Here is a 114,403-nt window from a genome sequence, read left to right as displayed (position 1 = left end):
TCCGGATCGCCGTCCGGGCGATGACCCCGAAGCCGGTGCCCGAGGTGTCCATCGCGCACGTGCACATGGTCCGGGTCAGCGTCCGCGAGCACGCCGCGATCCTCACCGAGCGGCTGCGCCGCGCCGGCACCGCGACGTTCTCCCTGCTCTGCGCCGACTGCGAGGCCACCCTGGAGGTGGTGGCCCGGTTCCTGGCCCTGCTGGAGCTGTACCGGGAGGGCCTGGTCTCCTTCGAGCAGGAGCAGGCCCTGGAGGAGCTGACGGTCCGCTGGACCGGTCCCGCCGACGGCGCCGCCGACCTGCACATCGACGAGTACTCCGGCGCACCGCCCCAGCCGGAGGGCCCGGAACCGGCAGCCGCCGGAGCGGGCAGGGCGGACGACACGGCGGCCGTCCAGCGCGCGGCTGCCGTCGGGGCGGACGACGAAGGCGCGGCGGCAAGCACGGAAGGACGACCCCGATGAGCGACGAGGAACGCCGCGACTCCCTCGCCGATCAGGCCGCCGCCTGGGTCCCACCCTGGGAACGCCCCGCCGCACCGGAGCCCGCGCCCGACCCGCTCGCGACCCCGACCCCGGCTCGGCCGGATCCCGGTGGCGAACGGCCCCCCGAGGAGCCTTCCACGATCTCCGAGGAGCCGGCCGACGAGCCCGCTGCGGCGGAGCCCGGGATGGAACACCGGGAGTCGGACGCGTCCGGGATCTCCGCGGGTCGACCCGACGCCCCGCAGCCGGCGGCGGACGGGGGCGGCGGTGGGGCCAGGCGAGGACGGCGGAGGGCACCCGAGCCACCCCCGGCGCCGGTGCTCGACGACGCGGAGCTGCGCGGTGCGCTGGAGGCGATCCTGCTGGTGGTGGACGAGCCGGTCAGCGAGCTGACCCTCGCCCAGGTGCTGGAGCAGTCCCCCGAGCGGATCGGCCCGGTCCTCGACGACATCGCGGCCGGCTACACCGCCGCCGGGCACGGCTTCGAGCTGCGCCGGGCGGCCGGCGGCTGGCGGCTGTACACCCGGCCGGAATACGCTACGTACGTCGAGCGGTTCGTGCTGGACGGGCAGTCGGTCCGGCTGACCCAGGCGGCGCTGGAGACACTGGCCGTGGTGGCGTACAAGCAGCCGGTGACCCGCTCGCGGATCTCGGCCATCCGGGGTGTCAACTGCGACGGGGTGATCCGTACGCTGGTCTCCCGCGGCCTGGTCGAGGAGTGCGGCACCGAACCGGACAGCGGGGCGTTCCTCTACCGGACCACCACGATGTTCCTGGAGAAGCTGGGGCTGAACTCCGTCGACGAACTGCCGCCGCTCGCCCCGTTCCTCCCCGACGACGTAGAAGAGCTTGCCGATGCCACGCGATGACCGTGCCCCCAAAACCGACGCGCCCGTCTTCGAGGGGGCCGAACGCCTCCAGAAGGTGCTGGCCGCCGCCGGCGTGGGCTCCCGGCGTGCCTGCGAAGACCTGATCTTCCGCCGCCGGGTCACGGTGAACGGCCGGGTGGCCCAGCTCGGCGACCGGGCCGACCCCACCCACGACGTCATCCACGTCGACGGCGAGCGCCTCCAGGCCGACAACCGCCTGGTGTACCTGGCGATGAACAAGCCGCGCGGGGTGGTTTCCACCATGGCGGACGAGAAGGGACGCGCCGCGCTGTCGGACTTCCTCGGCAACCGGGTGGAGCAGCGGGTCTACCACGTCGGGCGGCTCGACGCCGACAGCGAGGGCCTGCTGCTGCTCACCAACGACGGCACCCTCGCCCACCGGCTCATGCACCCGTCGTACGGGGTGTCGAAGACGTACCTGTGCGAGGTGGCCGGGCCGATCCCGCGCAACCTCGGCAGGCGGCTGGCGGCCGGGATCGAGCTGGAGGACGGCCCGGTCACGGTCGACTCCTTCAAGGTGGTGGACACCCTGGGCAAGACCGCCCAGGTGGAGCTGACCCTGCACGAGGGGCGCAAGCACATCGTCCGGCGACTGCTGGGCGAGGTCGGGCACCCGGTGGCCCGGCTGGTGCGTACCTCGATCGGGCCGATCCGCCTCGGCGACCTGCGTGCCGGGCGGACCCGCCGGCTCACCAACGCGGAGGTCGCCGCCCTGTTCAAGGCCGTGGGTGACTGACCCCGCGGTGCCGGGTACCACAACCGGTAGGCTTCCGTGACGCCCCGGGTGGGGCGCGCGGTGGCGTGGATCGCCACCGGCGGCGTCGCGCGCGACCGCAGTGCCGGCCGCGCGCATGATTGACGACGACGACAACCGCTCGCGACGGGCCGCCGGGCCCCGCGAGGCACGGGCTGAGGAGGATCACGGTGGAGGAAAACGTACGGGCCGGGCGCTGCGTGGTAGCTGTGGACGGGCCGTCCGGTTCGGGTAAGTCCACCGTCTCCCGGCGGCTCGCCGCCGGGCTCGACGCCCGCTATCTGGACACCGGCGCGATGTACCGGGCGATCACCTGGGCGGTGCTGCGCTCCGGGGTCGACCTGACCGACGCCGCCGCGGTGGGCAAGGTCGCCGCCGAGGTCGACCTGCGCATCGGCACCGACCCCCAGGGGTACGGGGTGACCGCCGACGGCGTGACCGTCGACCGGGAGATCCGCGGCCCCGAGGTCACCGGCGCGGTTTCCGCCGTGGCCGCCGTGCCGTCGGTGCGGGCGCTGCTGGTGGCCCGGCAGCGGGAGCTGATCGCCAGGACCAGCCGGATCGTGGTCGAGGGCCGGGACATCGGCTCGGTCGTCGCACCCGACGCGGACCTGAAGGTCTACCTGACCGCCTCCGAGACGGCCCGCGCCCAGCGGCGCAGCGCCGAGGACGCCGCCGACGTGGCCGCCACCGCCGCCGACCTGGCCCGCCGGGACCAGCTCGACTCGACCCGCAAGGCCGACCCGTTGCAGCAGGCGGCCGACGCGGTGGTGCTGGACACCACCGAGCTGGGCATCGACGAGGTCGTCGACCGGCTGCGCGCGCTGCTGACCGAGCGGGGAGTGGCGTGACCACGGACGAGGGCTGGGTGGAGCTGCGCGAGCCGGACGTCGACGCCGACGAGCCGACCGGGCCGGTGCCGGTGGTGGCCGTGGTCGGCCGTCCCAACGTCGGCAAGTCCACCCTGGTGAACCGGATCATCGGCCGCCGCCAGGCGGTCGTGGAGGACATTCCCGGGGTGACCCGGGACCGGGTCCCGTACGACGCGCAGTGGTCCGGCCGGGCGTTCACCGTGGTGGACACCGGCGGCTGGGAACCGGACGCGAAGGACCGGGCCGCGGCGATCGCCGCGCAGGCCGAGATCGCCGTCGCCACCGCCGACGTGGTGCTGTTCGTGGTCGACGCGGTGGTCGGCTCCACCGACGTGGACGAGGCCGCGGTGAAGATGCTGCGGCGCAGCGCGAAGCCGGTGATCCTGGTCGCCAACAAGGCCGACAACACCTCCGTCGAGATGGAGGCGACGTCGCTCTGGTCGCTCGGGCTGGGCGAGCCGTACCCGGTCTCCGCGCTGCACGGCCGGGGCTCCGGGGACCTGCTCGACAAGATCCTGGAGGCGCTGCCCGAGGCGCCGGCGATCGTGGAGAACCGCCCGCGCGGCCCGCGCCGGGTGGCGCTGGTCGGCCGCCCCAACGTCGGCAAGTCCAGCCTGCTCAACCGGTTCTCCGGCGAGGAGCGGGCGGTTGTCGACTCGGTCGCCGGCACCACGGTCGACCCGGTGGACAGCCTGGTCACCATCGGCGGGGAGACGTGGCAGCTGGTGGACACGGCCGGGCTGCGCAAGCGGGTCGGCAAGGCCAGCGGCACCGAGTACTACGCCAGCCTGCGGACGGCCTCGGCGATCGAGGCCGCCGAGGTGGCGGTGGTGCTGCTCGACTCCAGCGAGCCGATCAGCGAGCAGGACCAGCGGATCCTGTCCATGGTCACCGAGGCCGGCCGGGCGCTGGTGATCGCCTTCAACAAGTGGGACCTGGTCGATGCCGACCGCCGGTACTACCTGGACAAGGAGATCGAGCGGGAGCTTCGCCGGATCCCGTGGGCGTTGCGGATCAACCTGTCGGCGATGACCGGCCGGGCGGTCGACAAGCTCGCCCCGTCGCTGCGCAAGGCGCTGGCGAGCTGGGAGACCCGGGTGCCGACCGCCCAGCTCAACCAGTGGCTGACCGCGCTGGTCCAGGCCACCCCGCACCCGGTTCGCGGCGGGCGGGCGCCGAAGATCCTCTTCGCCACCCAGGCGGGTGTCGCCCCGCCGCGGTTCGTGTTGTTCACCACCGCGCCCCTGGACGCCGGCTACCAGCGCTTCGTCGAGCGCAAGCTCCGCGAGGAGTTCGGCTTCGAGGGCAGCCCGGTGGAGATCTCGGTACGCCCGCGCAAGAAGCTCGGCCCGGGCGGCCGGGGCAAGGCGCACGGCTGACCGGCCCGCACACGACGAAGGAGCCGGGTGGGGCAATTGCCCCACCCGGCTCCTTCGTTCCGACTTTCACCCACCCTCCTAGGACGCCTGAGCGGTTGTGGTGCGGCCACCGCTGCAGGCGGGGCCGATGCGGTCGGAACGAAGATCGTGCGCTAAGCTGTACCGGCTGCCGCAGGAGGGAAAGAGCCGCGCGGAAGCATCGGGACGTGGCGCAGCTTGGTAGCGCACTTGACTGGGGGTCAAGGGGTCGTCGGTTCGAATCCGGCCGTCCCGACAAGGTAAAACAGCAGGTCATTGGGCTGATCCGACGCATCGGGTCGGCCCTTCTGGCTTCCTGGGGACCACGTCGGTCAAGTGCGCCGTCCGGTAGCGCTCCTTGACCGTTGGTCAAGTCCAAGCATCCAGGCTTGTTGCCTGCCGGATTGTTCTCTTGCTTCATCAAGGCGGCCCGCAAGCGGGCCGCGCCGGCCGCGCTCGGCCTGCTGGCGGCGCAAGCGCCGGCATCGGCCGGCGCGCCGGCCGATTGCAGACTGCCCCAAGGAACTGATGCCTCCGGCGGGGATCTTCGACAGAGATGGGGCCGCCCACCTTCACCGTGAGTCCGGGCGAAGCCGAACAGACCTGCTCCCCGCTGTCAACACAACGATCCACCGTGTTGACAGCGGGGAGCAGGCCCGTTCCACGATGTGCGGACTCACGGCGGAGATGGGCTTGAGGCAGAGGAACGGTTGGCGGCAGCACCGCCTACGCTGCCGGGATGAAGGCGGACAGGGTGCCGGCCAAGCTGACGGCGGACATCGACAGGAGACGGGCATGAGTAGGCGAAAGATCGTGCTTGTGGCTGTCGGCCTCCTGATAGCGCTGTTGCCAGGTGCCCTTGCCTGGCGCGCACTGTGGCCGGTTCGCATCGACGCTCTGTGCGGCGTCTTCCAGTCCCGGCAGGGTGGGGTCATCAACATCGCGCCAGATCACGCCTTCACGGTGTCTGAGGCCATGTTCGGTCCCAACGCGGACGGATCTACGGACACGGTTTCCGGGAGCGGCCAGCTGCGCCCGGGCGACTTGGCAGCGGACGGCCAGCTTGTCCTGAAGATGGAGGATGCCAAAGCAAGCCTTGAGTTGAACACTCAGCGCAGCTGGCGGGGGAAAGTGAGCCTGTGGTATTGGGCCGACGACCCGGACACCGGGGAACGCGAGACCTTCGTCCAGAAGTCTGCCTGCTAGCTGCGGACGGTCCGCATCTAGTCCGCAAGAGGCCCACCGAAGGTAGGGGAGCGGTGAGAGATGTCGGAAGGTATTTCCGCTGCTAGACCACCATGTGCCCAGGTCGGCGGGGTGCCCATCTTGATCTCATAATTTTTCGGTTGCCGTGCCCGTTGCGTGCCCGTTGGGATGGGCGACAGCGGTCAACGGCGGTCAGCTCCTGGACGTAATAGCCAGCGTGGTGGCGCAGGTCAAGGCAGCTCACTGCCGACCAGCTCCGCCCGTGTCCACACTTCCTAAACCGCGTGCTGCGGGCGTTGGGGCGTTCCAGCGTCCGGGGACCAGGTGGGGACCACACGTCGTCCGCGATGTTGGGCAGCATGCCGTCGACTACACGGCCTGATCTTGGGGATAGCGTGTGTGACGTGCGGGAACGCTTACCAAATCGTCCTGGGGGTCAAGGGGTCGTCGGTTCGAATCCGGCCGTCCCGACAGCGAGAGGGTTTCCGCAGGTCAGCGACTTGCGTAAACCCTCTTTTCATTGCTTGGCATGGATGCCCGGTCTAGCACGCCGCTGTTGGACTCCTTGACTCGGGCAGGTTGTCATGCCACTCCTCGATCTTCAGAAGCTCTCCGCCGGGCTGTCCCGGACCTGGGCCGGGTTCCTTCGGGACTGGGACCGGTCGCTGCGGGCCGGGAACTACCCGGCGACCACCCGTTACAACTACCTCCTCGCTGCCGCGCAGTTGGGTCGGTATCTGGGGGAGTCGTCCCCGGATCCGGACGCCGATGATGCGGCTGACGACCCGTGCGCGGTGACGCGGGCGCACGTGGAGGCGTTTCAGGCCTGGATGATTGACACCCGGTCTGCGTCGACCGCGTTGAACAAGCACAAGGGGCTGCAGCAGTTCTTCAAGTGGCTGCTCGTCGACGAGCAGGCCATCGACCGCTCGCCGATGGAGCGGGTTCGGCAGCCGAAGACGCCCCGGAAGCTGATCCCGGTCCTGCGCGACGAGGACACCGGCAAGCTTCTCGACGCGTGCAAGGGCAAGGGCTTCGTCAACCTGCGCGACGAGGCGCTGATTCGGCTGTATTGCAATACCGGTGCCCGGCTGTCCGAGGTGGGCAACCTCCTCGTGGCCGATGTCGACCTGAACACTGAGTCGGTGCGCTTCCATGGCAAGGGTGCCAAGGATCGACGGGTACGTTTCGGGCCGAAGACCGCTCGGGCCGTCAGCCGCTATCTACGGGCCCGGGACAAGCATAAGGGCGCCGCACTGCCTCAGCTGTGGTTGGCCGAGCGCGGCACGGCCCCCTTGGCTCCGAATGGCATCAAGATCCTTCTCAAGCGGCTGGGCAAAGCGGCCGGGGTGCCGGACGTGCACGCGCACCGATGGCGGCACAGCTTCGCCCACGAATGGAAGCGCGCCGGTGGAGACACCGGAGACCTGATGTTCCTGCTGGGCTGGACATCGGAGGACATGCCCCGTCACTACGGTGCGAGCGCGGCGGCCGAGCGGGCGCAGGAGACGCAGGCGCGACTGGGTATCGGCGAGCGCGTGTAGGTCGGGTGGACGACGTGATCACGCACGGCAGGGCCGTGCGTGATCACGTCGTTACCGGTAGGCTGCGCCCGAGAACCCGCCGTTCAAGTAGCAGCGGTGGACCAGAGAGTAGTGTCTAGATCACTTTCCCGGATTTCAGCGACACGCCGAGGTGTGTTGCACGACCGGAGGATTCGCTGCAAAAGTAAGCTTGGGAGCAGTCCGGCCAGCCTGCCTGACCTGCGACTTAAGCTTTGGGTCCTCATCCGCCCTACTCGGTGGTCGCCATTACGTGTCGACTATAGAACGGCGTCAATGTGCCCACAGTGTCAGGAGCTACGACGCCTGGGGTAGTCGATATCCGCTCATGCCGTTGACAACGGGTGGCCCTCCCTCGACGATCCGGCCAGCGGGGCGGGAGCCAGGCGCTGCCCGGGGGCGTGTGGGGGCACTATCGTTCTGGCGTGCACATCCGTTTTGACGTCCCCGCCGATCCTGGCTACCCGGGCCGTGTGGCCGCTGCGCTCGGCAGTGTTCGGCTGCGTAGGTACGGTTATATCGGCGCGATGCTGGCGGCGGTCGGGGCGTTCGGGTTCGCCGTCTCGCGGGGGTTCGCGTGGGGCGAGCAGATCTCGTCGCTGTGGATGGCGATGGTCGTGGGTGGGCTGCTGTCGATGCTGTACTCGCCGTGGGTGCGGTGGCGGGCCCGGCGGCGCTCCAGTCGCTACGCTGTCGAGGGCGCCTATGACATCACCGACGAGAACATCATGATGCGCAGCGGCTCGGAGTCCGGCGGCATCGCCTGGGACGGGGTCGACCAGGTAAGGGACACCCCTGAGTTCTGGATCGTGTACGTCGGCCGGATGCCGGTGACCGTGATCCCCCGCCGCCTGATGTCCGCCGAGGATGCCGAAACGTTGCGAGCCCATATGGCCAAACGTGGGCTGCTCCAGCTTCGGTGAACTCATCTGCCGCCGTCCGGGTGCGCTAGCCGGTCGACGTCACGCTCGATTGCTGGCCGCTGGGTCGGGCAGGCTTTCTCGCTGTCAGCGCCCGCCGGGCTCCGGCCGTTCGTCAAAGGCCAGTGTCCGCGTGCTGTGGTACGAGTGGGACTCGGGATCCTCTCGTCCTTGGTCAACTGGCTCGGTCTCGGTCGTCCACACCTTCACCGCCCGATACGCGAACCCGTCCTGCGCCGTCGCCTCGGCGCGGAAGGAAACCCTCTGTCCGGCAGCAGTTGCCGGAACCCGTTCATGGCGATGGCCGAAAAATGAACCCAACACCCGCCGGGGACCTCCAACCCATCGATGACACCCCATCCCTCATCGATCTGATAGGTGAACGACTCCTGAGCTTGCCACCCGCTCATTCTGCCTGGCGCCGGTATCGCGCAGTGCAACATCGTGCCGACGTACTCACACGCCGCCGTCCGTGCGCGCCATCCTCAGCGGCGGTCGTTACGCTCCGTGGTCGGTCTTCGATGTTGGCTGACGTCCGGAAACGCTGCGGACCGTTCGCCTGGTCCCTTGCAATCAGCTGATCCGGATCCACTCGATCGGCTGGTGGACCTCTCGCTCGATCTGCGTCGCAACGGCGGCCAGAAGGCGCGTGGCCATGTCCGTGGTCATCGGGCCTTCGATCGAGGCCTGCCAGCCAACGGGCTCACCCGAGAACGAGATCTCGGTATCACCGCAACGCAGCCGGTGGTCTCCCCAGCCGGACGCGACGGAGCAGCCCCAGCCGGAAGGCGTTAGCACCTGCGCCATCCGGTCCTTAGATATCGCCGGCCAGTCATGGTCGTCGCGCGTACGAATCAGGTACTCCATCACGTCCCACATCATGCTTCGGCGTCTCGGTCCGGGCACCCTCATTTGCCGCTGCCCGCGTGCCCGTTCGGCGTCCGGTCGTGTCGACGAGATGAGCGCGTCGCCGAGAGGGTGAACGATGTGTGGCGATCAAGAAACACATCGTGCCAGAATCTAGACAGCAGGAGGGGAGTATTCCCTCGCGATGGTGTCGTCAGCACGGAGGAACGCCCCGTTCCTGATCGTGGTCCGCGAGGACCACCCCGGCGCCATCGGTTCGGACTTCAACATCCGGGCGGAAGAGACCTCCGACAAGCGGGACATCAGTCCCCCGAGCCTAGGAGACCGCGGGCTACTCGCCCGCATCTGAGACCCGTCGGGGCAGGGACATCTCAGCTTCACCAGTGTGAGCGCTGGTCGAGCTGAGCCCTGCGCTTACTCGACCGGCGAGATGCGGGGTTGTCGATGAACCTGTTCGCTGTCGGTCTTTCGGTCGCTATCGTCTCTTCGATTCCTGTCTGCGTGCTTGGACTCGTAGCGCTTTGGGCGCTACGAGGAACTGAGCCGCAGGATCGTCCTGCAATCATCAAAGCACTCGGTGACTTGGCCAGGGCCTTTCTGCGCTCCGACAAGGCGGTGGGACGGAGCGTAGGGCGTTCGGGCGGGCCGAATCGGCCCACCGATGAGGCTTGACGCCCTAGAGTTCATGCGTTTGCTGGACTCACTCTTTTGCCGCGATCCGCGCGGGGCGTAGAAGGGGCCAGCATCGCCGGTGGTCGGTCGCAGGTGCGGGGGAGGGGAGTGTTCACACCTGCGCCGATGCGGCGCAGCACAGGCCAGTCCGGGATGAGTGTGCCTGTCGTTTGTGGGCAAGACTGTCTAGTACTCCAGCCGCAGCTGGTGGAGTCGGTGTCTTCGCTGGTAGTGGGCTGTCCTGGCACGGTACTGGTGTCGGCGTCGCCATCGTGACCATCGATCGATGTGGTCGAAGGGTCGGTTGGTGGTGATCAGGTGTGCCAGGAGACGGCGGACCTCGCCGAGGGTAAGGGGAATGAGGCCGTCATCGGATTCGGCGCCCCCTTTTTGGCCCGGGCGGCGGTGACGGCGAGGTAGGCGTGTGCGCACAGAACGAGCGTTATGTGCCGGTACCAGGCGTCGTACCGACGCACCTGGTAGTGATCCAGGCCGACCTCGGTCTTGGCGGTCTGGAAGCACTCCTCGATCGCCCAACGGGTCCCGGCGACCCGGATCAGAGTCTCGTCCTGGGTGCCTGCGGGGCCGAAGCACAAGTAGTAGGCCAGGTCCGTGGGGTCGGTGATGCTGCGGCGGATCAGCAACCAGTGGCCGTATCCGTCAACCGTGCCGGGCAAGGAGGCCACGGCCCAGTCGTAGAGTCGCGGTCCCTTGGCGCCGTCGCCGCAGCTGCGGCGCTTCCACGCCAGGACCGGCGCGTTCGCGGCGAGGACGTCAGGACGGGAACTGCCCACCGTGGTCGGGACCCGCTGGTTGCGGGGCACGGCCAGGACGTAACCGATGCGCTGCTGCTGCAGCCACGTCCGGAACTTGGAGTCCTGTCCGTAGGCCTCGTCAGCGGTGACCCATTTCGCTGGCAGGCCGGCGGTGATGGCGCGTTCGAGCATCCGCAGCCCCAGCGCGGGCTTCGTGGCGAACCCGACGCTGGCGGCGATGCCGGCTTCGGCGCGGCGGGCGGGGTCGTCACACCAGCCACGAGGCAGATACAACCCCCGGTCGATCAGCGTGCGCCCTTGCGGGCTGGCATAGGCCAGGAACACCCCGAGCTGGCAGTTCTCCGTCCGCCCGGCCGTGCCCGAGTACTGGCGCTGCACCCCGGCCGACTTGATCCCCTTCTTCAGGAACCCGGTCTCGTCGACGATCAGCACCCCGTCGTCGTGGCCGAGATGTTCGGACACGTAGGCGAACAGGTCGTCACGAACAGCGTCCGGGTCCCACGCGGACCTGTTGAGCAGCCGCTGCATCCGGTCCGGCGTCGCGTCTCCCGCGGCCTCAGCCAAGGTCCAGCCGTTCTTGGTCGCCAACGGCGACAGCAGCCCGACCAGGTAGGTCAGCGCCTGCCGGCGCGGCTCCGCCCGCCCGAAACGGTGCGCGAACCGCGCCAACAGATCATCCAGACCCGCCCGCCAGCCCACGATCTCATCGATCAACACAAGCACGGCAGCCTGCCCGCTCCATGACCGACCACAACAGACAGACAGTGCGACCACCTGATCCACCGCACGAATAGCATCGACACGCGCAGCTGCACGGCCGGCGCCGCTCACGCGTCGATCACGCCGATGACCTGGCGAAACTCCAGTTCAGGCAGGTGCGGCTGGAGTACTAGTAGAGATAGTTGTCAGGCGTGCTGTGACGACGTCGTCGCATCGGTGTGGCTTGTTGGTGGGTCCGGGCTTGAGTGGATGTAGCCGGGCGGCTTCGACCGATCGGACGCGGTCAAGCATCGGTGACACGGCGTGACTTCACCTGTCACCTGCCGGTGCAGCAGACCCGTCTGCGTATCCGGATCTGCCGAATTGAGCGCGTCACCGCGCCGTCGGCGGGCAGACGATTCGCTACCGCGCGAGCAGGGAGCGCAGCACCTTGATGATCTCGTCGGGTGCTTCCTCGGCCATGAAGTGCCCGGCCGATGTGGTGCGGTGCTCCAGATCAGCGGCCCAGGTGCGCCATAGCGCGGCGGCGTCGAAGCCGAGTGCGGCTCCCCAATCCTGCTGGACGACGGTGACCGGCATGGACAGCTGGTTCCCGGCGGCTCGGTCGGTCTGGTCGTGTTCGATGTCGATGCCGGCCGAGGCGCGGTAGTCGGCGACGATGGAGGGGACCGCCTCGCGCGAGGCTTTCAGGTATTCCGCCCGCAGGTCTGCTGGAATGGCCTGCGGGTTCTGGGCCCATGCGTCGAGGAAGTAACCGAAGAAGGCGTCCGCGCTGGCGCTGATCATTTGCTCGGGCAGGCCGGGTGGCTGGGCCATCAGGTACAGGTGGAAGGCAACCGCGGCGGTGGACCCGTGCAGGATGTCCCACATGTCCAGGGTCGGCAGGACGTCGAGGGTGGCGAGGTGGGTGATCGTGGCGGGATGGTCGAGGCCGGCGCGGATGGCGACGAGGGCACCGCGGTCGTGTCCGGCCAGGGCGAAGCGCTCGTGGCCGAGCTTGCTGGCGAGGGTGACGATGTCGGCGGCCATGGTCCGCTTGGAGTACGTGTCGCCGTCGCGCGCGTCGGGCTTGTCGCTGGCACCGTAGCCGCGCAGGTCCGGACAGATCACGGTGTGGTCGGCGGCCAGGTCGACGGCGACGTGCCGCCACATGACGTGGGTCTGCGGAAAGCCGTGCAACAGCACGATCGGGCTGCCCGTACCTCCCACCGCCGCGTTCAGTGTCACGTCATCGTCGACCGTGACGCGCTGGTAGTCGAACCCGGGAATGGCAAAAGTCATGATCGTCCTTTTCTCGTCGGGTGGACGATTCCAGCGTGCCGGTCGCGGATGAGCAAACGATGAGCGCGATACGTTTGAGCCGAGGCGCGGAAGGGCGGTTCGATCAGTGCAGGTCAGGTTCGGTGTTCTCGGGCCGGTTGTCGCCTGGGACGGCGTCGGCGCGCCGATAGACCTGAAAGGGCCGAAACACCGCGCGGTGCTGGCGCGACTCGTCGTCGCGCGCGGCCGGGTCGTACCGGTCAGCCGCCTCGTCGACGACCTGTGGCAGGAGCCCCCACCGGGCGCGGTGGGCGCCGTCCGCACGTTCGTAGCGGCGTTGCGGCGCGCGCTGGAGCCGCAGCGTCCACCGCGTGAGCCGGCTCGGTTGCTGGTCACCGAGGGCCCGGGCTACGCGCTTCGGTCGGCGCCGGACGCGGTCGACGCCTGGCGGTTCGAGGACGCCGTCGCCGCCGCGTCCACCGCGCCCCCGCACGAGACACTCGAACGGATCGATCGTGCCCTGAGTTGGTGGCGGGGGCCCGCGTTCGCCGGCTTCGACGACGAGCCGTGGGCGCGTGTCGAGCGTTCCCGCCTCGAACAGCTACGGCTGAACGCGATCGAGCAGCGGGCCGAGGCGCGACTGACTGTCGGGCGTGCCTCCGACGTCGTACCGGATCTCGACGCCCACGTGGCCGAGCATCCGTGGCGGGAGGAGGCGTGGCGGCTGCTGGCGCTTGCCCTGTACCGCGCGGGACGCCAAGGTGATGCGCTTGCGGTACTGCGCCGAGCCCGCAACCTGCTCCTGAAACAGCTCGGCGTCGATCCGAGCCCGCGACTGCGTCGCCTGGAGACCGACATCCTCCGCCAGGCCGATCGGGTCAGCAACGGTCCCGGTTCGCCGGGACCGGAACGGGTCTGGGCGGAGACCGCGGCGGCATACGACCGTACCGTGGCGTCCGGTTCCGGGGCTCGACTGGAGTCGACGGTCGGCCTGCTGCGAAGTCTCGCCGTGACGGGGGCGAGCGGACTCGAGGCGGCGCGGGAGCAGCGGATCGCGGCCATCGCCGCGGCCGAGCAGTTGGGCGATCCTGAGCTCACCGCCCGGGTAATCGGCGGCTACGACGTACCCGCGATCTGGACGCGCTCGGATGATCCGGCGCAGGCGGCGCAGATCGTCGCGGCGGCCGAGCGGGCCCTGGCCGCCCTTCGCCCCGGCCCGTCCGAGGCCACCCGAGCCCGACTGCTGGCCACGATCGCGGTGGAGTCACGTGGTACGCGCGCGGCGCGCGGGCCCGAGGCGGCCCAGCAGGCGGAGCGGACCGCGCGCCGCCTGGGCGACCCGGCCCTGCTGGCCTTCGCCCTGAACGGCGTGTTCATGCAGACCTTTCACCGCGCGGGCCTGGCTCCCGAGCGCGACGAGATCGGTGCCGAGTTGGTCATGCTCTCCGCCCGGCACGGCCTGGTGACGTTCGAGATCCTCGGTCATCTCGTCCGACTACAGGCCCGCGGCGCGCTCGCGGACTTCGCCACCGGCGACCAGCACGCCGCCGCAGCAGACCGGCTCGCCGAGCGGCACGACCGCCCGCTGGTCGGCGTGTTCACCCAGTGGTACCGCGCACTGCGACTGGCCGCGACCGGGCCCTCGCCACAGGCCGCGGAAGCCGCCTACCGCGACGCGGCAGCACAGCTCGCCAACGCTGGCATGCCCGGCGTCGAGCAGGGCCTCCTACCGCTGGCCCTGCTGTGCCTGCACGTGTGGCACGGCGAACCGATCTGCTTCGACGATGACACCGACTGGGGCCCTTACACGCCCTGGGTGCGTCCGTTCGTCCTACTGACCCGGGACCGCCTGGCCGATGCCGCCACGGCGCTGCGTCAGACCCCGGATCCGCCGCGCGACCTGCTGTTCGAGGCCCTGTGGTGCCTCACCGCCCAGGCTGCAATAGCCCTGGACGACCAGACGGCGATGAAACGCGCCCGGACCGAACTCACGCCAGCTGCCAACGAGCTGGCCGGGGCCGGCAGCGGCATGCTCACCGTCGGCCCCGTCGCACGTTATCTCGACGACCTCGACGCGGCCCTCAGCCGCACTCGATGATCCGGAGGGCTGAGCCATGAGATCCAGGTCGTCCGCCGATCGCCAGGCCACTACGAGCACGACCCTCCCGCATCGCCTTCGGTCTGCCGCCGACGACCGACAAACATGCCTTGATCACATATCCGGATCTGCCGCGACTCGCGCTACCCACCGTTACAACGGACGTCGACACACGGATATAGCGCAATCGGAAACCGCAATCGCGTGACCGCCACAGAGCCGCGGTTCGGAACGCGGGCGTACAGGGCATCGCGGCGGGCGCGGCGGTGAGATCCTGGGCGGCATGACAGACCTCGACGCCAAGGCGAATCTCTATCGGTACCTGCGGGAGGCGCGCGAGGCGTTGCTCGGGAAGCTTGACGGGCTGTCGGAGTACGACGTGCGGCGCCCGCTCGTGCCGACCGGGACGAACCTGCTCGGGCTGGTCAAGCACGTGGCCTCGTTGACCGCCGGGTATTTCAGCGAGGTGTTCGACCGCCCCTTTCCCGAACCCGTCGCGGGCCTGAACGAAGACGCCGAGCCGAACACGGACATGTGGGCCGCAGCCGACGAGTCCCGCGACGACATCATCGGCCTGTGGCACCGAGTCTGGGCACACGCGGACGCCACGATCGAGACGCTCCCGATCGACGCGCCCGGCTCGGTGCGGTGGTGGCAATACACGCCGGTGACGCTGCACCTCATCCTCGTGCACGTGCTCGCCGAGCTGAACCGGCACGCCGGGCACGCCGACATCGTGCGCGAACTGGTCGACGGCCAGGTCGGCTGGCGGCGGCCCGGCGACAACGTGGTCGAGGGCGACGAGGCGTGGTGGGCCGCCTACCGCGAGAGGCTGGAATCCACCGCGCGCGAGTTCGCCTGAGGACGCGGTCTTCGCGTAACCCGCGGATGCCGTCCAATTCGTCCGAGAAACCGTTTGCATTCTCCAGCGGCCGTCGCAGCCCGAAGCCAAGGTCGCATGCACGGATCTGCCGCCGATCGGGCGTCACGTTGAGTAGCAGGCGATGATTGAGGCGCGACCTTGCCGAGAACAGGGCACGTGATGTGCCCTGCATTCGCCCGTTCGTGACGTGTGCTCCTTCAGCCCTACGCGCTTGTGCCAGCCCTACGGTGGAGTACATGCCCGACGCGACGGTGCCCGCCAACTGCCAGCCAGAGGCAGGGCCAAGGGGAGGTTCAGATGCTCTACCAGAGCCCTGCTGATTTTTGCGCCAAGTACGCCGAAGCGCACAGCAACGGCAAAGCTGATGAATTCGGCGGAGAGTCGACTTTGGACACGGTGACTGTCGTCAGCGAGGCCCCGAACACAGCGCGGGTCGAGGCGCTCTGGTACACGTATGGCCACGATCCGGATTCCGGATACTACGACGTTTTCGAGCGCACCGCCTTCGTCCTGGTCAAGCGGCACGACGGGTGGCGCCTGCACTCCGAAGAAAATCTCGGCTACGAGTGACAACTATCGAAGGAGGGTGCCGCGCTCATTTGCCGCAACCCGCGTACCGTCCTTGCTGTTCCTTCTTCTCATGCTGGTCAACGTAATTGGGAGGCGGCGGTGATCTTCGCTGGTCATACTGGTGCCTATGAAGCTTGCTGAGGCTCTTGCGTTGCGCGCGGATGCGGCGCGTCGCGCCGAACAACTCCGTGCCCGCATCGTCGCCAGCGCGCGGTTCCAGGAGGGTGAGACGCCTGCGGAGGACGCTGCGGCTCTGCTGGGGGAGGTCGGCGAGGTGCTCGGTGAACTGGAGACGCTGATCCGACGAATCAACCGCACCAACGCCGCCACCGGGGTTGACGGTGGCACACTCACCGACGCTCTGGCACGGCGCAACGTGCTTCGCTTGCGGCACAGCGTGGTCACCTCTGCCGCCGATGCCGCTGTCGGGGAGGGCCAGCGAGGGTTTCGGCAGTTGCGGTCGGAGCTGAAGATGATCCCGGCCCTGCCGGTGGCGCAACTGCGCAGCCAGGCCGACGACCTCGCCCGGCAACTTCGCGAGGTCGACACCCTGATCCAGCGGACGAACTGGGAGGTCGACCTGCTGGACTGACAACAGGTTGCGGAGCAGGTAGCCGACGTGGAGGCGTGCACGAACCCGAGAGCCGGCGGGTATTCCGGCTCACTCCTGGCGCGCCGAGGGCAGGCGTAGGGGTTCGACTCCCTGGCATACATCGCATGCCCAGAACAGGACACAGGTGACGGCGCACAGGGCACGGCACACTACCGGGTGCAGATCCACGACGGTGAGGGTGGGACAGGGGACTTCCGCAACCCGTACTGGTACAGCTCTCTCGCTACAACGCTCGATGCCCGCACTGATCTGCCGCCGACCGCGTGTCACGGAGCGAAGCCGCTGACCACGTAGGGCGGTGCGCGGTCGTGGCGAGAACAATGCACCTGATCAAGGCGATGAGGTGCTGCGGTCCACCGTGCGCCCAGACCTTCTATGGGATGGGGTGGAAGGCTGGTGTCCGGCTCGCAGGCTGCGCTTCGGTCGTGCTGTGGACTACGCGGGCGTCGAGGGTGCGCCGCAGGTAGGGCAATGGTGCCGGCCCGTGCCGCGCGACCGGCGGCCCGGCGACCAACGCCCCCGTGCCACAAGGGCGAGCGACACCAGCATCGGTCCAATCGTGACCGCCAGCACCGACGCGACGACCATGGATGACCACTCCGGAATCACGGCCCGGCCAGGGCCGGAGCCGGAGTCGAGCACCGCGGCAAGCGGGTTCACCGCGAGCATCCCGATCGGGGCGAGCAGAATCAGCAGCGCCCAAGCACCGCGAAAGTCGCGCCGGGCGGCCAGGCCGAGCGCGATCAGCAGCGTGCCGATCAGCAGCGCGACCGCAGCGGCGGGCAAGGCCGTCATGGTGAGATCGAAGTAGCCGGTCATAAAATCCAGGCTGGGCGCGGTACCGATGGTGATCGGCAGGACCGCCGCCGCAGCGGCGATCGGCATGAGCCGGACCCACCATTGGCGCTGGCCCGCCGCACCGAGCGCGACGACACCGAGCACGATCTGGGGCAGCAGCACCGCCAGCGGCGGGCGGGGCAATCCGGTCAGCGCCGCGGCCGGCACGATGCCGACAGTCACCAGTACGGCCAGGCCAACCGCCCAGCGCAACCATCGGCTGCTCGCCGCGACATGTACCACGGCGGCGAGCAACCAGGCCCCCCACGCCGCAACAGCGAGTGAGAGAAACGGCCCGACCCGCGAAGACCAGGGCGGTATGGGGGCAAACACTTCAAAACCGGCCCACCAGGTCGCGAACGCGGTCGCCGTCATCAACGCGAGCAAGCCAGCGAGGCGGAAACCGGGACCGAGTCCCTGCGCGATCCTCAGATGCTGCCGCAGTCCACCGACCGCAAGGTCCGCGACGTCGCTGACTGAGGGTCTCCTGCGTCCGGACGCCGCCAGGGACAGGTAAGTGTCCACCAGCTCCGAACCGCGCTCCCGCCGATAGTCGACCGGATAGAACAGCACCGTCCACCGCGCATAGCGGCGTTCCAGCCCGGTCACGGCAGAGCTGCCTCCATCCTGTTCTCCAGTGCGGTTATGCCAGCTCTCCACCGGGATCATGCGAGTCCACCACTTAGGCGAGGCGACGGCATAGTGGCGCGCAGCCGGGCGGTCGCCGCCTCGACGTTGCGGCGCATGCGTTCGGTCTCGACGGCCAGTACCTCACCACCCGGCTCGGCGAGTCGGTAGTAGCGGCGCAACCGGCCGTCGACGATCTCCTCCCGTTCGACGGCCACCAGGCCAGCGTCGACCAGCCGGTCGAGTGCGCCGTACAGCGTGCCGGGGCGCAGCGAGATACGGCCGTCGGAAAGCCGGGCCACCTCAGCGATCAAGCCATACCCATGTATCGGCTCACCGGCCAGGGCGGTGAGAATCAGGAACGTGGGTTCGCGCAACGGAGTCTCCACACACGGCAATATAACGGCTGCGAAGGTATACCGAAAGATCGCCATCACAGCCGGCCGCGGGAGCACTCCACGCGTGCCGATCACTGCATCCCGAACCAGCTCAGTGATCCGGCGGTCCGGCATCCGCTACTCACGGCACACTCGACTGCGATACGAGCATCCGCTTCTGCCGCGATCCGCGCGGGGCGTAGAAGGGGCCAGCATCGCCGGTGGTCGGTCGCAGGTGCGGGGGAGGGGAGTGTTGAGGTTCCCCCCGGGATGTGGACACCGGGTTATGCCGCGACCTGATGCGGCGTAGTCGGTGCGAGGGCCTGTTCGTAGTCGGCGGGGCTGAGGTAGCCCAGCGCGGAGTGGCGGCGTCGGTGGTTGTAGAAGGCGATCCACCGGAAGACGTCCCGGCGGGCGTCGGTCTCGGTGGTCCAGCGGCGGTGGTCGACGTCGAGTTCACGCTTGAGGGTGGCGAAGAACGCCTCGGCCAGTGCGTTGTCGTACGACGAGCCGATCCGTCCCATCGAGCGGCGGATGCGGTGGCGTCGGCAGGCGTCGGCGAAGTCGCTACTGGTGTATTGGGCTTCCGCGGTCCGAGTGGAAGATCACTTCCTCGACCTGGCCGCTGCGGGCGGCGACGGCTGCGTCGAGGGCGTCGATGACCAGGCCGGTGCGCATGTGGGTGTTGATCGACCAGCCGATGAGGCGGCGGGTGGCGATGTCGATGACGGTGGCCAGGTACAGCCAGCCGGCACCGACGCGCAGGTAGGTGATGTCGCCGCACCACCGCTGGTCGGGCGCGGTGGCGGTGAAGTTGCGGCCGATCAGGTCCGGCGCCGGTGGGGCGGCCGGGTCCGGGATCGTGGTGCGTTTGCGGCGGCGCAGGTGGCGACCGACGACATCGCGTTGGCGCATGATCCGCTCGACCCGCTTGCGGTTGACCCGCACACCCTGGGCGCGCAGTTCGACGGTCATCCGCGGGGATCCGTAGGCGCCACCGGAGTCGGCATGGATCGTGGCGATCTGCTCGGCGAGGGCGTCCTCGTCGGCGGCGCGAGCCTGACGGGCCGGCTCGCTCACCGTCCAGCGGTAGAAGCCGGAGCGGGACACCGCCAGGACCCGGCACAGCCGCTTGACGCCGAAGGCGCTGCGGTGGGTGGAGATGAACCGGAAGCGGCTGGTCACCGATCCATCTCCTTCGCGAAATACGCGGCTGCCTTCCGCAGGATCTCCTTCTCCTGCCGCAGCTCAGCCACCTCACGCCGCAGCCGGGCGATCTCGGCGTCCTTGTCCGCCACCGACAGCCCGTTCCCGTCGGCCACCGAGCCCGCCCCGGCCTGGCGTTCGGCGGCGCGGACCCAGTTGCGCAGCGTCTCGTGACTCATCCCGAGCTCACGGGCCAACTGGTTGATCGGCCGCCCCGACGAACGGACCAGGTCAACCGCGTCACGTCGGAACTCTTCCGTGTACTTCGATGGACGTCCCAACGGGGACACCCCTTCCTCTGGACCAATGTCCAGTCTCAGGGTGTCCACATCTCAGGGGGAAGCCCACTTTAGACTTCCCCCAGACCCCGGCATCGACCCACTCCAGATCGGCACTCACCTCGATGTCCCCCAACCACACCCACGATCGCGACAGCAGCCGCATGCAACCACAGCCCTACGACACTCCCAGCCGAGCGACCAAAAACCGCACCCCGGCCCGATAAACCCGCAGGTCGCGAAGTGTCCTCCCCACGCACGTGGGGGTGCTCCGGCCGTCGACCTTGCACGTCGACGGCCTCTCCGGTCCTCCCCACGCACGTGGGGGTGCTCCGGCGAACGAACCACCGGTAGCACCGGCGCCGGTGTCCTCCCCACGCACGTGGGGGTGCTCCTCCAGTCCGCTCTACTTGGCAACCACGGGGGGCGTCCTCCCCACGCACGTGGGGGTGCTCCGTGGATCAAGCGGTGCGTGTCCTCCGTTGTCTCGTCCTCCCCACGCACGTGGGGGTGCTCCGCGGGCCGTGAGGGTTTCGGAGAGTGCGTCGGTGTCCTCCCCACGCACGTGGGGGTGCTCCGCAGCTCAACATCCCCGCGTCGGACACGTCGCAGTCCTCCCCACGCACGTGGGGGTGCTCCGTTCGAGGGCTTCCGCAATTTCTGCCGCTGGACCCTCACGCGGGTGGCCGAGGTGATCGAGCGCCGTTTCGGTGTCTCCTACACTCTGCGCGGGGTGTCCTATCTGCTGCATCGCATCGGGTACAGCCAGCAGGTTCCCACTCGTTCGGCGATCGAACGTGATCCGGAAACGATCGCCGGCTGGCATCGCGGGCGGTGGCCGTCGGTAAGACGTTAGCGGCGGCGCGGGGCGCCTGGATCTGCTTCCAGGACGAGGCAGGCCAGGTCATGCGACCGCCGGTGGCCAAGACGTGGGCCCGGCGCGGGCACACGCCGGTGGTCGAGGTCTCCGGCAAGGGCTCCGGCCGGGTCTCGATCGCCGGTCTGGTCTGCCTCAAGCCCGGACAGCGAGGCCGGCTGATGTGGCGCACCCGGCTGCACCGCGGTCGCGCCAGGGAGAGTGGCAGCTTCAGCGAGGACGACTACATCGCCTTCCTCGACCAGGCCCACCAGCGCCTGCAGGCACCGATCGTGCTGATCTGGGACAACCTGAACACCCATGTCAGCCGCCGCATGCACGCCCTGATCGCCGCCCGGACGTGGCTGACCGTGATCCGGTTACCCGCCTACGCTCCGGACCTCAACCCGACCGAAGGCGTCTGGCGCTGGATGAAACGCGGCCTGACCAACACCGCCGCCCGCGGTGTCGACCACCTTGCTGAACTGGTCAAACGTCGGCTACGCGCTTGTCAGCAACAGACCGATCTCCTCGCCGGCTTCTTCGCCAGCACCGGCATGACCCTCGAACCCGAACCACCGAGATAGCTCGAACTTTGGCCCTTCAACCTCTGCAGCCCGATCGCACCAGAGAGCGCGACGAAGGCGTACGAGGGTGCCGGAATCTTCGAATCGGCCCGCAGGCTGGTCGACGGTCGCCCGGTTCGATAGGTTAAATCGACTATGGATGGACTAACGGAAAGCGGGGAGGACCGTTGCGCCAACCGACGGTTCGGTACCAGAACGAGCTCATGGACAGCGGACGGTGGGAGGGTTTTCCGCTCCGCGAAGGTGACATCGTGGTTTCGACCCCCGCAAAGTGCGGGACGACGTGGACCCAGACGATCTGCGCCTTGCTGATCTTCCAGACACCGGAGCTGCCGGCACGGCTGGACGACCTCACCTACTGGCTCGACATGTTGACTCGCAGCCGGGACGACATCTTCGCGTTCTACGAGGCGCAGCGGCATCGCCGTTTTATCAAGACTCATACGCCCTTCGACGGGCTGCCCATCCATGATGGGGTGACCTACGTCGCGGTCGGTCGGGATCCGCGGGACGTCGCGATCTCCTGGGACGCCCATTCCCAGAACGTCGCCCAGGAGGCCTTCGACGCGATGCTGGCGGCCGGCGGTAACCCGGCGCAGGAGCCCGCCGGTACGGCTCCGGCGCCTGCGGAGTCCGCGTATAACCGGTTCTGGGCCTGGCTGGAGGACACCAATGTGCAGGTGGGCCTGCCGTCGATGCTGCACCACCTGTCGGGGTTCTGGGCCGAGCGGGAGCGGCCCAACGTGCTGCTGCTGCACTACGACGATCTGAAGTCAGATCTTGAAGGCCAGATGAGGTTCCTCGCCGGGCGCCTCGGAATTGAGGTGCCGGAGTCGCGGTGGCCAGATCTGGTGCGGGCAGCGACATTCGACTCGATGCGCGGCCGGGCGGAGGCTCTGACCCCGGTCGCGGCGATGTGGAGCGATCCGAAGCGGTTCTTCAACCAGGGTGTCAGCGGCCAGTGGCGGGACCTGCTCGACGAAGATGACCTGCGACGATACGAGGATCGGGTCGCGAAGCTGGCCGAGCCCGACCTCATCGACTGGCTGCACCGCGGCCCCATCGTCCCCGCCCGCTGACCCTACGCCGCTATCCTCCTCGCTATCCCGCCTTAGACCGTGTGTCAGTTGGGGTTGTTGAAGTGCAAGGTCGTTCGTTGACTGGGTGTGGATGATGTGGAGAAGTACTGCCCGGACGCGTTGTGGCACCTCGCGCAGCCGTTGCTGCCCCCGCACCCGGAAAGGCATCAAGGTGGTGGGCGGTCCCGTAGCGGGGATCGGGCGACGCTCGCGGCGATTCTGTACGTGTTGGAGTCCGGCTGCTCCTGGCGCAAGCTGCCCGGTTCGTTCCCGGTGCACTGGCGCACCACGCACCGCCGGTTCGCCCAGTGGGTCGCGGCGGGGGTGATGACCGCTCTGCACCGGGCCGTGCTCGACGTCCTCGGTGCGGCCGGGCAGATCGACTGGTCCCGGGCGAGCATCGACGCCATGAACGTACGGGCGGTCAAAAGGGAAACCTGACCGGACCCAGCCCGGTCGACCGAGGCAAGCCCGGCTCCAAGATCTGTCAAGCCCCGGGTTTGATGGAGATTGGGCTATCTGGTTTCCAGGGGTGCGGTGACCGGCTGGGTCATCGCGTGTAGTGCTTCGTACTCAGCTGGTGGGACGTGGCCGAGCTCGCCGTGTAGGCGCCGGTTGTTGTACCAGTCGATGTACTCGACGGTGGCCATCTCCAGGTCGTCGAGTCCACGCCAGGGGCCGGTGTTGCGGACGAGTTCGGCCTTGTAGAGGGAGTTGAACGCCTCGGCCATGGCGTTGTCGTAGGAGTCGCCCGTGGAGCCGACCGAGGCGACGGCGCCGGCCTCGGCCAACCGCTGGGTGTAACGAATCGCTCGATATTGGACTCCCCGGTCGGAGTGGTGTACCAGTTTGCGCAGGTCAGCACCTTGGTTCTCGCGGCGCCAGATCGCCATCTTCAGCGCGTCGAGAGCCAGATCCGTGTAGAGGCTGGTGGCGACCTGCCAGCCGACGATCATGCGAGAGTGCACGTCGAGGACGAACGCGGCGTACACCCAGCCCACGCTGGTGCGCACGTAGGTCAGGTCCGCGACCCACAGCTGGTTCGGGCGGACTGCGGTGAAGTCACGTTTGACCAGGTCACCCGGGCGGCCGGTCTCGGCCGCTGGCCGGGTCGTGCGCGGTGACTTGTCGCGCAGCAGTCCGCGCAGTCCGGACTCGCGCATCAGCCGCTCGACGGTGCAGCGGGCCACTCGCACGCCGCGTCGGCGCAGCTCGTGCCAGACCTTGCGGGCGCCATAGACGCCGTAATTCTCCGCGTGGATCCGCTCGATCACCGCGGTCAGCTCCTCGTCGCGCCGCGACCGGGCCGAGGCCGGGCGGGTCTTGGCGGCGTAGTAGGTCGAGGGTGCGATCTGTGCCGGCGTGTCTTCGAGCGCCTGCAGGACCGGCTGGTCACCGTGTTCGGCCTTCTGGGAGTCGACGAAGTCGACCTTCATCGCGACGGACGGTCCAGCTCCGCCGCGAAGAAACGCGCTGCGGACTTCAGGATCTGGTTCGCCCGGCGCAGCTCACGCACTTCCCGTTCGAGGGCGGCGAGGCGTTCCGCGTCGCTGCTGGTGGTGCCCGGCCGCTCACCGGCGTCGGTCTCGGCCTTCTTCACCCAGGTCCGCAACGCCTCCGGGTGGATGCCGAGCTGCCCGGCGATCCGGCGGATCGCTCCGACCGCGGACGCCGGGTCCCGGCGGGCCTCGACCGCCAACCGGGTCGCTCGCTCGCGCAGCTCATCGGGGTACTTCTTCGGTGCGGGCATCGCTGGTGTTCCTCCCAGGTTTCGATGTCTCCATCAAACCCGGTGCGGGACAGACCAACGTCGAGCATCACTGGCTGCTCCCCGCGCACGCGGGGGTGATCCGGCGCAAGCCGTCGCCGGTCGATCTGGGACGACTGCTCCCCGCGCACGCGGGGGTGATCCCGGACGGCGTTGCGACGGCGGATGGTCAGCCTGCCCAGCGCCGACCCGGACGACCCGGGGTTTCGGCGACTGAGGTACTGCAGATACGCAGATGACCATCTGCTCGGGCTCGCCGGCCCGAAGGCCGAAGCCGAGGAGATCAAACAGCGGCTGACGCGGTTCCTGCATGACGAACTCAAGCTGGAACTGTCTCAGGACAAGACGCTGATCACTCACGCCCGTACAGGCGCGGCCCGGTTCCTCGGCTACGAGATCACCATCCAGCACAACGACAGCAAGGCCACCCGGCGCCGTCGCACGGCCAACGGGCAGGTCGCGCTGCGGGTGCCACTGGACGTGATCAAGGCCAAATGTGCCCCCTGCCTGTGACGCGGAAAACCCGCCAAACAGACGGCCCTGCAGAACGGCGACGACCACAGCATCGTCGCCACGTTCGGGGCCACCTACCGGGGCATCGTCCAGTACTACCTGCTGGCCGGGGACGTCCACCGGCTGCACCGCCTCCAATGGGTGATGAGCGCCTCCATGCTCAAGACCCTGGCAGGCAAGCACCGCTCGTCGATGTCGAAGATGGCGGCCAAGCACAAGACCAAAATCCAGACACCGCACGGGCTCCGCACCTGCTTCGAGACGCGTATCGAACGTGACAGCAGACAGCCACTGGTCGCACGGTTCGGCGGCATACCGCTGCAGCGGCAACGATCGGCAGCGGTCATCGACCGCCAACCGATCCGGGTCGACTATCCGCGCAAGGAACTGCTCAACCGACTCCTCGCGGACACCTGCGAGATCTGCCAGCGAACGGACGACGTCCAGGTCCACCACGTCCGCAAACTCGCTGATCTCGCCGCACCCGAAGCACGCCAAACCCTATGGGCCACGGTTATGGCAAACCGGCGACGCAAGACCCTCGTGGTCTGCGCCACCTGCCACGACCACATCCATACCGGGCAGCCAACACCGCTCACGCAGGAGTCACTGGAGAGCCGGATGATCGGGAAACCATCACGTCCGGTTCGGCGGGAGGCCGCGCGGAAAAGGACCAGCTCAGACTGGCACCTCGCCGCGCGGCCGACCCATCCGGCTGGCTCATGCACCACCGCCGACTCGTCCGCGACTACGAAACCCGACCCGACAACTCCGCCAGCATGATCACCATCGCCATGATCGACAACCTCGCCAAACGACTCACCACCGAAACCACCCCAACCTGGCGAGACGACTAAAACCACAACACACACAAAATACGTGAATCAGACGTTCTCTCAGGTCTGCTGGAACGCAACTTTTGTTGATTCGGATCGCATCGTTATGGGCTGGTGACGACGGGTGGCCAGAGGCGAGGGTGGAGGGACGTGAGAGACGACTAGAGGGGTTTCGTTGTGAATACTCAGGGTGCAGCTATCGCCGCTGAGGCAGTGGAGGTGACCAAGACCTACGGGGGCGGCGGGACCGCGGTGGCCGCGTTGGAGGGGATCTCGGTAGTCATCCCGCGTGGCCGACTCACCGCGATCATGGGCGCGTCGGGATCCGGCAAGTCGACGCTGATGCACTGCCTGGCCGGGCTCGACTCCGTGACGTCGGGCCGGGTCCGGGTCGGCGGGGTGGATCTGACCACACTCGGAGACAGGGACCTCACTCGGTTGCGCCGGGACCGGATCGGTTTCGTCTTCCAGTCGTTCAACCTGGTGCCTACACTAACGGTGCTGGAGAACATTGTCCTGCCGTTGGAACTCGCGGGCCGCAGGCCCGACCGACACTGGCTGACCGAGATCATCGACGCGGTCGACATGGGCGACCGGCTGAAACATCGTCCCGGTGAGCTGTCGGGCGGTCAGCAGCAGCGGGTGGCGTGCGCGCGGGCCCTAGCCGGACGACCGGAGATCGTCTTCGCCGACGAGCCGACCGGGAACCTGGATTCCCGGTCCGGCACCGATGTACTCGAGTTGCTGCGCCGCTGCGTCGACCTCCTCGGGCAGACGGTCGTCATGGTGACGCACGATCCCCGGGCTGCCGCCTTCGCCGACCAGGTCCTGTTTCTGGCGGACGGAAAGATCGTGGGCGAACTGCAGCGGCCGACCGCCGACGCCATCCTCGAACACCTGGCGAGGGCTGCGGCATGCTGAGAGTCACGCTGCGAGGCCTCCTCGCGCACATGGGCAGGATGGTGCTGTCCGGGCTGGCCATCATGCTGTCGGTGGCGTTCGTCGCGGGCGCCCTGGTGCTCACCGACACCGGTTCCACCAGCATGATCAGGACCTATCTGCTTGGCTTCGCCGGGCTCTCCGTCCTGGTTGGAGTCTTCCTGATCATCAACACCTTCTCCGTCCTGATCGCCCAGCGCACCCGGGAGTTCGGCCTGCTACGGGCGCTCGGCGCGAGCCGCCGTCAGCTGCGACGCTCAGTGCTGGTCGAGGCCTTCTTGCTCGGGCTGACCGGGTCGACCGTGGGTCTGGCGGCCGGAGTCGGGATCGCCGCCGTGTTGAAGGACGGGCCGCTGGTCGTGCGGCCGACCGTCCCGCTGGCGGCGTATCTCGTCGGCACCGGGGTCACCGTGCTCGCCGGATATCTTCCGGCCTGGCAGGCGGGCCGGGTGTCCCCGATGGCGGCGCTGCGCGAGGCGCACCTCGCGCCGGGGCAGGCGTATCGGCTGCGCGGGATCGTCGGTGGAGCGCTGCTCGCCTGCGGTTGCGCCGCGCTGCTCGGCAGCGGCCCGCTGGTGGCCTTCGGTGTCTTCGCCAGTTTGATCGGCGTGATCGTGTGCGGGCCTATGCTGGTTGGCCTGCTCATCCGCCCACTGACCGGCGTCTTCCCCCTGCTGTTCGGTGCGGTCGGGCGGCTGAGCAGACAGAACGCGCTGCGCAATCCCCGGCGGACCGCGGCGACGGCCACCGCGCTGACGATCGGTGTTGCAATGGTGGGGTTGATCTCGGTGTATGCGGCTTCGGCGGCCGACTCGGTGGACGCCAGGGTAGACCGGATGCTCGGGGCGGACTTCGTCATCAGGGCCGTGAGCGACGGCAGCCTGATCAGCAAGGGGACCGGGGACCGGGCCTTCGGACCCGAGATGGTGGACCTCGCCCGTCGGGTCGACGGCGTCGGAACCGTCCTTCCGGAGATCGAGAGCCCGGTCCGCATCACGGCCGGTGGGCGTTCCTACCACCTCCACGTCTACGGTGACGATCCAGGTTTCCCCGCCATGCTGAAGCACAAGTACATCGCTGGAGACGCTCGGCAGGCCCTGTCCACCGGCAAGGTGATCATCGGTGCGGACCTCGCGAAGGAGAGCGGAGTGACGGTCGGCGGCACCGTCGAACTGCAGGCGCCCGGCGGTCCTGCGACGACGTTCACGGTGGGCGCGATCCAGGAGGTGGAGCCGCCCGGCGGCAGCTTGAACCGGTACCGGGGCGCGCCGACCGTCGGCATCGACGTGCTGCGGACAATCGCCCCTCAGGCCACCCTGACCACGGTGTTCGTGACCTCGGCGGGCGACCCGGCGAAGGTCTACCCCGCGCTGCGAGCGGCCTTCGCCGGGAGTCCGCGGATGCTCGTCGAGGATCACGTCTCCTACAAGCGGAGGGCGAGGGCAGACCTCGACTCGCTGCTCGCCCTGGTCTATGCGCTGCTCGGGCTGACGATCCTGGTCGCCGTCCTCGGGATCATCAACACCCTGGCGCTGTCGGTGCTCGAACGGACCCGCGAGATCGGCCTGCTACGGGCCATCGGCGCGTCCCGCGCCCAGATCCGGCAACTGATCCGGCTCGAGTCGCTGACCATCGCCGTCTACGGTACCTTGATCGGCCTGGCTCTCGGCCTGAGCTGGGGGATCGCGGTGCAGCGGCACCAGGCGGCCTTCCCCATCCTGACCGTCCCGTGGCCTACGATCATCGCCGTAGTCGCGGGCGCGGGAGTCGTCGGGTTGCTGGCCGAACTGGCCCCCGCGCACCGGGCCGCCCGGATGAACATCCTCGCGGCGAGCCGTCCGCAGTGACCGTCGCAAGGTGGTTCGATACGATGAGGTTGTCGCGATCCACCTGGTTCGACCTCGCGCTCGCGCTCACCGTGACCGGCCTGACCTCGCAGGTGATTCTGGGGCGCGCGCAGGGCCTGATCCCCTCAGACACGTCGGAGCTCGCTGCCTTCCTGATTCATGTGGCCACCGGTCTGGCCCTGATCTGGCGGCGTCGCGCCCCCTTCGCCATAGGCATCGCCGTCGCCGCGCTGACGGTGCTCAACCCGTCGCTTGCGTCGCTGTTCGGCGCCTACGCGGTCGCTGCCTACGTGGAGCGCCGCCGGGCGACCGCGATCACGGTGGTGCTCGCCCTGGCCTACCTGCCCTACCCCAACCCGCAACCGCAGAACCTGCTCGGCGCGACGGCGATGATCCTCATGCCCGGGGCGTTTGGCATCGCTGTCACCTACCGGCAACGGCTGACCCAAGAGCGGGAGGAACGGGCCGAACGGGAGCACGAACTGCTCGTGGAACGGGTCCGGCTGGACGAGCGGGCCCGGATCGCCGGGGAGATGCACGACGTGGTCACCCACCGGGTCAGTCTGATGGTCCTGCAAGCGGGCGCGCTGCGGGCGAAGGCACCCAACGAAGAGGTGGCGGCTGCCGCCGAGGATCTCCGGATCGTCGGACGCCAGGCCCTCATCGAGTTGCGGGACCTGGTCGGCGTGCTCCGGTCGGAGCAGCAGGTCGGCGCCGCAGCGGCTATCGTCCCGGCTGTCCTGGACGTCACGGACCTTGTCGACGCCTCCCGGACGGCCGGGATCTCGGTCGCGATCCTCGTCGAGGGGCAGGCCCGGGAGCTCTCGCCGCTGGTCGGCCGGACCGCCTACCGGGTCGTCCAGGAGGCGCTCACCAACGTGCACAAACACGCGCCGGACGCCGAGGTCCGGGTCTCGATACGCTACGAACCGGCCGCGCTGGCGATCACCATCGCAAACGGTCCCGCCGAGCGTCCCCCCGACGCGGTACTCGGCTCCGGCGGGACCGGCCTGGCCGGGCTCCGCGAACGCGTCCTGATGGCCGGCGGCACCCTGCGAACCAGTCCGACACCGGACGGCGGATTCGAACTGGAGGCCCGGTGGTGATCCGAGTGCTGCTGGTCGACGACGAGAAAATGGTCTGCGCGCACCTGCGGACCATCCTGTCGCCTGCCCAGGACATGACCGTGGTCGGCGAGGCATACGACGGGGCCGAGGCCGTCGAGGCGGTGATCCGACACCGGCCCGATGTGGTCCTCCTCGACCTGCACATGCCCGGCTCGGACGGCCTGACCGCGCTCGAGCGGATCGCCACTTTTCCTCAGCCGCCAAAGGTCGTCGTGCTGACCACCTTCGACCTGGACGCCTACGTTCTGCGCGCCCTCCGCGCTGGGGCCTCCGGTTTCCTACTCAAGGACACCCGGCCCGAGGACCTGATCGGCCTGATCCGGGTCGCCGCCGACGGTCACACGGTCCTGTCCTCCGCCACCACCCAGCGCCTCATCACCGCCTCCGCCGACCGCGACGCGACCCGCCGCAAAGCCCGCGCGGCCATCGCACACCTCACCGAAAGGGAACTCGAAGTGCTCGCCCTCATAGGCGAGGGCCTGTCCAACGCCCAGATCGCCGGCCACCTCCACCTCACCGAGGCGACCGTGAAGAGCTACGTGTCCCGGATGCTAACCAAGCTCGGCTACACCAACCGCACCCAGGCCGGGCTCCTGGCCCAGGACGCCGACCTCGACTCCACGTGACTCCCGTCAGGACCCGCGCCGGAGAGCGCCTCTTTCTCAGAGGACGTCTGATTCACGTATTTTGCCGGTTATGTTGGTTTAGCCGTATCGCCAGGTTGGGGTGGTTTCGGCGGTTAGCCTTTTGGCGAGGTTGTCGATCATGGCGATGGTGATCATGCTGGCGGAGTTGTCGGGTCGGGCTTCGTAGTCGCGGACGAGTCGGCGGTGGTGCATGAGCCAGCCGAGTGTGCGTTCGACGGCCCATCGGCGTTTGACCACGCTGAAGCCTTTGACCTGTGGGTCCTTGGTGACGATCTCGATGTCGATGCCGAGTTGGGCGCCGTGTTCGACGACGCGGTTTTTGAATCCGGCGTCGACCCAGGTCTTGGTCAGGGTGGGGTAGGTGGTGGTGGCCTGGTCGAGCAGGTCGATGCCGATGGCGTTGTCGCTGGTGCTGGCGGCGGTGACGGTGACGGCGAGGAGTAGACCGAGGGTGTCGGTGATGATGCCGCGTTTGCGGCCGACGGTTTTCTTCCCGGCGTCGGTGCCCTGTGTGGACAGTGGGACGTTGGTGGAGGTTTTCACACTCTGGCTGTCCATGATGGATGCCGTGGGTTGGGTCTTGCGGCGGTGGTGGTCGCGGACGAGGCCGGTGAGCTGGTAGTTGAGCTCGGTGAAGATGCCTTCCTTGCTCCAGGCGGCGAAGTAGCCGTAGACCGTCGCGTGGGGCGGGAAGTCGTGGGGCAGGTAGCGCCAGGCGATGCCGGTGCGGTTGACGTACAGGATGGCGTTGACGATCTCGCGTGGGTCGTGGGTGGGGGCGCGGCCGCTGACGCCGGCGTCGGTGCGGGCCTGTCGCCAGGCGGTCAGGCGGGGTGCGATCAGAGCCCAACGGGCGTCGGACAGGTCGGACGGATAGGCTCGCCGTTCGGTCATGGTGCAGGAGTACGGCAGCCGGGTGCCGGCTCGACGGACGTCATGTCCGTCGATGTCGGGGTGAAAGTGAGCCAGACACGATCGCGGGGTGAAATGCTCCGATTCCGGTCAGGGTTGAGTCAGCCGCAATGTGTTCTTTCCGGATCGGGTCGGACATCTTGCGCTACCGAAGTTGAGGCGCGAATCGGTCCCTACTGGCGCGAAGGTGAAACAAACGTCCAGTGAGGCCGCCGCCGCGGCTCCGGCCGCGGCGGCTACTGGTCGGCCCCCTCTAGGGTGGGCGCATGGCCGAACGGCGTCCCTTGATCGTGCGCAGGCTGCGGCCGGGACACTGGGTCGCCGTCGATGCGTTCGCGGCCGTTGTGCTGGCCGCCGGGTTCTCGGTGCCGGTGGTGCTGGCGCCGGAGTCCGTCGGAGTGCCGCCGTATGCGACCGTGCCGGTGATCGTGCTGGCCTGCCTGCCGCCGGCGGTGCGGCGTCGCAGGCCGGTGCCGGTCTTCGCGCTGGTTCTGGTGGCGGCGGTGTTCGCGCCGTTCGCCGGGTGGCAGGAGGCGTTCGTGCCCTTGGCGGTCGCGCTGCACGCGGTGGCGCTGCTGGAAGCGCGCCGGACGGCGGTGGCGGCGCTGGTGGCCGCGCTGGCCGTGACCGCTGCGGATGCCGCGATCGGCTCGTCCTCGTGGACCGGGGTGGCGTCGGCGTGCGGATTCGCCTGGCTGGTGCTCGGTCTGGCGTGGATGATCGGGCTTGCTGTAAGGGAGCAGCGCGCGTACGCCGCGCAGGCCGTCGCGCGGTCGGCGCAGGCGGCGGCCACGGCGGAACGGCTGCGCGTGGCTCGTGACGTGCACGACGTCGTCGCCCACAGTGTGGGCCTGATCACCATGCGGGCCGGCATCGCCAACCACATCGCCACCACGCACCCCGAGGAGGCGGGGGAGGCCTTGGCGATCATCGAGGAGACCGGCCGGAAGGCGCAGGCGGACCTGCGCCGCCTTCTCGGTCTACTCCGCGACGCCTCCGGGGACCGGGACGGCCCGACGTACACGCTGGACTTGCTGCGTGATCTGGTCGCGGCGATTCCGCCCGGTGACGTTCGGGTGGAGCTCGACATCGAGCCCGGCCTCGCGCTCGGCGGCGAGGCGGGCCTCGTCGTCTATCGCCTCGTGCAGGAGTCGTTGACCAATGTGCTCAAACACGCCGGCCCGGCCCGGTGCCGGGTGGCCGTCGGCACCTGTGCGGAGCGCGAGCTGGTGGTCGAGGTCGTCGACGACGGTCGCGGGGGTGCGCCGCGTGCGGAGGGCCATGGGCTGGCCGGGCTGGAAGAGCGGGTGATCCTGTACGGCGGAACGTTCTCGGCGGGACCGGAGCCCGGAGGCGGCTTCGCCGTTCGCGCAAGGCTGCTGTTGCCAGGCGGTTCCGGGGAGGAGGAGAGGTGAGCACGTTCACGGTGCTGGTCGCCGAGGACCAGGCGTTGCTGCGCGCGGGGCTGCGCAGGCTGATCGACACCGCCCCCGACCTGGAGGCCGTCGGCGAGGCCGGGACGGGGGAGCAGGCGGTGGAGCTGGCCCGCAGCCTCCGGCCCGACCTGGTGCTCATGGACGTCCGCATGCCCGGCCTTGACGGGATCAAGGCCACCGAGCTGATCCGGGCCGACCCGGTGACTGCCGAGACGCGGGTGGTGATGCTGACCACGTTCGATCTCGACGAGTACGTCTACGGGGCGTTGCGGGCCGGAGCCAGCGGATTCCTGCTGAAGGACACCCGGCCGGGCGACCTGCTGGAGGCGCTGCGCATTGTGGGGGAGGGTCAGGCGTTGCTGGCCCCGTCGGTCACCATGCGGCTGATCGGGGAGTTCGCCCGGCGCGATCCCACCGGAATCCCGGCCCGGCTGGCGGCGGGGCTGACCCAGTTGTCGGGCCGGGAGCGGGAGGTGCTCGTGCTGGTGGCTCGAGGGTTGACCAACCCGCAGATCGCCGAGCGGCTCGGCATTGGGCTGGCGACGGTCAAGACCCATGTTCGTAGCCTGCTGGCCAAGCTCGCCGCGCACGACCGGGCGCAGCTCGTCATCGCCGCCTACGAGGGCGGCGTGGTCACGGCCGGCGGGCAGGGGCCGTCAGCGGCGGTAGGAGACCTCGGGGAAGGCGGGTGACGGGCCCTGCAGCAACGCCTGCGGACGGCCGCGCAGGTGCTGCTCGAAGAAGGCCAGCGGGTAGGCGCGCTGGAAGGCCAGCGCCCGCTCGGCCGGGATCGTGCCGACGAGCTCCTCGAGCTGCTCCTTTCCCAACCCCAGCGGCTCGGCCGCCAGGGGGATGAGGAGGACGTCGTCGCCGAAGGAGTTGTGCGCCGCCCCCTTGAGCGTCACGTTGAGCCGCCAGCCACGCAGGCCGTCCCAGAAGGTGCGCAGCGTCGCGTTGGTCGCCATGCCGCCCTTCCCATCGGTGTCGACCACCATGTACGGCCGGTCGAGGCCGGACTGGGCGACCTTGCCGAAGACGGCTCCGTCCAGGCCGAGCCCGGCCTTGATCCGCGGGTCGGCGTACATGGCGGAGGAGGTGGCCGCGCCGCCGAGCGAATGCCCGAACATTCCGATCCGCGTGAGGTCGAAGAGCGGCTTCCCGTCACGGCCGGGCAGCTTCTCCTCCAGGGAGGGCAGGCTGTCGAGGACGAAGCGCACGTCGGCCACCCGGACGTCGACCGCCTTGGCGAAGTCGGTCAGCTCGGGGCCCGTCTCCACCCGGCCGCCGGGGAACTCCACCACCGCCGCGTCATGGGGGTGATCGACGGTGACCACCGCGTATCCCTGGCTGGCCAGCTCCTCGACGACGCCGGTCCCGTACGCGCGCGAGGCGTTGGCGCCCGGCGAGTACAGGACGACGGGCAGCCTGCCCAGGCTCGTGTCGACGGGCGCGCCCTCGTGGCCGTCGGTCCTGTCCAGCAGTACCGAGCCCGCTTCCAGGTCGTTCGCCTGCAGGTACCGCTCCGCCGCCGCCTTCGGCATCCAGGGGGCGACCGGGTGAGCCTGCACGTCCCGGGCCGGGTACCACAGGCTGACCATCAGCTCCCGTTTCCTGCCGGAGCCGCTCCAGGGGTCCGGGCGGGACCGGTCGACCATGTGGACCGAGACGGTCCCCACCGGGTGCGGGCCCGTCGGCTTCGGGACAGTCAGGCGCTGCGGTGGGGTGGAGCCGCATCCGGCCAGCGTGACGGCCAGGGCGGTGATGATGAGTGCACGTTTCACCGTTTTGACGATGCCGGTCGTGTACGGCGGTCGCATCGGGCGTGGGTAGGACGTCCGGCTCAACCCTGGAAGGTAGAGCTCGGCGAAGATCTTTTTCAGGGATGGCACTCACGAACGAACCGCGCCTGAGCCCAGGACCTGCCGACGACCTGGTTCATCACCACCGGCATGTCGGGGCCGCTCATACGCGAATCTGCTGGATTGAGGGGACGGAGCCGTGCTGGGTCAATGGGTGCGCGGCTCGCCGTAGGACGCGGCTACATGGCCGCCAGCCAGGCATGTCCCGGATGCACTTGCGTCAGTAGCCTGGACAGCGTCTCGCGTTGGGTATGAGTCAGCAGCGGGAGAACGACCTCGAAGTCAGCCTGATCCTTTGGGCGTACGTGCTTGGCCTTGAAGAGAAGAACGAGCTCAGGGCTCAAGTATGGGATCCGGTCCGAGGTATGCCGGATGATTTCGGCGTAGGGCAGCCTGATCGTCTCGTCTCTCCGGCAGATCCACACCTCGCCGTCGTGCGGCTCACGAAAGACATCAAGCAGGTACCGTCCGGTCGACGGCTCGCGCAGCCAAGTCTGCCGAGTGGCACTCAGCACCCGTGGCGTCGCCGATTCCCAGACCCGGCCTGCGCCAACTGCATCGAAAGTGAACTCGGCAAAGCGTTCGCGGATCTCCGGGAACTGCCCGGCTGGCACGCCGATCTCGATGTCGTGGTGCTCGCGGGTCTGCTCACCGCGGAACAGGTCCAGAGCCCAGCCTGCCGCAACGTACCAAGGCGCGGAGACCCCGGCCAGGCGGCGTGCGACATCGTGCGGCTTCCAGCATTCCGCCCAGCGGGCTTCGAGTGCCTCGACGTCGCCGGGCGATACCTCGATACCGCCGCTGGGTAACTGGTCGTTCATCCGCCGAACATATCTGGGATCGACGTTCGGCTCGCCGTAGCCATCCTCAGCTGCCGCTCCGGGTGGGCTAGCGTTCATCGCCGCTGGTGACGCAGGGTGATGTGTGACTACCTCTCCCACTTCCGCTTCCAGTGTCGTACCGACCGATCAGCGCCTCAGAGCATCACCACTCCCGCCACGGCCGTCGCCACGAGCACGACGATCGCCAGGACGTTGAACGTCACGTCCCGTTCCTCCGAGCGGTGTTCGGCCGTGCGGTCCAGCGTGAACTCGGCGGGGTCGGCGGACATGTAGTGGACCGTGACGTCACGGCCGTACGCGCCGGCGGGGTCCGGGAGGTTCGACGTGCAGTAGGCCGTGACGGCCGTGTCCTCGCGGGTGGTGAACGACACGACCGGGGTGATGGTGGTCGAGGTGTGGCCGTCGTCCCGGTCGACGCTGACGTCCTTCAGGACCGCGACGACGTGTCCCTGCACGGTGTCCATCGCGGCCAGTCTCTCGATGCGGCGGTTCTTGGCACGTATTCCCCCAGGCAGATGAACGGCGGCGAAGATCGCCCACGGCCCGCCCAAGCCGATCAGCGCCCACGGCCACCCCCAGTTGACCGCAGCGAGGACTACCAGCCCGACGTACACCAGGAAGAGCGCGAAACTTGGCCAGCCCAGTCCACGGCTGGGCTCCTGCGGAGTGTTGGAGAACTGGTAGGCGTGCGGTCTGCCTCGTGGGTGGTTGACCCCGATCTCCCGGCCCTCCCATGCAGAGGTGATCATCTCGCCCCGTTCACCGTCGTTCGTCACGGTGACCTCCTGACCCGAGGCCGGGTTGCGGTAGGAGACGACCACCGATATCCCGCCCTTGCGGGACCCGCCCTGCCGGGGCTCCCGCACCCGCTCGATCCGCCCGGTGAGCCGGACCGTCCGCTGCGCCTTGGTCACTCCAGCCAGCGACATGCCGTACCCAACCAGTGCCGCCATACCCCACACCGCGCACCACAGCACCAGAAACCCGTCCCACCCCATGCGCCCTCCTCCTGCCGAGCCGGTCAACTGCCGCTGCGCCGCAGTACTTTGCCCTGTCCATCCGCCTCCAGCGTTCCCGTGCCCCCGACGCCGGTGACCACGACCCTGAGCGTGAGCGAGCCGGTGACGCCGTCGGCGGTGAGCTGCCAGCTCTGCGGGGACTCGACGCCGAGGGTGGTCCTGGCCTCCTCGACCAGGCCGGGGACGCGGTCGTAGGGCAGGGACCTCGGGTCGAACCCGGCGCTCGTCACGCCGATGGGGGAGAAGACGACCGTCAGCAGGCGGTCCTGCACGACGACGGTGAGCGCCTGACGTTTGTCCGCGCCCGGCGTCAACGACTGGACGGCCTTGCGCAGTTCGCCTTCGTCGAGCATCGATTGGCCAGGACCGAGGGTGACCGTGCCCGTCGCCGACGTCACGGTGGTCGTGGACGACGAGGAGGAGACGGATGGTTTGGCGGCGCCGCTGTCGCCCTCGTGGGAGTCGAACAGGTCGACCCGGAACAGCAGGAGCACGATGGCCGCGCCGAGCAGCAGCCCGAGGAGAGTGAAGAGCGCGCTGAAACAGCCCCCCGGGGTTTCGCTCTTCATGGCCGGACCGGGCGCCGAGTCCACCTGGGCCACGGCCGCCCGCTCCTCCCACTCCGGCGTCGGCCGCTTCACGATCCGCGTGTTCCACGGTCGGTCCGGCGGATACTCCACCACCACGACCCCGCGCGGCCGGTATTCGGGCAGCTCGACGAGGTTGACGTCCTGCCGTATCTCGACACGGAACGCGGGTGCGTCGTCCGGCGCGACGGACAGCTCGAACCGCACCGGCACGTCGCTGGTCTCACCCCCGATGGCCTCCAGACTCTCGATCACCGCGAGTGCCGTGCGCGGCACGACGGCCGCCTCTCGGGCACGGCGCGGCAGCGTGGCGAGGAGGAAGAGAAGCCCGTAGACCGCGGGCAGGACCAGCCCCGTGACGATCAGCGGCGCCCTCTCGACGACGCAGCCACCGATGAAGGCGGTCAGCGACGCCCCGATCACCCCGCCCGTCAGGAACCCCAGAGCGAGGTCGGCAGGCGTGTTGTGTGTGGGCGGCGCGCCCGCGGTGATCGTCATGTGGCCGATTGTGCGCGTCATGGGTAACGGCCGACAGACCTGTGGATGGGCCCCGGTGTCCTATCTCTGACCGACGGTGAAAGTACGGACTCGACAATCGAACCGTGGTTGGCGCTGAGATTGGTCACGGCCCGGTGGTTCCAAGCGTGTCCGGATGTGGCGCCACGTGTCGGCCAGGCTGGTGGCGGGCGGAGAGCAGCACGACTCCTTTACTCGGCCGGTTTATGCTTCAGGCGACCTGGGCAAACGTGTGTGAGCATGCCGCTGGGCCACCGGACTACTGGGGGTCAAGGGGTCGTCGGTTCGAATCCGGCCGTCCCGACACAGAAAAAGCCCTGACCAGCGGGAATGCTGGTCAGGGCTTTGGCTTTTGTCTATGAAGTTTTGACCGCCCCCCGAAACCCCCCCCGATTGCCCCGGACGGAAACCAGGTTTGTCATCCATGGGCATCGTTGCGCGCTCAGGCTGTGAGGCGTCCGTCCGCTACACCGGCTTCAAGCTCGGCCCACCGGCGCCACGGCGAACCGGAGGGCAGCGGATTCACCGCGAACGTGCCGGGCTCCAGTGCCGGGGCGAGCGATCCCGGCCCGTTCCCGTACTTCTGGCCCGCGTGGACGGGCAGCACCACCCTCGACACTGGAACCGTCAGAGCGGTGTCACAGGTCCGGCAGCCGAAAACCGTCATGTATCCCCCGCGCGTCGACTGAGGTCAATCTAAATTCTCGCCCACCCCGCCGGCCGCGCTGCGGGGCCCGGGCCGCGCTGACCTCGCGCGGCAGTTCCGTATCGGCAGGCCGCGCGTACAGCAGTGCCTGACAACGAATTCACGTGGAGCGTCATACCCCATCTAGCCGATGACCGGATGTAGGGGATTCAACCGGACGGAAGTGCCGAGCAGCGATGGATCTACGGGCCGCTCGGCGATGCGGTTGTCCATGCTTTGTCGCGACGAGGCAGCCGGTCAGGCTCAGGCAGGGAACGAAGCAATGCCGGCAGAGCGCCAAACACGAGGCGAAGGCCGCCCAGCTCGCTGATCCCGACCCATGCGATGTCGTCGTGCTCCTCCGGTGCACGGTTGGTGGGAGAGCCGACCCAGTCTCTGATTTGCCAGACGCCCACTTGGACGGCGTCCTGGCCACTGCCGGCATGCAGGTCGCCCAACCGTGACGAGGACTCCGCCACAATGTGAACCCCTAGCTCCTCGTGCATCTCACGCGCGAGGGCCTGTAGTTCCGACTCACCCGCTTCGACGTGCCCCCCGGGCAGATCCCAGAGATCCGGGTATGCCCGGCGGGTCGGGCTGCGGTGTACCAGCAGGACCGCGCTGTTCTCCACGAGTGCGCCGCAGACGACGACATGCATGACGGGATTAGAGCACAGGCATAGGACAAGCTCGCTCCAGCCAGAGGGCACGCGCAGACATCCGGCTCTGCCGCGAGGCGCGCGCTACCCACCGTTACGACGGACGTCGACACATGGACATGGTGCAGTCAGAAACCGAAATCGCGTGACCGGCGCAGAGCCGCGGTTCGGAACGCGGGCGTACAGGGCATCGCGGCGGGCGCGGCGGTGAGATCCTGGGCGGCATGACAGACCTCGACGCCAAGGCGAGTCTCTATCGGCACCTGCGGGAGGCGCGCGAGGCGTTGCTCGGGAAGCTTGACGGGCTGTCGGAGTACGACGTGCGGCGCCCGCTCGTGCCGACCGGGACGAACCTGCTCGGGCTGGTCAAGCACGTGGCTTCGGTGACCGCCGGGTATTTCGGCGAGGTGTTCGACCGGCCCTTTCCCGAGCCCGTCGCGGGCCTGGACGAGGACGCCGAGCCGAACGCGGACATGTGGGCCGCAGCCGACGAGTCCCGCGAGGACGTCATCGGCCTGTGGCACCGAGTCTGGGCACACGCGGACGCGACGATCGAGGCGCTTTCGATCGACGCGCCCGGCTCGGTGCGGTGGTGGCGCCACACGCCGGTGACGCTGCACCTCATCCTCGTGCACGTGCTCGCGGAGCTGAACCGGCACGCCGGGCATGCTGACATCGTGCGCGAACTGGTCGACGGCCAGGTCGGCTGGCGGCGGCCCGGCGACAACGTGGTCGAGGGCGACGAGGCGTGGTGGGCCGTTTACCGCGAGAGGCTGGAATCCACCGCGCGCGAGTTCGCCTGAGGACGCGGTCTTCGCGTAACCCGCAAATCCGTCCGATTCGTCCGAGCAACCGTTCGCATTCTGCCAGCGGCCGTCGCAGCCTGAAGCAAGATCACATGCACGGATTTGCCGCATCTCGCGCGCTGCTGAAGGTTGTCGGCCGCTGGCTCCAGCGGCCCGGACCGCCCATCGCGGTACGGTTCAGCAGTGGCCAGCGTCGGACGATCGTTGATCTTTGTCGACATCGACGGCGTGCTGATCCCGCTACGGGCCCGGCCATCCGGAGTCAGTCGTCGTTGGAGCGACAGGGCGGCAGACGGTCCCGACCGCCACGGCAATCCTCTGTTGGACCGTCTCGATCCCGCCGATGGTCGTCGGCTGCTTGCTCTGCCGGGTGAACTGGTCTGGGCCAGCACCTGGATGGCCGAAGCCAACACGGTCGTGGCGCCCCTGATCGGTCTTCCCGCTCTGCCCGTCGTCGACTGGCCCGACGATGTCGAGGGACCACCGCGTGGGGTGCACTGGAAGACCAGACCGTTGGCGCGTTGGGCGGCAGGACGCCCGTTCGTCTGGCTCGACGACGAGACCAGCGACGCTGACCGGCGATGGGTCGCCGCACATCACCCACAACCGGCACTACTGCACCGCGTCGACCCGCACATGGGACTGACCGACATCGATCTCGCGGCAGTGCGTCAGTGGCTGGACCACGGAGACGAAGTCGGCTGATCGACTGCGCACATCTGCCGCTCCGGGGGGACTGGCGTTCATCACCGCTGGTGGCGCACGGTGATGTATGACAACCTCTCCTGCTTCCGCTTTCAGCTTGTACCGACCGATCAGCTCGTTCTGCGTTCCGCAGTGTCCGCCTTCTTGGGCCGCTACCGTGGGCAGACTCGCGTCCATACCGAGTCCGACCTGCGAGTCTTCCTCCATTGGTGCACCGACCAAGCCCTTGATCCGTTCGCCATGGCTCGGCTGGACGTCGAGCGGTACGTGCGCTGGCTGCAAGACGTTCGCCGGTACCAGCCCTCGACGGTTTCGCGGCGCCTGTCGGTCGTGGTCGGGTTCTACCGGGTCTGCGTCATCGACGCCATCCTGGAGCACTCGCCCGCCGACTACGTCCGCCGGCCCACGGTGCCGGCCGAGTCGCCGACCCTCGGACTGGGGCACCTGCAGTTCGAAGCTCTGATCACCACCGCCCGCATGTCCTCGAACCCGAACGATCTCGCCTTGATCGCGCTCTTGGGTCTGCTCGGGCTGCGAATCTTGGAATCCTGCGGGTCAAACATCGCCGACCTGGGGCGAGGAACACGGCCACCGGGTCCTGCGCGTGTGCGGCAAGGGCGGCAAGGTCGTTCTCGTCCCGCTGCCACCCGCGGTCGCCCGAGCCATTGACCGGGCCGTCGATGAGCGCACCAGCGGGCCGATCCTACGCAACACCCACGGTCGGCGGATGGACCGGCACGCCACCACCCGCCGACTCAAGCACCTCGCCGTTGCCGCAGGGGTCCGTATGCCGAGGATGCACTCCCACATGCTGCGCCACACGTTCGTGACCACCATGCTCGACGCCGGCGTCAGCCTCCGCGACGTGAAGATCGCCGCCCGCCACACCGCCCCGCGAACCACCATGCGCTACGACAGAGCCCGCAAGAACCTCGACCGGCACCCCAACTACATCCTGGCCGCGTACATGGCCTCCGGGACATAGCCCGTGGGGCTGTCTCGCTAACGGTTCTGTCTCACATTCGGTGGTAGCAGAGAGTAGCGGCCCAGCCGGCTGGACGGCAACGCTGTCTAAATCTGTATTATCGGGGCAAAAAGCGTAGTGAATCCATGGTTGCAGCCTTCACACGAAACCGGCCAGCCCTGAAGTGCCGACGGCAGAGGCTCGTGCGCCACGCCTGCGACACCGCTACAGGATGTAACCACCGAATGTGAGACAGAGCCGTTAGATCCACACTCCCCCAGGACTCGGCGGTTGACCATGCGTTTGAGCTTCGCGCGGGTGCCTTCGACGTGTTTTGGTGAGGGCTCGACGCCGAGGGCGAGGCAGATGCCCTTTGCTCGCATGCCGCTGGACGCGGTGCAGAGGACGTGCAGGATCTGCTGGTAGGGGGCGCTGACTATCGTCGAGTGCGGCCGGAATACTAACTATCGGGTGTAGAGGATTTTGGTTCCGTTGGCGTTGAGTGCGGTGACGGTGTTGATGTTGGTGAGGTTGGGTACTCGGAGGTTTTGCCATCCGGTGTTGCTGGCCGCTTCGTATACGTTGCCGTTGCGTACCGTGTAGATGATCCTTGTGTTGTCGGTTCTGGTGATCGCCGACACGGCGGTTCCGTAGACGGGTTGTCCGTTGTAGCCGACCAGCATGGCCTGCCAGTTGCCGCTGGCGGCCTCGTACACCGCGCCTCCACGTACCGTGTACACCACGACTCCGCCGTTGTAGGGGATCGCCGAGACCGCGGATACCTGGTCGTGGTTGGGCACCTGCAGATTCTGCCACCCGGTGTTGCTGGCCGCCTCGTACAGGCGACCGTCACGAACCGTGTAGATGATCCTGGTTCCGTCCGCGCGGAGCACCGCGCTGACCGCGGTCCCGTAGACGGGTTGTCCGTTGTAGCCGACCAGCATGGCCTGCCAGTTGCCGCTGGCGGCCTCGTACACCGCGCCTCCACGTACCGTGTACACCACGACTCCGCCGTTGTAGGGGATCGCCGAGACCGCGGACACCTGGTCGTGGTTGGGCACCTGCAGATTCTGCCACCCGGTGTTGCTGGCCGCCTCGTACAGACGACCGTCACGAACCGTGTAGATGATCTTCGTCCCGTCCGCGCGGAGCACCGCGCTGACCGCGCCCGCGAGAACGGGCTGCCCGTTGTACCCCACCGGCATCGGCCGCCAACCAGTGCTGTCCGCGGTCTCAGAAACCGGCGTATACGCCGGCGGGCTCGTTCCCGCGTACTGGTTGTAGTAGCCGGTCGCGTAACTGATTCTCGTCGCCTGGTGACACGTGCCGCATCGTTCGTAACGATTCTGGAAAGCGACCGTCGCGTCCGCGATCGTGGTCGCGCTCCTCAGCTCCGCGAGACCGTAGGCAGGGATGTTCGTGAGTTCCCACCAGATGAACCCGAGTTGGGCCTGCAGGCTCCAGACACTCTGCCCGGTCGACGCGGCGTACCACATCGCGTTGGCGCTCGGTGTGGTGTCCCAGCGGCCACCGGTACTCCATTGCGCGATCCCGCGACCAGGCCCACCCGGCTCCTGCGCCTGCGGGTTGATGTTGGACTCCTGTGCCAGGTTGCCGAGGACCCCGGCGGCCTGCTCGGCGGTGAGCCCTTTGGCGACGAAGAAGTCCCATGCCGCCCTGGAGTTGTCGGCGGCGAGTGCCGGGCCACTTCCTACCCAGACCGTCCCGAGGGTGGCCGCGGTGACGGCACCGGCCGCCACCGTTGCATGCAAGAAAGTCCGCCTGCTGAATCCGTCGCCCGCCATCAACCGACTCCCGCCTTGAGGGTGCTGTGCGCTCGTAACCTAGACGGGGCACGAACCGGCATGCATCGTGTGTTCAACCGACGGCCATTCCGGGCAGTTGCCACCCACCGCGCACACCATCACAGATCATCGAGCTGGACAAACCCGTCCTGGATGGCGCGCGCTACCAACGCCGCCTTGGTGGGGGCCGCTCGGCCACGCATCGCGTACTTGACCCGGATGTGCTCCAGATGGGAGTTGACCGTGCTCAGCGAAATCCCCAGCCGCTGAGCCACGAACTCCTTGGACTGCGACTGGAACCACTGGATCAGCACCTCGGTCTCACGCACCGACAACACCGGCCGGTGGGCCGAGCGGTCGCCGGCGAGCGCGCCCGCCAGGGATGGCGCGGTGTACGCCTGACCGGCCGCCGCGGCCCTGGTGGCTTGGAGAAGATGCTCGGCGCCCTCAGCCTTCGTCAGGTAGCTCAGCGCGCCCAACTCTAGGCACTGAAGTGCGATCACGTCGTCGGCGCGCATTGAGTAGACGACGACCCGCCGCCCCGCCTGCACCAGCCTGCGCAGGTCGCCTACGGCGGGGGTCGGTCCGCCCAGGTGAAGGTCGAGGATGACCACGTCGGCCTGCGCACCCTCACCGAGCCACGCGACGCGGACGTCGTTGCCCGAGGTGACCACCCGAATCGGCGGCGTGCCCGAGGACAGCCAGTGGGCCACCCCGGCCAGCACCGCCGGGTGGTCATCGACGATCACGGCGCTCAGCTGTTCCTCGTCCGCCATCTGGCCTCCATTCGCACGCACTCGCCATAGGTGTCGCAGTCGATCTCAACCAGTGGGGAGGTCGCGGTGACTACGTTGGTGCCGACGTCCGCCATCACAGCGACCCGCACGTCCTCGTGGGTCCGCAGCACACTCACCCGCGCGTAGGATCGTGCCGCCGCCAACGTCGCCACAACAGGGCTGGTGAGTTCTCGGCGCACGTCGGAGGGCACCGCCACGGCCGCGCCGCTGACCGCCAGCGACACCTCGACGCCCCGCCGTTCCGCCTCATCGGCACATGCGGTGACCTCATGCACCAGCGGATCGGGGACCTCGTCGTTCTCGGCGAACAACCTGCGGAGCTGGGTCGCCGCGAGGCAGCACCGTCGTCGGGTGTCGTCGTCGCGAGGGTCCAGCACGCCATCGGCCAGGTCCGCCAGCAGCGGCAGCGTCACCCCCAGCTGCCCGGCGAAGACGGTTCGCTGTTCCCGTTCCCACTGCTCGGCCGACATCACCCTGGTGATGAGCCGGTCCCGCTCGGCGGTCACTGACATCGCCTGACGGCTTCTACGGTGCAGCATCCGTGAGAGCGGCACGACTGCCAGCTGGATGCTGGCAGTGCCGAACGCGACGATGCCTGCGGCACCGATCTCGGCGCGGTCCGGCACCCCCGCCAACAGGAATTGGCCAAGGCTCGCCGTTAGGTGCACGGCCAGGGCGGTGAGCAGTACGGGCACACGCTCCAGGAGTAGCAGCAATAGATGCCACCCCACCAGGCCGAATGACCAGTCTGGTGTGCCAAAGTGCCCGCCCGGTGGCAGGACGTGGGTGGCACCGGCCGAGGCTGCCAGCGTGGCCACCGTACCGATCACCACGACGGCGGCCGGTATGGGCATTCGGCGCACCACCCACACGCCGCAGGTCGCGGTGACGAGCGCCAGTACGGTGAACGCGGCCACCGCGACCCACCTCGGCTGGTACGCGTATTCGACCAGTGGCCGTACACACAGCCCGAATTGCACGACGCTGACGACACACAGCAGCGCGATCCGCATCGTGGGGTGCACGTGGTCGCGCGGGGCGCGGCTCTCAGTCACCGGGCCACACCAGCCGTACGGAGGTCCCGGCACCGAGGCGCGAGGTGACCAGCGCGCTGCCGCCGGCTGCGGTCATGCGTTCGATGACGGAGCCGCGAATGCCGCGGCGGGAGTGCGGCACCTCCCCAGGACAGAACCCCACGCCCACGTCGTCGACCGTGACGACTACTCGGTTTCCTTCAACATGAATGCTCAGCGTGGCGTCGCGTACGTTGGCGTGCCGCTCGACGTTGGTCAGTGCTTCACGTACCGCACGCACCAGCGCGAGTGCCACCGAGGCGGGCACTACCGTCCCATCCCGCCAGAGGACGTCAACGGTCAGCGGGCTTCGGTCCACGACTGAGCGCAGCGCAACGTTCAGGTCCACCGGGCTGTCCTGCGAGGTCTGCCCGCCCGTAGTACCCGTAAGAACCATCAGGTCGTGCCGTGCGTACTCGGCCACCTGTCCGGGATCGGTGTCCCGGCCATGCGTCGCCACCATGAGGAACGTCGCCGAGGCCGTGTCGTGCAGCAACGCGAGGAGTTCTCGTTCCTGCCGGTGACGCGCCACCGCTACCGCCCCGGCCCGCGTCAGCGCGGCCCGGCGTGCCCGCAACGAGTCCACGCGCCTGCTCGACTGCCGCAACAACACGAACGCCAGACGCGCCATGACGCACTCGACCAGCAGCCGCAGGCCGATCGCACTTCCCTCGCCGACGCCGACCACGGCCAGGTTGACCGCGAACATCCCGGCCGTGACGGGCAGCGACACCCTCGGCGGCCAATCCCACTGCATGGTGATCGCTGTCGCGGTGAGCGCGTTGAGTGCCCACTGGTTGGGCTGTCCACCGCTCCACTCCTGTGTCACGCAGATCGCCGTGACACGCGCCACCGCGAACGTGAGCGCCAACGATGCCAATCGTCCGGAGAACCCGGCCCAGCAGTCCACCACGGCGCCGACCACGATCAGCCCGAACAGTGCAAGCCCCAGCGGCAGGGCGTCAGCGGGAACCGCCAGCAGCCCGAAAGCGCTGATGAGCACCAGCACGAGCCCACGCATAGACACCGCGTACCGGCGTGCCGAGGCCAGGAACTCCGCCTCTACGCTGCCCGGGCATGAACTCGGCGACATGGCGACCTGTCACGCCCCGTGACAGGAGCAGGACGCCTGCTGCCGCGTCACACAACTGCAATCGACGTCGACAATCACGCGACGACCCTAACAACTGCCCGCCCGTCCTGACGCGGTCCACATTGACCGACGACGTGGCGGGAATCCGACGTGTTGGTCGAGTTCGTCGATCTGTGAGGGGGTGTGCGTGGTGAGTGGCAACTGCCCGGTATGGCCGTCGGTCGAACACACGATGTCCGCCGGTTTATGCCCTGTCTAGGTTACGAGCGCACAGCACCCTCGAGGCGGGAGTCGGTTGATGGCAGGCGACGGATTCAGTAGGCGGACTTTCTTACACACAGCGGTGGCGGCCGGCGCCGTCACTGCGATCGGTGCCGGAGCGGACGCGGCCGTGGCCGCCGTCCCAGGCTTCTACAACCCCTTCACTGGCTACCCGATCACCGAGACCTGGCAGGGGCATCTCAACCGAGGTTCGCTCGGCGGCATCGACTATGGCATGTCCGTCGGCACGCGGCTGCCGGCTGCCGGCGGCGGTGTCGTGACCAACAACCCGAACAACGGCACCGGCGGATACACCGTCACCATTCAGCACGACAACGGCTACCGCACCCAGTACCTACACCTGTCGCAGTTCCTGCTGCCCAACGGCACGCGGGTTGGCGCGGGCGAGGTCGTCGGGTTGTCCGGCGGCGCAGCTGGTGCACCAGGATCCGGCTCGTCGACCGGCCCGCACCTGCACTGGCACATGGTCGACCCAAGCGGCACCCGCATCAACCCGCTGGTCTTCCTGGATGGCGACGAGACGAGCCCGCCGGCGTATACGCCGGTTTCTGAGACCGCGGACAGCACTGGTTGGCGGCCGATGCCGGTGGGGTACAACGGGCAGCCCGTTCTCGCGGGCGCGGTCAGCGCGGTGCTCCGCGCGGACGGGACGAAGATCATCTACACGGTTCGTGACGGTCGTCTGTACGAGGCGGCCAGCAACACCGGGTGGCAGAATCTGCAGGTGCCCAACCACGACCAGGTGTCCGCGGTCTCGGCGATCCCCTACAACGGCGGAGTCGTGGTGTACACGGTACGTGGAGGCGCGGTGTACGAGGCCGCCAGCGGCAACTGGCAGGCCATGCTGGTCGGCTACAACGGACAACCCGTCTACGGGACCGCGGTCAGCGCGGTGCTCCGCGCGGACGGAACCAGGATCATCTACACGGTTCGTGACGGTCGCCTGTACGAGGCGGCCAGCAACACCGGGTGGCAGAATCTGCAGGTGCCCAACCACGACCAGGTATCCGCGGTCTCGGCGATCCCCTACAACGGCGGAGTCGTGGTGTACACGGTACGTGGAGGCGCGGTGTACGAGGCCGCCAGCGGCAACTGGCAGGCCATGCTGGTCGGCTACAACGGACAACCCGTCTACGGAACCGCCGTGTCGGCGATCACCAGAACCGACAACACAAGGATCATCTACACGGTACGCAACGGCAACGTATACGAAGCGGCCAGCAACACCGGATGGCAAAACCTCCGAGTACCCAACCTCACCAACATCAACACCGTCACCGCACTCAACGCCAACGGAACAAAAATCCTCTACACCCGTTAACTTGCAATCTCGTGCGGCGTTCCAGCGTGGGTTCCATCGCTGTCTGAGTCGCGCGTGCGGACGCGTTGTTGTACATGTCGCACTCGTCTTGGTCGATGAGTTGTCGGATGGTGGGCGGGTCTGGATGATCTGCTGGCGCGGCTTGCGCACCGGTTCGGAGGTGCGGAGCCGCGCCGGCAGGCATTGAGTTACCTGGTCGGGTTGCTGTCGCCGCTGGCGAGCAAGAACGGCTGGACCCTGGCCGAGGCTGCCGGCGACGGCACGCCGGACCGGATGCAGCGGCTGCTCAACCGGTCGGCCGGGGACGCCGACGCTGTCCGTGACTACCTGTTCGCCTACGTGGCAGAGCGCCTGGCCCGCGACGACAGGGTCGTGCGGTTCAGAACCGGTTCGACCACGGTCGAAGTGGCCATCGAGGAAAATACGCCCACGACCCGGGACTTTCTGTCGATGCTGCCGATGACGCTCCCGTTCGAGGAGTGCGGCGGTAGGAAGAAGGTCACCACACTGAGGTGATCTCAGCAAGGTTCGACGGTCGGATGGGATGACACGGAGATAACGCCCATACCTGACGGTGCTGGAAGCGGACGTGGAGCCATCGATAGACAGGTTCTTGCGACAGAATCCAGTCTTCGAGAGGGCTCCACGTGATCGCCTATTCTGCCAGGCTCGACGTGCCCAGGGAACTCGTGCGGCACGTGGCGCGGCTGCTTCATGCCGAGCGACGAGTGCTGGGCACCCGACCGGGAACCCGTGCGTTGACGTGCTTTTACCAGGCGATCCTGGTCCTGGTGTGGTTCCGCAAGGGTGAGGACAAGACGACCCTCGGGGCGGGGTTCGGCGTGTCGAGGGCGACCGCCTACCGGTACGTCGCCGAGGCCGTGCGGGTCCTGGCAGCACAGGCGCCCACCCTGCACGACGCCTTGGCGCGGGTAGCCGCCGACGGCTGGTCGCACGTGATCCTCGACGGGAAGCTGTTCGACACCGACCGCCTCGCTGAGACCACCGTGAGCGTGAAAGGCGACACCATCGACGCCTGGTACTCCGGGAAACACCGTAGCTTCGGCGCGAACGTCCAAGCGGTCATGCGCCCAGACGGGCTACCGATCTGGACCTCTGATGCGCTGCCCGGACATCTGCACGACCTGACCTGCGCCCAACGTCTGGATGTCACCGGCGCCCTCTACTGGGCAGCCTCCGTGTTGCGGCTACCGTCCCTGGCCGACTCCGGCTGCGAAGGCGCTGGCCAGGGCATCCACACCCGTACAAGCAACCCGCCGACGGCCGCCGCCTCGCCGTCGACAACCGCACCTACAACACCGCACTTCGATCCATGCGATGCCACGGAGAACGCGGCTTCGCCATTCTGACCGGCCGATGGCGCACGTTGCGACACAGCACCACCAGCCCTCGAAACCTTGGCGACGTGGTCCGAGCCGCGCTCCACCTCACCCACTTCGAACACCGATACCTACCGGATTCTTGCTGAGATCACCTCACTGTCCAGGCGGGTCGACTATGATGGGGCGACCGGCATGACCCTGGAGAATGCCGACCCGTTCTCCTACATGCCCTGGGGCAACCTCGGCTTCTTCTACCGTGCCGACGGGCTCGGCCACTCCGATGATCTCGTCCGCACCGGCACGACCGACGACCTGCACCTCGACGGGCAGAACGTCAGGATCGGAGCCGCCGGTTGAGCTAGAGCTCGGTGTTCTCACGCTCCGGCGGTGTGGTACGCGCCTCGCCGTATTCGGTGGCGGCCCACGAGGCGAGCAACTGCATCCGTTCTGCGGACGGAGTGCCGGGTTCGGCAGCGTAGACCGTGATCGACAGCCCAGGCTCGGCTTCCATCCCCAGCCCCTCATAGGCCAGCGTCATCTCGCCCACGACGGGATGGTGGAAGGTCTTGAACCCGGCCCCGTGGTGGCGCACGTTGTGCGCGCCCCAGCGGCGACGGAATTCGTCGCTGCGCGTGCACAATTCCCCGATGAGGTCGTGCAGCTCCTTGTTGTGCGGATCGCGGGCGGCTTCGGTGCGCAGGATCGCGACGGTCACATCGGCGAACATGTCCCAGTCGGGGTAGAAGTCGTAGGCGCGTTCGTCGAGGAACGTGAACCGGGCGATGTTCGGTGGCTGCCCCGTCATGTCGTAAATATCCCGGTAGAAGGCTCGGGCGAGCGTGTTGGCAGCCAGGATGTCCATGCGGCCGTTGCGGACGAATGCGGGGCCCGCGGTGATGGCGTCGAGCACCCACTGCAGGCTCTGGTGCGGGGCCCAGGTCTTCGGATTGCGCCGTTTTGGTGGGCGGGCGACCGGGTTGGCCGCGTGCGCGAGATCGAACAGGTGCGCCCGTTCCGCATCGTCTAGGCACAGCGCCCTGGCGAGGCTGTCGAGCACTTCCGGGGAAGCGCCGCTGATCGCGCCGCGTTCCAGCCGTGTGTAGTACTCGACGCTCACTCCGGCGAGTGTGGCGACCTCGCTTCGGCGCAGCCCGTCGACCCGACGGTTCGTGCCGCCAGGCAGGCCGACCTGCTCCGGTGTCACCCGGGCTCGCCTGGAGATGAGGAACTCACGAACCTCTGCCCGATTGTCCATGCCTCCACGGTATGCCGAACCCTAGCCACGAAGGAGTCCCTGCGAGTACCTCTATCAACCGGGACTCCCACGCGCGCGGCAAACCTGGTGTCGTTGGCACGGAACACGTGATCGAAGAATGAGGAGCAGAGAACCCGTGCGCGCTGTCGTCATGCACGCCCCCAGAGACGTCCGGGTCGAGGACGTCGAGAACCCCACCATCATTGAGCCGACCGACGCGATCATCCGCGTCACGGCCACCTGCATCTGCGGCTCCGACCTGTGGCCCTACCGCGGTCTCGAGGAGCTGAACGGCCGTATCCAGATGGGCCACGAGTATATCGGCGTCGTCGAGGAGATCGGCGACCAGGTCCTCGACATCAAAGTCGGCGACTTCGTCGTCGGTTCGTTCGTCGCTTCTGATAACACCTGCGAAATCTGTCAGGCCGGCTACCAGTCCCGCTGCGTCCACCAGGTAATGATGGGTGCCATCGGCACCCAAGCCGAATACGCCCGCATCCCGCTCGCCGACGGCACTCTCGTCAAAGTTCCCGGCGAGCCGACACCGGAACAGGCCCGCAGCCTTCTGGCCGCCTCGGACGTGCTCGGTACGGGCTGGTTCGCCGCCGTCGCCGCCGAGGCCGGACCGGGCAAGACCGTCGCCGTCGTCGGCGACGGCGCCGTTGGCCTGCTCGGCATCCTCGCCGCCAAGCGGCTCGGCGCGGAGCGGATCATCGCGATGTCTCGCCACACCGACCGGCAGGCGCTCGCTCGCGCCTTCGGTGCCACCGACATCGTCGAAGAGCGCGGCGACGAGGGCGTGGCGAAGATCAAGGATCTCACCGGCGGCTACGGCGCGCACTCGACCATCGAGGCCGTCGGCACTCAGGAATCTATGTTGCAGGCCATCGGTGCCACCCGGCCCGGCGGGCACGTCGGATACGTCGGCGTCTCCCACGGGGTCGAGCTGAACGGCCTGGAGCTGTTCTTCGCCACCGTGAGCCTGCTCGGCGGCCCCGCGCCCGTGCGCCGGTTCCTGCCCGAGCTGATCGACCTGATCATGACCGACCAGATCGACCCCGGCCAGGTCTTCGACCTCACTCTCCCGCTCGACCAGGCGGCCGAGGGATACAAGGCGATGGACGAACGCCACGCCACCAAGGTGCTGCTCACCTTCTGAATCACCCGCTCGGAAGGGGCCCCTGGCGTGATTCCCAGGGGCCCTCACCCTGTTCTCTTCGGGCATCCTGCCCGACCGCAAGAAAGCCCACAGATGACAGACACTCGCTCCGGCCGTCGCGTCGGTCCCGCACTCGCGACGCTGCTGATGCTGCTGACGGTGTTCGGGCCCGTCTCGATGGACCTCTACCTCCCCGTTCTCCCAGCGCTCACCACCGACCTCGGCGCAGCTACCTCCGCGGCGCAGTTCACCTTGACCGCCTGCCTCGTCGGCCTCGCGGTCGGGCAACTGATCGCGGGCCCGCTCTCCGATCGCTTCGGGCGCCGGATTCCCCTGCTCATCGGGATCATCGCGTACGTTGCTGCTTCGGCCCTGTGCGCGATCAGCCCCACGATCGAAACACTCGTCCTCGCTCGTTTCGCGCAGGGACTCGCCGGGGCCGTTGGCATCGTCATCGCCCAAGCCGCCGGCCGAGACGTGTACGAGGGCGGCGCACTCATCCGCTATTACGGCCGCCTCACGGTGCTCGGTGGCCTCGCCGCGATCGTCGGACCTGTCATCGGCGGGCAACTCGCCCGCTTTACGGACTGGCGCGGACTGTTTCTCTTCCTCGCCGGGATTGGCGTAGTCCTGCTCCTGGCATCCCTCGTCATCTTCCGCGAGACCCTGCCTGCCGATCAGCGCATCAGTGGCGGGACGAAGCAGACCCGACGGGACTTCCGCAAGCTCCTGTCCGACCGCCTCTTCCTCGGTGCGGTGCTGATTTGCGGGCTCACCCACGCTGCACTCTTCGCCTACCTCAGCGGCGCGACCTACATCCTCCAGGGCGTCTACGGCCTCTCACCCCAGGGGTACTCGATCGCGTTCGGTGCCAACTCTGCCGGCTTCATGGTCTTCGGCTACATCGCTGGTCGCACCGCTGAGCGCTGGTCGGAGCGCGGGACCCTCGGCATCGGCATCGCGATGTGTGCGGCGGGCTCCCTCGGTCTGCTGGCCACCGGCCTGTTTGCTCTGCCGCTGCCGGTCGTCCTCGCCTCGCTGTTCGTCCTGGCCTCCGGTGTCGCCGTCACCTCACCGCCGACGACCTCACTCGCCCTGGCCAATTACCGGGAACTGGCCGGCACCGCGTCATCCGTGCTCGGACTCGCCCGCTTCGGGCTCGGCGGCATCGCCGCACCGCTGGTCGGCCTCGGCGGCGCCGGCAACGCCACACCGCTGGGACTTGTCACCGTCCTGTCAGCCGCCCTCGCCGCCATCACCTACGTCGTCCTCCCCGGCGACGAGGCCAGTAGCGGACCCCACCTCGCCGCCGCCGACGGACCTTCCAGCATGATCGGCGTGTGCGGGCCGGTCAGAACTGCTCGGTGACCTCCAGGCGGTGATCCGCCGGGCGGAGGGCACCGGAACGTCCGTACGCGTGGGCCGGTACGGGCGGTGGTGAGCCAGTCCCGCAGCACGCGCAGGCTGCCCTGGTAGCGCAGGCTGTCTGGTGGACGCCGTCGGCGAGGCGTTGCCGCAGGTAGGGGTGGAACGGGGCGAGAACGCTGGGTCGGCTGCTGGCGTTCGGGCCGATCAAGTCGTCGGCGGTGGGCGGCGTGGGCCTACTTGCGGGCTGTTCTGACGTTCATGTCGAGCCGGCGGGCGGTCGCGCTGATCGACAGCCCTTCAGCTCGCAGGGCGTGCGCGGCCGCGCGGCGTCCCGTCGTGACTGGATCGGTCATGACCGGCGCATTCTGACGTGCGGAAACGCCGGTCAGGCTCGTCGCTTCCCGTCTCTTGTGGACGTGTGGCTGCTTGGTGGCTGCTTGTCCGACGGGCATTCCCCCGTCCGGCCCAGTCCCCGGGCGTGCCGGCGGTATCCGGTGTGAGCTCTCACCCAATCTGATCCGTGCTGGGTGGCGCTGAGCTGCGGTGGATCAGATTCGATGAGAAGGAGCACGTCGATATACGTCTCGGCGAATGTGATCCAGTGCCGGGATCGGCGCTCTCATCGAGGATCGCGGACGCTCAGCGCTCGCCGGGGCCCTGGCCGAGACCTGGACAGCACGACCGGCTACCGCCCGCTGGCATGGCCATTTTCCGCCATGCCAGCGGGCGGTGGATGTCCGACACACTCCCAGATTCTGGCCGACAGCGCCGCAGATTCGCTCGCTATCTCGCCACGTATCTGCGGGATGACCACACGAACCCGTCCCTGTCATGGTCTCGACCCAAGCCAGGCGTGTTCGCATTCATTTTTCGGTTGCTCAGGCGAAATTAGTTGGCGGGCTTGCCGAACCAGCGGGAAAGGTGGTCGTCCAGGTCCTGCTGATCGTCGCCGATCCAGGCGACGTGGCCGTCGGGGCGTAGCAGGACGCACGGAACATCCAGTACCGCAGTGGGATCCGCGAGGTAATCGACTCGGTCCGACCAGCCGCCGACGGTCAGGCGTTCGGTGCGGTCCAGCAGCAGGCCACGGCCGCGATGCAGCAGACCGTAGAGGTGGCCCTGTTTCACGTCGATGTCGCGCAGGCGGCGGCCGAGCAGGTCGGGGCCTGCGCCGAAGTCGTAGCGGACGCCGATCGCGGTTATCTTCTCGATCAGATAGCGGTTCACCTCGTCGAAGTCCATCAGTTCGGTGAGCAGCCTGCGCACGGCCTGCGGGCCCGGTTCGGTGGACGACAGTTCCATCTGGGCGCGGGTGTTGTCCAGCACGTCCTCGGCGACCGGATGGCGTTCGGCCTGGTAGGTGTCCAGCAGTGTTTCCGGCGCCCAGCCGCGGATCTGTGCGGCCAGCTTCCAGCCGAGGTTGAATGCGTCCTGAACGCCCAGGTTGAGACCCTGTCCGCCGATGGGTGGATGGATGTGTGCCGCATCGCCGGCCAGCAGCACCCGCCCGACCCGATAACGTTCGGCTAGCCGGGTGGCATCTCCGAAACGTGACAACCAGCGAGGGGAGTGCACGCCGAAATCGGTTCCGGCGACGGTGCGCAACTGTTGTTTGAAATCCTCAAGGGTGGGCGGTTCCGCACGATCGCTGACCCCCGCGACGGGAACTATGACCTGATAGACCCCTTCGCCGAAGGGCCTGAGGCTGAATCGCTTATTGGTCTCGCCGATTTCGGTCACCTTGGCGGCGATCTCCTCCTGCGGCACACCCACTTCCATCTCGCCCATCAGCGTCTCGGTCCGCGAGGGCACGCCGGGGAAGCCGACGCCGAGCAGTTTGCGCACCGTACTGCGCCCGCCGTCACAGCCGACGAGATAGTGCGAGCGCAGCTGTTCCCCGTCGGCCAGCTCGACGGTCACACCCTCGTCGTCCTGCTCGAAATCGGCCACCGCACAACCGCGCCGGACCTGCGCACCCAGTTCGATCGCATGCTCTTCGAGCAGGTGAACGATGACCGGCTGTGGGATGCCCAGCAGATAGGCGTGCGCGGAATCCAGGCCCTCGGGCGCGGGCTTGTTGATGGCGGCGAAGAAGCCGCCGGCCGGACGCTGTCTTCCGCGTTCGAGAATGCGCTCCAGCAGCCCGCGCATTGCCATCACCTCGATACTGCGAATATGCAGACCGACTATGCGGACGAACGACACGGGCTCGGTTTCCTTCTCCAGGACGAGTACCCGCACATCGTGCAGCCGCAGTTCGGCGGCCAGCACTGAGGTGATCTCAGCAAGGTTCGACGGTCGGATGGGATGACACGGAGATAACGCCCATACCTGACGGTGCTGGAAGCGGACGTGGAGCCATCGATAGACAGATTCTTGCGACAGAATCCAGCCTTCGAGAGGGCTCCACGTGATCGCCTATTCTGCCAGGCTCGACGTGCCCAGGGAACTCGTGCGGCACGTGGCGCGGCTGCTTCATGCCGAGCGACGAGTGCTGGGCACCCGACCGGGAACCCGTGCGTTGACGTGCTTTTACCAGGCGATCCTGGTCCTGGTGTGGTTCCGCAAGGGTGAGGACAAGACGACCCTCGGGGCGGGGTTCGGCGTGTCGAGGGCGACCGCCTACCGGTACGTCGCCGAGGCCGTGCGGGTCCTGGCAGCACAGGCGCCCACCCTGCACGACGCCTTGGCGCGGGTAGCCGCCGACGGCTGGTCGCACGTGATCCTCGACGGGAAGCTGTTCGACACCGACCGCCTCGCTGAGACCACCGTGAGCGTGAAAGGCGACACCATCGACGCCTGGTACTCCGGGAAACACCGTAGCTTCGGCGCGAACGTCCAAGCGGTCATGCGCCCAGACGGGCTACCGATCTGGACCTCTGATGCGCTGCCCGGACATCTGCACGACCTGACCTGCGCCCAACGTCTGGATGTCACCGGCGCCCTCTACTGGGCAGCCTCCGTGTTGCGGCTACCGTCCCTGGCCGACTCCGGCTACGAAGGCGCTGGCCAGGGCATCCACACCCCGTACAAGCAACCCGCCGACGGCCGCCGCCTCGCCGTCGACAACCGCACCTACAACACCGCACTTCGATCCATGCGATGCCACGGAGAACGCGGCTTCGCCATTCTGACCGGCCGATGGCGCACGTTGCGACACAGCACCACCAGCCCTCGAAACCTTGGCGACGTGGTCCGAGCCGCGCTCCACCTCACCCACTTCGAACACCGATACCTACCGGATTCTTGCTGAGATCACCTCACTGCACCAGTCGGCCCGCACCCGGCAATGATCACGTCGAACATGAGGGGCGCGCGAGCGGTGCCGGAGGCCGGCGATGGGAGTCCGGGGACGTCGACCACGGTGGAGTCGCGCTCGACCGTATCGGTCGACGACGGCTCGGCGGTGAATTGCAGAGAGTGCATAGGTGTTGCCTTTCGGGAGTGCCCTTGTTGGCGAGGCGCTCCCGGCGACACCTACGTCAATCGCCCGACCGTGACGGGAAGGGGGAGCACCCACATCGATACAGCGTTCATGGGTCTCACCTCCTCGGGCGGTGTCACGGTCAGCTGCAAGCTACAAGCCCGAGCATCATCCCGTCCAGTCCTTTCCCAGCCATGTGATCACGACTCCAAACGTGCCCGTGCGGCGGCGATGCTGATCAGGGTTTGCCACCACCAGGCCATGGCTGTTCCTTCCTCTTCGTTTCGGTTGGCTTCTTCCGGGTCAGCTTTTCAGATGAGCGGGCCAGTGGCGGGGATGTCTCCGGCGCGGAGCGTGGCATAGATGCTCCGGTCGTGCTCACTGCGGTTTGCCAGCGCCAGCTGGGCAGGTCGTCTGTTCCGGCCCATCGGAAGAGCGGGTGGTGCCGGCGCAGGAGCTGCCCAGGTTCGGGGTGTCGAGGTAGCGGGCGGCGCGGATGAGGAACACCATCGGCGCGGACTCGTGGCAAGCCACCGCGATTCCTGCCGGGTTGAGCGAACGCGTCTGCCCGCCCCGCTGCCGGGTGCGCAGGTGGGCGGGGAGTTGCGTGGGGAGCCGGGTCGGACGGTGAGGAGCACCTTGATGGCGCGGCGTTCGTCCATCGCCTTGTAGCCCTCCGCGGCCTGGTCGAGTGGCAGGGTGCTCGACATCGTGGGTGACGCCGACGAAGCCGAGGTGCCCGCCGGGTCGGGTGGACCGGATGGCCTGCGTCATCGACTCCTGCGTGCCGACCGCCTCGATCACGTTGTGCGCACCCAGTTCGTTCGTGAGCTCCTTGATTTTCGCCACGCCCTCGTCGCCGCGCTCCTCCACGAGGTTGGTCGCGCCGTAGAACCGAGCCAGCTCCTGCCGCTGGGGGTGGCGGGACATCGCCATGGATCCGCTCCGCGCCCAGCTGCTTGGCGGCGAGGACGGCCATCAGGCCAACCGCTCCGTCACCGACGACGACCGACGGTCTTGCCAGGGCTGGCCTCGGCGGCGACGGCACCGAACCAGCCAGTGCCGAGCACGTCGGACGCGGCCAGCAACGACGGGATCAGCTCCGGATCCGGCTGCCCCGGCGTGGGAACCAGGGTGCCATCCGCCGGCGGAATACGGGCCTTCTCGGCCTGAGAGCGACCGTCGCCGACACGAATTCGCCCTGCACACACTTGGACTGGTAGCCGGACCGGCAGATCTCGCATGTGTTGTCGGAGTTGACGAACGACCCGATGACGAAGTCGCCGACCTTGACGTTCTTTACCTCGGGACCGATCTCCTCGACGACGCCCACGTCCTCGTGGCCCATAACCTGATCGTTGACGGCCTCGATGCCCCGGTACGGCCGCAGATCGGACCGGCAGACACAGCTCGCGGTCACCCGGATGATCGCGTCCGTGGGTTCGATGATCCTCGGGTCCTCTCGCTCCTCTACCCGGCCATCACCGGCGGCATGCATCACTACTCCACCATGGCCCTAGTACTCCAACGTCATTTTGGTTCGGCGTTGGGCGTGGCGTGCGCATGAGGACGGCCACCGCGTTGATCATCGATGGTTTGTGAAGACAAACGAAGATCATGCGGTGGCCGCGTGCCACAGCGTAGACCCCGACCGGTGGCGGGTCATCCTGGACGAGGCGGTGGCGCGTGTCGCCGGCAGGTTCGCCCGGGCGGAACCGCGTGCGACCGCCGGGCAGTTCGTGGAAGGGTTGCTCTCGGGTCTGGAACGCAAAACCTGCTGGTCCCTCGCGGAGCGGGCTGGTCACGCCGATCCGCAGGCGATGCAACGGCTGCTGCGCACGGCGGTGTGGGACGCCGACGCCGTCCGCGACGACGTACGCGCCTGGCTGGTCGAGCGGCTCGGCCACCCCGACGGGGTGCTCGTCGTCGACGAGACCGGGTTCCTGAAGAAGGGCGGGTGTTCGGTCGGGGTGCAGCGGCAGTACACCGGCACCGCCGGCCGGGTGGAGAACGCCCAGGTCGGGGTGTTCCTGGCCTACGTCACCGGGCACGGGCGGGCGATGATCGACCGCAGGCTCTACCTACCGCAGACGACCTGGTGCCAACAGCCGCAGCGTCTCGTCGCCGCCGGCGTTCCCGACGAAGTCGGGTTCGCCACGAAACCGGCCCTGGCCCGGCAGATGATCGCCGCCGCACTGGACGCCGACGTCCCGGTCGGGTGGGTGACCGGCGACGAGGTCTACGGCGCTGACCCCGGCCTACGCGCCGACCTGGAACATCGCAGGATCGGCTACGTCCTGGCAGTCGGCTGCGACCGACGCGTGCACGTCAACGACGGCCGCACCCTGATCCGTGTCGACGACCTCGCCGACGGGATCCCCACCACCAGCTGGCAGCCGCACAGCTGCGGGCCTGGAGCGAAAGGCCCCCGCGACTACCTATGGGCGTGGATCACCACCGCCACCACACCCGGTGAGCACCGGTGGCTACTCATCCGCCGCAACCACACCACCGCAGAGCTGGCCTACTACCTGTGCTGGTCACCCCGCCCGGCGCCACTACACACCCTCGTCAGGGCGGCCGGCTCCCGCTGGAGCATCGAGGAGCTGTTCCAGACCGGCAAAGGCCAGGTCGGCCTGGACCACTACCAGGTCCGCGGCTGGACCGGCTGGCAGCGGTTCGTCACCCTCGCCATGCTCGCACTGGCCGTCCTGACCATCCTCGCCGCGCAACAGCCCTGCCCCGAGCCCGAGACCATCGCGCTGACCGTCGCCGAGATCCGCCGACTCCTCAACACCTTCGTCCTCGCCATACCGCTACTCCCAGCGCACACCCTGCACTGGTCGATCTGGCGGCGAACATCCCAAGCCCGAGCCCGCCGGTCCCACTACCAGCGCAGACTCGCTCACCACATCAGCCCAAAGATCAAGTGACGTTGGAGTACTAGGCTCCTTACTCTCCGCATCAGCGCCCGCGACGCCGACTCGTTTCCAGAAGACGCATTCCCGTGTCTTGGCCGGATCTATCGGACTCCCTCCGTCCGCCCCGCTGAGAGGGCTGTCAGGCCCACTTATCTCGTCTCCTGCCGTCAGGCTTGCCGACCTTCCACAGGTCGAGCGGCCGATTTTGAAAGGCTCGGCTCATCGAGGGGATCCGTGGGGTGGGGCAGGGGGTCGACGATGCGCCCCCAGGCGGCACACGGAAGTTGTCCCAATGTCCGCCATTTGTGTAGGAAATCTTCGTCATCTTAGGGTCTCGTGCAAGGTCTCGACATAGATGGGTGTCGCGCTATATGGTGCGGCAACCCGGGCGGCATGATCACAGTCGCCCTTTTGTAGTCGACGAGGAGTGACGGTGACTGTTCGGAGACCCTCGCGTCGGGTGAGCCAACTGCTCGGCGGCGCGCTGATCCTGATGATCGGCCTGGCAGGCCAGCCGGCCCAGGCCGCGCCGCGGCAGGGCGCGGAGTCGCTTGCCGCCGCCTTCGACCGGGCGGCGGCCCGTTCCGACGTGCCGCGTGACCTGCTCGCCGCGCTCGGGTACGCCGAGACCCGGCTGGACGGTCACCACGGCGAGCCCAGCGCCTCCGGCGGGTACGGCGTGATGCACCTGACCAGCAACCCGAAGGTGCGGACTCTCGACGAGGCCGTGCGCCGTGCCCGACTGGACCGCACCGAACTGCGCACCCGTGACGCGGCCACCCCATACATCGTGGTAATCAGCAACGGCAACCAGACGGTCACCGTGAACCAGACAGCCAACGGCGGTGGATGGCGCTCACTGGGCACCTTCACCCTGACCGCCGGAGACACCAACAAAGTGGGCATCAGTCGGTGGCCCGGCAGCACCGGCCACGTGATCGCCGACCCAATCCGCATCACCCGCGTCTAACACGACAACCCCAGCAGTACAGACAAGGCGACAACCCCGCAACGACGTAGGCAGGGAATAGTCCCCTGCCATCGCACTCCGAATAGCAGGGGGACGATCGTGGGCTACGGCTGCAACAACTCGACCAACAGCTACCCGAGCCCGTCCGACTTCCAGTCCATTCTGAACGTGATGGGCTGACGTTCGAAAGGAGGCTCCGATGGGCACGGAGTTCCGCCCGGGCACGCCCGCTGACCGAGCTGACGGCTTGCCTCCTGTCAGCACTGGCCGCCGGAGCGGTCGCGGTTTCCGTGTTCGACCACGACCACGACGCTCCCCTCGAAACCACCATCCGGCTACTCGTTACCAACCGGTCGTCACTGCGGATGTGTGCCGAGGCCCGCACCTGCGGTGCCATCGACCGTGGAACCGTTCGAGCCGGTCTGCTCGCGGGCCTGGTCCGGGCCTGCAAGCACGCGAGTTGGCAACGTATACGGCAGGGCCCACGTCACTCCGGCAACCGTACCGGAGTTCGACTGCCGCCCCGAAGATCCCGGACCGGATCAAGTCCGCCCACCGTGGCGCGGAGCCTGCAGACCGCAGGGCTGATCAGTTCTTAGCAGAACTGCTCATATCTTGCGAACGGCGGCGATGTTTACTCGCCGCCGGCTACTAGTTAAGGAGGAAATATGCGCGGTAGGAAAGCCACCTCGCTGGCAGCGGTACTGTTGATGATCGCTGCCGTATTCACGGTCAACGTGGCCACCGCCGGTCCCGCAGCGGCCGACGCCTGCTACACCTGGACCCGATCGCTGAGTTCCGGGGCCAACGGCGGTGACGTCGCCGAACTGCAGAAACGCATCGCCGGCTGGGTCTCTTACGGAGAAAACCTGACCATCGACGGCGAATTCGGGCCGGCCACGACTGCGGCGCTGAGTCGATTCCAGGCCGGCTACGGCCTGACCGCTGACGGGGTCGCCGGGCCACAGACGTACAACAAGCTGTATGAACTGCAGAGCGATGACTGCACGCCCCTCCACTTTAGCCACTCGGAGACGAGCCAGAATTGCGGAGCATACAACTACGAGGGTGGTGCGGTATCCGCAGCGACCGCCAGAGAGAACGCGCTGCGGGTAATGTGGCAACTGGAGGCGCTGCGACACAAGCTCGGCGGATGGCCGCTCAACCTCAGCGACGGGTTCCGCAGCTACTCCTGCAATAGCAGCGAAGGCGGTGCCTCCGACAGCAACCACCTATACGGGTCCGCCGCCGACATCATCGGCAGCCCGTCGCTGTGCACGATTGCGCAGGCAGCCAGGTATGCCGGCTTCGAGCAAATCCTCGGGCCCGGCTATCCCGGCCACTACGACCACATCCATGTGGCAAACCAGGGCAGCCAGTGGTGGAGTGCACCCAACTGCGGAATCTGAGCCACGTTTACCCAGGGGCCGGCTTGACACCCGGCCCCTGGCCCGTCGGGGATCGTCGGCTGCCGCCATCCGGTACAGGGTGTCGATCTGTTCGAGCAGCTGCAGGTCCGCCGGTGGGAGCGGCAGCCCGATGCGGTCAGCGAAGCGCCGCGCGCACTCCTCGAAGTCGCCCGTCAGAAGGATGGTCGCGTCCGGGATACGCCGCCAGCGCCGAACACCCGACAGCACGTGCTGGGCCACCGATTCCGGCGACGTCTCAGGGCGCTGGGAGCACAGGATCGCTGCCTGGTACACCGCGACGGAGTACACGCCGCGGCCACCTTGTCGTCTCCTCAGCACACCTAGCCTGGGCGCGGGTGGTGGCCCAGCCGGCAGCGCCGCCCTGGTCGCGGCGCTGACCGTGGCCTGGTCGTGGCGCCCCGGGTGGGGGGCAGCGGCACGTCCTCGCCGGCTGGGGCACCGGGGCTGGTGAACGCCGCAACCTCCGCCTACCTGGTGACCAGCTTCGCCCCCGGGCCAGACCGGTGGAGGCGCTGGAAGCCTGAGCACTATCCGGGGTGGACGAGGCCGGTCTCGTAGGCGGTGATGACGAGTTGCGCGCGGTCGCGGGCGTGCAGCTTCGCGAGCAAGTTGCCGATGTGGGTCTTGACGGTCTTGATCGAGATGGTAAGCGCGGCGGCGATTTCGTCGTTGGAGAGGCCGCGCGCGACGAGGGCCAGCACCTCGGTCTCCCGCTCGGTGAGCGCGCCCAGCCCGCTCCGAGGCACTGCGGCGGGGCGGCTGACGTAGTGCTCGATGAGGCGGGTGAGGATCTGGGGTGCGAACAGCGACTCCCCGGCCTTGGTGCGGCGGATCGCGTCGATGAGCTGCTCGGGGTAAGCGTCTTTGAGGAGGAATCCGCTGGCGCCTGCGCGCAGGGCGGCGTAGACGTACTCGTCGAGCTCGAACATGCTGAGCACAAGCACCCGGCAGGCGCGAAAGGCGGGGTCGGCGGTGATGGTGCGAGTTGCTTCGATGCCGTCGCTTTCCGGCATGCGGATGTCCATCAGGATCACGTCGGGCGCGAGCTCGCGTGCGAGCGCCACCGCCCCGCTCCCGTTTTCCGCCTCACCGATGACGGTGAGGTCTGCGGTGCTGTTGATGAGGATGGCGAGGCTGCGGCGCAGCAGGGGCTGGTCGTCCGCGATGAGCACACGGATGAGAGGTGTCGAGGGCTGGGCGATCACGATCCCTCCCGGTCGGGGATGCGGGCGGTGACCGTGAACCCGCGCCCCTCGGTTCCGGTGTGAAGCTCACCGCCGAGGGTGGTGACGCGTTCGCGTAGTCCGTCGAGGCCGTGACCGGCGCCGGGATGGGGGTGCCAAGGCCCTGCAGGTCCGGCGTCCTGAACGTTCACGACGATCGCTTCCCGCTCGCGGTGTATGTCGATGCGTGCCTGGGTGGGGCCGACGTGCCGGAGGGTGTTGTTCAGGGCTTCGCGGACGACTGCGCAGATGGTGAGTTGAGCGCCAGGCGACGCCTCGCCGAGTTCGTCGATGCCGAGTGCCGCGTCGAGGCCTGCGGCGTTCGCGGCCTGCACGATCTCGGGGAGGTCGTCGAGGGTGTCGGCTGGTCGCAGCGGCGCGGTGCCGGGAGTGCGGAGCACCGTGAGCATACGGCGCAGTTCGGTGGTGGTCTCGCGGCTGACGCGTTCGATGTCGGCTAACGCCTCCGCCCGATCAGCTTCTCCTTCCGATCCGGCTGCGGTGCGAGCTGTGGTGGCGCGAACGGTGATGAGTCCGAGGCCGTGGGAGACGAGGTCGTGCAGGTCACCGGCGATCCGCAGGCGTTCGGTCTGGCGTGCCCGTTCCGCCGCCCACTCCGCCAGCTGCGCTTCGTATTGCCGGCGCTGCCCCCTAGTTTGTGCCAGTGCCCAGCCCACCGTCGCGGCGGTGACTCCGGCGGCTACGAGTGCGACGCTCCATGTCGCGGTGGAGTCGTCAACGCCGATGGTCATGAGCAGCAGAGCGAGGCCGAGGATCACGATGCCGACCGCGAGCCATACGCGTGAGCGCCAGGTCGGTCGATCGTTTTCCACATGCCAAGTCTAGGTTTCAGGCCTTGCGCGGGCATCGGACCTAGGTCTGAGCGACCCGGGCCCGAGCGGGCGGGGCAAGATCCGGGCTCGGGTCCGATGACTGCCGCGTTTGTGTCGGCTTGCATGGGGTCATGATCCAGATCGACGGCCTCAGCAAACGCCACGGCTCCCGCACCGTGCTTTCCGACGTGAGTTTCCATGCTCTCCCCGGTCGGGTGACGGGGTTCCTCGGCCCGAACGGGGCGGGGAAGTCCTCAACCCTGCGCATCCTGCTCGGCCTGGATCGCCCGACCGCAGGCTCCGCCCTGATCGGAGGGCGTCCGTATCCGAGTCTGCGCACCCCGCTGCGCACGGTCGGGTCGATGCTCGACGGCTCTGGCGCGCACCGTTCCCGCACCGCCCGCGGCCATCTCGGCTGGGTCGCCCGCAGCAACGGCATCCCGAAACACCGCGTGGGTTACGTCCTCGAACAGGTGGGGCTCGCGGGCGCCGCCCGCACCCGCGTCGGCCGCTTCTCCCTCGGCATGGGGCAACGACTCGGGCTCGCCGCCGCGCTCCTCGGGGAACCGGAGGCGCTGGTGCTCGACGAGCCGGTGAATGGCCTGGACCCTGAGGGCATCCGCTGGATACGCACGCTGCTGCGTGGCCACACGGATGCGGGCGGCACCGTCCTGCTCTCCAGCCACCTGATGAGCGAGGTCGCCGCGATCGCCGACGACCTTGTGGTCATCAGCGGCGGGCAGGTCGTCGCGGCCGGCCCGGTTGCCCACGTGACCGCAGGGTACGCGACGCTCGAGGACGCGTTCTTCGGGCTCACCGGCGGCCCTGGCGCGGGGGAAGAACGATGAGGCCTTTCAACACCGTCGCTGCCGAGCTGCGCAAGGCCACCACTCTCCCCGCGGTCTGGGCGGGTATCGCCGTGGCGCTGTTCGGGTCGGCCGCGATCACGCTGATCAACGCGTTCTCCACCCGCGCCGCGCTCGACGCCGGGCACCCGGAGGCCCGAGCGTTCACCTCGCCGTTCGAGACCGCGTTCGCCGCGATGCCGCTGGGAACCGTCGGCGCGGTCGTCATCGGCGTCGTAATCTTCAGCAGCGAGTACACGGCACACAGCGTCGAGGTCGGCGGAGGCCGACAGATCACCGCCACCCTCGCCGCGATCCCGCACCGCCACACCGTCCTCGCAGCCAAGGCGACCGTGACGATCCTGCTCGTTGTAATCCTCGCCGCCATCACCATGCCGGTGACGGTCGGCATCGCCCGGCTCGTGATCGGCTCCGCCGGTGCGGAGACCGTGCCGCTCGATGATGCAGTCGAGCGCTGTCTGGGTGGCGCCGTCTACTGGGCCCTCACCGGGCTCATCGCACTCGCGATCACCGTTCTCACGCGCTCCGGGATCATCCCGCTCATCGTACTCATCGTGAACAACTCCCTTGTGTCAGTCTCGCTGCTCCTGACCAACCTCACGCCACTAGCCCACTGGCTGCCCGACATGGCCGGACGCCGGCTCTTCGGCGGCCTCCACACCGTCGAAGGCGGTCTCGACGCCCTCCCTGGCGCGCTCGTCATGACCGGCTGGGCGATTCTGCTGCTCACGATCGCGGCGGTCGTGCTCCGACGGCGGGATGCGTGAACCTCGTGCGCATCGGAAACGTCATCGCCGCGGAACTCGACAAGCTCCGCACCCTGCCCGCCGCAACCCTCACCGCCCTCGGCACGATCCTCACCGGCATCCTCCTCGCCGCTGCCTTAGCAGCGGCCGACCAGCACGTGGAGGCGACCGCAACGACCGTCACGCTCCGTTCCGTGCCGTTCGTACAGGTCGGCTTCGTCCTTCTCGGCATCCTCCCGATGGCCCACGAATACACCGGCCGCCAGATCCGAGTCACCCTCTCCGCGATCCCACGCCGCAGCATCCTTCTCGCCGGCAAGATCACCGCAACCGCGCTGACGCTCGTGCTCACCGCCGCCGTCACCGGGGCCGCGAGCACGGCCGCCGCAGCGCTCACCCTCCGCTCGCTCGGGGCATTTCGAGAAATGACGGCTGATGACCTCTGGCACCTGGCCGGCACGACCTGCTACCTGACGCTCATCGGGCTGATCTCCCACGCCGCCGCCGTGCTCGTGCGCCACCTGATCCCGGCTCTCGTGAGTGTGCTCGGGCTAATCCTGATCCTCTCGCCCCTGCTCGCCGGCCTCACCGAGCACGCCCGCTGGCTGCCCGACCGCGCCGCCGCGCAGGTCTACGACCCGCACGACACGATGCTTACCGCCGGCACTGGGCTGCTCGTCGCACTCGCCTGGATCGTCCTCATCGCCGCCACCGGCGCCACGCGATTCATCCGCCGAGACCCGTAACACCACTTCCAGGGCGCGGCAGTACAGCAATCCCCGCACAGCCAGGAGCGCGGAGTCACCACAATCGCGTTTCATCCGATCCGGAGATGGTGACCGTGCGGGTCGGGAACTCAACCGGGGCGAGCGGATCCTGGTCGGTGTCGGTGGTGATGTCGTCAGAGGTCAACGGCATGCGGGGTGCGTGGGCGGTGGCGCGATCACCGTCAGGTCGTTAACGGGATCTTGTGGAAGCTGCGGACCGGGTCCCCGCGGCGTGACCTGCCGGCTGCGGTGTTCTTCGAGGAGGCGGCACGATTCGCCGGCAGGGCCAACGATCCCAGCACCGCCTGGGACTCGCGTCGGCATGAACGCTTCGAGGTGTCAGCAACTCTCGCTCGGGAGAGCTAGCGGAGCTTGATGCCCCGGAGGGCTGCAACGCTCGCGATCGTGAAGATCGTCGCAAGAGCGACCGCGGTCAGCAGGATCGGCAGCGCATCGGGCACGGTGAGGCCACCGGACTCCGCGATGGCGGTCGAACCGAGGTTGAGCGCGCGGGTGTTGATCGCCTGTGGAAGGACGTAGCTGAGGGGGCGCAGCGCGATCGAGGTGACGGTGGCGACCCCGATCACACATCCGACGAGGCAGATCGCGACGGGTGCGGCGAACGATTTGAGCAGCATCGACAGCAGGGACTGGATGGCGACCAGCGGCAGCGCTGCGATGACCGCGAGCGCGCCGACGAGGGCGAACTGCCACGGGATTGCTCCATCCAGGTGCAGCACGAAGACTCCCGAGATGAGGGTCGCGACGACGAGGACGGCCTGCATGAAGGCGACCGGGACGGCGATAACGGCGATCTTCGCGAGCACGAGCCGGACCGGCTGTCTTGTGGTGGTGAGCAACAGGTTCCAGTTCGTGCCGCGGTGTTCCATGCGCCACACGGTCGTGGCGAGCAGCCCGATGCCCATGGAGTAGAACAGCAGGCCGTAGAACAGGACGACCTGGGAGGTGAAGGATGCCCAGCCGGCGTCGAGCATGTCGGTGTTGTTGGCGAGGTTGACCGTTCCGGTGGTCACGGCCAGCAGCGGCAGGATGAGCGCGATCAGCCAGGTGCTGGATCGCTTGAGTTTGATGAGTTCGGCGCGGAACACGTGCGGTTACCTTTCGAGTCGGTTGAATCGGCGGGTGGCCAGGGTGAAGGTGATGCCGACGAGGGCGAGGAGCCCGATGATCCACGGGTAGGGCGGGGTGACGTAGCCGACCTCGCCGGCGGTCTGGGCGACGTGCGAGATCAGGGCGTAGGCGCCCCACGGGACGATCCAGAACGCGGCTCCGGGCGCGAGGAGGGTGAACACGGCCAGGAAGGCGCCGAGCATGCCGACCCCGACGCTGATGAGTTGGTTCTCCACGGTCGCGGCCAGCCAGATGTGCAAGGCGACGAGCGCGACGTCCACAAGGAACAGCAGCAGGGTGTAGCCGATCCACGGGCCGGCGTCGAGTGGGACGCGGATGCCAGCCAGCATGCCGGCACCAACGACGAGGAGTGTCTGGATGAGGACGGCGGCGAGCAGAATGCCGCTGAGCGCGGCCAGCTTGGCCCGGCACAGGGTGCCGGGCGTGAACCCCGCGATGGAGGCAAGCGTCCAGCCGGTGCCGGCGTGTTCGATGTCGGTTTGCCGGCTGGCGAGGACCGCGGCGAGGATCGGCGAGGTCATTGCGGCCATCAGCGTGTAGCTGAGCAGCAGCCCGGCCCAGGGGTGGGCTGCTGGGTCTTCGAAGGTGGTTTGGGTGCTGCCGGCGAACAGCGAGGCGCTGCTGAGCGCGGCGACCGCGACGACCATGACCAGGACGATGGGCAAGGTACGCAGGCGCCGCATCTTGCGGAACTCCAACAGGACGGCGCGTCTCACAGCAGGCCTCCGCGTCCGGTGAGGTCCATGAAGACGTCTTCCAGGCTCTGCTGGATGCGGCGCACCTCGTGGATCGGGACGCCTGCGACAGCTAGCCGGCGCACGATCTCAGCGGTCTGGTCCTTGTCGGTACCGCTGATGCGAATACCGCCGGTGACGGGGGTGGCGGTGATTCCCAGCGCGAGCGCGGCGGCCGGGTCCGGGGTCTCGATCAGCAGGTCGGGAATGGAGTGCTGGAACAGGTCGTCACGGGTCCCTTGGAAGATCATCCGACCGGCCGAGAGGATGCCGAGCACGTCGGCCATCTTGTCGATCTCGTCCAGCAGGTGGCTGGAAACCATCACGGTGATGCCCTGTCCGGCGAGTTGGACGAGCAGGGTGCGGATCTCCTCGATGCCGGCCGGGTCGAGCCCGTTGGTCGGCTCGTCCAGGATGAGCAGCGACGGGTCCCGTGCCAACGCCATTGCGATCCCGAGGCGCTGCTTCATACCCAGCGAGTAATTGCGGACGAGCTTGTCCTTGTGCTCGGTCAGCCGCACCGTCGCCAGGGCGCGATCAACCTGGTGAGAAGACAGGTCGAGCATGTCGGCGACGATGCGCATGTTCTCCGCCCCGGTGAGGTGCCCGTATCCGGGCGGCGCCTCGATCATCGATCCGATCGACGGCAGTAGCCGGGTCCGTGACTGCGGGGTGAGCGGTTCGCCGAACACCTCGATCTCGCCGCGCGTCGGGCGGGTGAGCCCGAGCAACATCTTCATGGTCGTGGACTTGCCGGACCCGTTCGGACCGAGGAAGCCGTAGACCACCCCCTGCGGCACCCGCAGGTCGAGCGAATCGACCGCCGTGTGGCTCTTGAACGTCTTGGTCAGGCCCCGGGTCGTGATGACGGCGCTCATCGGCGCCTCGCCGCATGAATCCTCATGCCACCCACGATCCTGAGAACCCGCGCCGGGAAGATCGTGCCGCGGTACGAACCCGCAGACCGATCGACTTCATACCGCGGCATGAACTCCGGTACCGGCAGTCCGGCTACCGTGCAGAGACATGGAAGCCCGTGCGCCGTCGTCGCCCGTAGACGGGCTCCGGCCTGTCCTCCGAGGCCATCCGCGCCTGGCGGATGCCGGCTGCGCGGTGATCGTCGTGCTGATCGGGGCCGTCAGCGCGCCGACGATCTCGTTCGCGGCCCCCGCGCAGGTCGTCTACGCGATCGTCGTGGCGGGGTGCAGCCTGGCGGTGCTGTTGCGCCGCTCACGCCCGATCCTGGCGCTGTCGATCATGGCGGTACTGCTCGCAGTGCATCTGCTGATCGTCGCCAGGCCTGGCCTGTTCCCCGGCGTCATCTGCCTCATCGCCGCCTATACGACCCAGACCCAGCTCGCAGGTCCCTGGCGGTGGGGCGTTCTCGCCGGCACCTACGTCGGCGCGACGGTCGGAGTCGCCATGTCGCCGATCCCGGGCCTCGGCGAGGACTGGCGATCCCGCGGGCTCATGATCGCGGCGGTCGGTACCGCTCTCACCGTCGCTGCGCTCACCGGAGTCGTGCGCAGGAACGCCCGCGACCGCTACGACCTCGCGGTCGAACGAGCCCGGGCCCTGGAGGCACAACAGGCCAGCGAGCAGCGCCTCGCTGCCGTGGAGGAACGCGCCCGGATCGCTCGGGAGATGCACGACATCCTCGGCCACTCGCTGAACACAATCGCCGTGCAGGCCGAAGGAGCCCGCTACGCCCTCCATACCGACCCGGACCGGGCGGACCGCGCTCTGGCGGACATCGGGCAGCTCAGCCGCGCCGCAGTCAACGAGGTGCGCGACCTCATCGACGTGCTCCGCACCGAGAACGATCCCGCGACCACCCAACCGACACCGACGCTCCGGGACCTTCCCAGCCTGATCGGCACCCTCCAACGTGCCGGCACTCCGATCCGGCTCCGGATCGACGGCGAGGTGAACGATGTTCCCGGCCACGTCGGGCTCGCCGCGTACCGGATCATCCAGGAAAGCCTCACGAACGCGATCACCCACGCCGACGGCGCACCCGTCGTCGTCCGAACCACCATCGATGACCACAGCCTCGATGTGCTCGTTTCCAACGGCCGCCCGAACCACACGGGCACCCGACCGGGTTCCGGGCACGGGCTGATCGGGATGCGGGAACGGGTCCTCGCGCTCGGTGGCACCCTCGACGCCGGCCCAGACCCGGCCACTGGCGGTTGGCGTGTGACCGCCCACCTGCCCTGGAGCCGCCGATGATCACCCTCGGACTCGCCGACGACGAGCCCCTCTTCACCGCCGGGCTCGCGATGATCCTCGACGCCCAGCCTGACATGCGCATCCTCTGGCAGGCCATTGACGGCGCCGACGCGATCCGCCGGCACCAGCACGCGCAACCCGACGTTCTCCTGCTCGACATCCAGATGCCTGGCACCGACGGACTCGCCGTTACCCGGCAGCTCATCGCCGACGACAGCCCCAGCCGGATCGTCATCCTTACCACCTTCGACGCCGACGAGTACGTCCTCACCGCCATCGAAACCGGCGCCGCAGGGTTCCTCGTGAAGAACACCCCGCCCGACCGGCTCATCGAGGCGATCCACACGGTCCACCGCGGCGACGCCGTCATCTCACCGGGCCCCACCCGCCGACTCTTCGCGAGTTACCGCACCCGGCCATCCGGCATCGACCCATCAAGGTCACCAGCAGGTGACTCGCCCGGTTACCTCACCATCCGAGAACGCGACGTGCTCACGCTCATCGCCAAAGGCCTCACGAACTCCGAAATATGCGACCGCCTCTGGCTTTCCATGCCCACGATCAAGACCCACATTGGCAACCTGCTCGCAAAGACCCACTCCCGCGACCGCGTCCAGCTCGTCCTCTACGCCCTCAGAACCGGGATCGCGACCATTAACGAGTGAGCCCGGCCGGTTCAGCCCTTCCGACCGGCCGGGGTCAGGTGCCGCGTGCCCAGGAGGAGAACGGGTCTGTCAAGTTAACGGCTGATCTTGGTTGTTGAGTTGGTCAGTCGTTGGCCGGGGTGAGCCGGCCTTCGAAGGCGATCTGGAAGGCGTTCAGCGGCGCCTTCCAGCGCATGGTCCACCGCCGGCGGCCGGCACCGGTGGGGTCGAGGCTCATCAAGGCCATGTACACGCACTTGAGCGCGGCCTGTTCGTTCGGGAAGTGCCCACGGGCGCGGACGGCCTTGCGGATGCGGGCGTTGACCGACTCGATCGCGTTGGTGGAGCAGATGACCTTGCGGATCTCCACGTCAAAGGCGAGGAACGGCACGAATTCAGCCCATGCGTTCTCCCAGAGCCGGACGATCGCCGGATACTTGCGTCCCCAGGTCTCGGCGAACTCGAGGAACCGTTCGGTCGCGGCGTCCTCGGTCGCCGCGGTGTAGACCGGCTTGAGCGCCTTGGCGATCTTGTCCCAGTCCTGGCGGGCCGCGTAGCGGAACGAGTTGCGCAGCAGGTGAACGACACACGTTTGCACGATCGTGCGGGGCCACACCGTCGCGACGGCGTCCGGCAGGCCCTTGAGCCCGTCGCAGACGAGCATCAACACGTCGGCGACGCCGCGGTTCTTCAGCTCGGTGAGCACGTGCAGCCAGTGCTTCGCGCCTTCACCACCGTCACCGGCCCAGATCCCGAGGATGTCACGGTGCCCGTCGACCGTGACCGCCATGACGACGTAGATCGGCCGGTTCGCGACCTGACCATCGCGGATCTTGACGTTGATGGCGTCGATGAACACCACCGGATAGACCCGGTCGAGGGGCCGGTTCTGCCACTCGGCCATGCCGTCCATGACCTTGTCCGTGATGGTGGAGATCGTCTGCTTCGACACCTCGGCGCCGTACACCTCGGCCAGGTGCGCGGCGATCTCGCCGTGCGTCAAACCCTTGGCCGACAGCGACAGCACCATGTCGTCGACCCCGGACAGGCGGCGTTGCCGCTTACGCACGATCTGTGGTTCGAACGTGCCCGCCGCGTCGCGCGGAACCCGGACCTCGACCGGGCCGACGTCGGTGAGCACGGTCTTGGTTCGGCTGCCGTTGCGGGTGTTCCCGCTGCCCCGGCCAGCCGGGTCGTGCTTGTCGTAGCCGACATGGTCGGTGATCTCCCCGTCCAACGCCGACTCCAGGACCCGCTTCGTCAGCTGCTGCAGCAGCCCGCCCTCACCGGTCAGCTTCAGCCCGTCACCGCGAGCCCGATCGACCAGCAATGCGATCAACTGCTCATCCGTGACCGCACCCACCGGCTCCACGGCCGGCTGCTCGATGGTGGTCTCAGTCGTCATCTGGCGTCTCTCCCTTGATCGGTCGATCAGCCGCTATTTGTACAGACCCTTCCGACCGGCCGGGGTCAGGTGCCGCGTGCCCAGGAGAACTGAACCTGACCCCAACCTCGGCTGGGGTATGCGAGGAAGAGCATCAGCTGGCCATGGACCTTGCTCAACCTGGCCGCCGCGCAGTTGCGCCGTGACGAAGTGGATCAGGTCGCGAAGTGGACCGACGACGCGTTGAACCTGGTGGAGGATGTAGGTTCCGCGAACGGATGGGCAATTCCGGGAAGCCTTGAGCAGTGTGTGAGCACTTGCGCGCGGGTGACGACCAGTTCCGGGAGCCCGGGTCCGGACAGCGGATGTGTGGCGGCCATGGCGGTGTTGGCGTGTGCCGCGACGTGGCTGACCGCTTGGGGCGGTGGTCCGGTGCCGTACCTGTCGAGCGGCGATGCATCGACCTGGTCCCACGGGCATCGGCGCGATTGCTCCGGATATGCCTCGATGGCGTTGGGACTTCCGGGTCCGGGTTGAACACGGCAGGGCTAGCCGCCCGGTCGCCCCCGATTCCGAAAGCCGCGCTTGTGGCGGGGGACTTGCTGATCAACCCTGCGCCGAACAGCGAGGGTCACTGGTGATCTTCGAAAGATGGACCGACGGGACCATGGCCTCCTAGACCCCGACAAGCAGTGCGACTGCTTGTCGCTGATGCAGTCGGCGTACCGGGCGGCCGGCATCTCCATCCCGCGCGTCACCACCGATCAGGTCAACGCCGGCAAGCCCGTGGCCGATCCGGCGCTCCTGCTTCCCGGCGACCTCATCCTCATCCCCGGCACCATGTCAAACCCGCGCCACGTCAGCCTGTACCTTCGGCGAAGGGCTCGTACCTCGGCGCTCTGCCATTAGGTCTGACGCCTATGGTTTGCGTGCGATGCCGGCCCAATAGTAGGCGGCGTTCGGGTCAGCGGGCGGGTCACCGTCGGGGCGCCAGGTCATGACCGGTACGACGCCGGGTTCGACGAGTTCCCAGTCGGCGAAGAAGCGGGCTACGTCAGCTCGTGTGCGAGGGACGAGGGTCATGCCGCCTTGGGTAGCGGCGGCGGTCGCGGCGGCCAGCGCTTCGGGATTGAAGTCCTGGCCAGGGTGGGTGATCGCGACGTAGCTACCCGACGGGAGGGCATCCATCAGGGCGCGGGCTTTGTTCCATGGATCGTCTTCGTCGGCCACGAGCATAAGGGTCGCGATCATGAGCAGCCCGACCGGTCGATCGAGGTCCAGGGTCGCCAGCAGATCGGTGTCGGTGAGGATCTTCTCCGGTTCGCGGACGTCGGCGTCGATGTAGGAGGTGCGGCCGTGCTCCCCGCTGACCAGCAGCGCGCGGGCGTGGACCAGTACGATCGGGTCGCTGTCGACGTACACGACGTTGGTATCGGGGTTGATGCCCTGCGCGATCTCGTGCACGTTCGGGCTGGTCGGGAGGCCGGTGCCGATGTCGAGGAACTGGCGGATGCCCGCCTGGGTAGCCAGGTGGCGGACCGCGCGTTCCATGAAGTTGCGGTTCTCCCGGGCCATCATGCGCATGCCAGGGATGACCTGCTCGAACATGGCCCCCATCGCCCGGTCGGCGGCGAAGTTGTCCTTCCCACCGATCCACCAGTCGTACATTCGCGCCGAGTGCGGCACGCTGGTGTCGATCCCGGGCGGCGCCCACTCCTGCTCGGTTGCCTCGGTCGGGCGACCCTGCGACACGATCACTCCTCCATAGCAGATGTGTAAACCCCGCATACGCACCGCAGCGTAGCCCGGGTCCAGGTCTCTAGCGAAACGCGCCGTCCGGATGCGCCGTCCGGTCGGCAGCGATCGATATCGGGGATGGGGCTGCCGCCCGCCGGCTCAAGCACCTGGCCCAGGCCGTGGGGGATCCGGATGCCGAGGATGCGTCCCCACACGTTCGTGACGCCGATGCTCGACGCTGGCCTCCGCCTGCGCGACGTGCAGATCGCCGCCCGCCACGCCGAGCCACGAACCACGATGCGCTACTACCGGGCCCGCCAGAACCTCGACCGGCACCCCCACCACATGAAGTTGCCCGGGTAGGTCGCGGCGCACTCGCCTCCATTGATATCTCTCGATGACATGCGGGCGTCGCCCGGGCTTTTGCTGTTCGCGGGTGGGTCGCTTCTCCGAGGCGTTTAGCGCGAGCGCCATTCGTGATCATGGCTGGAGTTCGATGGGTGAGCCTGTAGATCGGGCGTCGGAAGGAATCCGATGACAGTCAAGTCTGCTTGACATCTCAACGTCAAGCGTGCTTGACTCGCTGCTATGTCGAGCACACTTAACACCGCGGCGGGTAAGCGGAAGGTTCCCATCCGCGCCTACATCCTCACGGTCGTGGTGGGAGTAGCCCTGGCGACAGCCTTCGGCGTTGCAGCAGCACTGTTCCGCGAGGAGAGCAGGGTGCTCTCCTTCGGGGTTTTCACTGCTGTGGCGTTGGGGCCGGCCCTGTCCCTGTCGTGGCTCCTCCTCGTCTCTCGCTACACGGTCTCGCTCGACCGTCATGCCGGGGAGAACGTCGAGAACCTCTGGATCACGAACGCCACCAGCGGGGCAGGTACCGACACTTTCGCGGCCTGCGGGATCGCGCTCGCCGCCATCGCCGTCACGGGCCTGGACATCAGTGGAACCGCGGCCCTGGGCGGAGTCCTTGTGCTCATGCTGGTCGACACCGGCGTGCGATACCTCGTCGAGAAGCGACGGAGCCGCTGATGGACAACGAGCTCGCGTCTCTGCGTTCCGAGCGCGGATGGTCCCAGGTGCGTCTCGCAGAGGAGCTCGGTGTTTCACGGCAGACCGTCATCTCGATCGAGCGCGGCCGCTTCGACCCGAGCCTTCCGCTCGCCTTCCGAATCGCACGTGTCTTCAACCGGACGATCGAGGAAGTCTTTCGCCCAGACGGCGACGCGTGACCGATGAGGAACCACCCGGCTCCAAATCGGTGGCGTCCGACATCGCATCCGCACGGGCTCGCTACCCCACCAACTCACCATTCAGGATCACACCGGCCGGCAGTGGCCGTATTGCGCGGGTGATGTCTGCTGACGATGTGGGATATCAGAACCCTGTGAATACCTGGCGCGGATCAAGATCGACCGGTCAAATCGGGGGATGTTCTTGGCTCGGCTCTGACGGGGCGGCCGTTTCGAGGTGGGAGTTCGCGTGTCTGCCGCGTACGCGGACGTAGGCCCATGCAGCTAGTGCGATGGTGATGGCGACGCCTGCGACGAGCAGATCGGGAACACTGTTTGTGCCGTGAAGGACGGCGCTTTCCAGGCGTGCCTGCTTGGTTGCGCCGAGGATGCCGCCGAGTGAGGTGGTGCCGTCGGTGACCAGCAGCAGAGTGCCCACGGCGACGGTGAAGGTGCCGCTGATGAGGCCCGTCCAGGTGTTGTGCCACCGGCCGATGGTCAGCCCGCGCGGGCGCACGAGGTGTTTGACGAAGGGGAACCGGGCCCACAGCAGGGCGAGCGCCAGCAGGGGAAGGGTCATGCCGGCGGCGAAGACGAGCAGGACGGTGCCGCCGTACAGGGCGTTGCCGCCGACGGCGGCCACCGTCAGCACCGCGCCCAGTAGCGGACCGGCGCAGACGCCGGCGAGGCCGTAGACGGTGCCGAGGGCGTAGACGGATGCCGCGAAGGTCCCCTCCATTCCGCCGCTGCGCGACAGTAGCGGGATCGGGATGTTGACGAGCATGACCAGGCCGAGGGTGATCACGATGATCGCTGCCGTGGTGACGACGGCGTCGCGGTGTGCGTTGGCGAATGCTCCCAGCGTGCCGGCGAGCACTCCCAGCGGGACGAGGGTGGTGATCAGTCCCAGGTAGAAGACGCCGGTGCGGGCGATCAGCGTCGTCGGGTTGGTGAACGCGTAGGAGAAGAATGCCGGCAGGAGCATGGCCGAGCAGGGGCTGAACAGGGTCAGCAGGCCGCCGAGCAGTGCTGCGAGAAGTCCGAGTTGCACGGGCTACCGCGCCTTAGTCAGAGCGTCGTCGAGGAAGGCGCGGAACACGTCCAGGGGCTGGGCGCCGGACAGGGCGGTCTTGCCGGCGACGAAGAAGGGAACGCTGCTGACGCCCAGCTGCTGGGCTGAGGTGGTGTTGTCCTGGACTTCGGCGCGTAGTCGGGGGTCGTCCAGGTCCGCAGTGAACCGGTTGATGTCGGCCACGTCGGCCTTGCGCGCGAAAGCGATCAGCTTCTCGCGGGGCAGATCGGGGTGCTTGTGCTCGGGGGCGAACGCGTAGACCGCTCGCAGGTACTCGAAGAACTTGCCCTGCCTGCCGGCGGCGCGTGCCGCCACGGCGGCGCCCTCGGACTGCTCACCGAAGTACGCCACATCGTGGATCTCGATGCGCACCTTGCCGGTGTCGACGTAGTCCTTCGTCAGGACGGGCAGGGTGTCCCGGTTGAACACCGCGCAGTACGGGCAGCGCATGTCGGTCCACTGCACCAGCACGACCGGCGCGGCTACGGATCCGAGCGCCATCGGATCGTCCTGGTCGCGGCGGACGAACGCGAACTCGTCCACCGCGCCTGTGCTGGCTGCGCCCGTGCTGGGTGACGGCGCGGCCAGGGGGTCCCGGCCGGGTGTCAGCTGAGCGACGAGCACCACGCCGAGGAAGACGACGAGCGCGGCGAGAGCGATCGCCGGGGATCGGCGTGGCGTCGCCCGCGTGGTTCGGTTCGACCTCTTCATCAAACTAGTATACAACATGCATCCAATAGGGTTGGGTGGGTGAAAGTGCACGTAGCTGGGGTCAGGTCGGCGGTCCGTCGGAGCCGCTAGCGCCCGCCGCACCCACCACGTGTGCCAGATGTGGTGTAGTTCGCCCTAGCGGCAGGCCGGCTCGGGGGCGAAATGGATACTTGTCGTAGCCGCGCCGGCGGGTGCGGGCCGTGTGATGGGTGGGAGAGGCGTTGGCAAGCAGCGCGAGTGCAGCCGAGCACGCATATCAGGTGATCCGTGACGGGATCCTCAACGGTGTGCATCCGACGGGGGCCATGCTCGGCGAGGAGTCCCTCGCGGCCGAGATCGGGGTCAGCCGTACCCCGGTGCGGACGGCGCTCGCCCGGTTGCAGGACGAGGGGTGGATCACCATCTACCCGAAGCGCGGGGCGCTGGTGCAGGGGCTCAGTGAGCGGGCGGTGGCCGACCTGGCGGACGCGCGCCTGCTGTTGGAGTCCGCCGCGCCCGCCCGGGCGAGCGCGGACGCCCGCAAGCTGCTCGCCGAGCGGCTGGGCCGGTCGATCGAGGCGCAGCGTGAGGCGTTCCGCGACGATGACGTCCGGCATTTCATCGAGCTGACGATCGAGTTCCATCGCGCCTTCGTCGAGGCCACGGGCAACAGCGTGCTGCTGGAGTTGAACGACCGGCTGGCCGATCGACAGCGTTTTCTGCTGTTCAGTTGCGGCGACAGGCTGTTGGCGCGATGCGGTGACATCATCGCCGAGCACGAGACGCTGGTCGAACGGCTGCGTATCGGCGACGCGTCCGGGTTCGCCGAGGCGCTGCGCGCGCATCTGGCCGACACCTACGCCACCGAGCTGCACAAACTCCCCTAGGGTCCTGAGTCCGTAGTTTCCTGTCAGTTCGGTGTGGGTGCGTCACCTGGACCGAAGTTGCCGCCGGTTTGCCGGGCCGGTGGCGCCTTCCAACTGGCTACGGCCCTGCCAGACCCCGTCGACGAAGAGCGAGAACTTGGTGGTGGAGCGGCGGCCGCCGGTTCCGTGCCGGCTCGCTGCGCGGAACAGGCAGCGAGGACGGCGTGGGCAGCTCGCTCGCCGGCGAGGAGAGCACCTTCGACGTGTCCGGCGTGGACGGTGGCGGTCTCGGTCGACGCCCAGTGCAGCCGGCCGGCCAGGGCGGCCTGCTGGTATACCGGATGCCCGAACAGGCCGTAGTCCATCAGGTGCTGCGTTCCGGGCGGTGAGGTCCACCGTTCGGCGCTCCAGTCCTGCACATGCAGTGTTTCGGGTTGTGCCGCCTGCCGTCCGAACAGCCGGGCCAGCTGGGTGGTCACGGCCGTGGCGAATCCGGGACCGGCGGCAGCGGCGGGGGCGAACCCGAACAGGGCGGCTGGCATGCCGTCCGGCCCGGACATGTCGTGGATCTCCCGCAGCGGGCCGGTCCAGCTGATCGCGGCTCCGGCCAGGCCCGCGTCCCGCCAGAACGGGGCGTGATAGGTGGCGACGACCTTGACGACGCCACCCATCCAGACCGGGGTGGCCTCGGCGAGACGCACCAGCTGCGGCTCCAGCGCACCGTGGAAGTCGATACCCGCCACGGCAAGCGCCGGCGGGATCGCCAGCACGACATGACCGGCGTGCAGGCGTCCGGCGTCCGTGTGCACTTCGACCGTGTCGTCGTCCGAGCGGATGGCCGTGACCGGGGTCGACAGCCGCAACACCCGGTCCGGGAGTTGGGCGGCAAGGCCGGCGGTCAGCGCTGCGGCGCCCGGCCGGTACCGGTAGGCGGGCACGTCGATCGGGTTGCCGGCGACCCGTTGCATACCGGTGGGCCTCTCCGCGATCGCATCACCGGCACGATGCTGTTCGAAGACGGCGATGCCGAGCCGGACGGTGAGCGCGGCAACCCGTGGTTCGCCGTCCCAGAACCAGGTGGCACCCAGATCGAGTCCGTCGCTGGTGGTCGCCAGCCGGCCGCCGGTGCGGTCGCGTGCCTCCAGGCACACCGTGTCGAGTCCGGCCGCGTGCAGGGCGGCCGTCGTGGTGAGGCCGGCCGCGCCGGCCCCGACCACGACGACGTCGTGCGAAGGGTGGACAGGCGACATGGGCACCTCCGTCTTGGGGGGATGAGGGGACATCACGCGGGGCGGGTGGACGTCGGCGTCTGCGCCCTGGTGGGGCTACCTGGTCCGCCGGGTGAGGGGCCGGCCGGCCAGCACGGCGATCAGCGGAATGAGCGTGACCACTGCCAGCAGGGACAGCACGGAGAAGCTGGTGGCGGCGAGCAGCGGGCCGGACAGGAACGCGGCGGTCGCACCGCAGAGGTTGGCCAGCGCGTCGACCCCGCCCTGGGACGAGGCGCGGGTCTCGGCGGAGACGACCAGGCTGAACAGCGCGGATCCGGCGACGTTCATGAAGGACCAGCCGATTCCCAGCAGGATCAGCGACCCGATGATCCACCCGGTGTTGTCGGGTTTGGCGGCGCCGATCAGCAGCGAGGCGAGGAAGATGCCGATCCCGGCGACGATCGCCGCCCGGTGGCCGTAGCGGTCGGCGAGCATACCCACGAGCGGGGACGGGCCGTACATGCCGGCGATGTGCAGGCTGATCGTGATGCCGATGATGGTGATCGAGCCGCCCTCGTGGGCGATGTGCACCGGCGTCATGGTCATGATCGCGACCATCACCACCTGCGCGGTGAGGATCGCGATCACCGCCACCCGGCCCCGCTGATTGACACGCAGCTCGGCGATCACCTTGCGGATGCGGCCCGGCTGCTTGTCCCCGGAATCTGCCGGCAGGGCGGGCGTGCCAGGCCCGAGGAACAACAGCGGGTCGGGACGCAGCCAGACGAACACGATCAGACCGGCGATGGCCAGGCAGACCGCGGCGATGAGGAACGCGCTGGCGTACACCGTGAGCCCGGTGCCGGCGCCGATGACCTCACCGGGCGCGCCGAGGTTCGGGCCGAGCACGGAGCCGAGCGTGCCCACCCAGACCACCAGGGCCAGCGAGCGGGCTTTCTGGTGCGGCTGCGCGAGGTCGGTGGCCGCGAAGCGGGATTGCAGGCTCACCGCCAGGCCGACGCCGATCAGCAGCAGACCAGCGAACAGCGGAACGATCATGCTCCACTGCGCCGCGGCGACCAGCAGCAGGCCACCGGCGGCGGCCGTCCACCAGCCGGTGGCCAGCGCGACCCGGCGTCCGCGGCGTGCTGCGAGGTTGCCCAGTGGCAGGCCCACCAGCGCCGCGCCGAGCGTGCTCCCGGTGCGGGCCAGACCCGCCCAGGCTTCGCTGTCGGTGACCGCTCCGGCCAACCGCACGCCGATCGAGGGCGCGACGCCCACGCCCACGGTGCCGATGATCTGTGCGATGACCAGCACGGTCATGGTGCGCCGCTGGACGGCGTCGACCGCCGGCTGGGTCGGCCTGAGGGAGACGGGGCCGGTGCTGACGGGGTGTTCAAGCTCGGGCACAGCAGTCCTTGTCTGCGCGACGGGTTGCGGCCAAGGCGGGACAGGGGCCTGGCGGAGGAACCGGATCAGGGTCGGGGGGACAGGGCGTTGTCGAGGCCGGCGGGGAAGCCAGCGCGCCCGGCGAGAGGGCGGCGTCCGGCTGCGCCATGTGGTGACGCCGGCACGGCAACCGACGCCACCACGGCGTCTCTGGCGACAGGGTCAGGCGGTCTCGTAGATACGCACGTCCGGGGCCCCGTTGAGGTAGGGCTGCAGGGCGGTGACGACGTCCTTCGTGAACAGGTCGCTGGACAGGTACGCCTGCGCGTCTGCGGCGGTGGCGAAGCCGTGCAGTACCTGCACATCCTCGTCACGGACCAGCAGTTCCTTGCTCGTGGCGCCCCCGACGGTCTCCAGGAACGGCTGCTTGTACTGCCGGTAGACGCCGGCTGCGGCGGGACGGTTGTCCGCGCTGACGTCGAGGCTGATCTGAAGGTAGGCCACGGGTTCCGACCTCGGCACCGTCAGCGACGCCACGCCCGCCGGCGGCTTCCCGATCACGCCAGGGCATGAGATCGCGGGCGTGATCGACGCGGTCGGCGCGCAGGTCGCCGGCTGGCAGCCCGGGGATCGCGTCGCCGTCGGCTGGTTCGGCGGTAGCTGCGGCCACTGCCGCAGCTGCCGCTCGGCGACCAGGTTCACTGCCCGCACCGGCGCATCCCGGGCCTGTCCTACCCGGGAGGCTGGGCCGAGATGGTGACAGTTCCCGCCGACGCCCTGGCCCGGATCCCCGACGAGCTGAGCCCGGCCGACGCGGCGCCGATGGGATGCGCCGGCGTGACCACGTTCAACGCGCTGCGTGAGGCGCACCTGCCACCGGGATCTCGGGTCGCGGTGTACGGCCTCGGCGGTCTCGGCCACCTGGCCGTGCAGTTCGCCGCCCGAGTGGGACACGAGGTCGTCGCGATCGCCCGCGGCACCGACCGGCAGCACGACGCCACCGTGTTCGGGGCACACCACTACCTCGACGCCACCGCCGGCGACCCCGGCCGGGCGCTGGCCGAACCCGGCGGCGCCGACCTGATCCTGGGCACGGTGCCCACGTCCGGGCCGCTCAGCGCGTTGCTGCCCGGGTTGCGCCTGCGCGGCCGGCTCACCCTGATCGGCGTCGACGGCGGAGCCCTACAGGTGCCCGTGGCGCAGTTGGTGATGAACGCCCAGATCATCACCGGTCACCTCACCGGCACCCCCGTCGACATCGAGGATGCCATGCGTTTCGCCGCCGCCCACGGCGTCCGGCCACGCACCGAACATTTGCCGCTCGGCCGGGCCGGCCTCGCGGTCGACCGGCTGCGGAACGGACAAGCCCGGTACCGGTTCGTGCTCGAACCCTGACCCCGCTCGACCAGGTCGAACGAGCAGTTCGGGAACGTCGACAGGTCGCGCATGTCGCCGAGGACGGTGCGCGGCTTCAGCCCGTCCCGCCGGGCGACCGACTCGTCCTGTTCGAGCTGCCGGGGCAAGCTGTCGAAGACGGTGACGCGGCCCCGCGGCGACGAGTGTCGGCGCTGCCCGCCGTCGCCCGCCGCGACCTCGCCCACTCGGATGCGTCCGGGAGCCCATTGCGGGGGTCACCCCAAGATGCAGCGTGACCAGGCCATTGTCATTGGGCGGTTATTGGTCTACCGTCCAGGACCAATAGCCGCCCAATGCTCCGAGGTGATCATGTACGAGCCCGCCGACATCAGCGATGTCGTCGTCGACGAGACCCGGCCGGTACCCGCGTACTACCAGGTCTACGAGGCGTTGCGGCAGCGGCTCGGCGGCCCTGACCTCCCCCCGGGCAGCCGGCTGCCCACGGAACGGGCCATGGCCGAGCAGTTGGGCATGAGCCGGGCCACGGTCCGCGAGGCGCTGACCCGCCTCGAACGCGATGGGCTCGTCAACCGGCGGCAGGGCGACGGCACGTACGTGGCCGAACCCCGGGTCGAGCACGACATGCGGTTCCTGCACGGGTTCTCCGCCGAGTTGGCCCGGCGCGGGCACCGGGTCCGCTCGAAGGTCCTCGCTATGGGCACCGTCCGTCCCTCCGCCCGGCTCTGCGAGGTCCTCCGGGTCGCCGACGGCCCGGACACGGTGATCGAGCTGCGCCGGGTCCGTTCCCTCGATGGCAGCCCGGTGTCGCTGGAGACGGTGTGGCTCTCCGCCGACCGGTGCGCCCCCCTGCTCGGCGTCGACCTGAACGACCGGTCGCTCTACGACTCGCTGCGCGCCTTCGGCGTCCAGCCGGTACGCGGGCATGAGCAGCTCACCGCCACCGTCCTCGACGACTTCGAGGCGACCTGCCTCGACCAGCGGGCCGGCACCCCCGCCTTCCTGGTCGAACGGGTCACCTACGACGCCGCCGATCGCGCAGTCGAGTACGTCAAGAGCGTCCTGCGCGCCGACCGGTTCACCATCCGCACGGACCTCGACCTCGAGGCGGCCGGTTCCCCTCACACACCCCCCACCACCGAAAGCTGACCGGAGGTTCCCCCATGAGCGAGCGCAGCGAGCGAAACATCAAGCACGGTCCGGATGAGCCTCGTGACGGTTTCCGAGCGCAGGAAGGAACCGGCACGAGCAATGCCGAAGCTCGGAGGGTCGAGCGCCGTCGCGGTGCCGCGCGCTTTTTCACCCCCCGCCGGATCGCCCGCATCGCCATCCTCGTCGCGCTCAGCGCCGTCGGCGCGTTCATCAAGCTGCCCAGCCCGACCGGCACGGTGGCGCTCGACTCCGCGCCCGCCTTCCTCGCTGGCGCCGCGTTCAGCCCGCTCGAAGGGTCCATCGTCGGGGCGCTCGGGCACCTGCTCTCCGCCCTGACCACCGGCTTCCCGCTCGGCCTCCCCGTCCACCTGCTGGTCGCGGCCGAGATGGCCGTCTTCGTGGCGATCTTCGGCCTGCTGGCCCGCCGGGTGAACATCTGGCTCGCGATCGTCGTCGGCATCGTGCTCAACGGGGTCGGCGGCGCCGCCATCATGATCCCGATCGGCGGCGTCGGGCTCTTCGCCGCGCTCGTGCTGCCGCTCACCGTCGGGTCGGCGATCAACATCCTGGTCGCCGCCGCCGCGACCCGGGCCCTGCGCTCCGCCGGCCTCGCAGAGGAGGGGACCAGATGACCGGCGCGGTACGCGGCGTCCGGCGAGTCCGGGACCTCACCGTACTCGACCTCACCGACGGCTGCCTGGTTGTCGCCTGCGACTCCGTGGGCGGCATCGGCCCGAAGCCGCACGACACGGTGGCCGTACCGGCGTCGACCGTCGCGCACTTCGCCACCCGCGTGCCGTTGTTGGAGGTGCTCTGTGCCGGAGCCACCCCGACGCTCGTGGTCAACACGCTCTGCGTGGAGGCCGACCCGCAGGGCCGGGAGATGATCGGCGCGGTCGTCGCGCTCGCCGCCGAGGTCGGCCTCGACGCCGACCGGGTCACCGGTACGACCGAGGACAACGTTCCCACCGTCGCCACCGGCGTCGGGGTGACCGTCCTCGGCGAGGCGGCTCACGGGGCGTTGCGCCCCGGGGCCTCCCGCCCGGGGGACGTGGTGGTCTGCCTGGGTCTGCCCCGCTCGGCACCCCGGGACCGGGTCGTCCCCGGCCACCCGGACCTGGTCGCCCTCGCCGACCTGCGGGCCCTACTCGCCAGCGGCGTCGTCCACGACGCGCTCCCGGTGGGCTCCAAGGGCCTGGCCTGGGAGGTGCCGCAGCTCGCGGCCAGCGCCGGGCTCACCGTCGACTGGCGGACCGACCATCCCGTACCGGTCGACCGCTCCGCCGGCCCGTCGGCCTGCGTCCTGGTGAGCTGCCGCCCGACTGACCTGACCACGGTCCGTGCCGCCTTCCCCGATGCGCTGCCGGTGAACGTGGTCGCCGACCTGACCGAGGAGGCACCATGACCACCCGGGGACTGACCCGAGCCGCCGGCGGCGAGCCGCGGGGCACCGACGACAAAGACGCCGTGCTGCGCGCCGACGGCGTCAGCTTCCGGTACCGGTCGGCCACCGAGCGCCAGCTCACCGACATCTCCTTCCAGATCCGGCGCGGCGAGCGGGTCGCCGTCATGGGCGCCACCGGGGCCGGGAAGACCACCTTGTTGATGATGTTCAACGGGCTCGTCCCGCACCACCACGACGGTGAGATGCACGGGTACCTGACCGCGGTCGGCCTGGACACCGTCGAACACGACGTGGTCGACCTGGTCCGGCACGTCGGCTTGGTCATGCAGGACCCGGAGTCGCAGATCACCGGCCGGATCGCGCTGGACGACGCGGCGGTCGGCCCGGCAAACCTCGGGCTGCCCCGCGCCGAGGTGCTCGACCGGGCTCGCCGGGCCCTCGACGCGGTCGGCCTCGGCGAGCTGGCCGACCGGGACACCGGGCAGATGTCCGGTGGGCAGCAGCAGCGGCTGGCCATCGCCGGCATCCTGGCCATGGCTCCGGAGATCCTCGTGCTCGACGAACCGACCAGCGAACTGGACCCGGCCGGTACGGCCCAGGTGTTCGCGGTGGTGGAGCAGGTCGCCGCCGACCGGGACCGGACCGTGGTCCTGGTCGAGCACGAGCCGGAACTCGTGGCGCAGTGGGCCGACCGGCTGATCGTCCTGCACGACGGTGCCCTCGTACACGACGGCCCACCGGCGGAGTTCTTCGCCGCCGCGAAGCGGGCCGAGGCGGTGGGGCTGCGACCACCGCACGTGACCACCGTCTGCCACGCGCTCCAGCAGGCCGGCCGGCTGCCCGCCGACCGGACGGCGGTGACCCTGGACGAGGCGGTCGCCATGCTCCAGGACCGGCTGCCGGTCACCGCCCGGGTACGCGCCAGCGCCCGTGCCCCGCAGCCGGCGGTTCCGGCGGACGCGGCCGTCGTGATCGAGGCGACCGGCCTCAGCCACCGCTACCCCTCCGGGGTCCAGGCCCTGTCCGACGTGGACGTCCGGGTCCGGGAGGGCGAGTTCGTCGCCCTGCTCGGCCGTAACGGCGCCGGGAAGACAACCTTCGCCCGGCACCTCAACGGCCTGCTCCGTCCCACCGCCGGCCAGTTGCGGGTGTACGGCAACCCCACCGGCGACCGCTCGGTCAGCGACCTGTCCACCGACGTTGGGTACGTCTTCCAGAATCCGGACCACCAGATCTTCGCCCCGACCGTCCGCGACGAGGTCGCGTTCGGGCTGCGCAACGCGGGCTGGGCGGACGACCGGATCGAGGAGAAGGTACGCGAGGTGCTCGACCTGGTGGGCATGCACGCCCACCTCGACCACCACCCGTTCCGGCTGGGTAAGGGGCAGCGGCAGCGCCTGGCGGTGGCCAGCGTCCTGGCCCTGGAACCCCGGATTCTCATCGTTGACGAGCCGACAACCGGCCAGGACTGGCGCGGCGCGCGGGCGATCATGGATCTGGTCCGCGAGCTGAACCGGGCCGGCCGGACCATCCTGATGGTCACCCACGACATGCCCCTGGTCGCCGAGTACGCACATCGGGCGCTGGTGTTCGACGCCGGGCGCCTCCGCGCCGACCTCCCGGTGGCCGACCTCTTCGCCGACGAGGACCTGCTCGCCGGGACCCAACTCGTCGCACCCCAGGTGACCCGCCTGGCCCGGCGGCTCGGGCTGCCCCCGGTCACCACCGTGGAAGCGTTCGTCGAACTGTGGGAGGAGGCCTGATGTTCCTCGAGTACCGGCCCGGCACGAGCCTTCTTCACCGGATGGACGTCCGCACCAAGCTCCTCGTCTTCGTGGTCGCGGTGGTGTTGACCTTCCAGTTCGCCCACCCGCTGCCCAACGCGCTGCTGGCCGTCGGTTCGCTGCTGCTCCTGCCCGCGCTTGGCGTGCCGAGGCGGCAGGTGGGCAAGCTACTGGCGCCCTTGGCCCCGGTCGTCGTCCTGATTCTGGTCTTCGCGGCGCTCAGCCGGGGCCCCGGTGACTTCGGCTCATCCTCCTCCGCCCGGGTGCTGGTGCACCTCTGGTTCGGTGACGGCCTGCCGCTGACCGTCGGCGGCCTGGCCCACGGCACCAACCTGGGCCTGCGGATCCTCACCATGGTGTGCCTGACCGCCGCGCTGATCGTCAGTACGCCAGTGGAGCACTTCGTCGCCCTGATGCGTATGGCCCGGCTGCCGTTTCCGGTGGTCTTCATCGTGATGACCGCCCTGCGGTTCGTCCCGACCATGCAGCACCGGGCCAACCAGGTACTCGACGCCCAGCGGGCCCGGGGCGCAAAGATCGACGGTGGGATGATCGGTGCGATTCGCGCCTACACCACCATCATGGTGCCGCTCTTCTCCACCGGCATCCGGATGTCCGAGGAGTTGGCCGCCGCGATGCTGAACCGCGGCTACGGCATCACCCGGCAACCCACCGCGCTGACCATCCTGCGTCCGACTTGGCGTGATCCTGCCATCGCCGTGGTGACCGCCGTGGTGGTCGGCGTGGTCGTCTGGGCCCGGCTGACGGGATGGGGATCGTTGTGACCACTGTAGAACCGATGAATGGAGTACCGACATGACCGACCGAGCGACGCTGGACACCGTGACCACGGCGGATCGGGCACGGGGCTGCCTGGCCGGGGTATCGCTCGGCGACGCCATGGGCATGCCCGGCGAGCTGTGGCCACGCCAGCGGGTCGTGTCGACCTTCGGCTGGATCGACCGTTTCCTCCCCGGCCCGGACGGCCACTTCGTGGTGGACGGCTTCGTCGCCGGCCAGGTTACCGACGACACGCAGCAGACGTACATGCTTGCCGAGGCGATCCTCGCCGCGGGCGGCACTGTGGACACCGCCGTGGTCGCCCGACACCTCGTCGAGTGGGCCGACCGGGTGGGGGCGAGCGAGGGCAATTTCCTCGGCCCCAGTTCGGCCCAGGCGATCCGGCGGCTCCGGGAGGGGGCCGACCCGGCGGAGACCGGCAAGGGCGGGGAGACCAACGGCGCCGCCATGCGGATCGCCCCGGTCGGCCTGCTGCACCGCAGCGACCGACTTGACGCGCTGGTCGACGGGGTGGTGGCCGCCTCGCTGATGTCCCACCACACCAGCGTGGCAATCAGTGGCGCCAGCCTCGTCGCGGGCACCATCAGCGCCGCCGTCGAGGCGCCCGGCTCGGCCGACCGGCCCACCCGGCTGGCCGAGGCGCTGGAGGTCGGGTACGAGGCGGGCCGGCTCGGCGCGACCCGGGGCGAGCAGGTGGTCAGCCCTTCGGTGGTCCGCCGCGCCCGGTGGGCCGCCGACCTGGCGCGGCAACCCGGGGACGACGCCGACTTCCTCGCCGACCTCTACGACCTGGTCGGTGGCGGCGTGGCGACTGCCGAGTCGGTGCCCGCCGCGATTGGTCTGCTGGTCCGCTCGGGCGCGGACCCGTTGCGCTGCGCCGTGCTGGCGGCGAACCTGGGCGGGGACACCGACACCATCGGCGCGATCGCGACCGGGATGGCCGGCGCGGTCAGCGGGCTGTCCGCCATTCCCCGGGACCTGTTCGACCAGCTCCGGGCGGTCAACGGGATCGACCCCGAAAAGCTCGCCGACGCGCTGCTCGACCACCGTCACTGACCCGCCATGGGAGGCGACCCGTAGGCCGGGGGAGGCGACGTCGGGCAACGCTCTCAACGCCCACGGCGGCGGCGGGGGATCGGACGCCGGCGGCGCGGGGTCCCCTCCGCTCGGGGGCCCCTGCCGCCAGGCCCCGGTGGCGCGGCCAGGAACGGTCGGTGGCTAGACGGTGCCCCGGTACGGGGGCATGAAGCGCAGCCGGGGCATCTGGTCGGCGAGCACCCCGCCGTCGACCACCAGGTGGGTGCCGGTGATGTACCGGCCTGCGTCCGAGGCCAGCAGCAGCAGCGCGCCGACGCAGTCGGCCGGTGTGCCGTACCCGCCGCGCAGCGGGATGCGCTGCTCCCAGGCCGCCTCGAACGCCTCCCGGTCGAACGGGAACTCCCCGTCGATGCCGGTGGCGATCATGCCGGGGGCGATGGTGTTAGCGGTGATCCCGTGCGGCCCCAGCTCGGTGGCGAGCGACCGGGTGAGCAGTTCCACCGCGCCCTTGGAGGCGTTGTAGTGGGCCAGGCCGGCCTCGGCCACCAGGCCGTTCTTGGAGGAGACGTTGACGATCCGGCCGGCTACCCCGTCGGCGATCATGTGCTCGGCGATCCGCTGGGCGAGGAAGAAGACGGCGTCGACGTTGACCCGCATCAGCTTCCGCCAGCCGGCGACGGTGATCTCGTTGAAGTGCTCCAGCCGGGCCACCCCGGCGTTGTTGACCAGCACGTGCACCGGGCCGTGGGCCCGGCGCAGGTCGTCGACCCATCCGGCGATGGCCTCGGTGTCGGCCAGGTCGAAGGCGTACCGGTGGCAGGCCCGGCCCTGGTCGGTGATGGCGGCGGCGACCGGGCTGAGGTCGACGCCGGGCCGGTCGACGGCCACGACGTCGGCGCCGGCGGCGGCGAGCCCGGTGGCGAAGGCCAGCCCGAGCCCGCGCGCGGCGCCGGTCACCACGGCCAGCCGGCCGGTCAGGTCGAACGAGGTCAGGTCGGTGGTCATGCCAGCCCCAGCAGGTCGAGCGACGGGCGGTGGATCAGCCGTTCGACCTCGTCGACGTCGAGCGGGTCGAGGCCGGGAATGCCGGGCACCCGGCCCACCGCACGCAGCCCCTCGATCGAGGCGTCGACGGTGGTGAACGGGTAGTCGCTGCCGAAGAGCAGCTTGTCCCAGACCCCGTAGTCCTGCGCGAGGCGCAGGCTGTGCCAGAGCTGGAACGGCCGGTAGTGCAGCGCCGAGACGTCCGCGTAGACGTGCCGGTGCTTGCGGATCACCGCGATGCACTCCCCCTCGTACGGGTGGCCGAGGTGGGCGAGCACCATGCGCAGCCCGGGGCGGCGGATGGCCACCTCGTCGAGGTGCACCGGCAGGGCGTAGCGCAGCGGCGCGGCGGAGACGAACGTGGTGCCGGTGTGCACCAGCAGCGGCAGGCCGTGCCGCTCGGCGTACGCGTACAGGTCGTCGTAGGCGGGGTCGGCCGGGTCGAAGCCGGCGTACATCGGCATCAGCTTGATGCCGCGCAGGCCGAGGTCGCGGTGGCCGTGCTCCAGCTCGTCGCGCCAGCCGGGCTGGGTGGGGTCCAGGGCGAGGTAGCCGATCAGCCGGTCCGGCCGGGCGGCCACGTACGCGGCCACCGCGGCGTCGTCGACCCAGAGCCCGGAGCGGCGGGCCTTGCCGCCGACGACGATGGTGCGGGTGTCCGCCGGCGCGGTGGCCGCGTACTGCGACCACCGCACCGTCAGGTCGACCTCGCCGCCGTGCGCCCGGGCCGCCTCGGCGGCGAACGGGTCGCCGACGTGGTCCGGGCAGTCGAACAGGTGCGAGTGCACGTCGATGATCATCGGCGGTCCCGCTTCTCCCACCCCTCGGCGAACATGTTCCAGAAGCCGTGGCTCGGCGGGTGCTCGACGAACACCTCGTCGACCAGGGTGACGCCGAGGCCGGGGGCGGTGGGCAGGGCGATGTGCCCGTCGATCACCGGCAGGGCGCCGCGCACCGCGTCGAAGACGTAGTCCTCCAGCAGGCCGTCGAACGTCTCCAGGATCTTGAAGTTGGGCATTCCGAGGACGGCGTGCACCGAGGCGGTGGTGCACAGCGGCGAGTTGGAGTTGTGTGGGGCGACGACCATGGCGTGCTGGTCGGCGATGGCGGCCAGCTTGCGCACCTCGGTGAACCCGCCGGCCATCGACAGGTCCGGCTGGATGATGTCGACCGCGCCGGTGGCGAACAGCCGGGCGTACTCGTAGCGGTTGTGGAAGTGCTCGCCGCCGGAGATCGGCATACTGGCGCGGGCGCGCAGCTCGGCGTACCGCTCGATGTGGGTCCACGGCAGCGGCTCCTCGAACCAGCCGAGGTCGAACGGCTCCAGCTCCCGGACGAGCCGGGCGGCGGTGTGCATGGCGAACCGGGCGTGCCCCTCGACGAACAGCTCCACGTCGGCGCCGACGGCGGCCCGCACGGCGGCGACGATGTCGACGGAGCGGCACAGCTCGGTGCGGGACAGTTCGCCCAGGCCAGCCCCGAACGGGTCGAACTTCAGCGCCGAGTACCCCTTGGCGACGGTGGCCACGGCCCGTTCGGCGAACGCAGCGGGCTCCCGGTCGCCGGTGTACCAGCCGTTGGCGTACACCTGGACCCGGTCGCGGCAGGCACCGCCGGTGAGCCGGTACGCGGGCACGCCCAGCGCCTTGCCCATCAGGTCGTAGAGGGCCTGGTCGACGCCGGAGACGACGATCCCGCCGACGTCGCCACCGCGCAGGAAGTCGCCCTGGTACATCCGTAGCCAGATCTCCTCGACGTCGAACGGGTCGGCGCCGATCAGGTGCCGGCCGGCCATCGCCTCGGCGAGCTGGCAGGTCTCCCGCCCCCGGTACGGGTGGGTGATCTCGCCGACGCCGGTCAGCCCGGCATCGGTGTGCACCCGGACGTAGGAGAAGTCCCGCCAGGCGGTGCCGAGGGTGCGGGTCTCCACCCGGCTGATCCGCCCGGCCGGGCCGACGGGACGCGTCCTGTCGACGGTCAGCATCAGCGCCGTCCTCCCCGGACGGGGGTCGCGCCGCCCATGGTGGCGGTGCCGGCCAGCTCGGTCACCCCGCCGGCGGCGAGGGTGTCCCGCACGGCCGCCCGGGTCGCCTCGACCAGGTGGTCGATGTCGGCGTCGGTGTGGGCGTACGAGATGTGGTTGCGCTTGAGGTTCAGCGGCAGCTCGAAGATGCCGTGCTCGGGCATCCGCCGACGGTAGCCGATGAACATGCCGGCATCGTTGCGCAGCAGGTCGTCGTAGTTGCGCGGGGCGGGTCCGGGCATGAAGTACGTCACGAAGACGGAGCCGTGCCCGGCGACCACGGCGGGGACGCCAAGGTCGGCGAGGGCGTCGGTGATGCCGGCGCGGGTCCGCTCGCCGAGCCGGTAGACGTGCTCGTGCACCGGCTCGGCGCGCAGCTTGCCGAGGGTGGCGATGGCGGCGGCGACCACGGCCGGGTGGCCGTTGTAGGTGCCGGCGAAGAACGCGGGCGCGCCGGGACGGGTGCTGAACAGGTCCATCAGGTCGGCCCGGCCGCCCAGCGCCCCGATCGGGTAGCCGTTGGCGATGGCCTTGCCGAGGGTGGTCAGGTCGGGGGTGACCCCGCTGATCTTCTGCCAGCCGCCGAGGTCGTGCCGGAAACCGGTGATCACCTCGTCGAAGACCAGGACGCTGCCGGCCCGGGTGCACTCGTCGCGCAGGGCCAGGAGGAACTCCTGCTCGGGCAGGACGCAGCCGATGTTGTGCGGCACCGGCTCGACGATGACGGCGGCGATGTCGTCGCCGTGCTCCGCGAAGGCGGCCCGGACGGCGGCGGCGTCGTTGAAGCGCAGCACGAGGGTGGCGTCGAGGACCTCGGGCAGGATGCCGGTGGAGATCGGGTCGACCGTACCCACCCTGTCCGGGGCGGAGATGACGTTGAGGCTGACCGAGTCGTGCCAGCCGTGGTAGCAGCCCTGGAACTTGACCACCAGGCGCCGGCCGGTGGCGGCGCGGGCGACCCGCAGGGCGTGGAAGGTGGCCTCGCTGCCGGTGCTGGTGAGCAGCACCTTGTCGATGCTGGGGACCAGCTCGGCGAGCGTCTCGGCGAGCTGTACCTCGCCGTCGGTGACGGCCACGCCGCACAGGTCCAGCCGCTTGCCGGCCTCGGTGACGGCGGCGTTGACGTCGGGGTCGTTGTGACCGAGCAGGGGTGGCCCGAAGGCCGCGTGGTAGTCGGTGTACTGGCGTCCGTCGGCGTCCCAGAAGTGCGCGCCGGAGGCCCGGGCGATCACCAGCTCGGTGAGGCCGGGGATGCTGCGCTGCCCGCTGTTGACGCCGCCCGGGATGACCCGGCGCGCCCGCTCGGCGAGGGTGGCACCGGACGGGGCCGATCGTGGATTCACACCTAACTCCTCATCGGTGCGGCGCGGCGACCCAGCCCGGTCGCAGCGCCGCGGTGTTGTCCGCCGCAGGAGGAACTTGCCAAATTTCCGGAACATTGTTCGGCATTGCCAAACGATGTTCGGCATATTAGGCACGCCTGATCGCGGAGGTCAACACGTCGGCGCGCCGAATTCCGAACAGATTTGTTAGGCTGTTCGGTCTTGGCGAACAGATTGCCGGCTCGACCGAAAGAAGGACCATGACCACCACCGAAGACGGGGACACCTCCCGCTACCTGGTGCGCAGCGTCAGCCGCGCGGCCGAGGTGCTGGAGACGCTCTCCACCGCCGACCCCGGCGGGGGGCTGAGCGTCACCGACGTCGCCCGCGCCTGCGGCTTGTCCAAGAGCGCCGCGTTCGCCACCCTGCACACCCTGTGCCACCACGGGCTGGCCGCCGACGACGGCGAGGGGATGAACCGGCGCTACCGGCTCGGGATGGCGCTGGCCCGCCTCGGCGTCCGGGCCCAGGAGCAACTCTCGCTGCGCGACATCGCCCGCCCCGTGCTGGGCCGGCTGACCCGCGAGACCGGGCTCAGCTCCCGGCTGGCCGTGCCCGAGGGGTCCCACGCGGTCGTCATCGACCAGGTCAGCAACGGTGAACGGATCCAGATCGAGCTGCGGATGGGCACCCGCGAGCTGCCGCACTGCACCGGGCTGGGCAAGGCCCTGCTGGCCGAGATGACCCCGCTGCAGGTCACCGAGCTGATCGGGCGGGTCGGGCTGCCCCGGCGCACCGACCACACCATCTGCGACCTGGACTCACTGCTGGCCCACCTGGACGACGTCCGCAAGGCCGGCTACGCCCTCGACGACGAGGAGGACGCCGACGGGGTCTTCTGCATCGGCAGCGCCCTGCGCGACCACACCGGCGGTTGTTGCGGCGCCATCAGCGTGACCGGGCTGAAGCTGGGTCTGCCCAGCTGGCGGTACCAGGAACTGGGCCGTCAGGTGCGGCAGGCCGCCGAGGGCATCTCCGTGCGGCTCGGCCACATCCCGCCGGAGGTGACCTCTTGACAGCCGGTTCACCTGCTGTTTAACGTTCCCGCCAACGTCACAGCCCAGGCCGTGGCGGGTCGCGGCCCCCGGCCGCGGCCGTCTCGGGCGAACAGCTGACTCCCGTCGCGCCGCAGCCCCGGCGCCGGGCGTTCCGGTCAGCAGCTCCGCCGCCTGCGCGCCTCGCGCGTTTGCCCGACCTTCCCCCCGCCCTGCGACGCCCCGTGGCGCCGGCAGGCCCCCAGCACCGCCGTCCGGCGCCCCGCCGTCCGGCTGGACCGCGAAGGTTGAGGCTCTCCATGGGTCTACTTGGCACGTCCGCGAACCTCCCCCACGACCAGCTCCTGCGCGTCGACACGGTCGCCGACCTGGCCGCCCTCACCCCCGCCGCGCTGACGGCCCGCACGCTCGTGCGGGTCGCCGGCTACCGCACCCCCGGCGACGGCGGCGGCAGCCTGCTGCGCTGGGACCCCACCAGCACCGCCGCCGGCAACGGCGGCACCGTGCACGACCCGTACCCGGCCGGGCGCGGCAACCGGCGCGGCCGGTGGCTGGCCGTGCACGACGGGATCGGCGACTTCCGGATGTTCGGCGTCTTCGGCCGCGACACCCCCGCCGACGCCGCGCTCGACGCGATGGTGACGGACCCGGCGATCCACCGCGTCGAGGCCCACACCGACCTGCGCTTCGTCAAGCGGCACACCTTCGGCCGTAGCGACGTCGAGCTGGACTTCGGTGGGCACACCGTGCACACCGACGGCATCGAGCGCAACACCCACGACAACCCGTTCGGCGCGGTGCTCTACTTCCGGGGCGCCACCACCGACACGGTGATCACCCACACCCTCACCGAGACCGTCCCCGAGCTGACCGACGTGTTCCAGGTGCCGGACTCGGGGAGGTTCGCCGTCGGCCAGTGGTGGACCGCCACCAGCAACGCCATGACCGGCGCCGACGAGCGCGAGCTGCAGAAGATGGTCCAGGTCACCCAGATCGTCGACCGCACGCACATCCGGGTCGGCTACCTCAACGGCTGGGCCCTGGAGCCCGGCCGCACGATCACCTGGCGGCGGGTCGAACCGGTCCGCCGCGCCCACGTACGCAACATGGTCTTCCTCGGCCACGTCGCCTTCACCGGCGAGTACCCCGGCTCCGGGCCGGACGACCGCGAGTACAGCGGCTCCCACCCGGTCGCCTACGAGTACGCGGTGCGCTGCGACGTCTCCGGCATCGACGCCACCGGCACCTGGTGGCCGGTGATCATGCGGCGCTGGTGCACCCACTTCACCACCGCGAACTGCACCCTGAAGAACCCGCCGACCGTCATGTACGGCGGCGCCGGTTACCTCACCCAGCAGATCTACTGCCTGTACGGGCACGTCGTGGACTGCCGCAGCTCCAACGCCCGGCACCTCAACGACCTCACCGCCTCGGCGTACTGCACCGTGGAGAACTGCCACGGCGACGGCGACGACGCCGGGGGCAACCCGTTCACCACCCACGGGCAGTACGAGCACGACCTCGTCTTCACCGGCAACTCCGGCCTGATGGACATCGCCAACAGCGGTGGCCAGTGGGGGATCAGCGCCAAGCGGATCACCGTCCGCCGGCACGTCTGCTCCTGGTTCGTCGCCGGCACCAAGATCACCGATCTGACCCTGGAGGACGTGCGGGTCATCGCCCGCTCGACCTTCGACCCGGCCGGCACGCTCCAGGTCAACGCCGACGGGGCGCAGCTTCGCGGATGCTCGGCGCGGACGCTGAGCATCGCCCAGCGCTCGGCCCGCTCGGGCCGGCCCACGACCATCACCGACTGCGACTTCGACCAGCCCGCCGGCACGGTGATCGTGCAGACCCCGGTCAGCAACCCGGTGCACTTCGTCCGGACCACCTTCCGTGGCCTGGACGGCGCGATCCTGCGCGGTACCGGGCCGGTGCACTTCACCGACTGCACGCTGACCGGCACCCCCGGGGCGGCACCCCTGCTGGTCGGGGCGGCCGAGGTGGTGGTGCGCGGCGGCACGCTGACCGACACCGGCATCGAACTGTCGGCCGTGCGCGACCAGCGCCTCGTTGTCGACGGCGGCGCGGTGGTCACCGGCACCAACGCCCGCCGGGCGCTGCTGACCCGGGCCGCCGGCACCGGCGCGGTCCGCGTCGAGCTGGGCGACTACCGCAGCACGGCGGCCGACGCGCAGACCGCGCACGTGCGGCTCGACACCGGGGTCAACCGGTACCGCGCCGCCGGCGCCCGGTTCTCCGGCGGCCGGCTGGCGCTCGCCGACGCGGCCTTCGGCGCCGCGTCCACCCTGCTGCACGCCGGGTGCGTCGAGGAGGGGGTCGCCCGCGAGTTGCCCGCCGACTCCGCCCGGGTCAGCACCACCGACAACCTCGTTCGCTGACCGCCCCGGCCCTGGAAGAGGAGACACCCCCCATGGACCGCTCCGAACCGACCTCCCGCCGCACGCTGCTGCGCGCCTCCGGGCTCGGCGGGCTCGCGCTCGCCGGCACCGCGCTCGCCCTGGCCCCCGGCACCGCCGCGTCCGCCGCCCCCGAGCCAGACGCCGCGGCGCAGCCGCTCGCCCCCGGCCGGGACGCGGTGCTGCACGTCGGCACCGTCGCCGCCCTGCTCGGCGTGCAGACCAACACCCTGCGCGCCGGGCAGGTCGTGCACGTCGACGGCTACCACGCCGCCGGCGACGGCGCCGCCCGGATGTTCCGTTGGGACCCGGCCAGCACCGCTGCCGGCAACGGCGGCACCGTGCTCGCCCCCGACGGCGACCGGCCCGGCCGCTGGCTGCACCTGCACGACGGCGTGGTGGAGTTCCGGCACTTCGGCATCTTCGACGCGGGGACCCACGCCGACGCCGCACTCGACGCGATGGTCGCCGACCCGGCGATCCACCGCATCGAGGCCCACTCCGACCTGCACTTCGTCAAGCGGCACACGTTCACCCGCAGCGACCTGGTGCTGGACTTCGGCGGGCACACCATGTCCACCGACGGCATCGTCGACGCCGGCCGCGACGACCCGTTCGCCGCCGTGCTGTTCTTCCGCGGCAAGGTCACCGACGACGTGCGTACCCACACCCTGACCGAGGTGGTGCGGGAGGGCTGGGACTCGTTCCAGGTCGCCGACTCCGGCGCGTTCACCGTCGGCCAGTGGTACGCCGTGGAGGTCAACCGGCTCGCCGGCGGCTGGGAGCGGGAGCTGCAGAAGCTCGTCCAGGTCACCCAGATCGTCGACGGCACGCACATCCGGGTCAACTACAAGAACGGCTGGGAGCTGGCCGTCGGCCGCGCCCTCACCTGGACCCGGGTCGAGCCGGTCAGTCGGGTGCACGTGCGCAACCTGGTCTTCACCGGCAACGGCGCCGACCAGTACACCGGCTCCCACCCGATCGCCTACGAGTACGCGGTGCACTGCGACGTCGCCGACGTCGACGCCACCGGCACCTTCTGGCCGGTGATCATGCGGCGCTGGTGCACGTACTTCCACACCGCCCGGTGCACCCTGAAGAACCCGACCTCGGTGACCTGGGGCGGCGCGGGCTACCTCACCCAGCAGATCTACTGCCTGTACGGGCACGTCGAGGACTGCCGGACCTCCAATGCCCGGCACCTCAACGACTGGACCGCCTCGGCGTACGGTTACGTCACCAACTGCCACGGCGACGGCGACGACCAGGGCCCGTTCGTCACCCACGGCCAGTACGAACACGACCTCGTCTACACCGGCAACTCCGGGCTGATGACCTTCGCCAACTCCGGCGCGGCGTGGGGCTCCGCGGCCAAGCGGATCACCGTACGCAAGCACGTCTGCTCCTGGTTCGTGGCCCGGGTGAAGGTCACCGACCTGACCCTGGAGGACGTCCAGGTGATCCGCAAGGCCGGCCTGGCCGGCTCGGGGATGATCTGGGTCAACGCCGACGGCGTGCAGCTCCGCGGCTGCTCGGCCGACGACACATTGATCATTTCCCAGCAGTCCACCCGCTCCGGGCGGCCGAACGTCATCGAGGGCTGCTCCTTCACCCTCGCCACCGCCGGCACGGAGGTGGTGCAGGCCAGCGTCACCACGCCGGTGCACCTGGTCCGCACCACCGTCCGCGGGGTCGACGGGCACGCGTTCAACGGCACCGGCCCGCTGCACCTGACCGACGTGACGCTGCTCGGCGTCCCCGGCGCCGCCCCGGTCACCGTGAAGTCCGCCGACGTGCGCGTCGACGGCGGCACCCTCACCGACACCGGCATCCGCCTTGCCGGGGCCGCCGACCAGCGGATCAGCATCGGCGGCGGGGCCGTGCTCAGCGGGACGAACGCGGCGAGGGCGCTGCTGTCGCGCGCCGGGACCGCCGGTGTCGTGCGGTGGGAGCTGGGCGGCTACCTCAGCTCCACCGCCGACGCCGGCACCGCCCACGTCAGCGTCGACGCCGGCACCAACCGGTACTCGGCCGTCGGCGCCCAGTTCACCGGCGGGAAGCTGCGGCTGGCCGACGGGGGCTTCGGGGCGGGGTCGTACCTGCACCACACCGGGTGCGTCGAGGAGGGCGTGGCCCGGGAACTGCCCGCCGCCTCACCCCGGGTGCGCGACGCCGGGAACCTGACGGTCTGACCACGCAGCGGCGAGAGGAAGCGAGGAACAGGTGGAACAGCAGGACCGGCCGGTGACGGTGGCGCTGGTGGGTGCCGGCAACCGGGGCCAGACGTACGCCCGGTGGGTGGCCGCCAACCCCGGTCGTGCCCGCCTCGTCGCGGTTGCCGACCCCCGCCCCCACCAGCGCGGGCTGATCACCGCCGCCCACCCCGGCGCGGCGGCGTACGCCGACTGGCGCGACCTCCTCGCGGCGGACGTGCCGGCCGACGCGGTCGTCGTGGCCACCCAGGACCGGATGCACGTGCAGCCGGCCGTGGAGTTCGCCAAGGCCGGCCGGCACCTGCTGGTGGAGAAGCCGCTCGCCCCGACCGCCGAGCAGTGCCGCGAGATCGTCGACGCGGTACGCGCCACCGGCGTGCTGTTCGCCGTCTGCCACGTGCTGCGGTACACCCCCTACACCGACCTGGTGAAGCGGGTGGTGGACAGCGGGGTGCTGGGCGAGATCGTCAGCGTCCAGCACCTCGAACCGGTCGGCTGGTGGCACTACGCCCACTCCTACGTGCGGGGGCCGTGGCGGCGGGAGGACCTGGCCACCCCGATGCTGCTGGCCAAGTCCAGCCACGACCTGGACTGGATCGGCTACGTCACCGGCCGGCGCGTCGAGCGGGTGGCCAGCTTCGGCGGCCTGCGCCACTTCCGGCCCGGCCAGGCCCCGGCCGGGGCCGCGCAGCGGTGCCTGGACTGCCCGGCCGAGCCGGGCTGCCCGTACTCGGCGCCGAAGCTGTACCTGCCGGTGCTGCGCGAACACGGGCCGATCTGGCCGGTCAGCGTGGTCACCGACGGCACCGACGAGGCCGCGCTGGTCGAGGCGCTGCGCACCGGCCCGTACGGGCGCTGCGTCTACGCCGGCGACAACGACGTCGTCGACCACCAGGTGGTGGCGATGGAACTGACCGGCGGCGTCACCGCCACCTTCACCATGGCCGCCTTCACCGAACAGACCCACCGCCAGACCCAACTGTTCGGCACCCACGGCTCGCTGTCCGGCGACGGCGAGCGGGTCCGGGTGCACGACTTCCGCACCGACCGGATCGAGACCCTCGACGCCGGCACGGTCGGCGGATCCACCGCCGCCGACGACCACGGCGGCGGCGACACCGGGCTGATGGACGCCTTCGTCCGGGCCGTCGCCACCGGTGACGGCCGGCACATCCGGTCCGGACTGGACGAGACCCTCGCCAGCCACCTCGCGGTCTTCGCCGCCGAGGCGGCCCGGCACACCGGCACGGTCGTCACCGTGCCCGCGCAGTGAACCACTCAGAGAGGAACGGATACATGCGAGTTCGCAGGTTCGCGCCGGTCGCGGTCGCCGCGCTGGCGGCCGGGCTGCTCACCGCGTGCGGCGGCGGGTCCGACGCCGGCGACGACAAGCAGACCGTCACGATGTGGATCTACCCGGTGATCCCCGACGAGGCCACCCACCGGGGCTTCTGGGACAAGCAGGTCACCGCCTTCAAGGCGGACCACCCGAACACCGACGTCAAGGTCGAGATCTTCCCGTGGGCCAAGCGGGAGGAGTCGCTGACCACGGCGATCGCCGGCGGCAAGGGCCCGGACGTGGTCTACCTGATCCCCGACCAGCTCGGCAAGTTCGGCAAGATGATCGAGCCCGTGGACGAGTACCTGCCGGCCGACGCGAAGGCCGACTACCTGGACAACCTCCGCGAGGCCGTCACCCAGGACGGCAAGATGCTCGGCGCGCCGATCCTGACCAGCACCAACCCGCTGATGTGCAACGCCAAGGTGTTCGCCGCCGCCGGGGTGAGCGAGTACCCGAAGACCTGGGCGGACCTGCTCGCCCTCGCACCGACGTTCAAGGCCAAGGGCTTCGACGTGACCAACTACTACGCCGACCCGACCGCCACCCTGAACCAGTCCTTCTACCCGCTGCTGTGGCAGGCCGGCGGGGACGTGTTCGGCACCGACGGCAAGTCGGTGGCGTTCGACGGCCCCGAGGGCGTCCGGGCGCTGACCTTCCTCAAGCAGCTCGCCGACGGCGGTTTCGTGGAGAAGGACCTGCTCACCAGCATCCCCGCGTTCGAGCAGACCAACGTCGCCAAGAACAAGGTCGCCTGCACCTGGCAGCACGTCCCGGCCGACGTGGAGACGTTCTGGGGCAAGGAGAACATCAAGATCTTCCCGCCGCTGTCCGACGTCAGGAGCGTCGGCTACGGCGCGGTGGGCAGCCTGGCGATGCTCAAGGGCAGCAAGGCCAAGAAGGCCGCCGGTGAGTGGATCAGCTTCGCCACCCAGCCGGCGGTGGCCACCGCGTACGACACGGCGGGCGGCTACTTCTCCACCAAGAAGTCCGCCGGCTCGCTCTACGCCCAGGACCCGGTGAACAGCGAGATGGAGAAGACCCTGCCGAGCATGACGGTCGGGTCGCTGAACGAATCCAGCCGCGAGGTGATGGGGGTCCTGGCCCCCGAGATCCAGGCCGCGCTGATCGGCAAGAAGACCCCTGAGCAGGCTCTCGCCGACGCGGCCAAGGCCGCCGACGCGCTGCTCTGACGCACGCCGGCCTGCCGTCGCGACCCGGCGGCGGGCCAGGCACCCCCAGCGCCGGCCCAGGGCCGGTGCCGAACCTGCGAAGAGGATGGCGAGATGGCCGTATCAGCTCAGTTGCCGGCCCGGCGGGCCCGGCGGGTGATCGCCCGGCGCGAGGCGCGATGGGGTCTGCTCTTCGTCCTCCCCGCGTTCCTGCTGTTCCTGGCGTTCCGTTTCGGCCCGGCGATCGCCGGGCTGGTGCTCGGTTTCATGGAGTACACGATCGGCGGCGACGCCGAGTGGACCGGCCTGGACAACGCCCGCCGGCTGGCCGACGACCCGGTGTTCTGGCAGTCGCTGCGGGTCACCGTCGTCTACACCGTGCTGTACGTGCCGCTGACCGTGGCCGCGTCGGTCGGGCTGGCGCTGCTGGTGCGGCGCGGCTTCCGCGGGGTGGGCTTCTTCCGGTCGGTGTTCTTCCTGCCGGTGGTCACCAGCCTGGTGCTGGTCGCCACGATCTTCTCCTGGGTGTTCTCCTCCGCCGGCCCCTGGTCGCGGATCCTCGGCTGGCTCGGCCTGCCCGACGACTCGTGGCTCGCCTCCAGCACGCTGGTGCTGCCGGCGCTCGCGCTGGTCGGGGTCTGGTCGCACTTCGGGTACGGCATGCTGATCGTGCTGGCCCGGCTCCAGGACCTGCCCCGCGAGCAGGAGGAGGCGGCCCTCACCGACGGCGCCGGCCCCTGGCAGCGGTTCCGGTGGATCGTGCTGCCGCAGCTCAAGCCGGTGCTGTTCTTCCTGCTGGTGATCGAGACCACCGCCTCGTTCCAGGTCTTCGATCTGGTGTACGCGATGACCGGCGGCGGCCCGGCCCGGGCCAGCTACACCCTCGTCATGGCCCTGTACGACCAGGGATTCAAGTACTTCGACCTCGGCTACGCCAGCGCGATCGGGGCGGCCCTGTTCGCGATGACGCTGGTCGTCGCCCTGATCCAGCGGCTGGCCCTCGGGAGAGACAAGTGACCACCACGACCACCGCCCCCACGTCCGCGCCCAGCACGCCACCCCCGCCGACGAGGCGGCGGCGGTCGTACCGGGCGTTGCAGCCGGGACCGGGCGGCACCGTGCTGCGCTACGTGCTACTCACCGTGGCCAGCGTGGTCACGCTGTTCCCGTTCTACGCGATGGTGGTGCTGAGCCTCAAGCCCGCCGCCGCCGTCGAGTTCCCCGGCAGCCTGCTGCCCTGGCCGGTGAACCTCGACGCGTACGCGACGGTGCTCGACTCGCGGAGCATCCTGCGCTGGCTGCTGAACACCACCATCTACTCGGTGGTCAGCGTCGTGGCGGTGCTGGCGCTCGCCGCGATGGCCGGGTACGCGTTCGCGAAGAAGCGCTTCCCCGGCCGGGAGACGATGTTCTGGTCGTTCCTGGCGATGGTGATGGTGCCGTACCACGTCACCCTCATTCCCACCTTCATCCTGATCGCGAAGGTCGGCGGGGTGGACACCTACTGGGGGTTGATCCTGCCGACCCTGGCCAACGCGCAGGCCGTGTTCCTGATGCGGCAGTTCATCCAGGGCCTGCCCGACGAGTTGTTCGAGGCGGCGAAGATCGACGGCGCGTCGGAGTGGCGGATGTTCGTGCGGATCGTGCTGCCGCTGTGCAAGCCGATCCTGGCCACCCTCGGCGTGTTCGTCTTCCTGTGGCACTGGAACGACCTGCTCTGGCCGCTGATCATCGGGCAGAGCGGGGACATGCGCACGCTCACCGTCGGCATCGCCTCCCTCCAGCAGGAGCAGGTGCCGCTCAATGTCATGCTCGCCGGCTCGGTCGTCGCGTTCGTGCCGATCTTCGCCGCGTACCTCGTCGGCCAGCGGTACTTCACCGAGGGCGTCACGATGTCCGGAATCAAGGGATGAGTTCAGTGTTCAACAGTGAGTCCGAGTTGGAGGAGCGGCTCGCCCGGCCGTCGGCGGCGCTCGTCGCCGACCTGGCCGGCGGCTCCGGCGACCTGGTGGTGCTCGGCGCCGGGGGCAAGATGGGCCCGTCGCTGTGCCGGCTGGCCCGCCGGGGGCTCGACGCCGCCGGCCGCACCGGCGACCGGGTGTACGCCGTGTCGCGCTGGTCGGACCGGGCGGCGGCCGACGCGCTGGCCGCCGACGGGGTGCAGCCGGTCACGTTCGACCTGCTCGGCGACGCCGACCTGGGCGGGCTGCCCGACGCCAGCGACGTGATCTTCATGGTGGGCGCGAAGTTCGGCACCGCCACCGCCCCGTACCTGGCGTGGGTGGTCAACGCGGTGCTGCCCGCCGCGGTGGCCCGCCGGTACCCGGCCGCCCGGATCGCCGCGTTCTCCACCGGCAACGTCTACCCGATGGTGCCGGTGACCTCCGGCGGCTGCGCGGAGACCGACCCGACCGGCCCGGTCGGCGACTACGCGATGAGCTGCCTCGGCCGCGAGCAGGTCTTCGCGCACGCCGCCGCCACCCGGGGCACCCCGGTCGCGGTGCTGCGGCTCAACTACGCCGTCGACCTGCGCTACGGGGTGCTCGCCGACATCGGGCAGGCGGTGCTGGCCGGCGACCCGGTCGACGTCACCACCGGCCACGTCAACGTGGTGTGGCAGGGCTACGCCAACGAGGTCGCGCTACGGTCGCTGCGGCACGCCTGCGCCGACGTGTGCACGCTGAACCTGACCGGCCCGGAGACCGCCCCGGTGCGCCGGATCGCCGCCCGGTTCGGCGCACGGCTGGGCAGGCCGGTGACGTACGCCGGCACGGAGGCGCCGACCGCGCTGCTCAACGACGCCACCCGCTGCCACGCGCTGTTCGGCTACCCGGACGTGCCGCTGGGCACCCTGGTCGACTGGCAGGCCGACTGGCTGGCCGCCGGCCTGCCCACCTCCGGCAAACCGACGAAGTTCGCCGTCCGCGACGGAAGGTTCTGACCGTGTCCCTGGATCTGCTGCGCGCCGGGACGGTGCTCCCCGCGCACCCGCTCGCGCTGACCGCCGGGCGCCGCCTCGACGAGCGCCGGCAGCGGGCGCTGACCCGCTACTACCTGGCCGCCGGGGCCGGCGGGCTGGCCGTCGGCGTGCACACCACCCAGTTCGCCATCCGCGAGGCCGGGCTGCTGCGGCCGGTGCTCGCCCTGGCCGCCGAGACCGTCGACGCGGAGGCGGGCCGGCCGGTGGTGAAGGTCGCCGGGGCGTGCGGTGACACCGCGCAGGCCGTCGCCGAGGCCGAACTCGCCGCCGGGCTGGGCTACCACGCGGTGCTGCTGTCCCCCGTCGTGCCCGGCACCGACGAGGCGTACCTGCTGGACCGGGCCCGGGCCGTCGGCGAGGTGCTGCCGGTGATCGGCTTCTACCTGCAGCCGGCCATCGGCGGGCCCCGGCTGTCGACGGCGTTCTGGCGGGCGTTCGCCGACCTGCCGTCGGTGGTCGCGGTGAAGCTCGCCCCGTTCGACCGGTACCGCACCCTGGAGGCGGTGCGCGGGATCGCCGCCGCCGACCGGGGCTCCGAGGTGGCTCTGTACACCGGCAACGACGACCACATCGTCGGCGACCTGCTCGGCGAGTTCGCTGGGCGGCGGTTCGCCGGCGGCCTGCTCGGCCAGTGGGCGGTGTGGACCCGCGCGGCCGTCGCGCTGTTCGAGCGGGCCCGGGCGGCCCGGGGCGGCGACGCGGCGGCGCTGGCCGAGCTGACCGACCGGGCGGCGGCCGTCACCGATGCCAACGCGGCGGTCTTCGACGCCGCACACGACTTCCACGGCTGCATCGCCGGGGTGCACGAGGTGCTGCGCCGGCAGGGGCTGCTCGACGGCGTGTGGTGCCTCGACACCAACGAGGGGCTTTCCCCCGGGCAGGCCGCGGAGCTGAGCCGGGTCGCCGCCGCGTACCCGTGGCTGACCGACGACGACTTCGTCGCCGAGCACCGCGATGACTGGCTCCGCTGACCCGGCGCGGCGGCAGGTCGCCGTGGTGTCGGTGCCGCCCGCGCTGCGCGCCCAGTTCTTCCCCGGCCCGGTCGGCGAGCGGCTGGCCGCGACCGCCGACTGCCACCTCGTCGACTCCCACGACGCGCTCACCGGGGGCGCCCTCGCGCCGGTGCTGGCCCGGGCCGAGGTGCTGGTCACCTCCTGGGGTGTGCCCCGGCTCGACGCCGCGCTGCTGGACCGGGCCCCGGCGCTGCGGCTGGTCGCGCACACCGGGGCGACGGTCAAGCCGTTCGTCACCGACGAGGTCTTCGCCCGGGGCGTCGCCGTCACCCAGGCCGGGCAGGGCATGGCCCGGTCGGTGGCCGAGGTCGCCCTCACCTTCACCCTGGCCCTGCTGCACCAGGTGCCGCGCTTCGACCACGCCCTGCACCTCGGAGTGGACTGGTACGTCGCCGAGCAGGCCCCGCCCCGGCACGAGATCCTCGGTTGCCCGATCGGGGTGGTCGGGGCGTCCCGCACCGGACGGGCGTACCTGGAACTGGTGCGCGCGCTGGGCGCGGAGGTCGCGGTGGCGGACCCGACGCTGACCCCGGCGGACGCCGCCGCCCTCGGCGCCCGCCTGGTGAGCCTGGACGAGCTGCTGGCCGGCAGCCGGATCGTCGCGCTGCACGCCCCGACGCTGCCGGAGACCCGGCACCTGATCGGCGCCCGGGAGCTGGCCCTGCTACCCGACGGGGCGGGGCTGGTGAACACCGCCCGGTCCTGGCTGGTGGACGAGGCGGCGCTGGTGGCCGAGCTGGCCACCCGCCGCATCGACGCGGCGCTGGACGTGTTCGACGACGAGCCGCTGCCCGAGCGGCACCCGCTGCGTGGGCTGCCGAACGCGCTGCTCACCCCGCACCAGGCCGCCGCGACGGTGCAGGGTCGCCGCAGGCAGGGCGAGATCGTCGTCGACGAGATCGCCCGGTACGCCGCAGGGCGGCCCCTCGCCCACGCGGTGACCCCGGACCTGCTCGCCCGGATGGGCTGACCGGGGCCGGGACGAGTAGCGAACGAGAAAGGGACATCATGCGTTTCATGCGGATCGGGCCGGTCGGTGCCGAGCGGCCGGTGCTCGTCGACGGCGACGCGCACTACGACCTGAGCGGCGTCACCGCCGACATCGACGGGGCGTTCCTCGCCGCCGACCCGGTCGGTCGGGTCCGGGCCGCCGGGGCGCTGCCCCGCGTCGACGTTACCGGCCAGCGGGTCGGCGCCCCGATCGCCCGCCCCGGCGCGGTGCTGTGCATCGGGCAGAACTACGCCGCGCACGCCCGGGAGTCGGGCGTCGCCCCGCCCGCCCAGCCGATCCTGTTCCACAAGTCCCCGAACACGGTCGTCGGCCCGTACGACGACGTGCTGATCCCGCGCGGGTCGGTGAAGACGGACTGGGAGGTGGAGCTGGCCGTGGTGATCGGGGCGCGGGTGCGCTACCTCGACTCCCCGGCCGACGCGCTCGCCCACGTCGCCGGGTACGCGGTCAGCAACGACGTCACCGAGCGGGAATGGCAGTTCGCCGACCCGGGCGGGCAGTGGGCCAGGGGCAAGTCCTGCGAGACGTTCAACCCGCTCGGCCCGTGCCTGGTCACCGCCGACGAGGTGGCCGACCCGCAGGCGCTGCGGCTGCGCTCCTGGGTCAACGGCCAGCCGCGCCAGGACTCCGGCACCGCGGACATGATCTTCGAGGTGGCGTACCTGATCTGGCACCTGTCCCAGTTCACCGTCCTGGAGCCCGGGGACGTGCTGAACACCGGCACCCCGCAGGGGGTGGCGCTGTCCGGCCGGTTCCCGTACCTGTCCGCCGGGGATGTCGTCGAGGTCGAGATCGGCGGGCTCGGCCGGCAGCGCACCGTGCTGTCCCCGGCGTGACCGGCGAGGCCGGCGGCGGGGCCCGTCCCGGACGCGGTGGCGGCCCGGGCGGCCCGGGCGGCGACGCCGCGTACCGGCGGGCCGGGCCGACGGACGGGCCGGCACTGCACGCCCTGTGGGACACCGCGTTCGGCGAGCCGCACGTCCCGGCGCTGTGGGACGGCGACCCGGGTCGCCTCGCGCGCACGTTCGTCGCGGTGGCGGCCGGCACCGTCCTCGCCTCCGTCTACTATCTGCCCCGGCGGGTGCGCGACGGTGCCGGCGGCGTCGACCTGGTCGGCGGGCTGGCCAACGTGGCCACCCTGCCGGCGGCCCGGGGCCGGGGGCACGTGCGGCGGCTGCTGGAGCTGGCCCTCGCCGCGATGGACGCCGACGGCTGCGCCTGGTCGCTGCTGTTCACCGGCACCCCAGCCGTGTACGCCGGCAGCGGCTTCCGCACCTTCGCGCTGCGGTACCCGGTCGGGCGCCCGGCCCGGCCGGCTGCGCCGCCCCCGGGCTGGGCGGTGACCCCGGGGTCACCGGCCGACTGGCCAGCGCTGGCCGGCGTCCACGACGCGTTCGACGCCGACCGGCCGTTGAGCACCGTCCGCGCCGCCGACGACTGGGCCCGCCGGGTGCCGGTCTGGTACGCCCCGCCCGCCCGGCTGCTGCTCGCCCGCCGCGCGGACCCGCCGCCGGGCGGCGCGGACCGGGACCTCGCCCGCCTCGACGGCGCGGCGGCCGGCGCGGACCGCGGCGCCGGCGAGGTCGACGGGTACCTGGTAACGCGCCGCGACGCCGACCGGGTCCGGGTGCTGGAGGTCGCCGTCCGGCCCGGCGCCGAGGACGCCCTGGCCGCCCTGTTCGCCACCGTCGCCCGCGACGCCGACGCGGCGGGCCTCACCCGCTGCGAGGCCCGGCTGCCCGCCGACCCGGCGATCACCCGGGCGCTGCCATGGCTGCTGCGCGACCCGGAGTTCGCCACCGACGACACCGGGATGGTCCGCCCGGTGCGCGCCGACCCGCAGCGGCTGGCCCGGGTCACCGCCGCGCCCGGCGCGTTCCACTGGCCGGGTGACTACCTGTGAGCCGGGCCAAGCAGATCACCCCGCCGGTGGCGGGGCACGGCGAAGGGCCCGTGTGGTGCCCGGCCGACGGCCGGCTGCGCTGGGTCGACATGCTGGCCGGGGACCTGCTCGCGTACGACCCGGCGACCGGGTTGGTCACCCGCCGGCACGTCGCGCCGGTGCTCGCCGCGCTGCGCCCCCGCGCGGGCGGCGGCCTCGTGGCCGCCGTCGAGAGGGGCTTCGCGCTGCTCACCGACGACGCGGTGCAGCCGCTGCCGGAGCTGTGGTCCGACCCGACGGTACGGATGAACGACGGCGGCTGCGACCCGCTGGGCCGGTTCTGGTGCGGCTCGATGGCGTACGACGCGGCTCCCGGACGGGCGGCGGTCTACCGGCTGGACCCGGACGGCGCGGTTCACACCGTCCTCACCGGCGTGACGGTCTCCAACGGGCTGGCCTGGAACCGGGCGGGCGACACCGCCTACTACGTCGACTCGGCCACCGGCCGGATCGACGCGTTCGCGTACGACCCGGCCACCGGTGAGCTGGGGGACCGGTGGCCGGTGGTGAGCGTGCCGGCGCGGCGGGGCGTCCCCGACGGGCTCTGCGTCGACACCGAGGGCGGGATCTGGGTGGCGCTGTGGGACGGCGGCGCGGTGCACCGGTACGCCCCCGACGGTGCGCTCACCGCCGTGGTGGAACTGCCTGTGGCCCGCCCGACGGCGTGCACCTTCGGCGGCCCCGGGTACGCCGACCTGTACGTCACCACCTCCCGGGAGGGCCTGCCGCCGGGTGACCGCGCCCCGGCCGGGGCGCTGTTCCGCGTCCGGCCCGGGGTCGCCGGGTTCCCCGGGTACGAGTTCGCCGGCTGACGGGTGACGGTGTACGGCGAACCCGGCCGGTGCCAGCGGCGCGATGCGCGCGCAGCCGACCGCTCCCGCCGGGGGAGGCGGTCTCCGCCGTCGTCCCCGGCCGGCTTCCCGTGAAGGGTTCCCACGCCCGGCATTCTTTGCCAGGATTCAAATCAGGTGTGGAAGATTTCTACACGCTTCGACTGGGGAGGACGAATCATGCGTATCCGCAGCATGGTGAGTGCAGCCGTACTCGCTGGGGGCCTGGTCGCCGCAGCGACGCCCGCCGCCGCCGCGCCCGCCGCCGCGCCCCTACAGGGATCGGCGTGCTCGCTGACGGTCACCGACCTCTACTACTCCATCGGCATGCAGACCGCCTTCGCCAGGCTCTCGGGCGGGTGCAGCGGCCCGATCGACATCGCCCTGGAACGCGCGGACGCGCCCGCCGGCCCGTACCAGGAGGATCCGGAGGCGCTCTACTACCTGCAGCAGGCGTCTGACGGTACGGCCGCCACCGCCTATTTCACGGACCCCGCCGAACGGGGATACTGCCGCGCGAGGGCCAGCTTCGACACGCTCGTCGCGTACTCCCAGAACCCGGTCGGCTGCTAGGCCAGCGGACGGACGAAGACCAGCACGAAGGTGTCCGCGAGCGGGGCCGCCCGAGACGCCGGCGGCCCCGACGGCCCGGGACGGGGCCGCCGGCGGGGGCGCGACCCGGCGCGACCCGGCGCCGGGTCGCACGCGCTTCCAGCGCTGTGGCGCTGACCACTTGACCCTGCCCGGATAATGCCAGGATGACTGGCGACCGCGTGATGTTGGACGGCTCGCGGCCTTTCCAGGAACGCGTCCGGCACCTCCGCGATGCCTGGGCCCTTAACGGACGCGGTCGTGCTTTCCTGGTCAGCGGCACGTCGTTCTTCGCGGTGTACTGCTGGAGCCTGAACTACAGGATCGGCGACCCGACGGCTCCGGCGTACGATGCCGAGCTGGCCGAGTTCGTCGCCGCCTCCTACGAACTCAATGGCGGGTCCGCCGGCTGGAACGCCATGCTCAACGGCCGCGAGACCTGTTCCACCTGCCATGACTGGTACCGACTGGAGAACCTCGGGATCTGCACCGGTTGCCTGCGACACACCTGCTACGGCTGCGGCGATCATGAACGCTGCGCCGGCGAGCTGCTTTGATCGCAAGGCCGTCGGTCAAGCGACGCACTCTCACCGGCTACCTGTCAACCAGGGTGTCGGCCTTACGGTCGGGCAACACGGCGTCCGGGCAGCCGGCGACCATGTTTCGAAGTCCTTCCCCGTACGCCGGCTGAACGGGCTGTCCCCGGCTGGAACCGCCGGAAGGCCGCCTGAATCCGTGCCGGCGACGGTGACTGGTGCCGCCGGCCGGGGCCGGCCACCGACGCGTGTGGTCATCCGCACGCGGTGGCATGAGCCAGGGTCACCGCCGTCTCCAGCATGAGGGCGTGCACGAACGCCTGCGGGAGATTGCCGCGCAGTTGCCGCTGCGCAACGTCGTACTCCTCGGTGTAGAGACCCGGGCACCCACACGCCGCCCGGCTGCGTTCGAACCATTGGGTGGCCCCGACCAGGTCCCCGGCCTGCCAGCTGGACAGCGCAGCGGCGAAGCCGCAGAGCAGGAAGGCCCCCTCGGCGTCACCGAGAGGTCGCCGGTCGGCCCGGAACCGGTACAGGTAGCCGTCCGCCGCCAGGTCCGCGAGCACAGCCCGGCGGGTGCGCTCGGTACGCGGGTCCTGCGGGGGCAGCGCGCCGCGGATCGCGGGCAGCAGCAGCGCCGCATCGACCCGCCGGTCGTCGTACGCCCGCTGCCAGCGTCCCGCCCGATCGAGGCCGTGGGTGGCGGCGTCGGCGAGGATCCGGTCGGCCAGGGCCGACCACCTGCCGGCCACACCCGCCGGGACGATCCGCGCCGCGGCCCGAAGCCCGGCAACGCAGGTGAGCTTCGAGTGTGTCCACTGCCGTGGCGACAGCTCCCAGATGCCGGAATCCGGCTCGGACCACCGGTCCGCGATCGCCGACGCGGCAACCTCCATGGCGTGGTGGGCGTCGCTGTCCAGCCGGTCGAGCCGGCCGGCTGCGGCGAGCGCCAAGAGCACCTCACCGAACGCGTCCAGCTGGAACTGGCCGCCGACCCGGTTACCGGTGCCCGGGAGGGCCCCGGGATACCCGGGCAGGTGCGCCAACTGCCGAACCGGCGGTACCGGCTCGCCACCGATGGTGTACGCCGGCGCCAGACGGTCGCCGTCGGCCAGCACCCGACCGCTGAGGAAACTGACCGCGTCGTCCAGCAGACCGTAGTGGCCGGCCACGGCGGCGGCCTGCCCGGCGAACGCCTGGTCACGAATCCAGGCGTACCGGTAGTCGTAGTCGCGGCCCTGCATCGCCCGTTCGGGCAGCGCGGTGGTGGCGGCGGCGACCATACCCCCACCGGGCGGCGTCATCCCCCGCAGCACCGCGTAGGCCAGCCGCGCGTCCCGCTCGGCGGCGCCGGACATCTCAGGGATCACCGCGTCCCAGTGGAACTCGGTGATCCGCCACAATTCGGCGGGCTCCTCACACGGCTGCACCAGGGGGGTTGCGGACACTTCCAGCACGAGGTCGTGCTGTCCGCCGGGCGGCACGGCAAGCTCACCGACGAGGAACCCGTCCGACGCCGGACGCAGTCCGGCTCCGCCGTGGAACCGCAGGTGCAACCCGCCGGTACGCGCCCGCCACAGCCCACGGTCGCAGGTCACCTCGCGCACCGGTGAGCGACCGAAGTCGGCGCGCGGGTCCAGCACCACCCGCACCCGCGCGGGCCGGTCCAGGGCGCGGACCTGGCGCAGCAGCACCAAGCGGTCCGCGTCGCCGGGAAACACCAGTGCCTCCCGTGACTCGATGATGCCGTCTCCGGTGACCCACCGACTGCGCCAGATCAACGAGGCCGCCTCGTAGTGGCCACCCCAGACGAAGCGGGTCGCCGCCGGGGTCACCAGATAGCGTCCCGGCCCACCGAGCAGGCTGCTGAACACGGCCGGGTCGGACCAGCGCGGCGCGCAGAGCCAGGCGATGTCGCCGTCCGGGCCGACCAAGGCGCCCCGGTGCCCGTCGGCGAGCAGCGCGTAGTCGCGCAGCACGGCCGGAAGCGCGTCCACGTGCCGGTCACTCGGAGCCGGTGGCATGCCGGGCGATCCGGATCAGTGTGGCCGCGCCGGAACGGTCCGCTGCCGGGCCGGATCGGCCCCGTGCTGCGGCTGGTCGGCGTGCATTCTGGCCGACTACCCGGCACCGGCCGCTTGACACACCGGGAACACCACGTACCGGTCCGCCGGTGCGGACCGGCGTAGTCGTCGCGTACGCGGGTAGACCGGCGGGCCTGAGGCGAGGTGATCCGGAGGTGCCAGATGGGTCGAGATCGGCGGGACGCGCAGGTGGCGGTGGTCACCGGTGCCAGCGCGGGAGTGGGACGGGCAACCGTGCGCCTGCTGGCCGAGCGGGGGATCGCCGTCGCGCTGCTGGCCAGAGGGCGGGTCGGGCTCGACGCCGCCGCGGCAGAGGTGCGGGCCTGCGGCGGCCGACCACTGCCGATCGAGGTCGACGTGGCCGACTACGCGCAGGTAGCCGCCGCCGGAGAACAGATCGAGTCGGAACTCGGCCCGATCGACCTGTGGATCAACGACGCCTTCAGCTCCGTCTTCGCCCCCTTCCAGCAGACCCGACCGGAGGAGTTCCGCCGCGCCACGGAGGTCACCTACCTGGGCTACGTCCACGGCACCCGGGTCGCCCTGTCCTACATGACGCCCCGCAACCGGGGCACGATCGTGCAGGTCTCCTCAGCTCTGGCCTACCGCGGTATTCCGCTGCAAGCAACCTACTGCGGCGCCAAGCACGCCATCGTCGGCTTCACCGAAGCGCTCCGCTGCGAGCTGATGCACGACCGCAGCGACGTCAAAGTAACCATGGTGCACCTACCGGCACTCAACACACCCCAGTTCGACTGGCTGCTGTCCCGGCTACCCCGCCACGCCGAACCGGTACCACCGATCTACGATCCCGTCGTCGCGGCCCGGGCCATCGCCGCCGCCGCCGAACGACCGCATCGCCGCGCGTACTGGGTCGGCATGCCCACAGCGTTGACCATCCTCGGCAACCGCATCGCGCCGGGGCTGCTCGACCACTACCTGGCCCGAACCGGCTACGGGTCACAGCAGACCGACCAGCCGGCCGACCCGAACCGCCCAGACAACCTCTGGCAGCCCCTCGACGGGCCCGGCGGGCGAGACTACGGCGCCCGGGGCAGCTTCACCGATCGTTCCCACGGACACAGCCCGCAGGCATGGCTGTCGCGTCACCGCGTACTCACCACAGCCGGAACGATCGCCGCAGCGCTGGGCCTCCTCGCCTGGCGGCGTCACCGGCCCGTGCCGGCACCCTACAACCGTTCGTGACCTGGTGCCCACCTCAGTTCCTTGGCCGCCCGGACCAGATCGGCCGGCCATACCCGGCGAACGCCGTGCCCGAGCGCGGTCCTGGAGCCCGCGCTCGGGCACGGCGATGACCGAACACCTCGGCTAAGCCAAGCACGATTCGGCTCGTGTGGGGGTCGGGCGACATCCGTAACGGCAGTTGGCCACCGGGCGGCTGTCGTTACGGGGCCGGTCAACTATGCCCGATACCATCCTCGCCAGGTTCCCCCGTCACGCCAAGACCACCACCTGCCACTGTTGTTCACCCACACCTCGATGACCCGGTTTCCGTTCGAGGTGTAGCAGTCGTGTGTGTCATCGGCCCTGCCGTTGTTTGGCATCTCGTGCCAGCGGCCAGCCCCAGGCCACGTGTGCCAGATCGTACGGTCGTCCGCAATGACCCATGCCTCGTCGAACGTGCCGTCGGCGCCGAAGTCGCAGGTGAGCTTTTCCGTGTTGCATTTTGCCCAGCCCGGATAGCCGAACGCTGTTACGCGGCAAGCGGCCAGGGCGCCTACCTCGTCACCGGGGGCGGGGGTGATCAGCGTCCTCTCCGCACCGCCCGGCGTCGCACGGATGCGAACGGAGCCGGGGTCACCGCTGCCGGTCCTGAGCAAGGCGTACCACGCCGCAGATGGTGTGACCTGCTCATCCGAGTCTGCTACGACCGCATCCGTAGTCGGGGTGCCGGTGGCACCCGCGAGCGCGGGAGCCGCCGGGACGCCGACGGCGGCCAGCAGCCTGGTAGCCCCTACCGCAGCCTGAATTGCAGCGTGTTGCCTCAGCGCGACGCCGACCAGCCAGCGAATCCAACCTCTGCTCGGTAACGCCTGGACGAACGCCGCCGCGTCTCCGGCGGCTCGGTGTGTCCGGGAGCGTCGCGCATGGGGTGTGCTGATGGAGATAGGGCTGGGTGGGGCGGAAGCTGTCAAGACGGGGCGCAGTGTGGGGTTGAATGGTGGGCATGGGCAGCGCCGGTCGCGCGGTGCGGCTGCTGCGTGGTGAGCGCAGTCAGCAGCAGGCTAGCTTCGTTGAGCTGTTCTTCGACTTGGTGGTGGTCTTCGCCCTCAACCAGGTCGTCGCCTCCACCGCCCCTGGTCTGGGAAGCGCGTCCGTGGTCGAGCAGTGGACGACCTTGCTGCAGGCCACGCTGCTGGTCCTGCCGCTGATCTGGGTGTGGACCCTCACGGCTTACGGGACGGCCCGTTTCGACCCCCGCGGCAACGCGGCTCAGGTTGTGGTGCTGGTGACGGCGTTCGGTGTGCTGCTGCTGGGTGTCATCGTGGCGGATGCGTTCGAGACGACCGTCCTGGCCTTCGCCGTGATCTACGTCGCTTTGCAGGTCGGCCGGGTGACGGTGCTCGCGCTGACGCTGCGCACGCATCCGCTTCGGCGGCTCTACCTGGCGGCGTCGTTCTGGTTCTGCGTATCCGCCGTGCCCTGGTTCCTTGGAGCCGTCATGGGCGGTACGGCCGGGATGCTGTGGTGGTTGCTCGCCATCACCATCGAATACGGGGCCGCCCGGGTCGGCTGGCCGACGCCCCGGCTGGGACGAGAACGGATTATGGCCTGGGCGTACGCACCCGAGCATCTCGCCGACCGTTACCGCCAGTTGCTGATGATTGCGCTCGGGGAGGCGATCCTATCAGTCGGCATCGCCTACACCGACCGGTCCGGGTTTCGTAGTCTCACCCAGACGCTCGGGTTGGTGATCGCGTTTTTCACCGCCGTGCTGCTCTGGCGGATCTACGCATACAAGGCAGGAGACCTCTTCGGAGTGGCGGTCGAGCAGGCGGAAGACCCCGGCAGCCTGGGCCGCGTCGCCGCCGCCGCTCACCTCCTGATGATCATTGGCGTTGTATGCACCGCTGTCGGGCACGAACTCGTGCAGGCGCACCCTACCGGCCACACGTTCCTCTCCTGGCTAGCGGTCATCATCGGCGGACCCGCCCTGTACCTCGCCGGTCGTAC

At 69.6% G+C, this 114,403-nt stretch carries 105 protein-coding genes, 1 tRNA gene, 11 pseudogenes and 1 CRISPR repeat array (2 of these 118 running past the window's edge); of the genes and pseudogenes, 78 read left to right on the top strand and 39 right to left on the bottom strand.

Features of this window, described 5'->3' with window-relative positions; all coding sequences use genetic code 11:
* The 9 genes from OOK41_RS22760 to OOK41_RS22720 all read left to right on the top strand — a co-directional run.
* On the top strand, window positions 1-464 hold the final stretch of the coding sequence (locus OOK41_RS22760) for a ScpA family protein (RefSeq protein WP_266266643.1). It extends 526 nt beyond the left edge of the window; the window shows 464 of its 990 coding nt (coding positions 527-990); its start codon lies off the left edge, out of view; its stop codon occupies window positions 462-464.
* Window positions 461-1,354: an SMC-Scp complex subunit ScpB gene (gene scpB, locus OOK41_RS22755; protein WP_266266642.1), complete on the top strand. Its 894-nt coding sequence runs from the start codon at window positions 461-463 to the stop codon at window positions 1,352-1,354. The genes OOK41_RS22760 and scpB overlap by 4 nt, the downstream gene beginning before the upstream one ends.
* Window positions 1,341-2,111: a pseudouridine synthase gene (locus OOK41_RS22750; RefSeq protein ID WP_117673020.1), complete on the top strand. Its 771-nt coding sequence runs from the start codon at window positions 1,341-1,343 to the stop codon at window positions 2,109-2,111. The genes scpB and OOK41_RS22750 overlap by 14 nt, the downstream gene beginning before the upstream one ends.
* A gap of 188 nt (window positions 2,112-2,299) precedes the next feature.
* Complete coding sequence (gene cmk, locus OOK41_RS22745) at window positions 2,300-2,980, top strand: (d)CMP kinase (protein ID WP_117673022.1); 681 nt, start codon at window positions 2,300-2,302, stop codon at window positions 2,978-2,980.
* Entirely contained in the window at window positions 2,977-4,380 is a 1,404-nt protein-coding gene (der, locus tag OOK41_RS22740) for a ribosome biogenesis GTPase Der (protein ID WP_117673024.1), read from the top strand. Before cmk ends, der begins: the two co-directional genes overlap by 4 nt.
* Before the next feature lie 200 nt (window positions 4,381-4,580).
* A tRNA-Pro gene (locus OOK41_RS22735) sits at window positions 4,581-4,654 on the top strand.
* 539 nt (window positions 4,655-5,193) lie between these two features.
* On the top strand, window positions 5,194-5,604 hold the full coding sequence (locus OOK41_RS22730) for a hypothetical protein (protein ID WP_266266641.1): 411 nt from the start codon (window positions 5,194-5,196) through the stop codon (window positions 5,602-5,604).
* A 584-nt stretch (window positions 5,605-6,188) separates the two neighbouring features.
* Window positions 6,189-7,148: a tyrosine-type recombinase/integrase gene (locus OOK41_RS22725; protein ID WP_266266640.1), complete on the top strand. Its 960-nt coding sequence runs from the start codon at window positions 6,189-6,191 to the stop codon at window positions 7,146-7,148.
* 443 nt (window positions 7,149-7,591) lie between these two features.
* The gene (locus OOK41_RS22720; protein WP_266266639.1) at window positions 7,592-8,089 is read left to right on the top strand and encodes a YcxB family protein; all 498 of its coding nucleotides are present in this window, start codon (window positions 7,592-7,594) and stop codon (window positions 8,087-8,089) included.
* Window positions 8,090-8,659: 570 nt separating this feature from the next.
* Here the strand turns inward: OOK41_RS22720 and OOK41_RS22715 are convergent.
* From OOK41_RS22715 to OOK41_RS22705, 3 genes and pseudogenes are all read right to left on the bottom strand, one after another.
* On the bottom strand, window positions 8,660-8,956 hold the full coding sequence (locus OOK41_RS22715; RefSeq protein WP_266266638.1) for a hypothetical protein: 297 nt from the start codon (window positions 8,954-8,956) through the stop codon (window positions 8,660-8,662).
* An 855-nt stretch (window positions 8,957-9,811) separates the two neighbouring features.
* Window positions 9,812-11,118, bottom strand: a pseudogene (locus OOK41_RS22710) (IS701 family transposase).
* A gap of 405 nt (window positions 11,119-11,523) precedes the next feature.
* Complete coding sequence (locus OOK41_RS22705) at window positions 11,524-12,402, bottom strand: alpha/beta fold hydrolase (protein WP_117673505.1); 879 nt, start codon at window positions 12,400-12,402, stop codon at window positions 11,524-11,526.
* A 106-nt stretch (window positions 12,403-12,508) separates the two neighbouring features.
* On the opposite strand from OOK41_RS22705, the gene OOK41_RS22700 reads away from it, so the two are divergent.
* The 4 genes from OOK41_RS22700 (at window position 12,509) to OOK41_RS22685 (ending at window position 16,524) form a co-directional block, all read left to right on the top strand.
* Complete coding sequence (locus OOK41_RS22700; RefSeq protein WP_266266637.1) at window positions 12,509-14,479, top strand: BTAD domain-containing putative transcriptional regulator; 1,971 nt, start codon at window positions 12,509-12,511, stop codon at window positions 14,477-14,479.
* Between the two features lie 283 nt (window positions 14,480-14,762).
* Window positions 14,763-15,341 (top strand): DinB family protein, encoded by a 579-nt coding sequence (locus OOK41_RS22695; RefSeq protein WP_266266636.1) that lies wholly within the window; start codon window positions 14,763-14,765, stop codon window positions 15,339-15,341.
* Window positions 15,342-15,659: 318 nt separating this feature from the next.
* Complete coding sequence (locus tag OOK41_RS22690) at window positions 15,660-15,932, top strand: hypothetical protein (RefSeq protein WP_266266635.1); 273 nt, start codon at window positions 15,660-15,662, stop codon at window positions 15,930-15,932.
* A 127-nt stretch (window positions 15,933-16,059) separates the two neighbouring features.
* Window positions 16,060-16,524 (top strand): DIP1984 family protein, encoded by a 465-nt coding sequence (locus tag OOK41_RS22685; RefSeq protein WP_266266634.1) that lies wholly within the window; start codon window positions 16,060-16,062, stop codon window positions 16,522-16,524.
* A gap of 456 nt (window positions 16,525-16,980) precedes the next feature.
* Here OOK41_RS22685 and OOK41_RS22680 read toward each other — a convergent pair whose 3' ends face one another.
* The 3 genes and pseudogenes from OOK41_RS22680 to OOK41_RS22670 form a co-directional block, all read right to left on the bottom strand.
* Entirely contained in the window at window positions 16,981-17,991 is a 1,011-nt protein-coding gene (locus OOK41_RS22680) for a hypothetical protein (protein ID WP_266266633.1), read from the bottom strand.
* Between the two features lie 56 nt (window positions 17,992-18,047).
* The gene (locus tag OOK41_RS22675) at window positions 18,048-18,398 is read right to left on the bottom strand and encodes a PadR family transcriptional regulator (protein ID WP_266266632.1); all 351 of its coding nucleotides are present in this window, start codon (window positions 18,396-18,398) and stop codon (window positions 18,048-18,050) included.
* A gap of 272 nt (window positions 18,399-18,670) precedes the next feature.
* Window positions 18,671-19,873, bottom strand: a pseudogene (locus OOK41_RS22670) (IS3 family transposase).
* A 242-nt stretch (window positions 19,874-20,115) separates the two neighbouring features.
* A CRISPR array of direct repeats spans window positions 20,116-20,510; the repeat unit is 29 nt; unit sequence GTCCTCCCCACGCACGTGGGGGTGCTCCG.
* A gap of 30 nt (window positions 20,511-20,540) precedes the next feature.
* Here OOK41_RS22670 and OOK41_RS22665 point away from each other — a divergent pair.
* From OOK41_RS22665 to OOK41_RS22650, 4 genes and pseudogenes are all read left to right on the top strand, one after another.
* Window positions 20,541-20,726 (top strand): annotated as a pseudogene (locus OOK41_RS22665) (winged helix-turn-helix domain-containing protein); the annotation flags it as partial.
* A complete protein-coding gene (locus OOK41_RS22660; protein ID WP_266266631.1) occupies window positions 20,705-21,313 on the top strand; it encodes a transposase in 609 nt (202 codons plus the stop codon). The pseudogene OOK41_RS22665 and the gene OOK41_RS22660, both read left to right, overlap by 22 nt.
* A gap of 203 nt (window positions 21,314-21,516) precedes the next feature.
* The gene (locus OOK41_RS22655; protein WP_266266630.1) at window positions 21,517-22,392 is read left to right on the top strand and encodes a sulfotransferase domain-containing protein; all 876 of its coding nucleotides are present in this window, start codon (window positions 21,517-21,519) and stop codon (window positions 22,390-22,392) included.
* Window positions 22,393-22,479: 87 nt separating this feature from the next.
* The gene (locus OOK41_RS22650) at window positions 22,480-22,833 is read left to right on the top strand and encodes a transposase (protein ID WP_266266629.1); all 354 of its coding nucleotides are present in this window, start codon (window positions 22,480-22,482) and stop codon (window positions 22,831-22,833) included.
* A gap of 74 nt (window positions 22,834-22,907) precedes the next feature.
* Here OOK41_RS22650 and OOK41_RS22645 read toward each other — a convergent pair.
* A protein-coding gene (locus OOK41_RS22645; RefSeq protein ID WP_266266628.1) for an IS3 family transposase occupies window positions 22,908-24,142 on the bottom strand; the annotation gives its coding sequence in 2 pieces (ribosomal slippage) (window positions 22,908-23,869 and window positions 23,869-24,142; 1,236 coding nt in all).
* A gap of 183 nt (window positions 24,143-24,325) precedes the next feature.
* Here OOK41_RS22645 and OOK41_RS22640 point away from each other — a divergent pair.
* From OOK41_RS22640 to OOK41_RS22605, 7 genes and pseudogenes are all read left to right on the top strand, one after another.
* The gene (locus OOK41_RS22640) at window positions 24,326-24,673 is read left to right on the top strand and encodes a hypothetical protein (protein WP_266266627.1); all 348 of its coding nucleotides are present in this window, start codon (window positions 24,326-24,328) and stop codon (window positions 24,671-24,673) included.
* 15 nt (window positions 24,674-24,688) lie between these two features.
* Window positions 24,689-25,225: pseudogene (locus OOK41_RS31955) on the top strand (group II intron reverse transcriptase/maturase); the annotation flags it as partial.
* A gap of 161 nt (window positions 25,226-25,386) precedes the next feature.
* Window positions 25,387-25,530 (top strand): annotated as a pseudogene (locus OOK41_RS22625) (IS5/IS1182 family transposase); the annotation flags it as partial.
* A 198-nt stretch (window positions 25,531-25,728) separates the two neighbouring features.
* Window positions 25,729-26,430: an ABC transporter ATP-binding protein gene (locus tag OOK41_RS22620; protein ID WP_266266626.1), complete on the top strand. Its 702-nt coding sequence runs from the start codon at window positions 25,729-25,731 to the stop codon at window positions 26,428-26,430.
* A gap of 38 nt (window positions 26,431-26,468) precedes the next feature.
* Window positions 26,469-28,295, top strand: coding sequence for an ABC transporter permease (locus OOK41_RS22615; RefSeq protein ID WP_266266625.1), 1,827 nt, complete (start codon window positions 26,469-26,471; stop codon window positions 28,293-28,295).
* Window positions 28,296-28,318: 23 nt separating this feature from the next.
* Window positions 28,319-29,401 carry a sensor histidine kinase gene (locus OOK41_RS22610; protein WP_266266624.1) on the top strand — a complete coding sequence of 361 codons (1,083 nt, stop codon included), beginning with the start codon at window positions 28,319-28,321 and terminating at the stop codon, window positions 29,399-29,401.
* Window positions 29,395-30,048: a response regulator transcription factor gene (locus OOK41_RS22605; protein WP_323136210.1), complete on the top strand. Its 654-nt coding sequence runs from the start codon at window positions 29,395-29,397 to the stop codon at window positions 30,046-30,048. Before OOK41_RS22610 ends, OOK41_RS22605 begins: the two co-directional genes overlap by 7 nt.
* A gap of 78 nt (window positions 30,049-30,126) precedes the next feature.
* Here the strand turns inward: OOK41_RS22605 and OOK41_RS22600 are convergent, their stop codons facing one another.
* Window positions 30,127-30,963, bottom strand: a complete 837-nt coding sequence (locus tag OOK41_RS22600; protein ID WP_266266623.1) for an IS5 family transposase — start codon at window positions 30,961-30,963, stop codon at window positions 30,127-30,129.
* 284 nt (window positions 30,964-31,247) lie between these two features.
* Here OOK41_RS22600 and OOK41_RS22595 point away from each other — a divergent pair, with 284 nt between their 5' ends.
* A complete protein-coding gene (locus tag OOK41_RS22595; RefSeq protein ID WP_266266622.1) occupies window positions 31,248-32,396 on the top strand; it encodes a sensor histidine kinase in 1,149 nt (382 codons plus the stop codon).
* Entirely contained in the window at window positions 32,393-33,109 is a 717-nt protein-coding gene (locus tag OOK41_RS22590; RefSeq protein ID WP_266266621.1) for a response regulator transcription factor, read from the top strand. Before OOK41_RS22595 ends, OOK41_RS22590 begins: the two co-directional genes overlap by 4 nt.
* Here OOK41_RS22590 and OOK41_RS22585 read toward each other — a convergent pair.
* The 6 genes and pseudogenes from OOK41_RS22585 to OOK41_RS22565 all read right to left on the bottom strand — a co-directional run bounded on the left by OOK41_RS22585 (window position 33,074) and on the right by OOK41_RS22565 (window position 38,584).
* On the bottom strand, window positions 33,074-34,198 hold the full coding sequence (locus OOK41_RS22585) for a hypothetical protein (RefSeq protein WP_266266620.1): 1,125 nt from the start codon (window positions 34,196-34,198) through the stop codon (window positions 33,074-33,076). The two genes, OOK41_RS22590 and OOK41_RS22585, sit on opposite strands and share 36 nt — an antisense overlap.
* Window positions 34,199-34,455: 257 nt before the next feature.
* On the bottom strand, window positions 34,456-35,097 hold the full coding sequence (locus OOK41_RS22580; RefSeq protein WP_266266619.1) for a hypothetical protein: 642 nt from the start codon (window positions 35,095-35,097) through the stop codon (window positions 34,456-34,458).
* A gap of 155 nt (window positions 35,098-35,252) precedes the next feature.
* Window positions 35,253-36,071, bottom strand: coding sequence for a DUF3592 domain-containing protein (locus OOK41_RS22575; RefSeq protein ID WP_266266618.1), 819 nt, complete (start codon window positions 36,069-36,071; stop codon window positions 35,253-35,255).
* A gap of 68 nt (window positions 36,072-36,139) precedes the next feature.
* Window positions 36,140-37,222, bottom strand: a complete 1,083-nt coding sequence (locus OOK41_RS22570; RefSeq protein WP_266266617.1) for a hypothetical protein — start codon at window positions 37,220-37,222, stop codon at window positions 36,140-36,142.
* 487 nt (window positions 37,223-37,709) lie between these two features.
* Window positions 37,710-37,907: pseudogene (locus OOK41_RS31950) on the bottom strand (hypothetical protein); the annotation flags it as partial.
* A gap of 221 nt (window positions 37,908-38,128) precedes the next feature.
* Window positions 38,129-38,584 (bottom strand): NUDIX domain-containing protein, encoded by a 456-nt coding sequence (locus OOK41_RS22565; RefSeq protein WP_266266616.1) that lies wholly within the window; start codon window positions 38,582-38,584, stop codon window positions 38,129-38,131.
* A gap of 224 nt (window positions 38,585-38,808) precedes the next feature.
* Here OOK41_RS22565 and OOK41_RS22560 point away from each other — a divergent pair, with 224 nt between their 5' ends.
* The 4 genes from OOK41_RS22560 (at window position 38,809) to OOK41_RS22545 (ending at window position 41,080) form a co-directional block, all read left to right on the top strand.
* Entirely contained in the window at window positions 38,809-39,387 is a 579-nt protein-coding gene (locus OOK41_RS22560) for a DinB family protein (RefSeq protein ID WP_266266615.1), read from the top strand.
* Window positions 39,388-39,594: 207 nt separating this feature from the next.
* Window positions 39,595-40,095: an HAD domain-containing protein gene (locus OOK41_RS22555; RefSeq protein ID WP_323136267.1), complete on the top strand. Its 501-nt coding sequence runs from the start codon at window positions 39,595-39,597 to the stop codon at window positions 40,093-40,095.
* Window positions 40,096-40,158: 63 nt separating this feature from the next.
* Window positions 40,159-40,764, top strand: coding sequence for a hypothetical protein (locus OOK41_RS22550; protein WP_266266613.1), 606 nt, complete (start codon window positions 40,159-40,161; stop codon window positions 40,762-40,764).
* Window positions 40,700-41,080: a tyrosine-type recombinase/integrase gene (locus OOK41_RS22545; protein ID WP_266266612.1), complete on the top strand. Its 381-nt coding sequence runs from the start codon at window positions 40,700-40,702 to the stop codon at window positions 41,078-41,080. Before OOK41_RS22550 ends, OOK41_RS22545 begins: the two co-directional genes overlap by 65 nt.
* Before the next feature lie 443 nt (window positions 41,081-41,523).
* On the opposite strand, the gene OOK41_RS22540 is transcribed toward OOK41_RS22545, so the two are convergent.
* From OOK41_RS22540 to OOK41_RS22525, 4 genes are all read right to left on the bottom strand, one after another.
* On the bottom strand, window positions 41,524-42,864 hold the full coding sequence (locus OOK41_RS22540) for a phage tail tip lysozyme (RefSeq protein ID WP_266266611.1): 1,341 nt from the start codon (window positions 42,862-42,864) through the stop codon (window positions 41,524-41,526).
* Window positions 42,865-42,983: 119 nt separating this feature from the next.
* Window positions 42,984-43,640, bottom strand: a complete 657-nt coding sequence (locus OOK41_RS22535; protein WP_117672902.1) for a response regulator — start codon at window positions 43,638-43,640, stop codon at window positions 42,984-42,986.
* A complete protein-coding gene (locus OOK41_RS22530; protein WP_117672906.1) occupies window positions 43,619-44,674 on the bottom strand; it encodes a hypothetical protein in 1,056 nt (351 codons plus the stop codon). The genes OOK41_RS22535 and OOK41_RS22530 overlap by 22 nt, the downstream gene beginning before the upstream one ends.
* A 34-nt stretch (window positions 44,675-44,708) precedes the next feature.
* Entirely contained in the window at window positions 44,709-45,743 is a 1,035-nt protein-coding gene (locus tag OOK41_RS22525; RefSeq protein WP_266266610.1) for a sensor histidine kinase, read from the bottom strand.
* A gap of 427 nt (window positions 45,744-46,170) precedes the next feature.
* Here OOK41_RS22525 and OOK41_RS22520 point away from each other — a divergent pair, with 427 nt between their 5' ends.
* The 6 genes and pseudogenes from OOK41_RS22520 to OOK41_RS22495 all read left to right on the top strand — a co-directional run bounded on the left by OOK41_RS22520 (window position 46,171) and on the right by OOK41_RS22495 (window position 49,130).
* Complete coding sequence (locus OOK41_RS22520) at window positions 46,171-47,430, top strand: M23 family metallopeptidase (RefSeq protein ID WP_266266609.1); 1,260 nt, start codon at window positions 46,171-46,173, stop codon at window positions 47,428-47,430.
* Between the two features lie 120 nt (window positions 47,431-47,550).
* Window positions 47,551-47,784 (top strand): annotated as a pseudogene (locus tag OOK41_RS22515) (transposase); the annotation flags it as partial.
* The gene (locus OOK41_RS22510; protein WP_266267937.1) at window positions 47,770-47,946 is read left to right on the top strand and encodes a cyclophilin-like fold protein; all 177 of its coding nucleotides are present in this window, start codon (window positions 47,770-47,772) and stop codon (window positions 47,944-47,946) included. The pseudogene OOK41_RS22515 and the gene OOK41_RS22510, both read left to right, overlap by 15 nt.
* 131 nt (window positions 47,947-48,077) lie before the next feature.
* Window positions 48,078-48,602 (top strand): annotated as a pseudogene (locus tag OOK41_RS22505) (transposase family protein); the annotation flags it as partial.
* Window positions 48,581-48,919 carry a transposase family protein gene (locus tag OOK41_RS22500; RefSeq protein ID WP_323136266.1) on the top strand — a complete coding sequence of 113 codons (339 nt, stop codon included), beginning with the start codon at window positions 48,581-48,583 and terminating at the stop codon, window positions 48,917-48,919. The pseudogene OOK41_RS22505 and the gene OOK41_RS22500, both read left to right, overlap by 22 nt.
* Window positions 48,920-48,965: 46 nt before the next feature.
* Window positions 48,966-49,130, top strand: coding sequence for a hypothetical protein (locus tag OOK41_RS22495; protein ID WP_266266608.1), 165 nt, complete (start codon window positions 48,966-48,968; stop codon window positions 49,128-49,130).
* A 1-nt stretch (window position 49,131) separates the two neighbouring features.
* Here the strand turns inward: OOK41_RS22495 and OOK41_RS22490 are convergent, their stop codons facing one another.
* Window positions 49,132-50,028, bottom strand: coding sequence for a helix-turn-helix transcriptional regulator (locus tag OOK41_RS22490; RefSeq protein WP_117672907.1), 897 nt, complete (start codon window positions 50,026-50,028; stop codon window positions 49,132-49,134).
* Window positions 50,029-50,164: 136 nt separating this feature from the next.
* Here OOK41_RS22490 and OOK41_RS22485 point away from each other — a divergent pair, with 136 nt between their 5' ends.
* Together OOK41_RS22485 and OOK41_RS22480 are read left to right on the top strand one after the other, a co-directional pair.
* Window positions 50,165-51,187, top strand: a complete 1,023-nt coding sequence (locus OOK41_RS22485) for a zinc-dependent alcohol dehydrogenase family protein (protein WP_117672909.1) — start codon at window positions 50,165-50,167, stop codon at window positions 51,185-51,187.
* A gap of 93 nt (window positions 51,188-51,280) precedes the next feature.
* On the top strand, window positions 51,281-52,555 hold the full coding sequence (locus OOK41_RS22480) for a multidrug effflux MFS transporter (RefSeq protein ID WP_266266607.1): 1,275 nt from the start codon (window positions 51,281-51,283) through the stop codon (window positions 52,553-52,555).
* An 888-nt stretch (window positions 52,556-53,443) separates the two neighbouring features.
* Here OOK41_RS22480 and rox read toward each other — a convergent pair.
* Entirely contained in the window at window positions 53,444-54,826 is a 1,383-nt protein-coding gene (gene rox, locus OOK41_RS22475) for a rifampin monooxygenase (RefSeq protein WP_323136209.1), read from the bottom strand.
* 139 nt (window positions 54,827-54,965) lie between these two features.
* Between rox and OOK41_RS22470 the strand changes: the two genes are divergently transcribed.
* On the top strand, window positions 54,966-55,808 hold the full coding sequence (locus tag OOK41_RS22470; protein ID WP_266263065.1) for a transposase family protein: 843 nt from the start codon (window positions 54,966-54,968) through the stop codon (window positions 55,806-55,808).
* Between the two features lie 549 nt (window positions 55,809-56,357).
* Here the strand turns inward: OOK41_RS22470 and OOK41_RS22465 are convergent.
* Together OOK41_RS22465 and OOK41_RS22460 are read right to left on the bottom strand one after the other, a co-directional pair.
* A complete protein-coding gene (locus OOK41_RS22465) occupies window positions 56,358-56,915 on the bottom strand; it encodes a zinc-binding dehydrogenase (protein WP_266266606.1) in 558 nt (185 codons plus the stop codon).
* A 160-nt stretch (window positions 56,916-57,075) separates the two neighbouring features.
* The gene (locus OOK41_RS22460) at window positions 57,076-57,477 is read right to left on the bottom strand and encodes an alcohol dehydrogenase catalytic domain-containing protein (RefSeq protein ID WP_243640213.1); all 402 of its coding nucleotides are present in this window, start codon (window positions 57,475-57,477) and stop codon (window positions 57,076-57,078) included.
* Window positions 57,478-57,658: 181 nt separating this feature from the next.
* Here OOK41_RS22460 and OOK41_RS22455 point away from each other — a divergent pair, with 181 nt between their 5' ends.
* From OOK41_RS22455 to OOK41_RS22445, 3 genes are all read left to right on the top strand, one after another.
* On the top strand, window positions 57,659-58,912 hold the full coding sequence (locus OOK41_RS22455) for an IS701 family transposase (protein ID WP_266267818.1): 1,254 nt from the start codon (window positions 57,659-57,661) through the stop codon (window positions 58,910-58,912).
* A gap of 421 nt (window positions 58,913-59,333) precedes the next feature.
* Window positions 59,334-59,870, top strand: a complete 537-nt coding sequence (locus OOK41_RS22450) for a hypothetical protein (protein WP_266266605.1) — start codon at window positions 59,334-59,336, stop codon at window positions 59,868-59,870.
* A gap of 668 nt (window positions 59,871-60,538) precedes the next feature.
* Window positions 60,539-61,279 carry a M15 family metallopeptidase gene (locus OOK41_RS22445; RefSeq protein ID WP_266266604.1) on the top strand — a complete coding sequence of 247 codons (741 nt, stop codon included), beginning with the start codon at window positions 60,539-60,541 and terminating at the stop codon, window positions 61,277-61,279.
* Window positions 61,280-61,827: 548 nt separating this feature from the next.
* Here OOK41_RS22445 and OOK41_RS22440 read toward each other — a convergent pair.
* Both OOK41_RS22440 and OOK41_RS22435 read right to left on the bottom strand, forming a co-directional pair.
* Window positions 61,828-62,466 (bottom strand): response regulator transcription factor, encoded by a 639-nt coding sequence (locus OOK41_RS22440; RefSeq protein ID WP_256371575.1) that lies wholly within the window; start codon window positions 62,464-62,466, stop codon window positions 61,828-61,830.
* A 35-nt stretch (window positions 62,467-62,501) separates the two neighbouring features.
* Complete coding sequence (locus OOK41_RS22435; RefSeq protein ID WP_266266603.1) at window positions 62,502-63,356, bottom strand: sensor histidine kinase; 855 nt, start codon at window positions 63,354-63,356, stop codon at window positions 62,502-62,504.
* A gap of 131 nt (window positions 63,357-63,487) precedes the next feature.
* Between OOK41_RS22435 and OOK41_RS22430 the strand changes: the two genes are divergently transcribed.
* The 4 genes and pseudogenes from OOK41_RS22430 to OOK41_RS22415 form a co-directional block, all read left to right on the top strand.
* Complete coding sequence (locus OOK41_RS22430; RefSeq protein ID WP_117672919.1) at window positions 63,488-64,204, top strand: ABC transporter ATP-binding protein; 717 nt, start codon at window positions 63,488-63,490, stop codon at window positions 64,202-64,204.
* Window positions 64,201-64,989, top strand: a complete 789-nt coding sequence (locus tag OOK41_RS22425) for an ABC transporter permease (RefSeq protein WP_266266602.1) — start codon at window positions 64,201-64,203, stop codon at window positions 64,987-64,989. Before OOK41_RS22430 ends, OOK41_RS22425 begins: the two co-directional genes overlap by 4 nt.
* Entirely contained in the window at window positions 64,986-65,714 is a 729-nt protein-coding gene (locus OOK41_RS22420; RefSeq protein WP_117672922.1) for an ABC transporter permease, read from the top strand. The genes OOK41_RS22425 and OOK41_RS22420 overlap by 4 nt, the downstream gene beginning before the upstream one ends.
* A 174-nt stretch (window positions 65,715-65,888) precedes the next feature.
* Window positions 65,889-65,978 (top strand): annotated as a pseudogene (locus tag OOK41_RS22415) (IS5/IS1182 family transposase); the annotation flags it as partial.
* 119 nt (window positions 65,979-66,097) lie between these two features.
* Here OOK41_RS22415 and OOK41_RS22410 read toward each other — a convergent pair.
* Genes OOK41_RS22410 through OOK41_RS22400 form a run of 3 tightly spaced genes read right to left on the bottom strand, consistent with a single transcriptional unit; the run spans window position 66,098 to window position 68,499 of the window.
* Window positions 66,098-66,844 (bottom strand): ABC transporter permease, encoded by a 747-nt coding sequence (locus OOK41_RS22410; RefSeq protein WP_266266601.1) that lies wholly within the window; start codon window positions 66,842-66,844, stop codon window positions 66,098-66,100.
* A gap of 6 nt (window positions 66,845-66,850) precedes the next feature.
* Window positions 66,851-67,585, bottom strand: a complete 735-nt coding sequence (locus OOK41_RS22405) for an ABC transporter permease (protein ID WP_266266600.1) — start codon at window positions 67,583-67,585, stop codon at window positions 66,851-66,853.
* Between the two features lie 14 nt (window positions 67,586-67,599).
* Complete coding sequence (locus OOK41_RS22400; RefSeq protein WP_117672928.1) at window positions 67,600-68,499, bottom strand: ABC transporter ATP-binding protein; 900 nt, start codon at window positions 68,497-68,499, stop codon at window positions 67,600-67,602.
* 235 nt (window positions 68,500-68,734) lie between these two features.
* On the opposite strand from OOK41_RS22400, the gene OOK41_RS22395 reads away from it, so the two are divergent.
* Together OOK41_RS22395 and OOK41_RS22390 are read left to right on the top strand one after the other, a co-directional pair.
* Window positions 68,735-69,853 (top strand): sensor histidine kinase, encoded by a 1,119-nt coding sequence (locus OOK41_RS22395; RefSeq protein ID WP_266266599.1) that lies wholly within the window; start codon window positions 68,735-68,737, stop codon window positions 69,851-69,853.
* Window positions 69,850-70,518 carry a response regulator transcription factor gene (locus OOK41_RS22390; RefSeq protein WP_117672932.1) on the top strand — a complete coding sequence of 223 codons (669 nt, stop codon included), beginning with the start codon at window positions 69,850-69,852 and terminating at the stop codon, window positions 70,516-70,518. Before OOK41_RS22395 ends, OOK41_RS22390 begins: the two co-directional genes overlap by 4 nt.
* A 103-nt stretch (window positions 70,519-70,621) precedes the next feature.
* Here OOK41_RS22390 and OOK41_RS22385 read toward each other — a convergent pair whose 3' ends face one another.
* Entirely contained in the window at window positions 70,622-71,902 is a 1,281-nt protein-coding gene (locus tag OOK41_RS22385) for an IS256 family transposase (RefSeq protein ID WP_266265017.1), read from the bottom strand.
* Between the two features lie 630 nt (window positions 71,903-72,532).
* On the opposite strand from OOK41_RS22385, the gene OOK41_RS22380 reads away from it, so the two are divergent.
* Entirely contained in the window at window positions 72,533-72,790 is a 258-nt protein-coding gene (locus OOK41_RS22380; protein ID WP_266266598.1) for a C40 family peptidase, read from the top strand.
* A 9-nt stretch (window positions 72,791-72,799) separates the two neighbouring features.
* On the opposite strand, the gene OOK41_RS22375 is transcribed toward OOK41_RS22380, so the two are convergent.
* Entirely contained in the window at window positions 72,800-73,633 is an 834-nt protein-coding gene (locus OOK41_RS22375; protein ID WP_266266597.1) for an SAM-dependent methyltransferase, read from the bottom strand.
* A gap of 225 nt (window positions 73,634-73,858) precedes the next feature.
* Here OOK41_RS22375 and OOK41_RS22370 point away from each other — a divergent pair.
* From OOK41_RS22370 to OOK41_RS22360, 3 genes and pseudogenes are all read left to right on the top strand, one after another.
* Window positions 73,859-73,981: pseudogene (locus OOK41_RS22370) on the top strand (integrase); the annotation flags it as partial.
* Window positions 73,982-74,206: 225 nt separating this feature from the next.
* Window positions 74,207-74,650, top strand: coding sequence for a hypothetical protein (locus OOK41_RS22365; protein ID WP_266266596.1), 444 nt, complete (start codon window positions 74,207-74,209; stop codon window positions 74,648-74,650).
* Window positions 74,650-74,850: a helix-turn-helix transcriptional regulator gene (locus OOK41_RS22360; protein WP_117672938.1), complete on the top strand. Its 201-nt coding sequence runs from the start codon at window positions 74,650-74,652 to the stop codon at window positions 74,848-74,850. Before OOK41_RS22365 ends, OOK41_RS22360 begins: the two co-directional genes overlap by 1 nt.
* Before the next feature lie 187 nt (window positions 74,851-75,037).
* On the opposite strand, the gene OOK41_RS22355 is transcribed toward OOK41_RS22360, so the two are convergent.
* Window positions 75,038-75,901 carry a cytochrome c biogenesis CcdA family protein gene (locus OOK41_RS22355; RefSeq protein ID WP_266266595.1) on the bottom strand — a complete coding sequence of 288 codons (864 nt, stop codon included), beginning with the start codon at window positions 75,899-75,901 and terminating at the stop codon, window positions 75,038-75,040.
* A gap of 3 nt (window positions 75,902-75,904) precedes the next feature.
* A complete protein-coding gene (locus OOK41_RS22350; protein ID WP_266266594.1) occupies window positions 75,905-76,633 on the bottom strand; it encodes a thioredoxin domain-containing protein in 729 nt (242 codons plus the stop codon).
* Between the two features lie 209 nt (window positions 76,634-76,842).
* Here OOK41_RS22350 and OOK41_RS22345 point away from each other — a divergent pair, with 209 nt between their 5' ends.
* On the top strand, window positions 76,843-77,499 hold the full coding sequence (locus tag OOK41_RS22345; protein WP_256371574.1) for a GntR family transcriptional regulator: 657 nt from the start codon (window positions 76,843-76,845) through the stop codon (window positions 77,497-77,499).
* A 23-nt stretch (window positions 77,500-77,522) separates the two neighbouring features.
* On the opposite strand, the gene OOK41_RS22340 is transcribed toward OOK41_RS22345, so the two are convergent.
* The 3 genes from OOK41_RS22340 to OOK41_RS22330 all read right to left on the bottom strand — a co-directional run bounded on the left by OOK41_RS22340 (window position 77,523) and on the right by OOK41_RS22330 (window position 80,582).
* Window positions 77,523-78,728 carry an NAD(P)/FAD-dependent oxidoreductase gene (locus OOK41_RS22340; RefSeq protein WP_266266593.1) on the bottom strand — a complete coding sequence of 402 codons (1,206 nt, stop codon included), beginning with the start codon at window positions 78,726-78,728 and terminating at the stop codon, window positions 77,523-77,525.
* Between the two features lie 75 nt (window positions 78,729-78,803).
* Entirely contained in the window at window positions 78,804-80,099 is a 1,296-nt protein-coding gene (locus OOK41_RS22335; RefSeq protein ID WP_266266592.1) for an MFS transporter, read from the bottom strand.
* Window positions 80,100-80,300: 201 nt separating this feature from the next.
* Complete coding sequence (locus tag OOK41_RS22330) at window positions 80,301-80,582, bottom strand: hypothetical protein (RefSeq protein ID WP_266266591.1); 282 nt, start codon at window positions 80,580-80,582, stop codon at window positions 80,301-80,303.
* 13 nt (window positions 80,583-80,595) lie between these two features.
* Between OOK41_RS22330 and OOK41_RS32110 the strand changes: the two are divergent.
* The 8 genes and pseudogenes from OOK41_RS32110 to OOK41_RS22290 form a co-directional block, all read left to right on the top strand.
* Window positions 80,596-80,838 (top strand): annotated as a pseudogene (locus OOK41_RS32110) (alcohol dehydrogenase catalytic domain-containing protein); the annotation flags it as partial.
* Window positions 80,832-81,473, top strand: a complete 642-nt coding sequence (locus OOK41_RS22320; RefSeq protein WP_266266590.1) for a zinc-binding dehydrogenase — start codon at window positions 80,832-80,834, stop codon at window positions 81,471-81,473. The pseudogene OOK41_RS32110 and the gene OOK41_RS22320, both read left to right, overlap by 7 nt.
* A gap of 330 nt (window positions 81,474-81,803) precedes the next feature.
* Window positions 81,804-82,601, top strand: a complete 798-nt coding sequence (locus OOK41_RS22315) for a GntR family transcriptional regulator (RefSeq protein ID WP_243640227.1) — start codon at window positions 81,804-81,806, stop codon at window positions 82,599-82,601.
* Between the two features lie 14 nt (window positions 82,602-82,615).
* Window positions 82,616-83,236: an ECF transporter S component gene (locus OOK41_RS22310; protein WP_117672950.1), complete on the top strand. Its 621-nt coding sequence runs from the start codon at window positions 82,616-82,618 to the stop codon at window positions 83,234-83,236.
* Entirely contained in the window at window positions 83,233-84,009 is a 777-nt protein-coding gene (locus tag OOK41_RS22305) for a transcriptional regulator (protein WP_117672952.1), read from the top strand. The genes OOK41_RS22310 and OOK41_RS22305 overlap by 4 nt, the downstream gene beginning before the upstream one ends.
* Window positions 84,006-85,772: an ABC transporter ATP-binding protein gene (locus OOK41_RS22300; RefSeq protein WP_266266589.1), complete on the top strand. Its 1,767-nt coding sequence runs from the start codon at window positions 84,006-84,008 to the stop codon at window positions 85,770-85,772. Before OOK41_RS22305 ends, OOK41_RS22300 begins: the two co-directional genes overlap by 4 nt.
* On the top strand, window positions 85,772-86,578 hold the full coding sequence (locus OOK41_RS22295) for an energy-coupling factor transporter transmembrane protein EcfT (RefSeq protein ID WP_266266588.1): 807 nt from the start codon (window positions 85,772-85,774) through the stop codon (window positions 86,576-86,578). Before OOK41_RS22300 ends, OOK41_RS22295 begins: the two co-directional genes overlap by 1 nt.
* 31 nt (window positions 86,579-86,609) lie before the next feature.
* Window positions 86,610-87,650 (top strand): ADP-ribosylglycohydrolase family protein, encoded by a 1,041-nt coding sequence (locus OOK41_RS22290; RefSeq protein WP_117672957.1) that lies wholly within the window; start codon window positions 86,610-86,612, stop codon window positions 87,648-87,650.
* A gap of 162 nt (window positions 87,651-87,812) precedes the next feature.
* Here OOK41_RS22290 and OOK41_RS22285 read toward each other — a convergent pair whose 3' ends face one another.
* The 4 genes from OOK41_RS22285 to OOK41_RS22270 are packed head-to-tail and all read right to left on the bottom strand — an operon-like array spanning window position 87,813 to window position 92,042.
* On the bottom strand, window positions 87,813-88,637 hold the full coding sequence (locus OOK41_RS22285) for an SDR family NAD(P)-dependent oxidoreductase (protein WP_266266587.1): 825 nt from the start codon (window positions 88,635-88,637) through the stop codon (window positions 87,813-87,815).
* A complete protein-coding gene (locus OOK41_RS22280; protein ID WP_117672958.1) occupies window positions 88,634-89,476 on the bottom strand; it encodes an amidohydrolase family protein in 843 nt (280 codons plus the stop codon). The genes OOK41_RS22285 and OOK41_RS22280 overlap by 4 nt, the downstream gene beginning before the upstream one ends.
* Window positions 89,473-90,660: a mandelate racemase/muconate lactonizing enzyme family protein gene (locus OOK41_RS22275; RefSeq protein ID WP_266266586.1), complete on the bottom strand. Its 1,188-nt coding sequence runs from the start codon at window positions 90,658-90,660 to the stop codon at window positions 89,473-89,475. The genes OOK41_RS22280 and OOK41_RS22275 overlap by 4 nt, the downstream gene beginning before the upstream one ends.
* The gene (locus OOK41_RS22270) at window positions 90,660-92,042 is read right to left on the bottom strand and encodes an aspartate aminotransferase family protein (RefSeq protein WP_266266585.1); all 1,383 of its coding nucleotides are present in this window, start codon (window positions 92,040-92,042) and stop codon (window positions 90,660-90,662) included. The genes OOK41_RS22275 and OOK41_RS22270 overlap by 1 nt, the downstream gene beginning before the upstream one ends.
* A gap of 239 nt (window positions 92,043-92,281) precedes the next feature.
* On the opposite strand from OOK41_RS22270, the gene OOK41_RS22265 reads away from it, so the two are divergent.
* The 15 genes from OOK41_RS22265 to OOK41_RS22195 all read left to right on the top strand — a co-directional run bounded on the left by OOK41_RS22265 (window position 92,282) and on the right by OOK41_RS22195 (window position 109,145).
* A complete protein-coding gene (locus tag OOK41_RS22265) occupies window positions 92,282-93,097 on the top strand; it encodes an IclR family transcriptional regulator (protein WP_266266584.1) in 816 nt (271 codons plus the stop codon).
* Window positions 93,098-93,375: 278 nt separating this feature from the next.
* On the top strand, window positions 93,376-95,478 hold the full coding sequence (locus OOK41_RS22260; protein ID WP_266266583.1) for a hypothetical protein: 2,103 nt from the start codon (window positions 93,376-93,378) through the stop codon (window positions 95,476-95,478).
* Window positions 95,479-95,510: 32 nt separating this feature from the next.
* Window positions 95,511-97,688, top strand: coding sequence for a hypothetical protein (locus tag OOK41_RS22255; RefSeq protein ID WP_266266582.1), 2,178 nt, complete (start codon window positions 95,511-95,513; stop codon window positions 97,686-97,688).
* Window positions 97,689-97,719: 31 nt separating this feature from the next.
* Complete coding sequence (locus OOK41_RS22250) at window positions 97,720-98,982, top strand: Gfo/Idh/MocA family protein (protein ID WP_243640219.1); 1,263 nt, start codon at window positions 97,720-97,722, stop codon at window positions 98,980-98,982.
* A 23-nt stretch (window positions 98,983-99,005) separates the two neighbouring features.
* On the top strand, window positions 99,006-100,241 hold the full coding sequence (locus tag OOK41_RS22245) for an ABC transporter substrate-binding protein (protein ID WP_266266581.1): 1,236 nt from the start codon (window positions 99,006-99,008) through the stop codon (window positions 100,239-100,241).
* Window positions 100,242-100,334: 93 nt separating this feature from the next.
* Complete coding sequence (locus OOK41_RS22240; RefSeq protein ID WP_117672966.1) at window positions 100,335-101,237, top strand: carbohydrate ABC transporter permease; 903 nt, start codon at window positions 100,335-100,337, stop codon at window positions 101,235-101,237.
* Window positions 101,234-102,133 (top strand): carbohydrate ABC transporter permease, encoded by a 900-nt coding sequence (locus tag OOK41_RS22235; protein WP_117672967.1) that lies wholly within the window; start codon window positions 101,234-101,236, stop codon window positions 102,131-102,133. Before OOK41_RS22240 ends, OOK41_RS22235 begins: the two co-directional genes overlap by 4 nt.
* Window positions 102,134-102,138: 5 nt before the next feature.
* Complete coding sequence (locus OOK41_RS22230) at window positions 102,139-103,161, top strand: NAD(P)-dependent oxidoreductase (protein WP_207892936.1); 1,023 nt, start codon at window positions 102,139-102,141, stop codon at window positions 103,159-103,161.
* 2 nt (window positions 103,162-103,163) lie between these two features.
* A complete protein-coding gene (locus tag OOK41_RS22225; protein WP_207892937.1) occupies window positions 103,164-104,171 on the top strand; it encodes a dihydrodipicolinate synthase family protein in 1,008 nt (335 codons plus the stop codon).
* Window positions 104,155-105,183, top strand: a complete 1,029-nt coding sequence (locus tag OOK41_RS22220) for a hydroxyacid dehydrogenase (protein ID WP_266266580.1) — start codon at window positions 104,155-104,157, stop codon at window positions 105,181-105,183. Before OOK41_RS22225 ends, OOK41_RS22220 begins: the two co-directional genes overlap by 17 nt.
* A gap of 38 nt (window positions 105,184-105,221) precedes the next feature.
* Window positions 105,222-106,061, top strand: coding sequence for a fumarylacetoacetate hydrolase family protein (locus OOK41_RS22215; RefSeq protein ID WP_266266579.1), 840 nt, complete (start codon window positions 105,222-105,224; stop codon window positions 106,059-106,061).
* Complete coding sequence (locus OOK41_RS22210; protein WP_266266578.1) at window positions 106,058-107,128, top strand: GNAT family N-acetyltransferase; 1,071 nt, start codon at window positions 106,058-106,060, stop codon at window positions 107,126-107,128. The genes OOK41_RS22215 and OOK41_RS22210 overlap by 4 nt, the downstream gene beginning before the upstream one ends.
* Window positions 107,125-107,979, top strand: a complete 855-nt coding sequence (locus OOK41_RS22205) for an SMP-30/gluconolactonase/LRE family protein (RefSeq protein WP_266266577.1) — start codon at window positions 107,125-107,127, stop codon at window positions 107,977-107,979. Before OOK41_RS22210 ends, OOK41_RS22205 begins: the two co-directional genes overlap by 4 nt.
* A gap of 198 nt (window positions 107,980-108,177) precedes the next feature.
* Complete coding sequence (locus tag OOK41_RS22200; RefSeq protein ID WP_266266576.1) at window positions 108,178-108,570, top strand: hypothetical protein; 393 nt, start codon at window positions 108,178-108,180, stop codon at window positions 108,568-108,570.
* Between the two features lie 185 nt (window positions 108,571-108,755).
* Entirely contained in the window at window positions 108,756-109,145 is a 390-nt protein-coding gene (locus tag OOK41_RS22195; RefSeq protein WP_266266575.1) for a hypothetical protein, read from the top strand.
* 233 nt (window positions 109,146-109,378) lie between these two features.
* Here the strand turns inward: OOK41_RS22195 and OOK41_RS22190 are convergent, their stop codons facing one another.
* Complete coding sequence (locus tag OOK41_RS22190) at window positions 109,379-111,148, bottom strand: glycoside hydrolase family 15 protein (protein ID WP_266266574.1); 1,770 nt, start codon at window positions 111,146-111,148, stop codon at window positions 109,379-109,381.
* Between the two features lie 222 nt (window positions 111,149-111,370).
* On the opposite strand from OOK41_RS22190, the gene OOK41_RS22185 reads away from it, so the two are divergent.
* Together OOK41_RS22185 and OOK41_RS22180 are read left to right on the top strand one after the other, a co-directional pair.
* Entirely contained in the window at window positions 111,371-112,414 is a 1,044-nt protein-coding gene (locus OOK41_RS22185) for an SDR family oxidoreductase (RefSeq protein WP_266266573.1), read from the top strand.
* A gap of 982 nt (window positions 112,415-113,396) precedes the next feature.
* On the top strand, window positions 113,397-114,403 hold the 5' portion of the coding sequence (locus tag OOK41_RS22180; RefSeq protein WP_266266572.1) for a low temperature requirement protein A. Its footprint extends 205 nt past the window's final position; the window shows 1,007 of its 1,212 coding nt (coding positions 1-1,007); the start codon lies at window positions 113,397-113,399; its stop codon lies off the right edge, out of view.

The organism is Micromonospora sp. NBC_01655, assembly GCF_026339755.1.
GTDB lineage: Bacteria > Actinomycetota > Actinomycetes > Mycobacteriales > Micromonosporaceae > Micromonospora.
The sequence above is the reverse complement of the archived record's forward strand: the minus strand, read 5'-3'. Positions and strand labels throughout refer to the sequence as shown.

Bases quoted from the DNA above. Each gene is read 5' to 3' on its own strand.
- OOK41_RS22305 (WP_117672952.1), top strand. From the start codon at position 83,233: ATGACCGGCGCGGTACGCGGCGTCCGGCGAGTCCGGGACCTCACCGTA.
- OOK41_RS22570 (WP_266266617.1), bottom strand. From the start codon at position 37,222: ATGACGATCACCGCGGGCGCGCCGCCCACACACAACACGCCTGCCGAC.
- OOK41_RS22495 (WP_266266608.1), top strand. From the start codon at position 48,966: ATGACCCTGGAGAATGCCGACCCGTTCTCCTACATGCCCTGGGGCAAC.
- OOK41_RS22260 (WP_266266583.1), top strand. From the start codon at position 93,376: ATGGGTCTACTTGGCACGTCCGCGAACCTCCCCCACGACCAGCTCCTG.
- OOK41_RS22750 (WP_117673020.1), top strand. From the start codon at position 1,341: ATGCCACGCGATGACCGTGCCCCCAAAACCGACGCGCCCGTCTTCGAG.
- OOK41_RS22240 (WP_117672966.1), top strand. From the start codon at position 100,335: ATGGCCGTATCAGCTCAGTTGCCGGCCCGGCGGGCCCGGCGGGTGATC.
- OOK41_RS22185 (WP_266266573.1), top strand. From the start codon at position 111,371: ATGGGTCGAGATCGGCGGGACGCGCAGGTGGCGGTGGTCACCGGTGCC.
- OOK41_RS22280 (WP_117672958.1), bottom strand. From the start codon at position 89,476: ATGATCATCGACGTGCACTCGCACCTGTTCGACTGCCCGGACCACGTC.
- OOK41_RS22255 (WP_266266582.1), top strand. From the start codon at position 95,511: ATGGACCGCTCCGAACCGACCTCCCGCCGCACGCTGCTGCGCGCCTCC.
- OOK41_RS22730 (WP_266266641.1), top strand. From the start codon at position 5,194: ATGAGTAGGCGAAAGATCGTGCTTGTGGCTGTCGGCCTCCTGATAGCG.
- OOK41_RS22195 (WP_266266575.1), top strand. From the start codon at position 108,756: ATGACTGGCGACCGCGTGATGTTGGACGGCTCGCGGCCTTTCCAGGAA.
- OOK41_RS22275 (WP_266266586.1), bottom strand. From the start codon at position 90,660: ATGCTGACCGTCGACAGGACGCGTCCCGTCGGCCCGGCCGGGCGGATC.
- OOK41_RS22200 (WP_266266576.1), top strand. From the start codon at position 108,178: ATGCGTATCCGCAGCATGGTGAGTGCAGCCGTACTCGCTGGGGGCCTG.
- OOK41_RS22565 (WP_266266616.1), bottom strand. From the start codon at position 38,584: ATGCATGTCGTCGTCTGCGGCGCACTCGTGGAGAACAGCGCGGTCCTG.
- OOK41_RS22310 (WP_117672950.1), top strand. From the start codon at position 82,616: ATGAGCGAGCGCAGCGAGCGAAACATCAAGCACGGTCCGGATGAGCCT.
- OOK41_RS22685 (WP_266266634.1), top strand. From the start codon at position 16,060: ATGAAGCTTGCTGAGGCTCTTGCGTTGCGCGCGGATGCGGCGCGTCGC.
- OOK41_RS22285 (WP_266266587.1), bottom strand. From the start codon at position 88,637: ATGACCACCGACCTGACCTCGTTCGACCTGACCGGCCGGCTGGCCGTG.
- OOK41_RS22320 (WP_266266590.1), top strand. From the start codon at position 80,832: ATGGTGACAGTTCCCGCCGACGCCCTGGCCCGGATCCCCGACGAGCTG.
- OOK41_RS22430 (WP_117672919.1), top strand. From the start codon at position 63,488: ATGATCCAGATCGACGGCCTCAGCAAACGCCACGGCTCCCGCACCGTG.
- OOK41_RS22575 (WP_266266618.1), bottom strand. From the start codon at position 36,071: ATGGCGGCACTGGTTGGGTACGGCATGTCGCTGGCTGGAGTGACCAAG.
- OOK41_RS22725 (WP_266266640.1), top strand. From the start codon at position 6,189: ATGCCACTCCTCGATCTTCAGAAGCTCTCCGCCGGGCTGTCCCGGACC.
- OOK41_RS22350 (WP_266266594.1), bottom strand. From the start codon at position 76,633: ATGAAGAGGTCGAACCGAACCACGCGGGCGACGCCACGCCGATCCCCG.
- OOK41_RS22540 (WP_266266611.1), bottom strand. From the start codon at position 42,864: ATGGCGGGCGACGGATTCAGCAGGCGGACTTTCTTGCATGCAACGGTG.
- OOK41_RS22695 (WP_266266636.1), top strand. From the start codon at position 14,763: ATGACAGACCTCGACGCCAAGGCGAATCTCTATCGGTACCTGCGGGAG.
- OOK41_RS22190 (WP_266266574.1), bottom strand. From the start codon at position 111,148: ATGCCACCGGCTCCGAGTGACCGGCACGTGGACGCGCTTCCGGCCGTG.
- OOK41_RS22390 (WP_117672932.1), top strand. From the start codon at position 69,850: ATGATCACCCTCGGACTCGCCGACGACGAGCCCCTCTTCACCGCCGGG.
- OOK41_RS22365 (WP_266266596.1), top strand. From the start codon at position 74,207: ATGTCGAGCACACTTAACACCGCGGCGGGTAAGCGGAAGGTTCCCATC.
- OOK41_RS22610 (WP_266266624.1), top strand. From the start codon at position 28,319: ATGAGGTTGTCGCGATCCACCTGGTTCGACCTCGCGCTCGCGCTCACC.
- OOK41_RS22360 (WP_117672938.1), top strand. From the start codon at position 74,650: ATGGACAACGAGCTCGCGTCTCTGCGTTCCGAGCGCGGATGGTCCCAG.
- OOK41_RS22380 (WP_266266598.1), top strand. From the start codon at position 72,533: ATGGACCGACGGGACCATGGCCTCCTAGACCCCGACAAGCAGTGCGAC.
- OOK41_RS22550 (WP_266266613.1), top strand. From the start codon at position 40,159: ATGTATGACAACCTCTCCTGCTTCCGCTTTCAGCTTGTACCGACCGAT.
- OOK41_RS22290 (WP_117672957.1), top strand. From the start codon at position 86,610: ATGACCGACCGAGCGACGCTGGACACCGTGACCACGGCGGATCGGGCA.
- OOK41_RS22265 (WP_266266584.1), top strand. From the start codon at position 92,282: ATGACCACCACCGAAGACGGGGACACCTCCCGCTACCTGGTGCGCAGC.
- OOK41_RS22705 (WP_117673505.1), bottom strand. From the start codon at position 12,402: ATGACTTTTGCCATTCCCGGGTTCGACTACCAGCGCGTCACGGTCGAC.
- OOK41_RS22465 (WP_266266606.1), bottom strand. From the start codon at position 56,915: ATGGCGATGTCCCGCCACCCCCAGCGGCAGGAGCTGGCTCGGTTCTAC.
- OOK41_RS22220 (WP_266266580.1), top strand. From the start codon at position 104,155: ATGACTGGCTCCGCTGACCCGGCGCGGCGGCAGGTCGCCGTGGTGTCG.
- OOK41_RS22655 (WP_266266630.1), top strand. From the start codon at position 21,517: ATGGACAGCGGACGGTGGGAGGGTTTTCCGCTCCGCGAAGGTGACATC.
- OOK41_RS22245 (WP_266266581.1), top strand. From the start codon at position 99,006: ATGCGAGTTCGCAGGTTCGCGCCGGTCGCGGTCGCCGCGCTGGCGGCC.
- OOK41_RS22400 (WP_117672928.1), bottom strand. From the start codon at position 68,499: ATGAGCGCCGTCATCACGACCCGGGGCCTGACCAAGACGTTCAAGAGC.
- OOK41_RS22215 (WP_266266579.1), top strand. From the start codon at position 105,222: ATGCGTTTCATGCGGATCGGGCCGGTCGGTGCCGAGCGGCCGGTGCTC.
- OOK41_RS22690 (WP_266266635.1), top strand. From the start codon at position 15,660: ATGCTCTACCAGAGCCCTGCTGATTTTTGCGCCAAGTACGCCGAAGCG.
- OOK41_RS22615 (WP_266266625.1), top strand. From the start codon at position 26,469: ATGGTGCTGTCCGGGCTGGCCATCATGCTGTCGGTGGCGTTCGTCGCG.
- OOK41_RS22340 (WP_266266593.1), bottom strand. From the start codon at position 78,728: ATGTCGCCTGTCCACCCTTCGCACGACGTCGTCGTGGTCGGGGCCGGC.
- OOK41_RS22315 (WP_243640227.1), top strand. From the start codon at position 81,804: ATGTACGAGCCCGCCGACATCAGCGATGTCGTCGTCGACGAGACCCGG.
- OOK41_RS22600 (WP_266266623.1), bottom strand. From the start codon at position 30,963: ATGACCGAACGGCGAGCCTATCCGTCCGACCTGTCCGACGCCCGTTGG.
- OOK41_RS22385 (WP_266265017.1), bottom strand. From the start codon at position 71,902: ATGACGACTGAGACCACCATCGAGCAGCCGGCCGTGGAGCCGGTGGGT.
- OOK41_RS22560 (WP_266266615.1), top strand. From the start codon at position 38,809: ATGACAGACCTCGACGCCAAGGCGAGTCTCTATCGGCACCTGCGGGAG.
- scpB (WP_266266642.1), top strand. From the start codon at position 461: ATGAGCGACGAGGAACGCCGCGACTCCCTCGCCGATCAGGCCGCCGCC.
- OOK41_RS22535 (WP_117672902.1), bottom strand. From the start codon at position 43,640: ATGGCGGACGAGGAACAGCTGAGCGCCGTGATCGTCGATGACCACCCG.
- OOK41_RS22300 (WP_266266589.1), top strand. From the start codon at position 84,006: ATGACCACCCGGGGACTGACCCGAGCCGCCGGCGGCGAGCCGCGGGGC.
- OOK41_RS22445 (WP_266266604.1), top strand. From the start codon at position 60,539: ATGCGCGGTAGGAAAGCCACCTCGCTGGCAGCGGTACTGTTGATGATC.
- OOK41_RS22480 (WP_266266607.1), top strand. From the start codon at position 51,281: ATGACAGACACTCGCTCCGGCCGTCGCGTCGGTCCCGCACTCGCGACG.
- OOK41_RS22595 (WP_266266622.1), top strand. From the start codon at position 31,248: ATGGCCGAACGGCGTCCCTTGATCGTGCGCAGGCTGCGGCCGGGACAC.
- OOK41_RS22460 (WP_243640213.1), bottom strand. From the start codon at position 57,477: ATGCATGCCGCCGGTGATGGCCGGGTAGAGGAGCGAGAGGACCCGAGG.
- OOK41_RS22640 (WP_266266627.1), top strand. From the start codon at position 24,326: ATGGTCAGCCTGCCCAGCGCCGACCCGGACGACCCGGGGTTTCGGCGA.
- OOK41_RS22530 (WP_117672906.1), bottom strand. From the start codon at position 44,674: ATGCGGATCGCGCTGCTGTGTGTCGTCAGCGTCGTGCAATTCGGGCTG.
- OOK41_RS22490 (WP_117672907.1), bottom strand. From the start codon at position 50,028: ATGGACAATCGGGCAGAGGTTCGTGAGTTCCTCATCTCCAGGCGAGCC.
- OOK41_RS22295 (WP_266266588.1), top strand. From the start codon at position 85,772: ATGTTCCTCGAGTACCGGCCCGGCACGAGCCTTCTTCACCGGATGGAC.
- OOK41_RS22425 (WP_266266602.1), top strand. From the start codon at position 64,201: ATGAGGCCTTTCAACACCGTCGCTGCCGAGCTGCGCAAGGCCACCACT.
- OOK41_RS22580 (WP_266266619.1), bottom strand. From the start codon at position 35,097: ATGAACGACCAGTTACCCAGCGGCGGTATCGAGGTATCGCCCGGCGAC.